This is a genomic window from Pseudoalteromonas sp. SR43-7, assembly GCF_014163785.1.
GTDB lineage: Bacteria > Pseudomonadota > Gammaproteobacteria > Enterobacterales > Alteromonadaceae > Pseudoalteromonas > Pseudoalteromonas distincta.
This window is the reverse complement of sequence record NZ_JACJDY010000012.1, coordinates 1-115,343: the sequence shown is the minus strand read 5'-3', so window position 1 is coordinate 115,343 and position 115,343 is coordinate 1. Positions and strand designations below refer to the sequence as shown.

Below are 115,343 nucleotides of genomic sequence, written 5' to 3'. Positions count from 1 at the left end.
CAAAAAAATTACTCGAAGGTGAAAACTCAATACTAAACGATAAATTTATAAATGTTTCAGGCCATACCTTGTCACTTAATAATATTCAACATGATATCGTTTTTAAGAAATTTGGGAATAAGAAAATAGTAATGTATGGCTTCTATCAAGGGATAATCGGAAGTCCGAATTTACGTAACGAAGCTTACACAGCTGATAAGGTATATAAACAACTTTCAGGTAATGCTGAAGAGTTTGTAAACTCCAACCGAGGCGTTCAAGTTAAAAGAAATCGTCTAAACGTTTCTATTTTTTATGATCAAGCAAAAATTTTATTTCCTGACTTTGAGAACGATCTACTAAAGCATATTTTAAACTATTCTGATTCTTCTATTAACTCACAAGTAGAAGATTCGGAAGAATTAATTCTAGCTATTGAGGACTGGAATGTAACCGATATATACGGCACTGAGCGCTCATTTGGTGAGGGTAATGCCACCAACAAAGCGGCCTTACTAAATGCCGTAGCAGCCAATAGTAACGTGCCTGGTGCAGGCGCTATGAACCTTAGCTTCCTAAGCGATATGTTATCCTCTAAAGTTAGCTCTCAATCTCGCTTTTCACCTGCAGTATTAGACAAAATTAATAAGCTTCGTCTCAAGAAAAAAATCAATAGTAGTAGTGTTAAAATAAAAGACTTACCCACTAAATAATTAAATTGTATTCAGCGCTCTATTGAGTGCTGAATACTCTCAGTTATTAATCTAATACATTATTAAACTCTTCAAAATCAGAAATAGATAAGCTTTCTTTAATATACCTACTGAAATTTTTATATCTTCCCGATGAAGATGTATAAAGAGGCTTTCTCACCTGCCAAACACTAGCAGTACTTACAATATTTTTTTGTTGATGAAATAAACCGCTTTCACCTTGATATTTTACGCCTAAAAATTCGAACAGAGGCAATAATACCCCCTCGGGCTTTGAAACAAGTTCATCATAATTGACTGTAAAAATATCATTAGGATACTTTGTTAGCCAATGTGCTTTAACACGCTGCTGCGCTTTATGATAGTGCACTGTATCATTCAGTGCGGTCGCATAATTCAAACTTGGGCCTAAATGTTGAAAGTAAGCTGATAAACTGTTATCTCTAATATCGCGCTGTGTCCAAATAACTTTTGCTTCAGGGTACATCATTTTAATTATATCAATGTATAAGTAGTTCTCAGGCCGTTTATCAGTAACAAGACTACTTTTTCCCGCTCTTAACTTTAATTCTTTCTCATAACCTTGCTGAAATAATGTTGAGTTAACCGTGCTTGACAGCACTTTAGGCTTATCAATTAGATTGAATAGTTGCTTATGCAAGTAATCAATCTCTCCTCCATTGCTAATCACCTCAGAAGTGCAAATTATTTGTTCTATTAAGGTTGAACCAGACCTAAACATGCCACAAATAATAATTGGAACAATATCGCCAGTCTTACTTTTTACGTTACTAAGCTCTCTTGCTAGTGTGCTACTTACTTGGTGTTCAATATCAACTCTGTTGTATTGCGGGATATATTTTCGATTAAAACTATTGGCTTTAGTATAATAAAACCATGATTTTTCATAATCTTTGCTATCGTCAAAGGCTTTCCCAAGCGCATAATACATATCAGCTTTTAACACATCATCTTCTGTAGCTTCTAAAATAGATAGGCTTTTTAGTTCGTATTCTAACGCTTCTTTTTTATTAAATGTTTGTATATCAGCAATTCTCGCATGCGCCAGACCATATAAAGGATTTATCTTTAATACCTGATTAAAGCTCTTTAAACAGTTTTGCTTATCACCAAGCTGCTCATATATATTAGCAAGATTAAAATAGGCATTAATTTTATTTGGTTCAACTGTAATTGCCTGCTGTAAATAATTAGTCGCAGTCCCATAATCAATTAAAAGCTCAGAGTAGACGGATGCTAACTCCACATAAGCGGTATATATATCGTGGTAACCAAGCTCGATAGCTGCTAAGAAAGATGTACTTGCAAGAATACCATTGCCATCTTTTTTTGCCATTTCACCCAATTGAAAATACGACATTGCGCTATCCGGTACTATTTCAGTGTATTTTTTAAGTAAGTCTATTGCTAAAGAGAATTCATTACTGGCGGCATATAGCTGACAAAGAGTATTTACATAATCGAATTTTTTGGGGGCTATTGAAATGAGTCTTCTACAAACTTCCTTACTTTTTAGTAAATCTCCTTCATTCATAGCTACTTTAAACAATACAGCTAAAGCTTGCTCATTAACTTCAGGGTTGTCGCATAAACCTTCTAGGGTAGCTTTTCCTGCCACAATCTTTCCACTATTCAATTGCTGTATTGCAAACAGTAAACTGTCTTTTACCGATTTCATTTTTTCCCCATAAAAAAAGCGAGCCTAAGCTCGCTTAATATACATTAATTAATTCAAATTAGAATTTTAATGAAAGGCTCGCATGGAAGTAACGACCTAACGAATCGTAGTAACCAGCAATAGCATTTGCGTTTGTTGATAATGAACCACCAACTAGAGGTGCCTCTTTATCCATAACGTTGTTAACACCTACTAATAAAGACGTGTAATCATTAATAGTAAATGTACCTTTAAGGTCAATATAGCTTTGTGAGCTAATACCGTCGTCTTGTACTAATGTATCAGCACCAGTGTAATCGTTTACACCGCTGAAGAAACGCCATTTAGCAGTAGCTCTCCACCAGCTGCCCGTGTCGTAGCTAGCAGATACAACATGACGCCATTCTGGTTGAGGGAAACAACCGTTATCTAATGAGTCAACACAGTCATATACTTCACTTACACCAGGAATATTATCAAATTCCTTAGTTAACATGTAGGTACCAATGATACTAGTTTTTAATGTACCTTCAGCAATTTCCATATCGTAGTTTGCGCTTAAATCGATACCTTCGTAATGGATATTACCTAAGTTAGTATTTGTAGCAATAACTTGGCCAGAACCTATCCAAAGGCTACCACTACCAGGTGTACGGTCTACGTTATCACAAAATACAGCCGCGCCGCTTTTACCACATTGTGTAACTAGAATTTCTGGGTCAATATTACCAATCGCGTCTTCAAGTTCAATATCCCAGTAATCGATTGAGAAGTTGAAGTTTTCAAATGGGTTACCAACAACACCTAAAGTAATAGTATCAGCGATTTCTGGAGATAAATCTGGATTACCACCAAACAGAGCATTATATTGATCCGCAGGGCTCTTACCTACATTGCCATACTGACTTGCAGAAACACCTGTATTTGCACACTCAGCAGCTGTTAGGCTTGGTGTACCAGCACATGGATCAGTACCGGCCCATAAACCAGTGCTTTGTTGAGCGAATAGCTCACCATTGTTTGCTGCACGAACTGCACGGTTGTAGCTTGAACGAATTTTCCAATCGCCTGTTACATCCCAGTTCATTGCCACTTTATAAGTCGGCTCAGCACCTGAAGTGCTATAGTCTGACCAACGGTAGCCTAATTCAACAAGTAAACTTTCAACTAACGGTAAATCTTCAACGATTGGTAGGCTAAGCTCACCAAACACTTCACGTACTTGATAACCACCATTTAAACTCTTAGTAGTACCACCTTGGCCTAGTAATAGACCTTGTGCATATACTTCATCAGCTGTTCTACTGAATGTTTCTTCACGATACTCTGCACCAAATACTGCAGCAACTGGGTACTCTGAAGATGGAAGTGAGAAATCGAATTCGCCAGTAACAAAACCACTTACAATCAATTGCTCAGTAACACCGTTCAAGATTGCCGTACCAGTAAGTGACTGTGCAGCTTCTTCAGTTACACCATCAAACTGAAAAACATCGTACGGAATACAACCAGAAGTCGCGCTACAATCTTCACCATTTGCTGATAAAGCGGTGATTATACGCGGACCAAAGAAATCATTTTCATATGCTGAAGAAGATGAAGTTGAACCGTATTGAGCAAATGCTTCGTAAGACCAAAGGTCGTTAATTTCGCCTTTACTACCTAATACTAAACGGAAAGAGTTATGTTCAAGGCTGTCTGCACGAGGGCCACCTTCAACGTTACGCTTACCAATATAAGTTGCAAACTGATCACCTGAAGTCAATCCGAAGCGCTCAGTTAGTTGTGCACGTTGTGTATCATTTAATAATGGGCTATCAAAATCAATTGAGTAATTATCATTAAAGAACGTACCAGACTCAGCAATCTGCGCTGTAGTGCGGTTACGCATAAACATTGCTTCCATGAACGGACGGAAGCTATCATTGATTTCGTAGTTAGCAAACATACCTAATGTATGACGTTCATCAGGACGCATAAAGTGGTTAATTGGCGCGTAGTTATATGTATTACCAACTGAAGGAATAAAGCTGCTATCTTGACCTAGAGTCCAGTATTCGTACTGGCCTTCACCAAAGTCTACAACACCGTCAGCGTTAGGAGCTGAGATATAAAAGTTAGGGTTAACAGCATTACCTGAACCACCACAAGCTGTACCAGCAGCATTTAGAGCACAAGATGAGTAATCACGTGCACCTTGGCGTAATTCATTTTGTCTGTTGTAAGTAAAGTAAGCTACTGCATGACCTTTACCACTATCAAATGCACCACCTAGGGTCGCTGCAAAATCAAATGACGCGCCATCAAGACCCGTATTACCTTCTTCATATTCAAAGCCAGCATCATCCATTAGGCCTTGCATGTATTCATTATCGTTATTATGTTGGTAAGCAGTTGTACCTACATTAACTTCAAAACCTTCAAACTGATCGTTCATTACAAAGTTTACAACACCAGCAACAGCATCTGCACCGTAAGTAGATGAACCACCACCAGTCATTACATCTACGCGTTTAATTAGCGCAGCAGGAATTTGGTTAATATCAGCTGATTGTGTGTAAATACCACCAGCTTGCATACGACGACCGTTTACAAGAACAAGAGTACGCTGAGCGCCCATACCACGTAAATCAAGGGTTGCAGTTCCCGAAGCACCATTTGATTGGAAAGAAGTATTAGACGCTTCCAGTTGCGGTAAGCTATTCATCATGTCTTCAACACGAGTAAAACCTGCAACAGCAATTTCTTCAGCAGTTGTTACTTGCACTGGGCTAGCTGTTTCCATATCTGTACGTTTGATACGTGAACCAGTAACTTCAATTCGTTCAACCTTATCAACTTTTTCTTCATCAGCAGCAAACGAACTTGCTGAAAAAGCAGCTGTTGAAGCTGTACCGAAAGCTATCGCTAAGCGAACTGCTTTTGAAACTTTATTATTTAACATTTGATTCTCCCAGAATACTTTATATTTTTTATATTTTTTGCTTGATTACCATTTGTTAATAAATGGTAATCATACGTCATGATAATACCAGCAACACAATGCGGTCAACATAAAATTAACTTATTGTTAATTACCAACACTTTCACAGCTAAAGCATTACAATTTAAAATCAAAAAATTTACATTGGCATTATTAAATAGCGCCATTACTGCATTAGGAGAAATTATAAAAAGGTGGGATTGAATTCACAAAGGTTAACTTTTAGCTTACGGTAACTTAAAAGAGAGAGGTTTGAGTGCTCTTTGATAGCGTCACTTCCATAGCACTAAAAATCATTTCGGCTATTGGGTCTAATTGTTTTTTTATATACAAAGGATAATTCAGTCTTTTATTTGTATCACTGAGCTCTGGTCCATCAAATGTGTAAACATACTCTATAATTTGCCCTCGTTTCACCTCAAAGTTTGGGTTCTGGGCTTTATATTTTTTAACTGCTTGGACATGTGGTGGAATATTCTTTTTATATTCAGTTAAATTTTGTCCTAACCTTTTTCTATAAATTAATTTATCGTCAAATTCTCCATTTTGTAAACGCCTAGAGTAAGAATTAACTAACTCCTCTAAAAGGCTTATTTTATAGTCACTACTGAACAAAGTTTCAAACAACTCTACTTGAAACTCTTGAGCGAACTCAGTCCAATCACTTCGAACTGCTTCAACACCCTTAAATACTAGCTCATTGTGATTTTTGTTAATTTTTTGACCTACATATCGTTTTTTAGAGCCCATCGTTTTCCCCCTAATTGTAGGCATAAAAAAAGGACTGTATAAGGTTTCAAATTCAATCTCCAAAAAGCTCTCTAAGTCGTGCTTCTGACTAATTTCTTGTACCCACTGTTGATTGATATTAATAGCTAATTGTTTACCAATTTCATCGCATTGAAGCGTATTCAAACCGTCATCCAAAGTAATGAATATTGAATCTGTATCGCCATAAATTACATTGTACCCACACTCCTCTATCCATTTTTTTGTGGTTTGCATTATATCGTGCCCACGTAGTGTGATTGAACTTGAAAGACGTGGATCGTAAAAACGACATCCCCGAGAACCAAGCACTCCATATAAGCTATTCATAATAATTTTTATAGCCTGCGATAACATAGGTTTTTGGCTATCTTTTGCTTCTTGCCTTGTTATTGATAAAGTTTTTATAAGGGCTGGTAAATGATTTTTATGTCTTGAAAAAAGTGCATTATTATATCCTGGGATTGCATCTTTTGGATTGAGCAACCCCTCAATTAAACCAAGAGGGTCTATACAAAAAGTACGCATAATTGATGGATATAAGCTTTTAAAGTCGAGCACAAGTACATTTTTATAAAATCCCGGCTTTGAAGACATTACATACCCTCCAGGACTATCAAAATTTAAGCCATGATCTCCTAAATTAGGTGCTACATAACCACTTCGGTGAAGTAAGGGCAGATAAAGGTTAACAAATGAAGCGACTGAACCGCCCATTCTATGAAGTTCAAGCCCCGTTAATTGACTCCTAACAACAGCAAAATCAAGTAAATTTAATTTGTTAAAAATACGTAGAACCAGTACGCAATCTTGTCTATTGTATTTCGCAAGGGATAACTTATCATCATTAAATTGGCGTTCAATTTCTGCTAGCTGGTCACTTGAACTGATGAACTTTTTCTCACCAAGCTCCTTAGCAGCTACATTTGACAGGCTAAAGCTATCATAGTGGTAGGTCGCATTTTTTAACGTGTCTATACCGTCTATAACAACTCTTCCTGGTATAGTTAATCGAGTATAATGGCCTACTCGTAATTTTATTTTTTCGTTATTACGTCCAAGACGCAATTCTATACCTAGAGTTTCAGCTCTGGAGTGAAGAACAGAAAAATCAAACTCAATGACGTTCCAACCAATAATAAGATCTGGATCTGTTTTTGCTATAAAGTGCTGTAATTTTTGTAAAAGATCGATTTCATCAACACACCATATTACTTCAATTGCATCACTATATTTAATAGGACTGCCAATCATTAATACACAATCAATGCCATGACCGACCAAACCAATAGAGAATAATACCCCTTCTCCATTGCACTCGATGTCTAAAGAAACTGTTTTAAACTTAGGATTTACATCTGGGTTATTTTTAAATTGGCAATTGGTTAACAGCCTATATCCGTCTTTATGTGTAATATCTCCTCTCACCCATGTGGAGCCTTTAATAAATCGCTCCATTAAAAAGCGATCTATAGGGCGTATGTCATCTTCGTATGTCACAATGCCCTCTGCGCTTAGAGCTTTTAACGCATTGTAGTAATGTTTAAGTGATTTAAAGTAGCAACCAGCCACAGTCCCCTGCTGGAAATCTTTTAATTCTACAGGGACAATTTCAAAAGAAACATCTGAGAGCCGCAGTACTTTTTCTACCGTCGCTTTATCCTTTAACTTGATAAAAAAAACAACTGACTCTGGTAAGCTAATTGCTTTTAATGGCCCTTTTTCAGTTAAAAGCCAAATAACAAAACTTACGCCCAAAGGTGAATCAACTGTTTCTGTAGAGAGAATAAACCCCGAGTCTAAGTGCATTAATGAAATAAGCCTTGTAATAAAAAACGACAAAAATAAAATTTGTAAAGCAGGTTATATTTTATTTCTTTCTAAGTTAGTCTTAAGAAAAAATAATATGAGCATTCAATGAGCACTTCTGAAATTATCCAACACGCTAATAATCTCCTTCAACAAAACAAGCTTCAACAAGCCAAAAAAATAATATTATCTTTAATTCAAACTGCACCAGAGCACCATCAAGCTTGGCAAGTATTAGCCCAAGTACATCGACAGTTAAAAGAGCAAGAGCAATACCAACATGCCATTAAACAATATGAGATGATTGCTTGGTTTAACCAACGTTTAGATAAAGCGAATCAGCATCTATTAAACAAAGAATTAAAACCAGCAGAAAACATTGCCCATGAGTTGCTCAAGCTTGTAGCGAATGAATACCGTGTTTTAGTGTTATTAAGTAAAATAGCTTTTCAGGCAAACGACTTTAAAACGTATTTGGCTATTACTTCTCATAATATAAATATAAATAGCACAAAATCAGCCGCTTATGATGCGCACATTGAAGCATTATTTAATACAAAGCAATATTTAGAGCTAATCTCTTTTTATAATAGGTCGACCAAATTAGTTACTTTACTACCACAATCCCAAAGTCTACTCGCTGCTGCCTATGTAAAAATGATGGACTTCAAAAATGCATCTCTAAATTACCAATCTTTGTTAAATAAAAATTATTACCCCGCATATTGCAATTTAAGACTTGGAAACATAGAAAAGATAATTGGCAATAACCAAAGTGCTATTGCTTACTATTGCAAAACAATAAAACTAGCTCCCCATATCGGCGAAGCCTATTGGAACTTAGCAAACTTAAAAACATATACTTTCACTCAGCTCAATATAGCTAATTTAGAACAGCAGATAACAATAGACTCAAATAAATTAAATAAAGCACAACTTCACTTTGCTTTAGCTAAAGCATATGAACAACATAGCAGGTACGAAGATGCCTTTTTGCAGCTAAGAATAAGTAACGATTTACAAAAGTCACTTACCCCTTACATTACTAATGACTTTAATGAGCGCTGTAAAAAATACCTAACCAAAAAAGTAGCCAATACAGTACATACCTCAACCGAAAATGAAGTCCAGCTAATATTTATTGTAAGCTTGCCTAGAAGTGGCTCTACACTTATTGAGCAAATACTGGCATCGCATAGCCATGTTGACGCTAGCTATGAATTATCAGAAATCAATTCTATTGCAGTAGAGTTAGAAAACCTTCAGATAAAAAGCAACGTACCTTATAAGCTAAATAGTTTGACTCAAGAGCACTTGGCAACATTAGCCAAACGCTACTTAAAATTCATTGAACCTTTTCGCAATAACAAGCCTTACTTTATTGATAAACAACCAGTCAACTTTCAACATATTGCTCTTATCAAAACTTTATTCCCTAATGCAAAAATAATCGATGTACAACGAGATAAAAAAGCGACTGCATGGAGCCTTTATAAGCACTCATTTTCACAAGGCCATAGTTATAGCTACGATCAGGAAGATTTAGCTCACTACATGAATGAATATTATAAGCTGATGACACATTGGCATAGCGTATATCCTGACGAAATATATACAATTAATTATGAAAGCTTAATAAACAACTTCACTGAAACGGTTAATGATTTATTTGAACATTGCAATTTAGTAGTAGAGCAAGCGTGCTATGAGTTTTATAATAATCAACGTCCTGTTTTAACTCCCAGTTCAGAACAAGTACGTAAGCCAATTTACAAAGAAGCGCTGACTGATTGGAAAAAATATGCAAATCATCTAACGCCACTGCTCAATAGGCTAAATTAGTAAACAAGCTGCTTGTAGTTACACTCTTATAACTCTAAAATCCATAGCACTGTAATTATATACATACTTTAGGTAAATCATCCCATGCTTTCTGACTCACTAAAAAAAACAATTAGGCAAGTACACCAGCATGTGGCTAGTAACCTAAAAGATTATCGCCCTCGTAGCAGTCAAAATTATCTTGTAGCCGAAATAGCAAAAACATTAGCCGGTGAATATCATAAAAAGCAGCGCATTTGCGTAATTGAAGCAGGCACTGGTACCGGTAAGTCTCTTGCCTATTGTTTAGGCGCGTTGCCTCTTGCCTTAGCGCAAAAAAAGAAGTTAGTTATTTCTACCGCAACCGTTGCACTGCAAGAACAATTAATAGCAAAAGAGCTCCCATTTTTTAAAAAGCATTCAGGCCTCGACTTTAAATTTGATTTGGTAAAAGGTCGCCATCGTTATATTTGTGCCCACAAATTACATAATGCTGTAAACGGCGATAGCCAAACACAAATGGACTTTATGCCAACGCTTACTTCACCATTGAGCGCAATGGAAACCAAGTGTTTGAATGAGCTATATAACGCCTATGTGAATAAAAAATGGCAAGGCGATAGAGACAGTTGGGCCGATACTGTACCCGATAGAGTGTGGAACTTAATAGCGTGCGATAAACATTCATGCCAGCGCCAAATGAAGGCTCATCAAACGTGTCCGTTTCAGCTTGCTCGTAATCAATTAATGCAAATGGATGTACTGGTAATTAATCACTCTTTATTACTTGCTGATTTAGACTTAGGCGGCGGTAAAATTTTACCCGAGCCCGACAACACCATTTATGTAATTGATGAAGCGCATCATTTAGCACATATAACACGCGACTTTTCATCAGCTGCTGCCACAATAAAAGGTACAATAGAATGGCTTGATAAGCTCACCAAGTTTAGCGGAAAAATGGCAAAGGTTTTAGTGGGGCAAAGAGCCATTGGCCAAAACTTTAAACTTTGCGACAGTATTAATGACGCGAATAAAGATTTAAAAGTAGTTCGCGATATTCTCGATAATGCTGACTTTGAATATTCGAAAGACGATACTTATCGCTTTGAGCACGGTGAAATTCCACAATCGCTGCACAGTAAAGCAAAAGACATAAGCGAAGCCACGCAAGATGCGCTGCGCTGTTTAAACAAAATGCACGACACCCTTACCCAAGATGTAAGCGACGGCGACATAAAACCTTACGTTGCCGACCCAATACTAGGCGAAAGCGGTCAATACATAAACCGCTTAGAGCAACTAAACAAACTATGGTTTAGTTACGCAAAAAAAGGCGAAGGTGCTCCCCATGCACGGTGGATAAAACGTCTTGAATATAAAAGCCATCACGACCACTTATTAAGCGACTGCCCTATCGAGGTCGGTTACTACCTAAAAGATAAATTGTGGCGAGAATGCGCGGGCGCTGTTTTGTGCTCTGCTACATTAAGTGCACTGGGCTCATTTGATCACTTTGCTTACGAAACAGGGCTTGCTAAAGAAGAGGGCGTTAAATTTATTAAAGTACCTTCTCCTTTTGATTACCCAAAACAAGCCACTTTACGTATTCCGGTATCTAAAGTAGAACCTACCGATAAAGACTTTAGTGATCACCTAGCTAAAACTTTACCAGAGTACCTAAATGATAAAAAAGCGAACCTTGTACTATTCGCTTCTTACTGGCAAATGGACCACGTAACAAAGTTTCTTAGAACAAAAGGTTTTAACTTATTAGTACAAGGTGAGATGTCGCGAGAAGCATTGCTTAAATTACACACTAAAAATGTAGACGAAGGCAAAGGCAGTATTTTATTTGGAACACAAAGCCTTTCAGAAGGTCTTGATTTACCTGGTAAATATTTAGAGAACTTAATAATCACTAAAATTCCGTTTGCTGTACCTACTTCGCCGATAGAAGAAGCGCAAGCAGAATTTGTACAAAGCAAAGGTGGTAACCCGTTTTTAACGATTACCGTGCCAGACGCCGCAAAGAAATTGGTACAAAGCTGTGGTAGACTGCTGCGAAAAGAGAGTGATGAAGGCTGTATTACTATTCTCGATAGACGCTTAGTGACTAAGCGATACGGTAAAGCCATGCTCGACACCCTACCACCTTTTAAAAGACAAATAGATTATTAATGTTTGAACTCGCACTCGATCCAACAACCTGGGCTGTTTTATGTGCTGTTGCACTTGCCGCAGGTTTTATAGACGCTATCGCCGGTGGCGGTGGCATGTTAACTGTACCCGCTTTATTAACTGCTGGCTTACCTCCACATTTAACATTAGGCACCAATAAATTAGCGGCTAGCTTTGGCTCGTTAACGGCAAGCTATACATACTATAAAAAGAACTTATTTAGTCCTAAGTTTTGGGCAGCCTCTATTATTGCTACCGCAATAGGTGCATTGATAGGGACTGTTATTGTTGATCATTTAAGTATCGATTTTTTAAACAAACTACTCCCCATTATTATTATTTTAGTTGCTGGCTATAGCTTATTTGGTAATTTAAGTACTACCGAAGGCGATGAACTTCCTAAACTAAACAAAGCGATGAAAATAAAACAATGGCTACAAGGTTTAGCATTAGGCTTTTTTGATGGTTTAGCAGGCCCAGGTACGGGTACATTTTGGACTGCTTCTAATGGTATGCTTTACAAAATGAACCTGCTACTCAACTGTGGTTTAGCGCGTTCAATGAACTTTGTGTCTAACTTTATATCTTTAATTACCTTTGTTGCACTCGGCCATGTAAACTTTTTACTTGGCATAACAATGGGCTTTTTTATTATGCTAGGCGCATGGTTTGGGGCGCATTCAGCAATACGTTTTGGTAGCAAATTTATTCGCCCAGTATTTAATACTATGGTTATACTTTTAGCATTAAAACTAATTTACGAGGCTTACTTTTAATATGCATTCAATGGCTTTAGATAAACTACGTCAACAAGTTGCAACACTAAAACAACAAGCTGAGCAATTTGATAAAGCTAAACTTTTTTCTAAAAATCGCTACATGCAAGCACAACCTAGCTTGTTTGACCGCGCAGTTTTTAGTACCAAAAGCATGAACCTAGTCGATTACGTAATAGAAATAGAAGATGAAGTTTCGAGGTTACCGCCAAGCGAGCATCGCCATGCTTATACCTACGCGCTTGAACGTATTGCAGCTCAAATACAAGCTGTATTCAATGTTATTAAATCTACCCCTATTTGGGTTAAAGAAAACAAAAGCCATTATAAACCACGCCCTAAGCAAACCGTTTATAAGCAAGCTGTGCAAAAAATAATGCAATCATCCCATGAGCTTTACGACGAATTAAAACAAAACCATGAGTTTGAACGCCGTTTAGTGCTCATGATTGAAGAGCGAAAAATGCAAATGGATAAAGCCTCGCCTGCTAAAGCACAAAAGCTTAACCTTGAAATATTAAGCACACACGCTCGATTAGGCCGCTGCAGAAAAGCAATTTCTGCCACCGAAGATAAAATTCAACAAGTAGAAAAACAGCAGCTGCGTTAAGGCGCACTTTACTATGCAGCTTTATTATCATCCATTGTATTCAGACCTTATACTCCCAGAACGCCATCGATTCCCTATTCAAAAGTATAAGTTACTTAAAACCGAAATAGAAAACCTAGGTGTTTCGGCTATTCACTTTCAAGAGCCTAAGAAAGCAACGCCTGCTCAGCTTTCGCTGTGCCATAATCAAACTTATATAGATGACTTTTTAAATGGGACTCTTAGCAATAAAGCCATAAAAAAAATGGGCTTTCCTTATTCAAATGAATTGGTAGAGCGCACATTACTATCAGTTGGGGCAAGCATCCAAAGTAGTGAACACGCGCTAAAACATGGTTTTTCGGCTAATTTAAGTGGTGGCTATCATCATGCATACAGTGATTACGGCAGCGGTTTTTGTATTTTTAATGATTTAGCTATTGCAGCAGCACATTTAATAAATACAAAGCAAGCCGACACTGTTTTAATTTTTGATTGCGACGTACACCAAGGCGATGGCACAGCACAAATCACTCAAAATCATGACCAAATTATTACCTGCTCAATTCATTGTGAGCAAAATTTCCCTCGTAATAAACAGCAATCCACTTACGATTTTGCATTACCCGCTAAAACAACCGACGCTGAGTACCTTGCTACATTAGAGCAAGCACTCGATTTTTGCGTGCGTATTCATAACCCCGATATTATTTTGTATAATGCAGGGGCTGATATTTACACAAAAGACGAGTTGGGCTTGTTTGATGTATCGCTCGATGGCGTATATAAACGCGACTTTTTTACTCTCAACTTTTGTAAGCAACACCAAATCCCACTAATGTGCGGCCTAGGCGGAGGTTATCAGCGTAATTTGAGTTCACTAATTAATGTTCATAAACAACTATTTAAAGCCGCTATCGATTTATAGCAAGCCATAGTATAGACTCAGTTAAACGGATTATTTTAAAGCGGTGGGAATATGCGATTACACGAAGATATACACAACTATTACGAAAAGATTGTAGTCGAGGAAGTTATCAAACTTAAACTTGATGAAAAATATGATGAAGATGTAATGGCTGACTTTTGTTGTACGGTACTAAATCAGCTCCCGCCACGATATATTCGCTACGATGTAGATATGGCGTTTTATTTACCGCAATCAGAACGCATACATATGGAACAACGTGTACAAACAGCAATAAATGTTGCCATCAGCCAAATATCAAAAAAGAAAGAGTTAAATGACAAGCCCACTTGATCAAGCCCCTACACATATTAAACTTGCAGTAGATTTAATTATGATACTAGAGCAACACGATGTTGCTCCAGAAGAAGTACTTAAAGCACTTGAAATAGTTAAAAGCGACTTTGAAAAGAAGTTAGAAAAGTCATAACTCTATTCTATTATTTGTATGTCGTGCTCGGTAACGCTACCTTCGTGCTTAGTGCAATCAATTTTAACTTCACCAAATGTACGCCTAGGCGAAGCTGAACGCCGACAGGTCATATTTTGTGCTTTAACGCCAAATTGCGTTATATACAACTCAACTGTTTCGTCTATTTGTTGTTTTTGCTGCGTAGTCGCTGCACTGTAAAATGCATCGTATTGCGCAGACCAATTCTCAACCCCCGCTTCTTTTGCAACACCTAGCCAGCCCATTCCGAGTTTAGTAGATTGCTCCAAGTATTGGCCTTTTAAAAACATGAATGCCAACGTGTATTGTGCACTTTTATAGCCAAGTGCTGCCGGCTCTTTTAAATCATAAAAAGCTTGCTCGTACAGACCCTTTTTATACGCTTTAATACCATTGTATTCTTTTTTCTTCATTGTATTGTCGCTGTATAGGCTAACAGGGGTCGACCCACACCCACCTAATAAACCTACAGCCAAAATTGCTGCAACCGATATACATTTAGCCATAACTAGTCCCTTATTATTTTTATATGCGAGTACCGAATCTGGCTTACACTCTTTGCAAAGCCTGCTATTGTGTAATCCTATTTGTATAATTAAAATACTATCATGAGCTTAGCAAGTTTACTTCGGTTATTTTTTCTGGCTGCAATTTGGGGCGCGTCATTTTTATTTATGCGAATGGCAGCTAACAGCTTAGGCCCAGCGGTGTTAATAGAATTTAGAGTTGGCTTTGCCGCACTCACCCTCTTTATTGTGGCGCTGTACTTAAAACGCAGCTTAGCGTTTGTCCAACATAAAAAACACTTTTTTATTATAGGTGCGTTTAATTCTGCTCTGCCGTTTTTATTTTTTGCTTACGCAGCCCAAACTATTAGCGCTTCCACACTCTCAATTTTAAATTCTACAACACCAATATGGGGTGTTGTTGTTGGAATTTTATGGACAAAAACAAAGCCCAATAAAAGTATGGTGATTGGTTTACTGCTGGGTTTAATTGGCGTAGTTATTTTGGTTGGGCAAAATCATTTTGTGTTAAATAGCCAATCAATTTTGGCCATAGTAGCAGCATTAAGCGCATCACTTTGCTATGCCATTGCATCGCATTACACTAAAAACGCGCCTAAACTGCCCCCATTCGATAACGCCCATGGCTCAATGTGGGCTTCAAGCTTTATGGTATTACCGCTTATCTTATTTATGCCAATACGAGAAATACCAAGCACCAACGTTATGCTAGGTGTACTCGTATTAGGAGTAATGTGCACCGCACTTGCTTATATTTTACTTTTTAAATTAATCGAAGATATAGGCCCTACCTCGGCGTTAACAGTCACTTTTTTAATTCCGCTATTTGGCATTTTTTGGGGGCATTTAATTTTAGATGAGCAAGTTGGGCCAAATACATTATTAGGCGCATTATTTGTCATTGTGGGCACTATGCTGGTTACTGGATTTTTACCACGAAAAAAGCACTTAGCTAAAACAAGCTAAGTGCTTATATCAAGCGCTTTTACCAAAAAAGCTTACTTTTCCGCCTTTTTGCTTAAGTTTTCAATTAAGTCTTGGGCGCTAAAACTATTGTCGCTTGGTTTTATCCCTTTGCCCATTTTAATATCAATTAAGGTGTGCACTTCTTTGCGTTTATCATTGTTACTTACCTGTACGCCTACGCTGCTTGTTGGGCGTGCACGAGTTTCGCAGGTTAATAAACCACAGTTTCGCTCATATTGCTGGCTTTGTGATGCACTAATAGATGACGCGGGAGCTTGCGATTTAGACTCAACAAAGGTTTCTTTGTTGGTTACAACAAACCAGTCGTAGCCTTGTGCTTGTGTAAGCTCAGCCGCGCGCAATAATGCATAGTCACCGGCATCGGCTACATTATTTGATACGCTTTTAAACTCTACTCGGTATTGATCGTCGCTAATTTTTTGCTCGCTGTAACCTTGTGAGCCATTATTTGCGGCGCGGTAATCAGGTTTAGATGCACAGCCCGCCATAAGTAAAATACTGATAATTAAAATAGATGTTTTCATAGTTCACCTCGTTTTATACACATTATTATTTGTTTAACTGCCACTTAGCGCTAATTGCTTGCTGCTCTTGCGCTCTATCGAGTGGTGCGCCGCTGATCATGCTATCTATAACAGCATCTAACTCACTGTTATTAGACGCCGTTTGATATTGCGCGCCACTGTTACTTTGCTGCGTAGCTGTTTGCGCTTTAATTTGCCAACCGCTTTGCGTTTTACAAGCAATGCTTGTTTGCGTTGTATTATTTGAGCTTAGTGCATACTGCCTACAAAGCTCATCTTGCTGATTTTTAAAACTAAGCTGTGCACTAAATAGTGAGCCATCACTTTGCTTATACTCACCACTACTTAGCTGTGTATTAAGTGCTGTGGCTATGTTACTGGCTACTAAATTTTGCGACTCATTGGGTTGTAAATAGCTCGTCATTGCAATACCAAATACCACAGCAACGCTTGCTGCTATTGCTAAACTTTTATTAGCCGATTGCTTAACCTTTTGCCAAGGCGTTAAGGTTACTACATTACTGTTTAACGTGTTTTTTGTCGTTGCTGTATCAAGCTTTGCAACCGTTTTAGCTAATGAGTCACTAAGTGGTGCGTCGTCAATACTTGCTGCGTGCTCTTTTACTAACATGTCTACTTCGCTAAATTCTGCAAGTCGCATTACTAGCTCATCATCGGTTTCAAGGGCTTTACGCACTTGCTCCATTTCGTGCTCGCTTAGTTCTGAGTCTAAAAAGGCGCTAAGTGTTTCGTCGTTAATGTTCATACTTGCTCCTTTTTAAAGTCGGGTTTTATTAAATTATAAAGTGTACTGCGTGCGCGCGATAATTTACTCATTACACTGCCTATAGGTATATCGAGTGTATGTGCTACCTCTTTATAAGCCATGCCCTGCACTGCCACCAGCGATACTATGGCGCGTTGCTCTTCGGGTAATTGCCCAAGTGCTGTATTTACATTTTTAAGCATTTGTTTGTTTTCGAGTGTTTGGTGCTCATTACTTGTTATTGGCTCTGGTAATATATCGGCCTGAGCCGTATTTTGCCTTACCTTGCGTGAGCGGTATTCGTCTATCCACACATTGCGGCAAATTTTAAACGCCCATTTAGCAGGCTCAACGTCATCCGGAATGCCTTTTACTAATAGTTTTTCAATTGTTATTTGCACTACATCGTCTGCATCTGCTTTACTACCCGTTAGCGAATAGGCAAAACGCCTAAGCATGGGCAATAAGGTTTTTAATGTTTCGTTCATTGATTTTTACCCCTTTTATAAAGAAGACGATTCAAAAAAACATTTATTCCCAAATAGTCAAAATAATTTGAATAATGAAATTTTTCTATGTGTTAAACGTTAACTAACCAGCATGATAAATTTAATAGAAGTAACCCAGTATGAACATGAAAAAAGTCCGCGTTAAACACATAATAGCTGCCTCGCTTTGCATATTTAGCACAACGAGCTCAGCCAATATAGTAAAAGTCGATCAGGTACTTGGGCAGCTAAACCCAATAGAGCAGCGTATTGAGCAAACTATAGAGCGGGCACAACGCGTGCCGCTTCCGGTGCCTGTTCCACAAATATCGATTGATGAACTAAAAGCGCAAATAAGTGAGCCAATTAGCAATTTACCCAATGTGCTTAACATTAATATAAATAGCCAAAACACCGCATTTGTTGAAGTAGAGCTAGAAAACGGTTTTAGAGCAATAGAGCGCCAATGGTTATTGATGGCAAATAGCCAACAACTTAATACCCTAAAGCAGCAAAATATAACGATTGTGTCGGTAAAAAATTACAACGCACTTAACATGAGCTTAGTGCGCTTTAACGTACCCCAAGGTGTTAATTCTAAAAGTGAGTTATTAAAAGCGCTTAACTTAGATGAGTCTGCAATACTTGACCGAAACCACATATACCAAGCGCAAACAGGCGAGCCTACCGCAAAAGTAACGCAAAATAAGCCTATTGCGCCTTACTGCACACAAAGCGTAAAAATTGGCATGATCGACAGCGCCATTAATACCAAACACAGTGCTTTTAAAGGCACCAATATCACCTCGCAAAGCTTTTTACCACAAGGGTTAAGCTCGCCAAATTTACACGGCACCGCCATTGCAGGGCTAATTACAGGTAAAGGCGCAAAACTTAACCCGCTTTTAGGCAGTGCCAAGCTCTACAGTGCCGAGGTGTTTTATAGGCAATCTGAATATGCACAAGGGGCTACTTTATTTGCCATAGTAGAGGCACTTAACTGGCTAGTTAGTAATAAAATACCCGTAATAAATATGAGCCTAACGGGGCCAAATAACGCAATTTTAGAAGCAAGTATTACTGCAGCAATAAAACAAAATGGTTTAATTGTAGCAGCTGCGGGTAATCAAGGTCCGGCGTCGCAGCCGTTATACCCAGGCGCGTATAAAAGCGTGATAGCGGTAAGTGCTATTGATTCAAAAAACCACATTTATAGATGGTCAAATAAAGGCGATTACATAGACTTTGCAGCCCTTGGTGTAAATGTTGTTACAAGCCAAGGCAATGGAAAATTTGGGAGGGAGTCGGGTACGTCAATGGCGGCGCCGCATGTAAGCGCGGCATTAAGTTGTTTATTGTTAAAACATGGTAATAATAAAACCAAAGCACTTAACGAACTTACATCGCTGGCCGTCGATTTAGGCGAGCAAGGCAAAGACGCCACCTTTGGTTATGGCGCCATTTACCCACCTAAAAGTGCACTTTAACTGACGCCGATAAAACCGACTGAGTATAGGTATTGCTACTAAGCTTTGATTGATAATCGCCATATTCAGCCTCGGCTATTAGTGTTACGTGCTCAAACACAGCTAGGTTATAAAACGCATTAACTACATTTCGGTGCTCATCTCGCGACGGTATTTGCTCAAAAAAATCATCCGTTGTTTGCTCATCGTAATCTTTATTTTGATAACGCCAGCCAGCCCCTACTTTGTTAGCCACATTAAAGGCCGTAAATTTGTGCGTAACTTTAGTAGTAAAGCCGTAACCGTTAAAGTCGTATTGGTTGTCGTCGGCGTTTTCTTTATCGGCACTTAGCGCTGCCATTAGCATGGTTTGGCCATTATTTATAAAATGATAAAGCGCTACATCGGCACCTATGCCATCGGCATTACGTGCTTTTGCAGTAGCAAAACGTTTAGCTTTGGTTTTTATGCTCATACGTAAATACGTATGCGGGTTTAAAAAATGACCATAGTAAGCACTAGCTTGATTAAAATGTAAAAATGTATCGCCATCTACATTTGCTTTTGCGCCATCGTAACGAACTCCTACCTCATGGCTATTAAAGCTGTAGCTGCCATCTAAACCATATTGATGAAGGTCTAAATCGTATTGATCAAATTCATCGTAGTCTTGTTGTTCAAACCGATAGCTTGAGGTTAATTTAGCGCCTTTGGTTAATTGCCATTTTGCATTAACACCGGCTGCGGTTTTTATGCCGCTGTCGCTTTGCGACGAAATATCATCAAGCTCCTGAACAGAAAGCGCCGAGTTACTTAATACCCCAACTTCAGCATCTGCATTTAGCTCAAAGCTATTTTTAAAGGGTTTATTTTGCTCAGGTGTTTTAACGTGGTTGGTTTGTGCAAGCACCGCTTGGGCACTAAAAACACACAATGTGGCGGTTATAACTGCTTTCATATTTATTCTCCAACAGGCCGAATAGGTTTCCCTATTCGGCATTTGTGCAAACACGCGGCGTATTAAAGGCCTAGGTCTAAGTCGTTAGTAATGTTGGTTACTACTTCACTTGCGGTGCTAAGTGCTACATCGTTACTAATTTGATCAGTAACCGCTGCACTCACCTGCCCGCTAACACTTTGTTGTACCGTGCTTTGTAAACTGCTAACCGTACTATCTTGCACACTGGCAATTAAAGATTGCTGAACACTACTTACAACTTCATTACTGGTATTAATTGCATCACCTAACTGCAGTGCAGAACTCACTGAGTTTGCAGCCGTATTAGTAATTGCTAATTGGTTTGTAAGCTCACCCGCATTAAGCGCACTCGCTGCATCAGCTTGTGTTACTGAATCGGTTGCGCTACTCACATTTGAAAGTAAAGAGGCATCTGTTGGTGTATCAGTAGTGTCAGGCTGAGTGCCTTGTTCAGAGGTAACAGAAAGTAATGACGATTGGTTCACTGCAGTCGTTAAATTACCCGCCGATGAGGTTAACTGCGCTGTTGCATCAAGTGCTGTATTGACTGTGGTATTGCCTGTGGCATTTAAAGACGATGCGTTCAATGAGTTATTTAAAGATGGGCTGGCAGATGCAACTAATGAATTTGCAGGCTCTGTGGTCTCGCTGCTTTCTTGCGCTGGAGTTTGCGTGTTATTTGCTGTTGAATCTGTGTTTTGCGAATCATCAGCCGTTACTTGTGTATCGTTAGATACGTCTGACTCGTTGCTACCACTGGCGGTTAAACCGTTTTGTGAAAGCGCAATAGATGTAGATGTTTGTTGCTGCGCCGACGTTGACTGAGATATTTCAATATCAGCGGCGTGCACTGCACCTGTAAAAATACACACACCGCTTAACATCATTACGCTTACAATTTTATTTAATTTAGTCATTGTTTTGTCCTCTAGTTTGTCGGATTGACATAAAGAAGACGATTTACAAAAACACTTTATTCCAAAATAAATTAAAAAATTACAATAAAACCACTTACTACCTAAATTTCAAATACTTAAAGGTAAGCTAATACCCTACGGCGTTAGCGTTTCACTATTTTGTATCAGCAATAACAGCTCAGCAGTAGCCGTTGCATCGGCCAACGCGCGGTGATGGCTGGTTAAATTCAAATTAAAATGCTTGCTAAGGTTACCAAGCGAATACGACTTTAAGCCTTTAAACGCTTTGCGCGATTCAACCACGGTGCACATTTTTGGCATTTTAAAAAAGTGCCCTGCCATCTCGCATTCTTTTTTAATAAAGCCGTAGTCAAAATTAACGTTATGGGCTACAAAAATACTGCCTGCGAGTATATCTAATAGCGGCTTAACTATATCGACAAATACAGGCGCGTTGTAAACCATACTGTCGCTAATACCGGTTAATGACGTAATAAAGCCAGGTATATGGCGCTCGGGGTTAACTAAGCTTGTCCAAGTATCAATGACTTTACCGTGCTGCACTTTAACTATGCCAATTTCGGTAATTCGGTTACCGCCTTTTAAGCCGCCCGTGGTTTCTATATCAACTACGCTGTAAACACGGTTTGGGTCTACAAACCACTTAACTGCGGCAATATGTACTGTAAAGCCCACATTTTTTAAATTATCTATGGTGGTTAATTGGTTGCGCCTAAGCTTATCGCCTGGAGCTTTTACTTCTTCAAAATGTACTTGGCCATTATTAATAACCATTAAATCGGGGTAGCCGTCTTTTAGCTGTAAATAATGTTTACTCATAGCCGTTAAGTGCGCAATTAGTGCCTCAAGTGGGCTGTTTAAAATAAGCGCTTCTAGTGGCTCTAATAAATTGCTGCGCCATCTAAATAAGCCATTGGGCTGATCAAAGTATTGCGCTGCATGTTTGCACACTAAATTAAGTAATGCTTGCGACGTTTGGCACTGAGCTAAGCGCTCGTTTATCTGTGTTTGCTGCGCTTCATAAAAATTACCAAGCCTTAATACTTGCGGATAAATATCAAACTCATTGCATGGCGGATAAGGCGACTCCACAAATAACTCATGCCAAAATACTAAACCAAACAAACTTTGCCAAAGCGTGTTTTCGGTATTAAATACAGCCATACCTTGGCGAGTATAATAATCGTTTACGCCCTGCTCTACTTCACCTCGGTATAGTTCATCTATTTCTAGCACGCACTGAGTGTCGGCAAGCATGGCACTTAAACGCGAACGTGTTTTTTTATTAAACTTACGCATTAAAAAATCGTCAGCAAAATAAAGTAAATCATCAGTAAGGGGGTTTTCGATAATGGCTTCTAATCGTGCTTTTACCCACTCTTTATTGCCAAGCCTGTATTGCTCTCTTATTTGAATTTCTTGTGCTTCGCTATCATCCACACACCCTTCAAGTAAACTAAAAGCAAGTTCGCTATCAACTGTTTTTAGCTGCCTATAAAGCCTAACTAATAGTTTGTTTTTTAATACAACGGCTATTGCACCATGTGCAGCTTGCACCAAAACCTGCGACGCTAAAGCAACATAGTCGCTCTCATCTGTAATATTTTTAAATGCTAACCGGTAACGGTTTAATAAATAGTTTGATTGCGCTTCGTCAAGTGTTTCAAAGCGCGACAAGCTCTCGCTGTGTCCTTCGCGCGTAGCGGTTAAGCCTAAGTCTCGCATTACAAAACGGTTTTGATGATTCACATCACCACTGCTTAGTTTGCCTGCAAATAAAAACTCAAAATACTCGTAGTAATCACTGCGGTTGTTAATTACATACTGGCTATAAAGTGGCGCAAGCTCTTGTGGGCATGCTTTAAAAAACTCACGCGCAATATCCACCAGCGCGCCTTTAGCGGTGCTCTTTTTAAAGCTTATTTGCTCTGGGTAGTTACTTAGTAACTCAACCAAAGAAGGCTTAGTTAAGTGCGCTAAAAGCTGCTGGTAATGCTGCTCGTTTGGCTCAAATAAAATGCCCGCTTTTTTTAGCGCATAAATAGCCTGATGCGGCGATGTTATTTCTTCATAATTAAGCGATTGCGCCTGCACTAAATAAGGCTTTCGCGAGTACACACGCGCCAACATGCACTGGCTTTGCTCATCTAGCTGATTAATTTTACTAATAAATTCGCGGTGCTTGGGCTCAAGTAAATGCATACATTTACTAGTTACAAACTCAATAAGCTCTCTAAAATGCGCTAAATAGTATTTTGCTGGTAATTCTTTTTTCATAATATCGCCATGACTGTATATAAAAACAGTATCTAGCATTTGTGCTTATTATTCAATCTTAAACTTGTAACTAAAACACGCTATAGTGAGCTTATTAAAGCAAATTCATTAAAAATAAAGGACTTACCATGAGCGCGCATCCGTACGATGTTTTACCACTCAATAACGGCGCAAATATTATTTTTACGCCTTGCCCTGGCACAAAAACACAAAACTTAGCGGATTCAATCGCCACATTAAAAGCGGCTGGCACTCACATGCTGCTTTCGCTTATGCCGCTAAAAGAACTTGAAAAAAACAACGTAGAAACAATTAATAGTGAGTGCAATAAGCACGATATAACCTGGTTTCATTTACCTATAAATGACGACGAAGCACCCAAACAGCCTTTTACATCAAGCTGGAACACCCACAAAACCGACATATTACAGGCCATACAACACAAACAAACCATTGCCATACATTGCAAAGGCGGTACAGGCCGCACAGGGTTGGTCGCTGCGCTTATTTTAAATTCGGCAGGTTACACAAAAGAAGAAGTATACAGCCTAGTACAAGGCATTCGCCCTAAAGCACTGACTATAGAGCTACAAAAAGAGTACTTTGAGAACTTTGAGGGGGTAGGCAGTGATTGGGGAGGATTTAGCACTATGAATAGTGCTAAAAATACTTTTAAGCTAGTTATGGGTTAGCGGTTGATAACGCTTAACTATTTGTTATGTGTTATATCAATAATATTTATCTAGACTTATCGGGTTTTATTAGCAAAGTAATAAATAACGTTGAAAATATAAAAAATATCGAAAAAATACTATAAACAATGTCGAACACATCAGCCTCAATGTCGATTAAAATATAAGCACAAAAATACGTTGAACCAGAAAATACGTAAACTAAAAAATTGTTCCACTTATCACCGGCTTTGATTTGAGCGTAGTAAGTAAGAATCAAAGTTACTATACCAATACATATAAAAGTCAAATTTCACTCCTAAACACGTAAAGCCCGCTTATGGGCAACCAAAACTTAGCGCCAATTTGGTTATAGTTTGGCGAAGCACCAAAACTAAATCGCCACGCAGTTTTGGGGTTCCAGCGAGAAACGAGCAACTTCACCGTTTCTTATATGAATCAACAGCACTCTTTAACCAGTTGTTTTGTTTAACTAGATTATTTACAAACCAGTTTACAAATTTAGCAGAATATCGATGGATATCTGTGTAGTTGTGATATTCAGAGTTGTTATTTGCCTTAATTTTATGCTTAAAAAGTACTGCTTGAAACGAGTAAGACGTAACTTTTAACTCTGACTGATCTCGGTTGATTTGCTCGATTGCAGAATTAGTAGTATACGGGTGAGTAGCATTCAGGTCTTTTGCTGTAGTGATTATCACTGCCTGTTGCCCGTCTACACCTGTACTCAAAGTGAGATCAGCTTCATCCGTTTTTTTAGATAACTTAAGCTTATAATCGATTGATATTGTATATTTATCAGAATCAACATCTTTACTAGTTTCTTCAAACTGTTTTAAAAAAGTTAAAACTTCTTTGGCCGTTAATTCACCATATGATTCTTTTATAACGCCTATTTCAGGTTCTGGTCCATCAATGACCAAACTCAACATTCCCACACTTTGTCCCGATAGTGAGGAATTGCCCATTTGATTTTTATAACGTTCTTGGTAATTTAAAACATTAGCTTGGAAAAGTCGTGATAGTTGAGGTTGTAATTCAGGTATAAGAAGATGAGTAGCATGATCTCTTAGCTGAATTAATGTTTCAATGTTCTTTTTTACGGGGTCATTATTTTGTAATCGCAGCGGTAAAGCATCTGAGATACTAATACTTTTACCATTGGAATAAAAAACCTTCTCACGACCTAAAGAATCTAAAACTTCAGCTTTTAAAAATAACTCCCAAGAATTAACCATCATAATAGCAAAAGCTACAACTCGATTACTTAAGCTTGGGCGATTATAAACTTCTAAAGCAAGTGTAAATGCATCAAGGCTACGTTTTATTAGCTTTTGATAAATTTTCTCATCTGGCGTTAGTACTTTTGCAGCCGTACTTTGTGACATTAAACGGACAAAATCGTCATTTGATAGCTGAGAACATCCCTCAGAAACCCAGCCACCTTTTTCAGATTTAAATATAAATTTTCCTTTTAGCTTTTCGGATATATATTTATTAACGCTCTTAGGGCTATAACCTGTTTTTTCAGCTGCTTCTTGAAAAGTAAAAGATCTTCCATCTTTCTCTTTCTCTCGGAAGAAATCTAATAATAGGACCCTTTTATCAACTCTAGGCATTTACACTCCATGTACAATTGCTTACTAACAACTTTAGCTACGATATTTGTCGTTTTATAAACCGACAATGTTCCTATATTCAATGCATTTACCTTAACCACCAAATAATCACTTGTAAACAATTACCTAACTTCCAATCAATTTATGTAATTGCAAAAGCACACTTAAAGGTACAGATCAGTAATATTGTTCCAACAGGCACTTTCCATAAAGTGCATATTATTTATTGAAATTTAGTTTTTGTTATTTAAAATTCGCTACTTAATTTCAAAGTATTGAGCCTAACGCCTTTAAGCTAATACCTTTAAAAACAACTTAATTTATACTCGCCGAACCCTTTATACCTGCACAAATGTATTCAGCCATAGCGCTTTACGATATTATGCTCCTTTGAATTTAAATTAACTTTCAGGGCATATAATGACAACGCACACACCGCCTTCCCACTCAGCCAACACAGCTGAAAACACCTCTATTATTTACGTGATTTTTATATCGGCCGTGGCTGCTATTGGTGGCTTTTTATTTGGTTTTGACTCAGGCGTTATTAACGGCACAGTGTCGGCACTCGGTAATGCATTTAATTCAAGCAGTGTGGCTACGGGCTTTAATGTAGCTTCTGTGTTACTTGGCTGTGCCTTAGGTGCGCTTGCTGCAGGACCGCTGGCTGATAAATTTGGTCGCCGTGCAATTATGATCATCACCGCGATTATTTTTGCCATTAGTGCATTTGGGTCGGGCATTAGCGAAAGCTCTGCGGAGTTTATTTTTTACCGTTTATTTGGTGGTTTAGGTATTGGTGCTGCATCAGTATTAGCGCCAGCTTATATTGCAGAAGTTGCGCCACCAGCACTACGTGGCCGTTTAGCTACATTACAACAACTCGCTATTGTATTGGGTTTATTTGCTGCTTTTTTAAGTAACTACTTAATTGCTGATGCAGCAGGCAGCGCGCAAAATATTTTAATGCTTGATATAGCCGCTTGGCGCTGGATGTTTTGGGCTGAGCTTGTGCCTGCTGTGTTGTTTTTAATCGGTGTTTTGTTTATTCCAGAGTCACCTCGTTATTTAGTGGCGCAAGGTAAAGTGGATGATGCAAAATCGGTATTTAGTAAAATATCGAACGACAATGTTGATGCGCAAATAAACGATGTTAAACGCTCATTGCATAGCGATACAAAGCCAAGTATTCGCGATTTATTTATTGATAACAGTAAAAAAGTACACCCAATTGTTTGGGTGGGTGTTGCGCTGAGTGTATTTCAGCAATTTGTGGGGATTAACGTGGTGTTTTATTACGGCTCAGAGCTTTGGCAAGCCGCTGGGTTTGATGAGTCGCAATCGTTATTTATAAATGTACTCGCAGGCACCACGAATATTGTATCAACCTTTATTGCCATTGCCCTAGTTGACAAAATTGGCCGTAAACCACTGCTATTAGTAGGCAGTATTGGTATGTTTATTAGCTTAAGCGCGCTTACTTATATATTTGGTAGTGCAGGCCTTGATGTAGCAGGCAAACTTGCCCTTAGCGATAACATGGGTACGTTTGCACTGATTATGGCTAACTTATTTGTGGTATTTTTTGGCTTAAGTTGGGGCCCTGTTGTATGGGTATTATTAGGCGAAATGTTTAATAATCGTATTCGTGGTGCAGCGCTTGCTGTTGCAGCTAGCGCACAATGGATTGCTAACTTTGCCATTACCATGACCTTCCCTATTATGCTTGCCAACATTGGCCTTGCCGGTGCTTATGGCTTTTATGCATTATCGGCACTTATAAGCATATTTTTTGTTGTTAAATACATAAAAGAAACACGTGGTAAAACGCTCGAATCTATGTAATTTTTAAAAGCGATGATATTAATCGCCAGCAAAAAAAGTAACGGATGCTAACTACTTAGCGCCTAATCAACAATTATCAATCGAAATGAAACAAACCGGTTTAGGCGCTTCTATTGTTTGGGAAATTTAAAAATGATAACAGAATTCACCCCAGTATCGGCTGCAATAGGCGGGGCATTAATAGGTATAGCGTGTACGTTATTACTGGTTTTATACGGAAAAATTGCGGGTATATCAGGCATTGTTAAATCTGTATTCGCTAAAGCAAATTCAGACTCTCGTTGGCAGTTATACTTTATTTTAGGGTTGTTGTTGGCAGGAGTGGCTGTAAGGGTATTTGCGCCATCTTTATTAGAAGGCGAATTGCAATTACCACCTTGGCTTATTGTTGTTGCAGGGCTTTTAGTTGGCGCTGGTACAACGTTAGCTAATGGGTGCACAAGTGGCCATGGTGTGTGCGGCATGTCGCGCTTTTCTACTCGCTCTTGGGTTGCAACATGCACATTTATGCTTGTCGCCTTCATTACAGCAAACCTTGTAGGATAAATAATGAAAGCAATTATGATGGTTGTTATAGGCTTTATATTTGGCTTAGGACTTATTATTAGCGGGATGACAAACCCCGCTAAAGTGATTAACTTTCTTACCTATGGAAACCAATGGGACGCAAGTTTAATTATAGTGATGGCTGTTGCCATGCTAATAATGATGCTTACATGGTTATGGGTTGCAACAAAAGAAAAGCCACTTCTTTCAGGAACGTTTAATTTAAGTGATTTAAAAAAAATTGATGCACGCTTAATTATCGGCTCGGTACTTTTTGGTTTAGGCTGGGGTTTAAGTGGTATATGCCCAGGCCCGGGCTTGGTTCAATTAGCATCTCTTAAAATGGAGTTTTTATTGTTTTTTGCAGCCGTGCTAGGCGGTATGTGGTTAGCCAAAAAAGTATAATATTTGCTGCCGACTAAACTCGGCAGCTACTTTACCCAAACAAAGGTACATAACTTGCTGCAATATATATAAAACTATATTGAACAGGTTTAAGTTATGCTAAATAAAGCGCTGGAATTTTCTAACAGCACACCTTGGTTAGGCGCAGCGTCTTCCCTTTTACTTATAGCTATACTACTGTTTTTAATTCGTTTTTTTGTAATGTACTGGCTAAAAAAATGGACTTCAAAAACCAAATTTATATTCGATACTTTACTAATAGAGTCAATATCTAAGCCGCTAACACTGTGCACAATTATTGTGCTACTCACCATTTTAGAGCACGACACTTTCATTATTAGTACTTCTATTTCTCAACAGATCCCTTTTAATAGCATTAATATTGTATTAGCGCTGCTTGCACTTATTATGTTTTTAGACCGCTTTATTATTGGCACTATTAATTACTATGGTAAACAATCTGCCGTGGTTTTTAATTCAAAAAGCATAATTAAAGGCGTGATACGCGTTACATTATCGTCAGTGGGATTACTGGTATTAATGGGCACGTTAGGTATTTCTATTACGCCCATTATTGCCTCGTTAGGTATTACATCACTGGCTGTTGCTCTTGCTTTGCAACCTACCCTCGAAAACTTTTTTTCTGGCGTGCAGCTAGTAATAGATAAACCTATAAGGGTGGGTGATTTTATTGAGCTTGAATCTAAGGAGCAAGGCTTTGTTGATCATATAGGCTGGCGATCTACATGGGTTAAAATGCTACCTAACAATATGATTATTATACCTAATAGCCAATTATCTAAATCGCGTATTATTAATTACTTTTACCCTGAAAAAGAGCTAAGCGTGCCTGTTGATATAAGTGTGCATTACGATTCAGATTTAGAATTTGTTGAACAAGTAACACTTGAAGTGGCTCGTGAAATACTTATTTCACACGAATGGGGTGTTGATGATTACAATACCTTTGTGGTTTTTCATACCTTTGATAGATCAAGCATTAACTTTACGGTGATGCTTAGAGCTAAAGAATACTTTAATCGCTTTTGGGTAAAATCTGCTTTTATAAAAGCCCTGCATAAACGCTATAAAAAAGAAGGTATTGTAATCCCCTTCCCTATTACGGCTATTAACACTACTCAAGAAGCCGCTAAATTTAATAGTGATAAAAAGGTGCAAGGCGACACTTAAAAAAAAGCGCGAGTAACTCTCGCGCTAATAAGTATTAAAACTTGTAAGTTATTTGCCCAATAATTTCACGAGGGCTGCCAGGAAAGTGGCCGTTTCGCTCACTAAATCCACTTACCGCGTATTCTTTATCAAACAGATTATTAATATTTACACTCAGCAATACGTCGTCAAAGCGACTCGTCCAGCTCATATCAAATACAGTAAATGGTTTTACTTTTTGGCCACTGGTACTCAGTTGCTCACTTACGTAATTTGCACCAAAGGCAATTGATGAGTCAATTGAATCAATAGCGTAGCGAGTCCATAAACCTGCCTGGTGGCGTGGTGCATTAGCAAAGCGCGAACCATCTCCAAATGTATTTGAAAGCGTATCACCCGTTACGCCGTCTACCACTTGCGTATCGTTGTAAGCGTAGTTAGCCGTTACGGTCCAGTGCGCTGATAAATCACCGACTAAAGTTGTTTCAAATCCTCGGCTTTCTACTTCACCTATATTTAAAAGTGCAGCAATGCCATCCCCCGCTCCCGTATCGTCAGGGTTGCTCATTACCACGTTTTCTTTATTAATTTGGTAAATTGCAAAGGTGCTCATTATTTTGCCATCGAGCCATTGGTTTTTCATACCCAGCTCGGTTTGCTTACCGGTTTCTGGTTCTAAATTACCTTCGCCTTCTACATCTTCTTGGTCGGCTGATGATGTAGGGTTAAAGCTCTCTGAGTAATTAATATATACCGATGTGTTTTCTACTGGCTGATAAGTAACAGCAACGCGCGGCGTTATATCGTTATCTGAGTAACTAAAACCTGTTTCTTGATTAAACTCTTTAAAATGGTCATAGCGCAAACCTGCAATTATTGTCCACTGCTCGCCTATGCTAATTACGTCTTGCGCGTATACACCAAATCGGTCGGTATCTACGCCATCGCGGTTCATGTCGGTAAGGTTATAAGTACCTGGATCGGTTTCACCGTAGTTTAAATTAAAAATATTTAAATTAGCGACGCCATCGGCCTCATATCGGGCGCGAAAGTAGTCATATTCGGTATCAACGGTGTGGTAATCACCACCAAATAAAAACTGATGGGTTAATTGTCCTTGTCCAAAGTTATAAACAAAGTCGGTGGTTACACTTGCCTCTTTATTGGCACGAAATTGCTTACGGTATTCACGCTTAATCGTTTCATCGTCAATATTGGCAACGCCATCACCGTTTACATCTACCCAGCTTTGCGACTCATGGTAGGCTTGGTCTCGCTCGTTATCCATGTAACGAAACGTAGTACTTAACGAAAAATCATCATTAAAATAATGGCTAAGTTCTGCTTGAAGCACCAAAGCTTCCATATTTTGATAATCAAACGACTCATTCGCGTTATAACTTGGGTCAACTAAAAAGTTACCGTTGTCATCTACCGGTACGCCACGTAAGCGGTTTCCGCCTAGGTCTTGTTTAATGTAGTCAACACTTGTGGTTAAGGTTGTTGAATCTGTTAAATCAAATAACAATCCGCCTGTCAGCTCGGTGTTTTTTGAGTCTGCATTGTTACGAAAGCTGTCTTGCTCTTCATAGTAACCACCCAATCTATAAGCCATTGTATCGCTTAAACCGCCGGTCATATCAAGTGATGCACCACGGGTGTTGTAGTTACCCAAAGTAAGCTTTAGTTCGCGTTTTTGTGTGTAGCTTGGCTTTTTGGTTACGTAATTAATCATCCCACCAGGTTCGCCACCGCCATACAAAGCAGAGGCAGGCCCTTTTAATACTTCAACACGTTCAACATTAAATAACTGCGGTACACCAAAGCCCGAATATGGGTCGCCACGCACACCATCATAAAATACATTGGCGTCATCTCTAAAACCACGAAAAGTTACACCTGAGTAGCTGTATTCACTCACACCCGCAATTGAGCGGTATAAATCGGTAATGTCGCGCGCGGCTTGGTCAATAATAAGTTGCTCGGTTAATACCTGCGCAGATTGCGGTAATTTAATAAGATCTAAATCCGTTTTAGTACCAATTTTACTTTCGGTTTCTAGGTAAAATTGCTGGGCACGGCCAGTTACTTCTATTTTTTCAATATCGTTATTTTGCTCGGCAAATGCCACATTAGAAAAAGCAGAAAAAGACGCAGCAATACTGAGCGCCAAATATTTTTGGTTAAACATATTGATCCAAAGAAGAGGTTTATAAAACACTGCGAATGATAACGACTATCATTAACATGTGCAATGTAAATAATTTCATACTCATCCTTATTTTTCGAATGAAGAGTTTTTGAGTAACACACTAAATTTGCAGCTCAGCATTAAAAAAATTAATTAGCATTACTGGAATACAAAATTGATATAATATAACATACCTTTAATTGTAATTTAGTAAGATTATTAAATGATAAATAAACTGCCCGTCACAGTGTTATCAGGTTTTTTGGGGGCTGGTAAAACCACTGTACTTAGCCATATTCTTAATAACAGGCAAGGTAAAAAAGTGGCTGTTATAGTTAACGATATGAGCGATATAAATATCGATGCAGCCACTATTAAAAACGATGTATCGCTCAATCACAGTAACGAAAAGCTCGTTGAAATGAGCAACGGTTGTATTTGCTGCACCCTACGAGAAGACTTACTTGTTGAAGTGGGCAAACTTGCCAAAGATGGGCGTTTTGATTACCTCGTTATTGAATCAACCGGTATTTCTGAGCCATTACCTGTAGCCGAAACCTTCACATTTGCCGATGAAAATGGCGTATCACTGGGTGATATTGCCACCCTTGATACTATGGTAACGGTGGTTGATGCCGTTAACTTTTTAAACGACTACGAACAAGCAAATGATTTACAAGATACTGGCGAATCGTTAGAAGAAGACGACGAGCGAAGCGTAGCCGACCTACTTGTTGACCAAGTTGAATTTGCCGATGTAATCTTAATTAGTAAAACTGATTTAATTACAAACGATGAATTAAATAAACTCACTGCCATTTTAAATACGCTTAATACTCAAGCTAACATTATTCCTATTTCAAACGGCCATATTAATATTAACGAAGTGCTAAACACGGGTTTATTTAATTTTGAACGTGCCCAACAAGCACCGGGGTGGCTTAAAGAAATGCGTGGTGAACATATTCCCGAGACTGAAGAGTATGGAATTAGCAGCTTTAATTACACTGCGCGCCGCCCATTTGACCCAGAAAAGTTTTATAACTTTCTTCATAGCACCGAACAATTTGGCAAACTTATTCGCTCAAAAGGTTATTTTTGGTTAGCAACACGCCCTTTATTTTGCGCGCAGTGGAGCCAAGCAGGCGGTATAGCTCATTACGGATTTGCTGGTATGTTTTTTAAAGCCATCCCCCAAAAAGACTGGCCTACAGAGCCTGAGCTGCTTGCTGACATAAATAATAAATGGGTAGAACCCTTTGGTGACATGCGCCAAGAGCTTGTGTTTATTGGTCAATCATTAAATAAACAACCGATGATTAAAGCGCTTGATGACTGCCTACTACCAGAAGATGCGGTACTTAAGGGTAAGGACTTTTGGAGAACCTATAACGACCCGTTTCCTATTTGGGAGGAAGAGTAATGAATGCCCTAGCCCCAATAACTGCGCAAATAAAGCCTGCGGAACCGCTGTACCGAAAAGCAGCTAAAGAGTGTGACGCCGATGTATTGCCACAAATTTATAACCAAGACACTAACATTGTTATTTGGCAAAGAGACCTTGAGCAAACATTAACAAATGCAGTTAATACTCTCATTAGCGCAAATGCTTTAAAGCCACTAGAACTTGCGGTATCGCCCGATGATGCGTTTGATCAATTAATAAAAACGCTTAAGCCAGAAGATAATAACCGCGATGAAGTTAAAGCGCTGTGTGAAGATATCGCACTGTTGGTTGAAATGTTTTGCTGCCTGTTTGATTTAAAACGCGCCGGTTTAAGGCTAAAAATATTAGATAAACCCATGTGCCCGCGTTTTCATGTAGACAAAATTCCGTGCCGGCTAGTTACTACCTATCAAGGTGTTGCTACGCAGTGGTTAAATCACAGCGATGTAAACCGCTCAAAGCTAGGTACTGGTAATTTAGGTAGACCCGATGAAGAGTCTGGCTTATTTAAAAGCCTAAATAATATTAATCAACTCAAGCAAGGTGATGTTGCCCTGCTTAAAGGCGAGTACTGGGATGAAAATGAAGGTGCAGGGCTTGTACATCGCTCACCAGCGGTGGCTGCAAACGAGCAACGCTTATTACTTACGCTCGATTTTATCTAAAATTTGTTGTGGTGATAAACGCTAAGCTAGTGCGCGTTTATCACCCTAGCGATTACTTCGTACAAACCTTGTGTATTTACAGGTTTAGATACAAAATCGTCCATGCCCACACTTAAACAGCGCTGTTTATCGTCTTCGTAGGCATTAGCGGTAATTGCAATAATGGGCACATGTGCCTTAGTGTTTGCTTCGTTAGCACGTATTGTTTGTGTACATTCGTAACCATCCATATTTGGCATTTGGCAATCCATTAAAATTAAGTCAAAGGTGTTACCCTTAAGCACTTTTAACGCTTCAATTCCATCGTTAGCCATTGTAAGTTGTATATGAGTTGGCTCTAACATTTTTGCAATTACTTGGCGGTTTATGGGGTTGTCTTCTACCAATAGTAATTTTTTGCTACCAAGATCAGGTACTGATTGCGACTTTACTGCGGCTGTGGGCTCTATAAACTCAGCTTTAGGCGCATTAATGTAAAACTTAAGCATGCTGCCTTTACCGGGTTCACTATTTAAAGATATTTCACCCTGCATTTTTTTAATTAACCCTTGGCTAATGGCCAAACCTAGCCCGGTACCGCCATATTTACGCGCAACACCTACATCAGCTTGAGTAAACTCACTAAACAATAACGATTGCTGATCTTTTTCTATGCCAATGCCGCTATCAGACACACTCACAAATAATTGCTGGCCACTGTAATCAAACGATAAACGCACAAACCCGCGCTCAGTAAACTTATACGCGTTAGATAATAAATTAATAATAACTTGGCTTAAGCGTAAATCATCTACGTTAATACAATCTGGCAAGGTGTTACTACACTGAACTATAAACTGCACATCGTCAGAGCTTACAATGGGTGAAAACAACGATTTAATATTTTCGATAAACGGCGCTAAGTTTGTTGGGCGCGGGCTAATTTGCATTGCATTAGCCTCAATTTTAGAAAAATCTAAAATATCGTTTAAGATTTTTAATAAGTTTTGAGCACTTTTTTGTTGCGTATCTAAAAGATCTCTTTGCTCGTCGGTTAACGAACTATCACGCAGCAATACTTCACCCATGCCCAAAATACCGTTCATTGGGGTGCGTAGTTCATGACTCATATTTGCTAAAAACTGCGATTTAGCCACATTAGCTAAATTAGCACGCTCTACTGCTTGCTTAAGCTTGTTAGTTTGCTCAGCAACTTGTTTTTCTAGCTGCTGGTTAAACTCACTGAGTTGTTTGTTTAGGTCTTGGTTTTTTATATTTGACGCTTGCAGGTTTTCTATTGAATGCTGCAGCGCAGTGGCTAGCATTTCAAACTGCTGTTGTAGTTGCAATACTTCTTGCCAACTTGAATCTGTATTAAAAGTATGTTTTTTTGATTTATTAAAGCTTTGCATTAAATTAGTTAAACCACTAATTGGCTGCACTAATAAGTTTGCAAGTTGGCGTACAAACAGCACCACCATAATAATTAGCATAGCGCCTAGCAAAATACTTGGCAGCCATGCTTTAGCTACAGCCATACTCAAATGTTTACGATTATAAAAAGTGATTACTTGCCATTTGCTCTGCGGATTAACATATCTAGAACTATGGTAAACCTCATTATTATTGGAGCGAAATAAATTTTTATCGCCCATATTACGCGTATTAAAACCATCTTCGTTAAAGTCGGTTAATATTTTAAACTGCTCAAGCGAGCTAAAAACCACTTTTTGCTTATCATCCAGTACAACTAACTCGCCAGTATTTTCAAATAAATTAGGAATAAACTGCTCTAATCGTCCAAGCTTTAACGACCCCTCTACTACGCCGAAAAACTCACCATCACGATAAATAGGTGCCGACAGCGCAACAATGGCTTCATTGCCAAGCCCTCGCCCTTGAAACACACCACCGCTATAACCGAGAGGATATTGCTTAGCCTGATTAAAGTAGTCGCGATCAGTGACATTACGCTGCGCCTTAGTTAACCCCGCTATAAGGTTATTAGGCGACGTTATTTCAACGTAGCCGCTAGGGTTTGCATACAAGCTTGTAGCAAACCCTGGAAATAGATTCATTAGCCTTTTTAACTGCTGCTCACTATCTGTGCCCGCGCTTATGGCGTCGCTACTCATTACAATGGCATTTTTATGAAACGTTAAATAATCACTTAATTGAGTGCTTATATATTTGGCTTTTTCTTCAAGCTGGGCGTCTACCTCATACTCTAACCGAGAGTGGTGATCGTTCACTAAAATTACACTGGTAAGCAGTATAACCAATATAATAATAACGCTTACAACATAGCTAAGAATGCGAGCAAGAGGCCTGCCCTGATAGGCACGGCTGGCGTGGGGTACAAATACACTAAATAAATCAACTAAAGCTAAGCTAATTAACGCATTTATGAGGTACTTTGATATTGCAACAACTAGCGTTAACCATGGCAGACCAATAAGGAACTGCCCTATTCCCCAAATTATAGGTAAACCAACTAACAGCCAAAAAACAGTACCAAGAGGGAGTATGGGTTTAGAGCGGCGTAAACAAAAAGTGTAAAGCCAAAAAAGCTCGAGTAAATAAACAATACTCGGCCAGCAATGCCCCCACCTATAAAGTAAAAAGCCAGATACAATCGCAAGGCTTAAGCACGCATAACGCAGCCCAATAAACACTAAGCTACATAATACAAATACTTGCCCAAATAAAAACTCAGAACTGTCGAAAAAATATAACGGCGAGAGGTTAACTAAACCCCCTAGCAACCCTAATAAAACAGCGAGTGTCCACTTACTTCTTTGAGGCATTACTTCAACCCTAGAGTACTTTGTTAACACGCAGTGTTAAATTAATATAATTGCTACATTATTGCGTACAAGTTAAAAGTTGTCTAGCGAGAAAAGGAGCTGGAAACTATTAGGTATTAAGGATTAATTTAGTGAAAAAATATAAATATTAAGAAGTTAGCGATATACACCCAATGTTGCTTGAAGTATAAGTTGGCATACCAAACTCGGTTTTATTGGTCCACAGCGACAAAAGTGAAGCGTAAGTTGACATAGAGTTGAATCATAAAATGGCATAAAGTGACTGGTTTTCTTAAATTAAAAGCTCCTGATACCAAAGCCAGTTTTTTAATGCTAAAAAATTCCGATTAATTTAGTAGAAATAGATATTTCTCATTAAGACTTAAACACCGTTAAGTTTCAATTTTTGATGGTGAAGAAAATGATTGGATAAATTTTATGGGATATCTATGTCGATGACATGACGTACCGATTCGCAACGAACGATTATATTAGCACATCAAGAATAGTGGAAATATCACCTCAGAACCAGCTAATCAAAACAGTCAGTGGTAGCCTTTATCAAGTTATTGGAAAAGGCAAAAAGCCGAAGTGCAAATGTGAGTGAGCCATTTAACAATTTGGTTAATACTAAATTATGTCATCTTATGCTTCTGGTTTATGCAATCTTTTAGTACAAATATGTCAACTTATACTTCAAACAACACCCAAATGAGGAATTTGGGTGGCAGTCTTACCAGCCACATCTCGGCACACACGTCACAAACTGTGGCTGCTCCCTTCCGGGCCTGACCAGGTTCGCCTGCTAGTGTTGCGAGAGGACCAATAAGACTACCATTGAGGGCCTTGGTTGGCGCGGGAAGGATTATCTCTACTTTTGCTCTGTTATTCAAGGGATAATCTAAAAAGAAAGTGCGATTGCATACTTCATATACAATCGCGACGTATTTAGCTGTTTTAGTGCGTATTAATTGTTCTCTAACTGCGCTTTTATATTACGAAGTGCTGCTTTTACTTTTTTCATGTTTTCTGGACCCATACGTAAAAGCTGTTTTTGCGCAGCAGGTAATTGCTCCCACTCCGAAAACGCATACTGATACGTCACTGAGTCGCGAAGTAACGGCAAGTCACCTTCAGGCTCTGGCGTATCAAGTAATAAATCGATTGCATCGGTTAGCGTTTGATTAAACTCATCATCGCCATAACCAATTTCACTGTATGCATTATTAATAAGTGGCTTGTACTCTTCGTACATACGAACGGCTTGCGCTGCACTCATACTGGTAAATATTTTCACATACGGGGTATAACGCTCGTAGCTGTTAGGGTTAATTGTGAGGATGTCCCCTTCATTAACGCTAAATTTCTCTTCTGGCTGTACAACAGGCGTGTGCTTTTTAGCTACCTTACCTTTAGCTAGGTTATCTACAAATACAACACCACGGCGAATTACATCGTCGGTAACCATTAGGCTCATTACTGAGTCGCTTAGGTACTCATCCATTTTAGCAACCACAACTGCATCACTTTCGTTAAGTGTTGGTAGTGGCTCTACTTCAGGCTCCGGCTCACTCGGGCTTTGTGCTGGTACTTCAAGCTCGGCTGGTTTTTCTGGCATTACAGATGGCGCGTCTACCACTGGGTCATTCTCGGGTTTAAGCTCCATCATAGGTTGCTCTTTAACTGCGGGCTCTACCTCAGTGCGTGTTTCTTGCTCGTCACTTGGTGTGAGCAATACGAAGGTGGCCGCACATGCTACGACTATTAAAATAATAACGGCGAAAAGAATATTGTTATTAGGTGGACGTTTTTGAACATCTGATGCTTCTGGTTTATCTGACATACGAACTCCATAAAAATTAAAATGCGATATCACTTAGAGTACGCTAAGTGGATTAAATTCATTCTTACACAAATACTATGACATTTTATAATACGGCAATTATAGCAAAGTAAGTTACCTACTAAATTGGGTGATTAAATAATGTAATAAGCATTAGGGCAGTTATCCTTTGATTCTTCTAGCTTAAAGACTTACAGTTAATAAATAAAGTAAAGACGTAGAACAGTTTAACCACCAATATGAAAATCAAGCAAGTTGATCCACAAAAACCTAAAACTGCCTTATTACTTACAGGTGGTGGCGCACGAGCTGCTTATCAAGTCGGTGTGCTAAAAGCGCTAGCTCATAGTATGCCTCGTACTGCTCCATTGCCATTTAGAGTAATAAATGGCACCTCCGCTGGCGCTATTAACTCTGCTGCATTGGCATGTTACGCTTCTTGTGCGCATTTGGCTGTACGAAAGCTCGAATCAGTTTGGAAAAACTTTTCAACCTCTATGGTCTATAAAAGTGACTTTTTAAGCGTGTTTGGTCATATTGCTCGCAATATCTTAACGAGCTTTCAGTCAGAGCATATTAACCACCCACCAGCGAGCTTACTAAATAACCGCCCTCTGCGTAGTTTATTAAACGAGATTTTAGATTTACACCGCATTGAGCGCAATTTACACCGTAATTATTTAGATGCGCTGTCTATTACAGCCTCAAGTTATACAACGGGTGACTCGGTTGCATTTTTTCAATCTAATACGCAAACATCGTGGCAACGTGCTAAACGCGAAGGCCGCGCAACTCGTATTAATGTTGAGCACTTAATGGCATCAAGTGCCATTCCTATGGTGTTCCCAAGTGTAAATATTTATAATCATTACTTTGGGGATGGCTCTATACATCAACTTTCTCCGCTGAGCCCGTCGATTCATTTAGGCGCTGAAAAAATATTTATTATTGGGGTCGACCAACCTAAAGAATTACACCCGCCGGGTTATTCGCCACATTATCCTGGACTATCTGCTGTTGCGGGGCATTTACTCGACAGTGTATTTACCGACACTATGCAATCGGATTTAGAGCGTTTGGCTCGTGTTAACCGAACATTAGGGCTATTACCCGCTCGTGACAAACATCAAGAACTTAAACAAATAGATACCTTTGTAATTAACCCTTCGCAAAACTTTAATGCTATTGCAGCGCAGTATTACGACGATATGCCTTGGGCTATTAAAGTATTGCTACGTACCATAGGTGTTAAAAAACATTCGCAATCGAGCTTAACCAGTTATCTATTGTTTGAAAAACGCTACACCCAGCATTTAATGCAAATTGGTTATGAAGACGGTATGAAAAAATTACCGGAGATACGCAAGTTTTTAGAACTAGATTAAGCCCTAACAGAAACGTTATTCTATGCCGTCGAGCAGGTAGTGCTCTACCCTCTCAACACGCCTTGGTTTACCTTGTAACACTAAAACGTCATTAGCCAATAAGGTTGTTTGTACTGATGGCGTGTCTATTTCGGCCCCTTCTCTGCGCAGTGCTTTTACCAGTACCCGACGCTTTTCTAAATTAAGATTTTCGATTGTTTTATTAACTGCATAAGCTTTATCAGGCAGAGCAACCACATGTAAGTACTCTAACCGGTCACTTGATGTATCTTCGTTATCTTTAAAATAGCCTGCATAAAAGCTTTGCATTAACGGATAACGATTACGACGCTCTTTACTTACTCTTCGCACAATACGCGTCATCGGTACGCCCGACATAGACAACACATGCGACACGAGCATTAAGCTTGCCTCTAACGACTCAGGTACTACTTCGGTTACACCTAGCTCTTTTAAATAATCTAGCTGGCTATCGTCACGGGTACGAATGAGTATTTTAACATTGGGTGCTATTTGCTTTATGGCATCAATAACAACCTGTGCGTGATCAAACTCTGTAAAAGTAATAATAACCAAGCGAGCTCGCTCTACTCCTGCGCACTTTAAAATATCTTTTTGTTTAACATAGCCAAATATGACAGGCTCACCTGCCGCTTTGCCTTCTTGCACTAAAATTGGGTTACTTTCAATCGCAACATAGTCAATTGCTTCGGGCTTTAAAAAACGCGCTATAGTTTGCCCAACTCGCGAAAAACCACAAATAACAACATGGTCGCTATAAAGCGTACTACTTTGTGGCTCACTCTCGAGCGCCAAACTTGGGCGATCGAGTATGCCTAAACGCTTTAAAATAAATGGCGTTTTATCAATCAAAAATGGGGTAAATGCCATTGAAAGCACACCAAGGGCAATTAAAAATGAAGCTTGCTCTGAATTTAATAATTGATGCTGGCCAGCGAGTGCAATAAGTACAAAGCCAAACTCCCCCATTTGCCACAGCATAATGCCACAGGCGAGTGAATCTTGGTTTCGCTCATGCATTAGCCGCGCGCTAAATGCTACCACTGCAATTTTTAATACCAGTAAACCCAGCAAGGCGCCAATAATTATTACGATATGTCCTAGTACAAATAAAATATCTAGCTGCATACCTACAGTAACAAAAAATAGCCCCATTAAAATATCGCGAAATGGGCGTATATCGGCCTCTAACTGATGCCTGTAATGGCTCTCACCTAACATCATTCCGGCTAAAAAAGCACCTAGCGCCATAGACAAGCCAAACATATACGTTAAAAAGCCTGCAAACAACGCGACTAATATGGTGGTAAGTACAAATAACTCATCGGTTCGTACTTGCGCTATTTCTTTAAACACAATAGGCAATACCCATTTACCAATTGCCCAAAGAAGCACACATACAAATGCGCCTTTACTTAGGGCAAACGCTAAAGCCCAGCCAATACTTTGAGAGTCACTTGATGCAAATAAAGGAAGTATTATTAATAAAGGAACAACAGCAATATCTTGAAAAAGTAGAACACCAACGGCTAATTGCCCACGGCGCTGATTAAGCTCACCCGTTTCTTTTAATAGCTTAACTACTACAGCGGTTGAAGAAAGCGCCATAATTGTGCCGATGGTAAAACTGGTGAGTAATGAAAAGTTTAAGCAATATAGAATAATAATGAAGAGTAAACTGGTTATACCTACTTGTAATGAGCCCAAACCAAATACTAGGTTGCGCATTGCCATTAGCCAAGAAATAGAAAATTCTAGCCCTAAACTAAATAACAAAAACACAATACCCAGTTCAGCTACAAACTCTATTTCGTGAGATTGTGCAAGCCAGCCAATACCATGACTACCGGCTAAAACCCCCGTTGCTAGGTACGCTAAAATAGGCGGCAAGCCAATGCGCTTAAAAAACCACACAAAAAGAACTGCCGCGACTAATAAGCCAAAAATTTGAGCATTAATACTTTGCAAATGCAGCCTCGCGTTTAAATTAAACTAGTAGCTTGTAAGTAAATATAACAACCATATGTTTTTCATGCAATTTTAAAATATGGCACAAAAATAGCTTAGTTATTGCAAAGTAACACCCTCGGGGGAGAATTTAATGGAAAACGTCCATATTTTGACGCAGCGTGTGTCTGGTCGCGGTGATTTTTTGCCGTTTTCGGCTGAACAATCACCTACAAATGAAATAACTGAAACGCATGAACTCGTCGCAGAGCTACAAACAAGCTTAGTGATCGAGGATGTTCTGGCTATTTACGCTAAATTTGCAAAACAATTGCTCAATTTTTCTGGATTGCAGTTTCAATCAACTTTAGGTACTGCTCAAACATCACAAAGTGATACAAATAGTACACCCTATATTTTTGATTTAGCGATTAATAAAGACCACTTAGGGCAGCTAATTTATTTTAGTAAATTCCCGCTTGGTCACGCAATTGAGAAAAAATTACATACATTACATACTGCGCTGGTTTATCCACTTCGTAATGCGATGATGTATAGCCGCGTACTAAAGCTTGCCACAAAGGATGCGTTAACCGGTTTAAATAATCGTAGTCAATTTAATGACTTTTTACTTCAAAAGCTTGAAAACTGTCGCCGTTATCAACGTCCATTTAGTTTAATGTTGCTTGATTTAGATAACTTTAAACAAGTTAATGACAACTTCGGCCATAAAATTGGTGACGATACACTTAAAGAATTTTCAAAAGTACTGTGTAGTAGTATACGCGGCACTGATTCGGTATTTAGATTTGGTGGTGATGAGTTTGCTTTACTTATTGAAGACCCTGAGTTTACAACTAATAAAGTGATTGCTGAGCGTATAATGTGCTTAGTAAGAAAATCGCCATTAATGTCTAAATACAAAGTAACAACTAGTATTGGTTTTACTTTAGCTAACAGCCAAGATTGCGAAACTGAGATATTTGCTCGAGCCGATAAAGGTTTATACAAAGCAAAGGCATCAGGTAGAAACTGCGCAAAAGCATACTAGCCTTTACTTAACTGCATTAAATAAAAAAGCCTAGCTTCCCCCGCTAGGCTTTGCACTTACCAATTTATAAATAAACAACGCAGCACAGAATCCAAAAAAGAATCCGCTAATTAAATTAAGTAATGCAGTAATAGTAGCAAGCGGTGTAAATAATACTAAAAGCAGTGGCAGGCTCACGCCTGAAATAAAAAATAATCCACCTTTACCTAACCAATAAGCTAATAAAAGTACTGCAGATGCAATCCCACCAGCGACTGCATAACCTAACGTGACTATATTTAACTCAAGTAAAACATTAGCGATAACAGCAATAAGCGCTGTTATTAGCATACCCATTGGCGCTTTTGTTACTAACGATAAGCCAACATGCGGCTGTTTACTCATTTATTTACACTCCCAAAAAATACCATTTTCATCAACATGCTTAGCGCTTATAAAACAACCAACCACTTGAACTAATTCATCATTATAAAAAATAAGTGGCACACTGGCGCGTAGCCACGGCGCTATTTTTGCATCTTTAAACCAATGCTTAACTGTATTACTTCCAGGCTTTTTAAGTGGTTTAATACGTGCGCTATTGCAATTAAAGCGCACTATTACTTGCTCATTTGAGTGTGGAGGTCTTACTCCAAAACCAATGCTTTTAATTAATAAGCGCCCGTCTGCAAGTTTTAGCTGTGAATGATTTAGCTCAATATCTGTTAATACTTCATTTGGTGTTACAAAATACAAATAACCTTGATGACGACGTATTTGCCCATCGAGCAAATCAATACGCATTTGTGCGTCGTTTTTTGCGCACATTGCTTGATTAATAATTTGCTCAAGCTGCTTTTGCGATGGCATGACTTGTGTAAATAATGTAAGCCACGCACGTACTATATTTGCAATACGCGCTGCGCTGTATTCGTTTATTTGGCTAATGCACAGTGCTTGGTGCTCGTTAATACACTTATTTAAATCAAGCTGAGTATATTCATCAAGTAATGTTTGCTGTTGTTGTAGTAGCTCAATACTTCGTGCTGTACATTGTTCAAACCCAGTAAAGCGCTCGGCTAACACAGGTACTATTTTTGAGCGTAAAAAGTTACGGTCAAAACTTTCATCTGTATTTGAGTCATCAGTTATGTGGTTAATACTAAAGCGCGCTGCAAACGCTTCTATATCGCTTCGCTTTACGTTTAACAATGGCCTAAAACATACACGGCCACTTTGCAGCAAACGCGCTTGGTGCATGGCGCCAAGCCCTTTTAAACCCGAGCCACGCTTTAAGCGCAGTAAAAACGTTTCTACTTGGTCGTTTAAATGTTGGCCCAATAAAACAATGCTGCCTTGTGGGCTTAGCTCATCAAGTGCTTTGTAACGTGCATCGCGAGCTTGGGCTTCAAGGCTCGTACGCGACTGCTGCTCAATTACAACTTTTGCGGCTTTAAAAGGCACATCAAGCTCAATACATACGTTTTTGCAAAAGCGTTGCCAGTCATCGGCATACTGGCTCAAGCCATGGTGAACATAAATAGCCGATACATCAATTGCAGGGTTATCGGCTCTTAAAGTACACATTAAATGCAGCAACACCACAGAATCAACACCACCAGAAAGCGCCACAGTAAAAACAGTGTTACCTTGCTCAATATAGCTATTTAGTGATTTTTTTAATTGCTGATAAATTGCTGTTGTATGCATATGGCCGCACTTTTATATAAAAACTCTGAACATTTTAAAGCAAAAAAGCCGCATAAGCGGCTTTTTTTAACAATTAATGTATTTAGCAATAACCAAACGACATTAAACGTTTGTAACGTTGATCAAGCATTTCTTCAAGCGTAAGCGCTTGTAAGTCTGCTAGGTCACGCTTAAGGCGTACTTTTAAGTTACGTGCCATTGCATCGTAATTACGGTGTGCACCACCTAGAGGCTCATCAACTAAGTTGTTGATTAAGTCTAGCTCTTTAACGCGCTCTGCGGTTACACCCATTGCTTCTGCTGCAAGCGGTGCTTTGTCAGCGCTTTTCCAAAGAATAGACGCACAACCTTCAGGCGAAATTACAGAATAAGTGCTGTACTGCAACATGTTAACTCTGTCGCCAACACCAATCGCTAATGCACCACCTGAACCGCCTTCACCAATAACCGTACATATTGTCGGCACTTTAAGTGACGCCATTACTTTTAAGTTACGTGCGATTGCTTCAGATTGACCACGTTCTTCAGCGCCAACACCTGGGTATGCACCTGGTGTGTCAATAAAGGTCATGATTGGCATTTTAAAACGCTCAGCCATTTCCATTAAGCGTAATGCTTTACGGTAACCTTCTGGCTTTGGCATACCAAAGTTACGTTTAATTTTTTCAGCAGTATCACGACCTTTTTGTTGGCCAATAACCATTACCGGTTCGCCATCTAAACGCGCAATGCCACCTAAAATAGCTGGATCGTTAGCAAAAGTACGATCGCCAGCAAACTCGTCAAATTCCGTGAAAATGCGCTCGATATAATCTCGAGTGTATGGACGCAACGGATGACGTGCTAACTGTGATACTTGCCAAGCGCCTAAATTAGAAAAAATCTCCTGTTTTTGTTTGGCACTTTTTTCTTTTAATTTGCTGACTTCCTCTTCTAACTCAAGGTCTAATTCGCCAGCGCGGCTGATACTTTGTAATTCTTCAATTTTTGCTTCTAATTCTGCAATTGGAAGCTCAAAATCAAGATAATTGAGGCTCATGCTCTAAACTACCTAATTAGTTAAATTCTAGTTCTACATCTTGCGCAGCCATTAGTGATAACTTATGGATTAAGTCGTCACTTGGCGTAACACACCATTCGATTCCAAGAGTTAATTGCGCCAACGCATCTGGACGTTGGTAATAAACCTTGATCGGACACGTTCCCATTTTATAGGGTTCGAGTACTTTTTGTAATTTATCGAAGAAACCTGCCTCGATTTGCACCATGTTCAGCGTCATTTTAATCGCTTTAATACGCTTTTCACGCGCTTGAGCAATGGTGTTTATTTCTCTGGCGGTCATTGTAATACCACCGGAGAAGTTATCAAAGCTGACCTGTCCAGATATTACCAAGATATTGTTAACTTGGAGCATATCTTGGTACTTTTCAAACTCGTCTGAATACAAGCGTACATCAATCCGTGCACTCTTGTCATCTAAAGTTACTAAGGCCCAACGATTTCCTTTTTTATTAATTAATACTCTAGAAGCAATAACTAAACCAGCTGCCGTTGCAAACACATCACGATTAGTTGGCTGTAAATCAACTATTTTTCCGCTAGTGTAATGCCTAAGCTCACGGCGGTACTGATTTATTGGATGCCCAGTTAAATAAAGGCCTAGCGTCTCTTTTTCGCCATCTAACCACTCGTTATCAGTAAGCCCTGTGGCTTTAATAAAAGCTTGTTCAACTTCATCAGGCTCAGTGGCTAATAAACCAAATAAGTCACTTTGTCCTAATTGCTCAGCTTTGTTGTGTTGATCGGCCGCACGCATAGCATCTTTTAAACTGGCTAGTAATGTAGCACGCCCAGATTGGGTTTTCTCTGGCCCTAATTGATCCAAAGCACCTGCGTAAATTAATTTTTCAGTGACACGTTTATTTAAGCGTTTTAAATCAACACGGGCACAAAAATCAAATAAATCTTTAAATGGGCCACCTTTTGCACGCGCTTCTAAAATTGCTTCAACCGGTGCCTCACCTACGCCTTTTATCGCGCCAATGCCGTAAACAATTTCACCTTCAAGGTTTACTGTAAACTTAAACTCACCTGCATTTACGTCTGGTGGTAATAAGGTGAGCTTCATGTTTTCACATTCATCCACCAAAATAACTATTTTGTCGGTGTTATCCATATCGGCCGACATTACCGCAGCCATAAACTCTGCAGGGTGATGCGTTTTCATCCACAATGTTTGATACGATACGAGTGCGTAAGCTGCTGAGTGAGATTTGTTAAAACCGTAACCTGCGAACTTTTCTACCAAGTCGAAGATTTTTATCGCAAGCTCGCCGTCAATGCCGTTATTTCTTGCGCCATCTTCAAATGTTGAACGCTGCTTTGCCATTTCTTCGGGTTTTTTCTTACCCATTGCACGACGCAGCATGTCGGCGCCACCTAGCGTGTAACCTGCTAGTACTTGCGCAATTTGCATTACTTGTTCTTGATACAAAATAATGCCGTAAGTTGGATCAAGTATTGGTTTTAAGCTTTCGTGTTGATACTGCGCATCTGGGTATGAGATTTCTTCTCGGCCCAGTTTTCGGTCGATAAAGTTATCTACCATGCCTGATTGCAGTGGACCTGGGCGGAACAAGGCCACAAGTGCAATCATATCTTCAAAGCAGTCGGGCTTAAGGCGGCGTACTAAGTCTTTCATACCACGCGACTCTAGCTGAAATACAGCGGTCGTTTCGGCGCGAAGTAGCAACTCAATACTTTTTTTATCATCCAGTGGAATGGTGTTTATATCAACGGGGTCTTTACCTTGGCGCTTCATGCGCACATTGGTCATATCGACCGCCCACTGCAATATAGTCAGTGTACGTAAACCCAAGAAATCGAACTTAACTAAGCCGGCTGTTTCTACATCGTTTTTATCAAACTGTGTTACTGGAAACTTACCTTCGTCATCGCAATAAAGCGCAGCGAAGTCGGTAATAGTGGTTGGCGATATTACTACGCCACCCGCATGTTTACCGGCATTACGTGTACACCCTTCAAGGATGCGACACATGTCGATTAAATCTTTTACTTCATTGTCGCCATCGTAGGCTTCTTGCAAGCGTGGTTCTACATCAAACGCTTTGGCAAGTGTCATACCGGGGTCACCCGGAATCAATTTTGAAATTCGATCAACAAACCCGTAAGGATGCCCAAGCACTCGCCCTACATCGCGTATTACCGCCTTTGCAGCCATGGTACCAAAGGTAATAATTTGCGAAACCGCATCCCGACCATACAAAGCCGACACGTGATCAATTACTTCGTCTCGTCTATCCATACAAAAATCGACGTCGAAATCGGGCATTGATACACGTTCAGGGTTTAAGAATCGCTCAAAGAGTAAGTCAAACTCAAGTGGATCAAGGTCGGTAATTTTAAGCGCGTACGCAACTAACGAACCCGCACCTGAACCACGACCAGGTCCAACTGGAATATTATTATCTTTACTCCACTGAATAAACTCCATTACGATTAAGAAGTAACCTGGGAATCCCATTTGGTTGATTACACCGAGTTCAATTGCAAGACGCTCATCGTATTCAACACGTTTTACTTTTCTATCTTCTTCGTCGGGGAATAAAAACTGTAGTCGCTCTTCTAGGCCGTCTTGTGACACTTTAACTAAAAAGTCTTCAATTTTAAGCGAGCCGGTTGGGTAATCAGGTAAAAAGTAAGTACCTAATTGCACAGTTACATTACAACGCTTAGCGATTTCTACGGTATTTTGTAGGGCTTCTGGAATATCGCTAAACAACTCAGCCATTTGCTCAGGTGTTTTTAGATATTGTTCTTCAGAGAACCGTTTAGGGCGGCGCTTATCATCGAGCGTGTAACCGTCAAAAATAGCAACACGAATTTCGTGCGCTTCAAAGTTTTCGGGCTTTAAAAACACCACTTCGTTGGTGGCTACAACCGGTAGCTGCTCTTTAGCAGCAAGCTCTACCGCCATGTGTAAGTAATCTTCTTCAAGCGGTCGGTTGGTGCGAACAAGCTCTAGGTAGTAGTTATCGCTAAAATGCTGCTTATAAAAACTAACAACCGATTCAATTACAGTCGGATTATTTTTTAATAACGCTTTACCTAAGTCACCGTCTTTAGCGCCTGAGAGAATAATTAAGCCTGCTTTTAGCTCAACTAACCATTCGCGGTCAATCACAGGGCGATGAAATACATGCCCACGCTGATACGCTTTAGATATCAGTAAGGTAATATTTTTATAGCCGTCGTTGTCTTTGGCTAATATGGTTAAGCGGCTTGGCTCATCAGGAAACTCTGGGCTACGAACCCAAAAGTCAGCACCCACTATAGGTTTAATACCTGCATTATGCGTGGCGCCATAAAAACGCACTAAACCACAAAAGTTCATTTGATCAGTAATTGCAATGGCTGGCATTTGCAGCTCTTGCGCTTTTGCGACTATTGGCTTTGTTTTAGCAAGGCCATCAACCATCGAAAAGTCTGAATGAACTCTTAAATGAACAAAATCAGGAGCAGCCATGCTTAGCCCTCACCATTGGCTTGCGCCAAAACGCGCTGCACAGGTTTAAAGCTTTTACGATGCTCGTCAATTGCGCCGTATTGTTCAAGCGCTGCAAAGTGCGCTTTAGTGGGATACCCTTTGTGCCCTGCAAAACCATATTCTGGGTGGCGTTTATCAAGTTCAAGCATTTCGTCATCGCGTGCTACTTTAGCTAAAATAGACGCCGCTGAAATTTCGGCCACTAAGCTATCGCCTTTAACAACAGCTTGTGCTGGCATAGTGAGTTTTGGCAAACGATTACCATCTATAAATACAAATTCAGGTTGCGTACTTAATGCCTCTACTGCACGGGTCATAGCGAGCATAGTCGCGTGCAGAATATTTAACTCATCAATTTCTGTTGGATTGCAGCGTCCATAAGCGTAGCACAATGCTTTTTCTTTTATTTCAATTGCAAGTGCTTGGCGTTTTTTATCTGTTAATTTTTTAGAATCCGCTAAGCCAGCTATTGGTTTAGTGGGATCTAAAATGACGGCGGCAGTAACTACATCACCAACAAGCGGGCCGCGCCCTACTTCATCTACACCGGCAATTAAGGATACATTAGGTCTATCAATTTGCATTTATTAACTCCGCCACAGCATTGGCTGCTTGTTCACTGGCATTTAATCTAATTTTTTCGTGAATAGCTAAAAAGCGTGCTTTTAGCTCTTTGTTATCTGTGTTGAGCATAGGGGTAAGTGCGCTTGTTAAGTTAGTCACATTACACTCGGTTTGTAAAAACTCAGGCACTAGCTCTTCGTCAGCTAATAAATTAGGCAGCGAAAAGTACTTAATATTAAACGTAAATAAAGTTTTAAAAATCCAATAGCTCAAAGGCTTTATTTTATAGCCCACAACCATTGGCTTTTTATAAAGCATACCTTCAAGTGTTGCAGTGCCCGACGCTAATAAAATAGCATCAGCAGCTTGCATCGCTAATTTTGATTGCCCATCAAGCAGGTTAATATTAAGGTTTGGTGCGGTAGCGTTTAATATATCACTAAACTGCGCTTTGCGTTTTTCGTTAACCAACGGCACCACAATTTTAAGATTAGGATTTTTAGCTTGCAGCTCTGCGGCTGTTTTAATGTAAGTCTCGCTTAGTAAACCAACTTCTGAGCCTCGACTACCGGGTAGTAGCGCCAGTACTTTGTCATCAAGGCTTAAGCCAAGTTCTTCACGTGCTTTAGTATCGTCGTGCTCAAGTGCAATGTCGTCTGCCAAGGTATGCCCCACAAATGTACATGGCACTTGGTGCTTATCGTAAAATTCTTTTTCAAATGGTAATAATGCTAACACTAAGTTAGTGGCTGCACTTATTGTATGAATGCGCTTTTCGCGCCACGCCCAAACAGACGGACTTACATACTGCACGGTTTTAATACCCGCATCTTTAAGTGGCTTTTCTACACGTAAGTTAAAATCGGGTGCATCTATACCTATAAATACATCAGGTGGGTTATCTACAAAATGCTGCACGAGTTGTTTACGTATTTTAAGCAAACGTGGTAAACGCCCTAGCACCTCAACAAGCCCCATTACCGAAAGCTCATCCATGTCGTAAAGTGTTTTACAGCCCTGCGCTTGCATTTTAGGTCCTGCTATTCCTTCAAAAATAGCGTCCGGAAAGTGTTTTTTAAGGGCTTTAATTAAACCTTCACCTAAAATATCGCCCGACAGTTCACCTGCCACAATACCAATACGTAGTTGTTTTTTATCTTTATTCATTTGATTTTATTTCACAAGTAAACCAGGCGTTCATGCTTGTTAGTTTACCGTGTTTTACTGTTTGGTTAAACGCTTTAAATAACTGGTTTTTTATTACCTAAGTTAAGGCTTTATGTTGTTTGTTTTTAATACTGATGTAGCATAGGAAATATATATTACGCTTTACTAATATGTATGTTGACAAAGATTGCACAAACGTAAATACTATTACAAACTTTCAGTAATTACTGAAAGTTCATTAAATCTTAACTTTGCCAATAAAATGTTGCCCTGTTAATCCGTCACTCTCAAGGAGTCAATAATGATAGATGAAACCTTTGTGGATCTATCGCGATTACAGTTTGCTGTTACCGCTCTCTTTCATTTCTTATTCGTACCGTTAACAATAGGTATGACCTGGATTTTAGTTATTATGGAATCGGTTTATGTTATGACCGGTCGCGAAATTTATCGTGATATGACTAAGTTTTGGGGAAAATTGTTTGGTATTAACTTTGCAATTGGTGTGGCAACAGGCCTTACCATGGAATTTGAGTTTGGTACTAACTGGTCTTATTACTCCCATTACGTAGGTGATGTTTTTGGGGCTCCCCTGGCTATTGAAGGTTTAATGGCATTCTTTTTAGAGTCGACCTTTGTGGGTATGTTCTTTTTAGGCTGGGACAGGCTTTCTAAACGCCAACATTTAGGCGCGACCTTTTTAATGGCCATTGGTACTAACATGTCGGCGCTGTGGATTTTAATTGCCAACGGTTGGATGCAAAACCCAGTAGGCGCTGAATTTAACTATCAAACCATGCGCATGGAAATGACTAGTTTTGCAGAGCTTGTGTTTAACCCTGTAGCCCAAGTTAAGTTTATTCATACTGTATCGGCAGGTTATGTAGCTGCCTCTATGTTTGTATTGGGTATAAGCAGTTGGTATATATTAAAAGGCCGTGATTTAGCATTTGCTAAACGCTCTTTTTCAGTCGCTTCGGGCTTTGGTTTAGCGTCAATTTTGTGTGTAATTTTACTCGGTGACGAATCAGGCTACGAAGTAGGCGAAGTCCAAAAAGTAAAACTTGCCACAATTGAAGCCGAATGGCACACAGAAGAAGCTCCGGCTGCGTTTACCGCATTTGGTTTTCCTGATTCAGAAGAGCAAGTAACACATGCGGCGGTTAAAATACCTTACGCACTTGGGTTAATTGCTACGCGCTCACTAGATGAGCAAGTAACGGGTATTAACGACCTAGAAAAACAACATGAAGTACGTATTCGCAACGGTATGATTGCTTATGAATACCTTACAAAACTCAGAAACGGTGAAGATACGCCAGATAATATTGCCAAATTTAATACTCTAAAAGATGATTTAGGTTATGGCTTGCTACTTAAGCGCTACACACCAGATGTTGTAGATGCTACTGAAGAACAAATTCAAAAAGCTGTTAAAGACTCTTTTCCTAAAGTAGGCCCTATGTTTTGGTCATTTAGGATTATGGTTGCCTGTGGTGTGGCCATGCTTGGTGTATTTATATTGGCATTTTACTACAACGCACACCGTGTGATTGAGCAAAAACGCTGGTTGTTATGGGCTGCCGTATTGAGTATTCCACTACCTTGGATAGCGATTGAATTTGGCTGGATTGTTGCCGAGTATGGTCGTCAACCTTGGGCTATATCTGAAATACTGCCGACCTTTTTAGCCACGTCGTCACTAACAGTAAACGATATTTTAATTAGCTTAACTGGGTTTATTGTTTTCTATACTGGTTTAGCCATTGTGGAAGGCTGGCTGATGATCCGCTTTGTTAAGCAGGGGCCAAGCTCGCTGCATACTGGTAAGTATCATTTTGAATTACCAAACAAAGCTGATAAAACTGAAGGAGAGCAATCATGATTTTTGATTATGAAACATTAAAAATGCTTTGGTGGTTGATCATTGGTGTGCTGCTTATTGGTTTTGCTATTACCGATGGTATGGATATGGGCGTTGCTATGTTGCTTCGCCTCGTTGGTAAAACAGATTCAGAGCGCCGCACAGTAATAAACACAATTGGCCCGCATTGGGATGGTAACCAAGTATGGTTTATAACGGCAGGCGGCGCGTTATTTGCGGCGTGGCCTATGGTTTATGCAGCTGCATTTTCGGGCTTTTACTTTGCCATGATGCTAGTACTCTTTGCTTTGTTTTTTAGACCACTTGGATTTGATTACCGCAGTAAAGTAGACTCAAAACGCTGGCGCAATAACTGGGATTGGGGCTTGCTTGCAGGCAGCGCAATTCCAGCATTAGTATTTGGTGTTGCGTTTGGTAATTTATTTTTAGGCGTACCGTTTAATATTGATAACCTTATGCGTGTTAGCTACCAAGGATCATTTTTTGGCTTGCTTAACCCATTTGGATTACTTGCAGGTTTAGTAAGTATTACCATGTTAGTTGCGCATGCGGGTATGTGGTTACAACTTCGAACAGCAAGTGTGGTCGCAGAGCGTTCGGGTCAATATGGCCGCTATTCTCTTATTGTGTTTATCGTGTTATTTGCTGCAGCTGGTTTTTGGGTGGCTAACTTAACGGGTTACCAAGTTGTATCTATGGCTGATACACAAAGTCATGCAGACCCTCTAGCTAAAGTAGTCACTACAGCGCAAGGTGCTTGGTTAAGTAATTACAACACCCGTCCGTGGACAATGACCTTCCCTATTTTAGCCTTTGCAATGGCATTAAGTGCACTTGTGTTTTCAAAATTAAATAAACCTGCACTTGGACTTATTTCAACAAGCTTAATGTTAATTGGCGTAATTATGACGGCCGGTGTTTCTCTATTCCCATTTATTATGCCATCAAGTAATAACCCTAATATTAGCTTAACAATTTGGGATGCGGTATCGAGCCATAAAACGCTCAATATAATGTTTGTTGCAGTGTGTATTTTTGTACCACTAATTTTGTCCTACACCACTTGGTGTTACGTAAAAATGTGGCGCAGAGTAACGGTAGAAGAAATTGAAAACAACACTCATGGTAGCTACTAAGGAGACTAAACAATGTGGTATTTCGCTTGGATTTTAGGTGTACTTTTGGCCTGTACCTTAGGTGTAATAAATGTAATGTGGTACGAGTTTCATCAAAATAAAAACAGCATTGCTGATGATGAACAAGCCATGCACGATTTATTAAATGATGCTAACAACACAAAAGATGACGACTAACCCCCGACCAGATCGCGCGCAGCAGCAATCACTGCGCGCTTTTTTAAAGCGTCAAAGTAAACCCGCTGCAGTGTGGTTAAAGTTAAGCATTGCACTGGGTACTTTTAACGCACTACTGATGATTGCAGGTGCTTATTTACTGGCTCAAGCTATTCATAATGTAATGTTTGAAGGTAATAACTTAGCCCAAGTCACTCATTTATTATGGCCCTTAGCAGGCATTATTTTATTGCGCGCGGTGTTTTTAGCGTTAAGTGAGCGCTTAAGTGCATTTGCTGCGCTTAAAATAAAATCGGCTATGCGCCAAACACTTCTCCATAAGCTCAGCTTACTTGGGCCTAGTTATATAGAACAACACGGCCAAGGCGCTACATTAAACACCCTGCATAATGGCGTTGAAGCACTTCACGACTATTACGCTAAATACTTGCCAGGTGTTGCTTACAGCGCACTTATTCCGCTGGCAATATTGGTTGTTATTTTTCCGACAGATTATAAAGCTGGGCTGATATTTTTATTAACCGCCCCACTTATTCCTTTTTTCATGATTTTAGTAGGCTCTAAAGCCGAAGCTTTAAACCAAAAACGCTGGAAGCAACTTGCTGTACTGGGCAATTACTTTTTTGACCGCGTGCAAGGTTTAACTCAGCTAAAACTATTTAATGCAACACGTACCGAGCTTAAACAAATAGCTAAAATTTCAGATGATTTTAGACACGCGACACTCGATGTTTTAAAAATCGCGTTTTTATCATCATTTGCACTTGAGTTTTTAGCTACCATTAGCGTGGCACTCGTTGCCGTAATTATTGGTTTTAGACTATTTTTTGGCACTCTTGATTTTGCCACTGGCTTTGTGGTGCTACTTTTAGCGCCTGAATTTTATTTACCACTGCGCCAGCTGGGTAGCCATTACCATGCACGTTTACAAGGTATTAGTGCGGCGGCCGATATGGTTGCGATTTTAAATGCCCCACTGCCAAGTGACGTAAATGCGCCAGTAACTACCAGCGCACCTGAAAACAATTTAACTTTAAATACAATTAATTCAATAAGTATTACCGACCTTAATTTTATATACCCTGGTAGTAACGAAGGGATTAAAAATATAAATTTAACACTGCCAAATAAAGGCTTAATTGCAGTTGTGGGCAGTAGTGGCTCAGGTAAAAGTACGTTGTTTGATTGTCTATTAGGGTTTCACCCTGAGGTGATTAACAACCTATCTGTTAATGGGCAGAGTTTAAGTACAACCGATATTACTTACTTGCAAAATAATATTGCATGGATACCACAAAAAGCAACGCTATTTTACGACACCATTGCTGCCAACATTAAATTGGCCAAACCCACTGCCACACAGCAAGAGCTTGAACATGCGGCAAAACAAGCTGGTGTGCTTGAATTTATTAATACCCTACCCGGTGGTTTTAACACACTGATAGGTGAGCAAGGCGAAGGGCTTTCTGGCGGACAAAAGCAACGCATCGCACTCGCACGTGCATTCATAAAACAAGCACCAGTTTTAGTGCTTGATGAGCCTACAGCGCACCTTGATAGCCAAACAGAGCTGCTTATTCAAGATGCTATTAATGAGTACGCTAAAAACAACTTAGTGTTAGTTATTGCCCATAGATTAAATACGGTTAAACATGCCAGCAATATCATTGTGATGCACGATGGAAAAATAGCTGAGCAAGGTCACTTTGAAACACTTGCAGCGCAAAATGGTGCATTTGCTGACTTACTAAAAACGGCTGAACAAGGGGTGGCGCATGCGTAATTTTATTCGCTTATTAAAGCTTTGTGCTCCTCATTACAAAGCTATGCTATTGGGTACATTTTTAGCAACGATTACGGTATTAGCTAATGTGGGCCTGTTGGCTATATCTGGCTGGTTTTTAGCATCAATGGCCGCTGCTGGTATTGCGGGCGTACAAATGAATTATTTTACTCCTGCCGGCACGATTCGTTTTTTAGCTATTGTGCGAACAGCATCGCGCTATGGCGAACGCCTAGTTACCCATAACGCCACGTTTTTATTACTAAGTGAAATACGTACCAATGTATTTGCAACGTTAAGCAAGCTTAACAATGTTGATTTAGCAATGAGCCGCAGCGCTGATTTAGTTAACCGATTACAAAACGATGTAGACGCACTCGACAAATTTTATTTAAACGTTTTACTGCCTATGCTGGTTGCTCTTTTAAGTGTACCAATCATCATGCTGTTTATGTCGGCCTATAATGGCAACGTCGCCCTTATTTGCTTTACTGGCATTATACTTATTGGTGTGGTTATACCTGCCCTACTTAGCATAAAGCTCACTAAAAACAGCCATAAAGAAACACAACTGAGTGCACAACTTCGCTCTGAGCTTTCAGATACACTTACAGGCCTTAGAGAGCTTAGTATTTATCAAGCCCATTCGCAGCAGCTTAATAAGTGCGACGAATTAAGCGATCAGTACAATCAGCAATTATTTATTCGCCACAAAGCACTGGCAAACTCAGATGGATTAAGCTTGTTGGTTGTTCAATTAGCGATGCTTGCTAGCATAGTAACCATTGTCCCACTGGTTTACGCAAGCAGTATGGTAAATGTAGAACTTGCTATGTTAAGTTTGTTTGTACTGGCAAGCTTTGAAAGCGTATTGCTACTACCCAACGCGTTTATAGAGCTTCCAAGTGTTTTAAAAGCAGCAGAGCGACTGTTTACACTTGAAGATAAAGCAGCTAGCTCACAAGTTAAAGATACACATGTAGACATTGATGAAAACTTTAGCGCGCAAAATCACACGTTAATACTTAACAATATTAGCTATCAATATGGTGAACAAACAGCGCTAACTAATATCAGTTTTGAACTAATGCCTCAGCAAAAGGTAGCGATTGTAGGTAGAAGCGGCAGCGGTAAAACGACGCTTGTAAATTTACTTACTGGTTTATGGCCTTTGCAACAAGGCAGCATAACGCTAAACAATCAAAATAGCGTTGTTGACTTACGTTCGTTAAATAATGATATACGCGCAAATGTTATAAATATACTCGCCCAGCAGCACCATATTTTTGATGGTACATTAAGTGAAAACTTACGTTATGCCGCGCCAAATGCAACCAAAGAGCAAATGATTGAAGCGCTCGCATTAGCTCAATTGAGCCCATGGTTTAATGAGCTAAAAGAAGGTTTAAAAACACGATTAGGCACTGGCGGGCGTAACGTGTCGCAAGGCCAGTCTAGACGTATAGCCATTGCCCAAGCATTACTTAAAAACCCTGCTATTTTAGTACTTGATGAACCAACAGAAGGTCTTGATAATCAATCTAAGCAAGGGGTAATGCAAGCAATAATGCACGTTATGAATAACGCCAGCGTGCTGACAATTACGCACGATCCCGCTCTACTTGCTCAAATGGATAATGTTGTATGGTTAGAAGGCGGTAAAGTAGTTGCGCAAGGCACTCATAAAGAGCTCAGTGGCACTCATCCCGACTATGTTGCGCTAACTACCCGGTTTTAAAACCGTTACTGATACATCAATAACGCCGACTTTAGGGTCGGCTATCTTTTTAAACATACTCTTTGATAAGTCAATAATACGACCTCGCACATACGGACCTCTATCGTTAATTCTTACCGTGACTGATTTGTTATTAGCTAGATTGGTAACAACCACCTTAGTGCCAAAATCGAATTCTAAATGGGCTGCCGTGGCGGCTTGTTGGCTAAAGCGCTCTCCGTTGGCAGTTGTTCTGCCGTGATATTTATCAGCATAAAAAGAAGCTTTTCCTACTTGAGTAATTTCTCCAGCAGATGACTTAACAATAGGTTGGCTACTACAAGCGGCTAAAGCTGAAGTTATAAAAAGAGTGACAACTAACTTAGGTAAACGCATAGGATGACTTTTATTATACAAATTAGGCGCATACTAGCTTGAGTAGCCTGAGTATTAACTGAATTAGCTTAAAAGCAGGACAATAAAAAACCACCTTCGATTTATCATCTAGGGTGGTTTTTTAATGCTTAAAGCAAAACGCGCGAATTATCTTACGATGCCGCGCTCTGAGCTTTTAACAAAGTCGACCATCAACTTTACAGCAGGATACTTTGCAGCATCTTCACTAAGCGATTCAATCGCTTCGTCTGCACCTAAGCTTTTACGATAAAACGCTTTGTATGCACGGCGTACAGCCATAATTTCATCACTTTCGAAACCACGACGTTTCATGCCTTCTTTATTGATAGCGGCAGGACCTGCTGGCATACCTATGGTAGTAACAAAAGGTGGTACATCTTTGTTAACACCTGAATACATACCAATAAAGGCATGTGCACCAATTTTACAAAACTGATGAACTCCCGAATTACCACCTAAGATAACCCAGTCGCCTACATGTACATGGCCGGCCACACTTGCATTGTTAGCAAAAATTACGTTATCGCCAATTACCGCGTCATGTGCAACGTGTGTATAAGCCATAAATAAGTTATTACTACCAATTTTAGTAACGCCTTGGTCTTGAATTGTACCACGGTGAATAGTGGCACATTCACGGATAACATTGTTATCACCCATGATTAATGTGGTTGGCTCGTTGTTGTATTTTTTGTCTTGGCAGGCTTCACCCACAGACGCAAACTGAAAAATATGATTGCCAGAGCCAATAGTTGATGGCCCTTTAACAACAACATGAGACTCAATAATACAGTTATCACCGATAACAACATCATTGCCAATATAACTATACGGACCAACTGAGACATTGTTGCCTAGTTTAGCGCCAGGTTCGATTATTGCTGTAGAATGGATCACTATTAAAACTCTCTTCTCGCACACATAATTTCGGCACTACACACTACTTTGCCGTCGACTCTAGCTTCTGCTGCAAACTTCCAAATGTTGCGACGTTCTTTTAAAAACTCAACATGAAGGTGCATTGTATCACCTGGGATCACTGGCTGTTTAAAACGTGCGTTATCAACAGCAGCAAATAAATATAATTCGTTTTCACTACGATTTTCTACTGTTTTAAAACCTAATAAACCCGTAGCTTGCGCCATTGACTCTAATATTAGCACACCAGGAAAAATTGGCTGATTTGGGAAATGGCCAGTAAATATAGGTTCGTTTATAGAAACATTTTTAATAGCATGTAAAGATTTTCCAGGTGTAAAATCAATAACACGATCAATTAATAGCATCGGGTAACGGTGCGGTAATAAACTTAAAATTTCTTGAATATCAAGGCTATTTAATTCGTTTGCCAAAATAGCATCCTTATTAGTGTTCAACGTTATGACTTAGCCAATGCTTCCAGCGCTTTAAGACGAGATTTCATGTCTGAAAGGTTACGCAAGTGAGCTATTGATTTACGCCATTCTTTGTTTGTTGTATGGGGCATACCAGATGAGTAAATACCTGGTTCGGTGATTGATTTTGTCACCATACTCATGCCGGTAATTATAACACCATCACATACAGACATGTGACCATTAATTGCAACCATGCCACCAATTTGACAGTTTTTGCCAATGGTAACGCTTCCTGCAAGTACGGTGCAGCCCGCGATTGCGGTGCCTGAATTAACTTCAACGTTGTGCGCTATTTGACACTGATTATCGATAATAACATTGCTATGGATGATGGTATTGTCCAGTGCGCCACGATCAATTGTCGTGCTTGCACCAATTTCAACTTTGTTACCTATGATCACAGAGCCAAGCTGAGGTATTTTTACCCATTGCCCGCGTTCGTTCGCATAACCAAACCCATCACTACCTACAACACTATTTGCTTGAAACAAACAATCTGAACCAATTTCAACATCGTGATAAATAGTCACACTAGACCAAAGCTTAGTGCCAGAGCCTATTTTAACACGTTCTCCGATAAAACTGTTCGGACCAATTTGCGCATTGTCACCTATCACCGCATCAGCTTCAATGACTGCATTAGCACCTATAGCGGCGCTGTCACTAACAATCGCTGTTGAATGAACCGTAGCACTTGGATGAATACCCGTCGAGGCTGAGCGTGGTGTTGTATCCATAAATTGCGCTAATTTTGCGTAACTTACGTACGGATTAGCAACAATAACTTTGCTACCACTAAAGAACTGAGCATCGGCTTGGCTTACTATTACTGCGCTAGCTTGAGTAGTTTCAAGTTGCGAGCGATATTTTGAGTTCGCTAAAAATGCAATATGCCCAGAATGGGCATTTGCAAGTGTCGCTATTTTTTTTATTTCTAAAGCGCCATCACCCTGAAGCTCGGCGCCTAGAAGTTCCGCAATTTGCGAAAGCGTATAATTTTGCATAGAGTGATTATTTCTTACTAACAGCGGCTACAACTTTAGACGAAAGATCAGTTACTTCTTTAGGATTAAAGTAAATTGTTGTGTCTTTTACTTTAACTTCGTCGAAGTCGCCGTCTTTAGCAATTTCTTCAATTGTTTTGATGATCACACCTTGAACTTTAGCAAGTTCTTGGTTTTGGCGCGCTTTGATTTCTTGCTCTAAAGGACGACCTTGTTCAGCAAGATTTTTTTGCATGCCTTGGATTTTATCACGTAGTGCATCTTTTTGAGCTTGGCTCATAGTTGTACTTTCGCGTTTAAATTTTTCAGCTTCAAAACGAATATCGCCTTGTAACTTTTCAAGTTCTTGACGACGTTCAGCAAACTCAGTTTGTAAAGACTGTTCAATTTTAGCCATTTGAGGAATTTGCTTGTAGATTTCCTGCATATCAACAATACCTACTTTGTGTGCAAATGCATTCACAGAAGTACCCATCATTAAAGTTGCTAAAACTGCTACAGCTGTTGATTTAAATAATTTTTTCACAAAAAACTCCTTTAGAAAGTGTTACTAATGTTAAAGCTGATGGTTTTCGTATCGTCATCTTCTTCTTTTTGCAATGGATACGCAAAACTGATCAGCATTGGACCCATTGGAGAGATCCATTGTAATGAAAGACCGGTTGAAACCCTAAAGCGCATTGGGTCTGAATAGTCATCTAATTTAGCACGTTCATCAACGCCTAAGTTTTGATAGCGGTCTACGTTAAACTCAGTATCCCATACGTTTGCAGCATCAACAAAGAAGCTAGTACGTACAGAGCTGGTATTTTCTTCATCTAAGAATGGCGTAGGAACAATTAGCTCCATACCTGCCACTGCTTTAGCATTACCACCAATACGGCCTTGCGGCACTAGAATATCAAATTCTGATGCGCCACCAATGCTACCGGTTGTAGTACCGTCTGCACCTGGCGTACCTGGAATAGACTGCGGTATACGCGATACAGCACGTGGTAATATTGTATTACGGTCAAAGCCACGAAGTTCCATTTCCGTTATACGGAAGTACTCTTGGAATGGAAGTGTTTGCTCATACCCGTTTGTAGAGCCATAACCATTACCATAACCAAGTGCTGCACGGGTTGAGAATACCCAACGGTGGTCATTTGATATAGGCCAGTAAAAACGCGAATCGTAATTCAGTTTAAAGTACTGAAGATCTGAGTTAGGCGTTGTTGCTGTTAAGTTTAGAGTTTGACGCGAACCCGCTGTTGGGAATAAACCACGGTTAACGGTGATACGCGACCAACCAACACTCAGCTCATACTTAGTAAAGTCAAAGCCTGCATCTGGGTTGTCTGGATCTAAGAATGTTTCACGAAGTACACGCGTTTGCTCGTACTCTGCAATATCCGAAAGCTCTTCTTTAATCCAACGGGCGCCAAAGTTAACACGATTTACAGCATCAATTGGAAAACCAATATTTGTGCCTAAACCATAACTTTTTGATTTGTACTCAACAAGACTAAATTTACTTGCATCGTAGTTTCTGTAAAAGATGCTACTGCCTTGCGATACACCATCTGGCGTAAAGTATGGGTCTGTGTACGATAAGCTTAAGCTTTCAGAACCTGTAGACGTGTTAAGGTTTAAACCAATTTGGTTACCTGTGCCTAAAAAGTTAGATTCTGTTACACCAATATTAAACTGCAGACCTAAGTAAGAACCATAAGCAAGACCAGCATTAAAGCTACCCGCTGATTGCTCTTTTACAGTAAAATCTACATCTACTTGGTCATCCACACCTGGTACAGGCACTACGTTAAAATCAACAGTTTCCATGTAAGGCAAACGTTGAATTTGTAGTTTTGAACGCTCAAGGTTTTGATTAGATAACCAGGCGCCTTCAAGTTGTGTCATTTCACGGCGAAGTACTTCATCAGCTGTATTTTGGTTACCACCAACAATAATACGACGAACATATACACGCTTACCTGGATTAACCGATAGTGTTAGTTGTACTTCTTGCTTTTCGTCGTCAATTTCTGGAATTGTACGTACTTCAGCGTTAGCGTAACCAAAACGTGCTAAATAGCTTTTAATAAATTCTTCTGACGAAGTAACTACAGAACCGTTATAAAGCTCACCCGCTCTAAGTGGGATAACACTTTTAATTAAGTCTTCACGGCCAAGCAAGTCACCAATAAAGTCAAAGCCTTTAACGGTATATTTTACGCCTTCAGTTAAGTTAGCTGTAACGTAAACTGATTCACGTTCAGGGCTCACTGATACTTGCGTTGAATCGATATTAAAACGTAGGTAACCACGGTCTAAATAATAACTACGAATTTTTTCTAAATCGCCTTCAATGGTTTGCTTTTGGTAGCGATCGCTACCCATAAACTGCCACCAAGGTAAATCTTGCTGAGATTCAGCAAGTTTAAGAAGCTCTTCATTAGAAAAAAGTTCATTACCCACTAAGTTAATTTGTCGGATAGAAGCTGCATCACCTTCATCAAACTCTAATTTAAGTTTAACGCGGTTACGAGGCAACTTAGTAATACTGATATCTACTTTAGCGTTGTATTTACCAATACTGTGGAAAAACTCAACTAAGCCTTTTTCGATACTATCGATAACGGTTTTATCAAGTGGCTCACCTTGGCGAATATCTTGCTGATCAAGAGACTCATTAAGCTGCTCGTCTTTAATGTCTTTATTGCCTTCAAACTCAATGAAGCTGATGGTAGGACGTTCCGTTACTTTAAAAATAACGTTGTTGCCATCACGAAGGGCTTTTATGTTATCAAAGTGCCCAGAACGATAAAGTGACTTTATTGTTTTTGAAATCGTATAGTCATCAACATTATCGCCTACGTTAATAGGAATATGTGTTAGCGCTGCACCAAGTGCTACACGCTGCAAACCTTCAACTTTCAGGTCTTCAACAATAAAGGAGTTTTGGCCTAGGGCTGCAAAACTTGCACCCAATAAACTTGTTACTGCCAAATGTTTTTTTATAGCCATTTTATTATCTTTATCCTTTACAACTGTATTACCGCATAACACCCTACTAAAGTGGTGCTTTACAATCGTGTTCTAATTAGTAATTTGCCACGCTGTAAAACTACAAACGCGATACATCATTGAACAAAGCGAAACATGTTAGAAAAATGAGCAACAAGGCGCCCACTTTAAAACCAAACTCTTGTGTCTTTTCAGAGACCGGCTTTTTACGAAAAAGTTCAATTATGTAATACATTAAGTGTCCACCATCAAGCACTGGTAAGGGTAATAAATTAAATACACCCAAGTTAACGCTTATTAAGGCTAAAAAGCTTAAAAAGGCCACTAACCCATAGCTTACGCTAGTTCCAGCGCCTACTGCAATGCCCACAGGGCCACTTAAATTCTTAACCGAAACCTGGCCTGTAATTAAATTACCAATCATATCAAAACTGAGTGTAATTAAGCGCCACGTTTCTTTTGTGCCTCGCACGATACTATCGAGCGGGCCGTAATGTCTAGTCTCTACATAACCATCAGGCCATTGCTGTACAACAGGAGCAACGCCTAAAAAGCCTTGCTCAATACCGTTATTATCAATGCGCCCTTTAGGGGTTACTGTAATGGCTTTTATAGTATCTTGTCTTTTTACACTAAATTGTAAAGATTTGTTAGCTGATTGCGTAATAAGATTAACTAATTGCTGCCAATTGCTTATTGTTTCACCGTTTACAGCCAAAATTGTGTCATTAACTTGTAAATTAGCGTGCTCTGCAGCTGAGTCTTTGGTTACGGCGGCAATTGTTAAAGTGGCTTGAGGTCTAAACGGTACAATACCTAACGAGCTTAGTGGTGGCACGTCTTGCTGATCTAGTTTCCACCCCTCTAAATTAAGGGTTTTAACACGTGGCTGAAGGTTTTTATCGCGCACTATCACTTCAACGCTTTCTTCACCTAAATTAGACATAAGTGCAAACGTGGCATCTTGCCATGTCGTTATATCATCATCGCCAATTTTTATAATATGTTGAGAAGGCATAATGCCCGCTTGCTCTGCCCGGCTACCCTCGGTAATGCTACCTATCACAGGCTTTACCGACTGCACACCCACCATATACATTACAGCAAGAGCAAAAATGGCAAACAAAAAGTTGGCCATTGGACCCGCTGCAACTATGGCAATACGTGCTTGTACAGATTTAGCGTTAAACGATAAATGACGTTGGTTTGCCGGCACGTCATCAACACGCTCATCAAGCATTTTTACATAACCGCCTAATGGAATAGCCGCAATCACATATTCGGTATTGTATTTATCGTGCCATTTTAATAGTGGCTTACCAAAACCAATTGAAAAACGCAGCACTTTAACGCCCATTTTTCGCGCAACCCAAAAATGGCCATATTCATGTATGGCCACTAAAATACCAAGCGCTAAAATAAATGAGCCAAGATTCCAAAAAAAATCAAACATATTAATGCGCCACTTTTGTTATAAATTCTGAAGCGCTAATACGCGCTAATTTATCGCACTCTAAAATTTCATCTAAGCTTTGTACATTGGTATACGTTGCAGCTTCAAGCGTTTGTGCGTTTATTTTGTATATATCAGTAAAACCAATTTTACCGTTTAAGAATGCACTTACTGCTATCTCATTTGCTGCGTTTACTGTTGTGGTAGCACCTTGTCCGGCACTACACGCATCAATCGCTAATTGTAAATTTGGATAGCGAGAAAAGTCAGGCTTGGTGAATGAGAAATCACATATATCAGAGAAGTTTAACGGTTTAACGCCTGCATTAATTCGCTCAGGGTATGCAAGTGCATGGGCAATTGGGGTGCGCATATCAGGGTTACCCATTTGCGCTAAAATAGAACCGTCGTGGTATTGCACCATTGAGTGAATAATACTTTGTGGATGTATCACTACGTCTATATCACTGGTGTCGCAATTGAATAACCACTTAGCTTCAATAAACTCTAAGCCTTTATTCATCATGGTGGCCGAGTCTACTGATATTTTTTGACCCATCGACCAGTTAGGATGCGCCACGGCTTCACTTACAGTTACATCTTTTAGTGTGTTTATATCGCGCGTTAAAAACGGGCCACCAGAACCGGTAAGCAAAATTTTACTTACGCCATGTTGCTGTAAATTTTGATCGCCTTTGGCATTTTGTAACGAAGAAGGTAGACATTGAAAAATAGCATTATGTTCGCTATCAATTGGCAGCAAGGTTGCTTTATGTTGTTTAACTTTATCAATAAACAACTGACCTGACATAACTAACGATTCTTTATTAGCAAGGAGTACTTTTTTACCTGCTTCTACTGCACTTAATGTTGACAGTAAACCAGCTGCACCTACAATTGCCGACATCACGACATCAACATCTGGGTGAGCACATAAGTCGCACATTGCTTGCTCGCCGTGCATAACAAGCGTTTGACATGGTGTATTAGCTAAATAAGCAGATAGCTGCTCAGCGGCTTGCTGGGTAGCCATAATCGCATAAAGTGGTTCGTGTTCAATACACAGTTCAGCCATTTTTTTTGCGTTTTGCCCTGCAGCTAAAACAAAAACATCAAATAACTCTTTATTGCGCGATACAACATCTAGTGTACTTAAACCAATTGAACCTGTTGCGCCTAAAATAACCAGCAATTGCTTTTGGCTCATAAACTAAGAGTCCACGCATAGCACATTACAAACATTGGAGCTGCAGCCGTTAAGCTGTCAATGCGATCTAAAATACCGCCGTGCCCAGGTAAACAACGGCCGCTATCTTTTAAACCGGCTTCACGTTTAAACATGCTTTCCAGTAAATCACCTACCGCAGAGAACAATGCAATAAATGCAGTCATTATCGCGTAGATAGGCCAAACACCTAAATCAACATCGGTAAAGTGACAAAATGCTAAAACAAAAATGATAGAAGCGACTACACCGCCTGCTAACCCTTCAATTGTTTTATTAGGGCTCACTTTTGGCATAAGTTTATGCTTACCAAAGCTCTTACCTGAAAAATAAGCACCAACGTCTGCACTCCACACAATACCCAATACGACTAAAATAAGTACAGAGCCAAAATGTGTTGATTCAGCATATTGCGCACTGCGCAGCGTATTTAGTGCAAGCCATAACGGCACAAGTGTTAATAAACCTGCAATGCCGCGCATTACTAAACCTTCATTCCACGCTTTAGCCATTTCTGGATAGCGCCAAATTAAATAACTAGCAACAATCCACCAAGCAAACGAAAGCGTAAATACGTAATTTGCATCACCTACTAGCTTGCCATTTTCCCATAGTGATTCAATAGGCCAATGTAAATTAAGCAGGCCAAGTAAGGCTGCAATCAATACAACAAAAGCACCACGTTTGAGCTTATCGCATAAACCCATAAACGCAGACCATTCCCATGCGCCTAATAATACTATTGCACCGGCAAAGTAACTAAATAACGTAAGCGGTGTATAAAAAACCAAAGCTAATGCCGATGGTGCAAGCACAAGTGAGGTTAAAATTCGTTGTTTTAACAAAATGTGACCCTTATTCTATTTAGGTTTGAGCGAGTAATTGTTTTATTTGTTCGCCCGTACAACCAAAACGTCGCTCTCTGGCAACGTAACACGCTATAGCCTCAGCAAATGCTGCTTCATTAAAATCAGGCCAAAGTGTCTCGGTAAAGTAAAGTTCTGCATAAGCAACTTGCCATAGTAAAAAATTACTAATACGAACATCGCCACCAGTGCGAATAAGTAAATCAGGTTCAGCCTGATCTGCCATGCTCATATGCTGTGCTAAGCGCTCTTCTGTAATATCTTCTGCGTTGAGTGTGCCTTGCGCAACTTGCAAAGCAAGTTGTTTAGCCGCGTTAGCCATATCCCAACGACCACCGTAATTAGCTGCAACATTTAAGCGCAATCCGGTGTTATTTTCAGTCAGCTTATGCGCAGCGTCTACCTTGCTACGTAATCCTTCAGAAAATCGTGATAAGTCTCCAATAATGGTCAGTTTTACATTGTTTTTATGAAGCTTTTTAACTTCCTTTGTTAAAACAAATAAGAAAAGCTCCATTAAAGTGTTTACTTCGTCTTCAGGGCGGCGCCAGTTTTCACTACTAAAAGCAAATAAGGTTAACGATTGTATCCCTAATTTAGTACAAAACTGAACAGATTGACGAACTGCGTCTACGCCTTTTTTATGCCCATACACACGAGGTCTATTTCTAGCTTGTGCCCAACGTCCGTTCCCATCCATGATGATAGCAACATGTTTGGGTAAACATTGCTGTGAAATTGTGTCAGCATCTAGAACCATAAATATCGAGTATTCCATAAAAAAACGCCGCCTAGTATACCCTAGACGGCGTTTCAAAACTAATAATTTTAATAGGTCCTGTCGACCTTTCACGATTGTAATTTATTCAATCTAGGCAGAACCCTTTGGGCAGCGCATTTTTAGGTTTTATGCATTGCTATCGCCTAATAATGGGGAATAACCTCACTACATAGGCTATGCTTTGCCTTAAAACCAAACACGCTGCTGCAAATTCAACCTTAAAAGATAAACAGGGACTTACTTAGATTTCCATTAACTCTGCTTCTTTAGCAGCTAATAGCGTATCCATTTCTTTGATAAACTTATCTGTAAGTTTTTGAATCGCATCATCTGATTGACGCGCTTCATCTTCAGATATTTCTTTATCTTTTAATAAACCTTTTACATCACCATTAGCATCACGACGAATGTTACGAATAGCAACACGACCGCCTTCAACTTCGCCACGTACAATTTTGATTAGGTCTTTACGACGCTCTTCTGTAAGTGGAGGAAGTGGTACACGAATAACAGTACCTGCCGACATAGGGTTTAAACCTAAGTCAGACGCCATAATTGCTTTTTCAACAGCTTGCGCTAAAGACTTATCAAATACACCAATAGCAAGTGTACGAGAATCTTCAATTGTTACGTTAGCAACTTGGTTTAAAGGCGTTGGTGCACCGTAGTACGACACCATAATGCCATCTAGGATTGCAGGATGTGCACGGCCAGTACGAATTTTAGATAATTGGCTACCTAGTGCAGTTACACTTTTTTGCATGCGCGCTTGCGCGTCTTTTTGAATATCGTTAATCACGGTTTAATCCTAATTATTTGATTATTTCATCTGAGGCTTGTGAAGAAATAAGTGTTCCTTCTTCTTCACCCATAATTACGCGTTTTAGCGCGCCTGATTTATTCATATTAAATACGCTCAATGGCATATTGTGATCGCGGGCTAGAGTAAATGCCGCTAAATCCATAACTTTTAATTCTTTTTCAATGATTTCATTGTAGCTTAAGTGGCTGTAAAGCGTCGCTTCTGGGTTTTTAACAGGATCATCACTGTACACGCCATCCACTTTAGTCGCTTTAATTACTGTATCCGCTTCAATTTCGATACCGCGTAAACACGCTGCAGAATCGGTAGTAAAAAATGGGTTACCGGTGCCCGCTGCAAAAATAACAACGCGGCCAGTTTTCAATAAACTAATTGCTTCAGCCCAGTTATAAGCGTCACATACACCATTTAGCGGAATAGCCGACATTAAACGACAGTTTACAAATGCACGGTGTAGCGCATCACGCATTGCAAGGCCATTCATAACCGTTGCAAGCATACCCATGTGGTCGCCTACTACGCGGTTCATACCTGCTTCTGCAAGTGAACCACCGCGTAAAAAGTTACCTCCACCAATAACTAAACCCACTTCTACGTCAAGCTCTACTAGCTCTTTAATTTCTTGTGCCATACGGTCTAAAACTTTAGGGTCGATGCCGAAGCCTTCGTCTCCCATTAAAGCTTCACCACTTAATTTGAGAAGAACACGTCTAAAAATAGGTTTGCGATTGATAGTCATAGTATAGGGGCCAACTTTTATTGAATTATGGATAAAAAATAACCGCGCTTATGTTAAACATAAAAGCGCGGTTATTTTAAAGAATTTCTAGCTGTGAAGCAAAACCAAATAGTACTTTAATTGCATCTAATTTCCTTTTGCATCACAAATAGTTAATCTTACTGACCTTTAGCAGCTGCAATTTGAGCAGCAACTTCAGCAGCAAAATCTTCTTCTTTCTTCTCGATACCTTCACCAACTTCTACACGTACAAAGCCAGTAACTGTTGCGTTTTTCTCTTTAAGAATATCGCCAACAGATTTTTTAGGTTCCATGATGAAAGCTTGACCAGTAAGAGAAACCTCACCAGTGAATTTTTTCATGCGACCAACAACCATCTTCTCAGCGATTTCAGCAGGCTTGCCTTCATTCATCGCGATTTCGATTTGTACTTGCTTTTCTTTTTCTACAACGTCAGCTGGTACGTCTGAAGGAGTTAAGTACTCTGGACGTGAAGCAGCAACGTGCATTGCAACGTGCTTAAGTGTTTCTTCATCAGCAACACCTGCAACAACAACACCGATACGGTCGCCATGACGGTACTCAACTAGGTTTTCACCAGCGATGTACTGCAGACGACGTACGTTGATGTTTTCGCCAATTTTAGTTACTAGCTCAACACGGTCTTCTTCAAACTTAGCTTGTAAGTCTTCGATAGTAAGAGTGTCAGCAATTGCAGCTTCAGCAACTTTATCAGCAAATGCTAAAAAGCTTACGTCTTTTGCAACGAAGTCTGTTTGACAGTTAACTTCTACTAGTACTGCAACACCAGCGTTTTGCTTGATGATGATAGTACCTTCAGCAGCAATGTTACCTGCTTTTTTAGCAGCTTTAGCAGCGCCACTTTTACGCATGTTTTCAATCGCTAACTCGATGTCGCCATCAGTCTCAGTTAACGCTTTTTTACAATCCATCATGCCAGCGCCTGTGCGCTCGCGTAATTCTTTAACTAGGGCAGTAGTTACAGCCATTAGTAAATCCTCAAATCTGAAATCTGGTTTAGATAAGCGGGTTACCCGCTCTACAAGAATAACAAGTCTTCACCTTAAAAAGATGAAGACTTGATGATAGCTAATTACTCAGCTTCAACGAAATCGTCTTTCTCAGCTTGAGCAACGATGTTATTCTCGCGACCTTCAGTGATAGCAGCTGCAACAGCGCTAGTGTAAAGGCTTACAGCACGGATAGCATCATCGTTACCAGGAACGATGTAATCAACGCCGTCTGGGTTAGAGTTAGTATCAACGATTGCAACAACAGGGATACCTAGGTTGTTTGCTTCACGGATAGCAATGTGCTCGTGGTCAGCATCGATAACGAAAAGCGCGTCTGGAAGACCGCCCATGTTTTTGATACCACCAAGGCTCTTTTCAAGCTTTTCCATTTCGCGGTTAAGCATTAACGTTTCTTTCTTAGTTAATTTCTCGAAAGTACCGTCTTGGCTTTGTGCTTCAAGGTCTTTAAGACGCTTGATTGATTGACGTACAGTTTTCCAGTTAGTCAACATACCACCTAACCAACGGTGATTTACGAAGAACTGATCGCTTTCTAAAGCAGCTGCTTTAACTGCGTCGCTTGCTGCGCGCTTAGTACCAACGAAAAGAACTTTACCTTTGTTTGCTGCAGCACTTGATAAAAACTTAAGTGCGTCGTTGAACATTGGTACAGTTTGCTCAAGGTTGATGATATGTACACGGTTACGTGTGCCGAAGATGAAAGGCTTCATCTTAGGGTTCCAGTAACGTGCTTGGTGACCAAAGTGAACACCAGCTTGAAGCATATCGCGCATTGAAACGTTTGCCATTTTATAGATCCTCTATAGTTGTTTAGGGTTAGGCCTCCACATATCCCATAGCACCAACACCGAAGTAATTAAACTTCAAATGCACCCAAGTGTATGTGACGATACGTGTGTGTGTTAAAATAAAATTGTGTTTGCCTTAAATACAAAAAATCATTTAAGAATTTATTTGTAAAAAGACGGCGCGCTTTATACCATATTAAAATTAAATACTCAACGTCGCGTGCAAAATTTGTTCGGCGATAAATGTTAGAAACTCAACTTTGGAGCCTCAATGAGCGCTATTATCAAGACCCCTGAAGAAATAGAGAAAATGCGCGTAGCTGGGCGCTTAGCGGCCGATGTACTTGAAATGATCGGCCCTCATGTAGTGCCGGGTGTTACCACCGATGAGCTAAATACACTTTGTCATGATTATATTGTTAATGTGCAACAAGCAATCCCTGCTCCGTTAAATTATCATGGCTTTCCAAAATCAGTTTGTACGTCAGTTAATCATGTTATTTGTCACGGAATTCCAAATGACAAAGCATTAAAAGAAGGCGACAGCGTAAATATTGACGTCACTGTCATTAAAGATGGCTACCACGGCGATACTTCTAAAATGTTCCACGTTGGTACACCAAACACCCAAGCTAAGCGTCTTGCCGAAGTAACACAAGAAAGCTTATACCTTGCTATTAAAATGGTAAAACCTGGTGTGCGCTTAGGTGATATTGGCTCAGCTATTCAAAAATATGCAGAAAGTTTTAATTACTCTATTGTTCGTGAATATTGCGGCCACGGTATTGGCGCAGGATTTCATGAAGAACCACAAGTAATGCATTACGGTAAAGCGGGCACTGGCGAAACTTTAAAAGCGGGCATGTGCTTAACAATTGAGCCAATGGTTAATGCGGGTAAACGCCAATGTAAGCTACTTAAAGATGATTGGACTGTAGTAACTCGCGACCGCAGCTTGTCTGCACAGTGGGAACATACTTTATTAGTGACTGAAAATGGTGTTGAAATTTTAACGCTACGATCAGATGATACTATCGACAGGATCATAGAACACTAATAATAAATAAGAAATTAGGAGCCAGCCCACGTGGCATTACCCAACAAAGTAAAAAAGTTGCTCAGCGATGCAGAGCAACTTAGTGATTATCGCGATTGTTCTAGCTATTTTTATAAATGGTTACATAACGAATTTTCTAAACAACCGGTTGGGAATTTAATTAATGCCCGGGCTGAGTTTATTGACCGCCTACTAATTAAGCTTTTTCATGTTTACGACTTAGCGCGCGAACCTGATTTAGCATTAATAGCAGTAGGCGGATACGGACGTGGCGAGCTACATCCCTACTCCGACATCGACTTTTTATTGCTTGTAACTAAACCGCCAAGCGAAGAAATATGCGAAAAAATAGGCCAGTTTGTCACCATGCTATGGGATCTCAACTTAGAGATTGGCCACAGCGTGCGCACGATAGAACAAGCCATTGAGCAAAAACGTGAAGACGTTACTTTTGCCACCAGCTTACTTGAAAGCCGCCTTATTTTTGGTAATCATATTGAGTTTGAAAAACTCAAAACGCATATTCTAGAAACACCCGTATGGCGCTCCGGTGAGTTTTTTACTGCCAAAGTTCAAGAGCAAAACTTACGTCACAAAAAGTGCCACGGCACCGCGTATAATCTTGAGCCAAACATTAAAGAAAACCCCGGTGGCCTGCGCGACTTGCAAACCATTATTTGGGTTGCAAAAAAGCACTTTAGAACCGAAACTCTGCAAGAGTTAATAAGTCACGGCTACTTAACCCATGAAGAGTTTCAAGAGCTTTCAGAGTGCCTAGAAAACCTATGGAATATTCGCTTTGCACTGCATCTAGCTGCAGGTCGGGCTGAAAACCGCTTATTGTTTGATCATCAACCACAAGCCGCCGAAATTTTAGGTTTTGGTAGCGACGGTAAAGCCTCTGTTGAGCGTATGATGAAGCGCTTATTTAGAATAATGAGCCGCGTTCGTGAACTTAACCAAATGCTACTTTCATACTTTGAGCAAAGTATCATGCCCGAAAGTAGTGAAAAAACGGTGATAGTACTCGACAGAAACTTTGAGCAAGTGGGTCATCAAATACGCGTAAAAGATCCATCTGTATTTTTTAGACGTGACCAACTTTTTGTATTGTTTGAGCACATAGCAGACAACCCTACAATAACGCATATTTACCCAAGCACTATTCGTACAATTCGCCAAGTACGCCGTCGTTTATTGGGGGATTTACAAGATTATGCAGCCTGTCGTGAAGCCTTTTTACGCTTAGTTAAACACCCTAATGGTATGGGCCGCGCATTTACGCTTATGCACAAGCACGGCATGCTTGCCGCCTACTTACCGCAGTGGCGTAATATATTTGGACAAATGCAGTTCGATTTGTTTCACGCCTACACCGTAGATGAGCATACTCACAAATTAATCAAAAATATTTACGAATACTTTGATAAAACAGGCATTAGCGAGTTTCCTATTTGTAGTGAAATAGTCACTCGAATGGACAAACCAGAGCTACTTTATTTAGCCGGTATATTTCACGACATTGCTAAAGGCCGAGGGGGAGATCACTCAGAACTTGGCGCTGTTGATGCTATAGCCTTTGCTAAATTACATGGTTTTTCATCCTCTGATTCGAAATTAGTCGCATGGCTTGTAAGTAACCATTTACTTATGTCGGTTACCGCGCAGCGTAAAGACATTAACGACCCTGCTGTAATAAAAGACTTTGCAACACGTATTAAAACAGAGCGCCAACTCGACTATTTATATTGTTTAACCGTTGCCGACATACGTGCAACTAATGACAACTTATGGAACGATTGGAAAAACACCCTACTGCGTGAATTGTACTTGCACACGCAGCGCGCATTACGCTTAGGGCTTGAAAACCCAATGGATCAACGCGACCAAATTCGCGATAAAAAGCACCAAGCTAAACAACGTCTACTCAACTTAGGTTACCCTGAGAATAAAATTGATTTAATTTGGAGTCGCTTTAAAGCCAACTACTTTACCGCCTTTAGCGAACAACAAATATCGTGGCAAAGTGAGCATTTATTAAGCAGCACCGATTTAAGCCAACCCAGTGTAATTGTATCTAACAAAGCAATGCATGGTGGTACACAAGTATTTGTATACAGCCCTTACTCTGGAGCACTATTTGCAAGATTAGTGAGTGTAATTGGCTCTAAAAAAGCACAAATACAGCACGCGCAAGTACTGACCACAAAAGACGGTTACGTCCTGTTTAGCTTTGTAATACTTGAAGTAAGTGGCGACCCTATAGCGAGCGGTCGAGCGCAATCAATTAAACGCGGGCTTGAGCAAGCACTAAGCGATCCGCGTAAAAAGATTCGCTTTAAAAAGAGCCGCTCTCAACGCTTTAAAGATTTTAATATTAAACCTAAAATTGTGTTGCGCCCACATGCACGCAAAGACCGTAGCTTAATAGAAATTCAAGCCGTCGATATACAAGGTTTACTAACCAAAATAGCCGAAGTTTTCCAAGCGCATTTACTACACATTCACGCTGCCCGTATTACAACGGTAGGTGAACGTGCCGAGGATTTCTTTGTTGTATCTAATAACGAATACCAAGCGCTGACTGATGAAGAGCAAGCAAAAATTCATCAGGCATTACGTAAAAAATTCAACGCCGAAACAGAATAGAGGACACACATGTCAGATTTAAAAACGATGATCGAAAACGCATGGGACAACCGCGATAGCATTAGCCCAAGCACAGTATCTAGCGACGTAAAGCAAGCCATTATCGACGCACTTGATTTACTTGATAGCGGCGCAGCACGCGTTGCCGAAAAAATATCAGGTGAATGGGTTGTACACCAGTGGCTTAAAAAAGCAGTATTACTGTCGTTTCGTATTCGCGACAACCAACCAATGAACGACGGCGTAAACCAATTTTACGACAAAGTACCACTTAAATTTAGCGACTACACGCCAGAGCAATTTCAGCAAGGTGGTATGCGCGTAGTACCAAACGCAGTAGCGCGTAAAGGCAGCTTTGTAGGTAAAAACGTTGTACTTATGCCATCGTACGTAAATATTGGCGCATACGTTGACGACGGCACCATGGTTGATACATGGGCGACTGTAGGCTCGTGTGCACAAATTGGTAAGAACGTACATTTATCAGGTGGCGTTGGCATAGGCGGCGTTTTAGAGCCTCTACAAGCTAACCCAACCATCATTGAAGACAACTGCTTTATTGGCGCACGTTCTGAAATTGTTGAAGGCGTAATTGTTGAAGAAGGCGCGGTAATTTCAATGGGCGTTTACATCAGCCAAAGCACCCGTATTTATGACCGCGAAACTGGCGAAATTCACTACGGCCGCGTACCAGCAGGCGCAGTAGTTGTACCAGGCGCACTACCGTCAAAAGATGGCACCCACAGCCTTTACGCTGCAATTATCGTGAAAAAAGTAGATCAACAAACACGTGAAAAAGTAGGCATTAACGCCCTACTACGCTCAATTGATGAGTAACAGTCGGTTGGGTTGAGTGAAACAAAACCCAACGATACTTTGAAGTTAAGTGTTTTAGCTGAACTTTAATTGTATATAGAAAAGCGCTAAGTCCTTTGGGTTTAGGGCTTTTCTTTAAACGATTACTTATCTACGTCAGATTAAAATATAGTCAATTACACCTGCAAATTTTAATCGCTTAATAAACTCTTATAATTGACAATACTCCTAATATAATATGATCTTTCGGCATGTTTTTCTAAACCATCCAAAGCGCCCACTAACCAAGAGGATCTTTCTGAGCCTTTGAAAAAATGCTTAACTTCAAATAAGTAATTTAATTGATCTAAAACACTTTCAACCAGATAACTCCTGAATTCACCATCATTTATCTCAGCAAATAGTGTTACTAGTTTAACTTTATTTATAAATGCATTTTCTAAAAGGAGTACATTAGCTTTTAAACTATTCGCTTTAGCGGATGGCTGTATACTATCGATTGCTGTACGTAATCTAGACTCACTCAAATCACCAAGCTTTAAGTTAGCTGTATATTGCCAATTCAAGCACTGCTCTATTTTATTCTCTTCCTTCTCAATCAACTTTAAAAGTTGGTTACTCTTTTCCTCGTTGAGCAATTGATAAGAAACCGCTTGCTGTGACTCTTGTGACACTCTCGATTTCTTATGTTCTTCTCTAGTTAAGGTCATCTCCTCTCTGTTAAGAGTCATTTCTTCCCTGGTAAGACTAAGCTCCTTAAGCTGCATTCTTAAAGGAAATATTAATAAGAGTACTGTTGAAAAAGATAATATGGGGTTAAGTATCCCTCCAAAGAAGTCCCCCGTAGCTCCCCAATCAGAAATCGTTTTTGCATAGCCTATTCCGAAATAGGTTATGAAGGAAATTATCACTAAAGATGTAATAATTACTAATGTGGATAAACCTATATATATTTTCATTTTGCTATTCATTATCTTTCCTTGGATTGAAAATAGACTTTTTTATTTAGTAAAAAGCTAAATATTAAAATCAGGTCCCACAATAAAGCATAAACGTCTATATAAAAATAAAGTTTAATTAAAACGCATTAATTAGCCATAGGATTTCGTTTCACTCAATCCAACCTACGGAAAAACCTCCCAAAACTAAAAAAGCACTTATAAAAATAAGTGCTTTTGGGTTTGCTCAATTAATACTTTTAATTACAGCGCGTTAAATACGTCGTCTGTTTTAGCTGCGCAAATAAAGTCGTTTTTGTGTAGGCCTTTAATTGAATGGCTCCACCATGTAACCGTTACTTTGCCCCACTCGGTTAATAAACCTGGGTGGTGGCCTTCGTCTTCTGCCATGTCGCCTACTTTGTTAGTAAACGCGATAGCCTGTTTAAAGTTTTTAAATTTATAAACACGTTCAAGCTGCATAATGCCGTCGCGTACTTCTGGTACCCAGTCTGGGATTTTAGTAATTAATTGCGCTAACTCTTCGTCAGATACTTTTGGCGCATCTACATGACAGGCTTCGCATTTTTGTGCACTTAATGAAGACATTCTAAATCCTTACTTTTAGCTTTTTTAGCATTAATATTTAACTGGCTAATTTTTCTTTTGGTGGAAATTTTGGGTCGTGCAAACCAAGCTCTTTAGCTCGCTCAACCAAAGTCATAATATCCATTTGTGATATATCAAACAGATCATGAATCGAATTTATTGTGTAGTACTGTGGTTGCATAATATCAATACGGTACGGCGTACGCAGTACATCAAGCACGTTCATTGGGCTAATTTCTGGCGTATTTGAGTATACATACTGAGTCTCTCCTGGGCTTGATAAAATGCCGCCGCCGTAAATACGCAGGCCATGTTCGGTTTGCATTAAACCAAATTCAACCGTAAACCAGTATATACGCGCAAGGTATACACGGTCCTTTTTCTGCGCTGCGTAACCTAATTGCCCGTACTTATGCGTAAACTCGGCAAAGTCAGGGTTAGTTAGCATGGCGCAATGGCCAAATATTTCATGAAAAATATCTGGCTCTTGTAGGTAGTCAAATTCTTCGCGGCTACGAATAAATGTAGCTACCGGAAACTGCTTGTTTGCCAGTAATCTAAAAAACTCATCAAAGTCGATAAGCGCAGGTACTGGTGCAACTTGCCAACCGGTAGTGGCTAGTAACACTTCGTTTAGTTCGCTTAACTGCGGAATACGGTCGTGCGGCAGGTTAATCTTTTTTAACCCTTGCATGTACTCGTTGCAGGCTTTGCCTTCAATGCATGCAAGTTGGCGCGCTACAAGCTCAGACCAAATTTTATTTTCTTCATCACTCCAGTGTATAACACCATTTTCGTCTGGTGTTTTGGATGTGTATTTACTTGCTTTAGCCATAAGTACCTTCTTGGGTGTGAGCCCTAAATCGGTGTCAGTGTGATACTCAAACCTAATGAATATCGAATGACCCCATACTATGCAAAAGTGAAGAAAAGTTTAATAGATAGGCTAACATCAGTATTTAGCACGATCACTTGAATCGTAAAGTTAAAATTACACCTGTGGCACATTAAAAATACAGACCTTTAAATAAAGGCCTGCAGCTTATTTTTAAGTGTATACAATTAAATACACCTAACCAATTTTAGTAAAAGCTTGGTCTAAATCACTAATAATGTCGTTAACATCTTCAAGCCCAACCGAGAGTCTGATCAGCCCATCACTTATTCCAGCGGCAGCTCGCTCCTCTGGCGTATAAGGCGAGTGAGTCATAGATGCAGGATGCTGAATTAGTGTTTCAGCGTCGCCGAGGCTTACTGCAAGTGTACAAAGTTTCATACTATCAATAAATTGTGCGCCATCTTGTAGTGTGCCTTTTATTTCAAACGCAATAACACCACCAGCAGCTTTCATTTGGTTACCAATAAACTTATAACCTGGGTGCGATTTAAGCCCCGGGTAATATACGGTGCTTACTTGTGGATGCGCTTCTAGATATTGCGCTATCGTTTGTGCGCTTTGACAATGGCGCTCTATTCTAATAGCGAGTGTTTTTAGGCCTCGATTAATTAGCCATGCGTCGTGCGGGCTTATGGTTGCACCAATATCTTTTAATACGGTCATTTTAATATGTGTTATGTGCTCAAGCGATCCACATACAATACCCGCGACTACGTCTCCGTGGCCGTTTAAGTACTTGGTCGCACTGTGTATTATAATGTCGATACCGTATTTTTTAGGTGATTGCAGTAGCGGCGTTAAAAAGGTGTTGTCGACCACACTAATTAAGTTGTGCTCTTTAGCAACTGCGCCAATGAGTGCCAAATCAATAACCGCCATAGTGGGGTTGATTGGCGTTTCTACAAATATCATTTTTGAATTAGGTTTGATGGCAGCGCGTAGTTCGTCCTCATTGGTCATATCAACAAAGGTGACTTCGATTCCCCAGCGCGGCAACATGTGCGAGAAAAACGCAAAGGTACAACCATACAAAGCACTTGAGGCAACAAGGTGATCTCCTTGCGATAAAAAGCTCAGTACTGAGGCAGATACGGCCCCCATACCTGTTGCGGTTGCAGCAGCTGCTTCACAGCTCTCTAGTTGAGCAACTTTTTGTTCAAGCTCTGTGGTTGTAGGGTTTCCTAAGCGCGTATAAATATAGCCAGGTTCGTCGCCTGCAAAACGCGCAGCACCTTGTGCGGCATTTTCAAAATGAAAGGTAGAGGTTTGATACAAAGGAGAAGTGAGTGCGCCGTGCGGGTCGTTTGCTTTTTGTGGTCCGTGAATACACTGGGTGTTTATATGATGCTTGCTCATTGTAGGCTCATTTTTTTGATTATTATGTTTTTGCGATTCAACAATCAAAACGTATGCGCTTACAAACAGCAAGCATGCCGGATGCTCAGATGGCTATTTGTGTAAAAACCGTGCAGCGCACGTTTGTACACAAATATTGCCACCAGGGCGTGTTGACCTTTGCGGATTGAAATTTGTTCAATCTAGGGGCGATTAAATCGCGGCGCGAGGTTTGTAACCTAGTGGGCTAAGTAAAAACCGAGCAACAAAGAGTTTATCGTCCCTAGAAAGAACCCAACGGGCAGCGCATGTTTGGCATTTATGCTGCGTTATCGCCTATTTATGGGGAATAACCACACTTCATAGGCTCTGCCTTGCCTAAATACCAAACACACTGCTGCAAATTCAACCATCAAAGATCAACACGCCCTCGTATTTTACTGCGTTGGTTCCGCCTTTTTACGGCTCATAATTTTACCTGCGATGCTTTGCACAGTGCCTTTTAACAAGCTGCGTTTGTTTTCAAGCCGTGGTAATGGGCGACTAAGCTCCATTGCTTTGTAACCAATACGCGCTGTAAAAATACCGGCGCTGACCCCTTGCGCTGCCCGCCCCGAAAGCTTACCTAAAAGCTCAGCACTTAGTGCAGTTGCAGCAAGGTCAGATACAAGCTCAGCACTGCCTACAAACATAACTTGTTTTATCAACATACGGTAAAGCTTAATGCGGCTCGCGTAACCAAAACCAATGCCGTAAATTTTACCAATTTGTTCTATTAACTTAGTACCGCGCCAAAGCACAGCCATCATATCCACCAGCGCAAGTGGGCTTAGGGCAACTAGCAGTGCGGATTCAGTCGCAAACCGATTTATAAGCTTTTTAGCTTTGGTGTCTTGGGTTATTAATAAACTGTTGGCGTACAGCGTCATTATTTCTTTGTCGCTGTGATGCATCGCTACTTGGTTTTTAAAGGTTTCAAAGTTATCAAGCTCCTGGTGTTTATTGAGCTTTTCGAGCCAAGGTAATGCACCGCCTACTTGCTCGCTGTTTAAAAGCCTGTCGGCTTCAACTCGGTGCAGTTGGTTACGCTTTAAACTGCGCAGCATTCGGTACTCTCGCCACAATAAGCGCCCTATTAGCAACACGCCACTTACAACTGCGGTTAAATAAACACTGCCTAAAATAATTGACTGCTCGAAAGCAAATACTAACGAGTACGCAAACTCTAAAAGCACCAGCACTATAAAACTAATAGCAAAAACACCTTTAAGTGTTTGCCACTTCGACTTTTTATATACAGGCTCTAGATCTATTTCTGGCTCTAGTGCTTCATCTTCTAGTTCTTCGTAATCACTTTGCCCGTGCTGAATAATTTTTGCAGGTGCTAAAACGGGTTCGTTTTGCTCAATGCTTTGCGTATCTATACGACGCCCTGCTTGAAATGGTTGGTTTGACTCACTCATGTTAATTTGTCTCCTAGCAGGTACTGCATGACATGATCTAATCTAATATGTTTTAGTTGTTTATCGGGGCTCGGCATTGGAGAGAACGATAAAAACTCAAATCCCTGTGCTGGCCACTCATTTTTATTAAGCATCCGCGAGGGAGGTTGCGGCGGTAAATACGTAAGCCAATCAGGTTCGTGTAATGGTTTACCATAAATACAGTCAAGCGTTTGGCCTTTGTCGGTAACTTGGCGCGGCTGCGTTGCTGTGATTGACGACATAGCCATGGTTTCTATTTTTACACCATCAAACTTTAAATGATTACTTTGCTCATGCACGAGCGAATCAAGTAGTAGTGCTAAATCTTTATGGTGTTTTGCACTTATGTGATCTGACTTATTAGCTGCAAATAATATTTTGTCTATGTTTGGCTTAAATAAACGTTTAAAAAAGCCCGACTCACCATAGTTAAAATGTGCGAGTAATTGGTTTATTACACTGCTTTGCTCTTGGAGTGTTTCGTGCCCTTCGTTTAAAGCACTAAGTACATCTACAAGTACGATTTGGCGATCGAAGTGCCTAAAATGCTCATTATAAAATGGTTTTACGACTTCTTTTATATAGGCGTTAAAACGCTTAATTAAATGCGCTAAATTAGAACCCGCAACGACATCATCACTGTTTATTTCACCCGATACCGGAAAAAACAATAACAATGGCGCGCCTTGTAGGTCGCCAGGCATTAGCATGCGCCCAGGTTGTAACATGGCAAGTTTGGTGTCTTTTTTAAGCCCGACTAACATGCTTTGATAAAGCTGAGCAATATGAGCAAGTGCGTTTTCATCAACGGGAGCGTTTAAGTCAAGTTGCTCAACGGCCATTAAAAAATCACTTGATGTGTTTACGCGCGAAGGCTGAGTTAATAACGGATATTGCTGCTCGCACCATTGAGAATAGCTTTGCTCAAGCATAGGTAAATCAAGGAGCCATTCACCCGGGTAGTCAATAATATCTAAATAAAGCGTTGTTTGCGGCGAAAAGTGGCCGCGCAGCCCTGCATTACTCTGATACTTTATTGCTAAGCGCAGAGTATTAATCCACTCGGTTGATGCAGGCCATGTAGGCACCCCATCGCTTGGTAATAATGAATTTAGCGCGCGGGTATAATTAAACGTAGGGACTTTTAACGCCTCTTGCGGCACAACTTTAGTGGCCACATGGCGGTGCTCGCGCATTACATCAAAAAAAGGTAAGTTTTTATCGTCCGCTTGGGTTGTTAAGTGTTTAACAAGCGCGGTAATAAAGGCAGTTTTACCACTACCACTTAGGCCAGTTACGGCAAGCTTTACGTGTTGGTCTAAACTGCGATGAAGGGCTTTTTGTGCTTTGCCTTTAATGCTTTTAAAGGTCTTTTTTGCAAATGATTGGCTCATAAAGTGTCTTGCACCTAATTTGCCGTAATTTATCACGCTGCAAATAAGGTGCTATTAAATCCTTTAAAGTTTGTTAATTTCACGGCTCACCGTAAACTCGCTTGAAGTTACATGGCGCTCCATATCTTGAAGGCGAGTATCTACACGCGTTAAACGCTCTTTTAAGTCTTGCAATGCGCGGCGCGGCGGCTCGCCTTTTTGCCATACTTTAAATTTCACTTCTAGCGGATCGTCAGTTTTAGTTGAGCTTTTTGTTTGCGCTGTTGCGGGCTCTTTTTTATCTAAAATGAACCAGGCTGCAATATACGCTACCACAAATAATGGGCCACCCGTTAGCAGTACCGCACTAACAAATATAATGCGAACTAACCATAACTCCATATTAAAGTAGTCACTTAATCCCGCACATACTCCGGCTATTTTACCGCGTTGTGGGTCTCTTAATAATTCGCGTTTGGCACTCATACTTTGCGTCTCCATTGTGGTGACTCTTGATCAAGCAATGCTTCAAGTGTTTCTAATCGATCAGCCATTTTTTCAGCTTTGTGTGCAAGCTCAAGTAATTGGCGATGTTCGTGCTCACTTAAACCTTGGCTTACTTGTTTCTTGCTACGGTAGTGCAAAATTAGCCACAGCGGAGCAACAAAAATCATAAACAAGATAAATGGTGCAACTAATATCTCTGGATCAAACATAATCCTCTCCTGACAATCCGTTTTGATGTTTTTAAGCAATGGGGCACATGGGCCCCATATATTTTTATATGTAATTATTTATCAGCTAACTTCTTTTTAAGTTCGGCTAGCTCATCATCTATCTTTTCATTTTTTTGTAGGTTAGCAATTTCATCCGCTAACGTCTTTTTACCTAAATCGTACGACTCAATTTGAGATTCTAGTCCATCAATTTTGGTTTCGTAACGTTCAAAGCGGTTAAGTGCTTCTTCTACTTTTGAGCTATCAAGTGTCTTTTTCACTTCAAGGCGCGACTCAGCCGAACGTTGGCGAAGTATAATTGCTTTTTGACGAGATTTAGCATCTGCTAGCTTTTCTTGTAGCGTCGTTACTTCTTGCTGTAATTTCTCAATATGAGACTCTACATGTTCAAGTTCACTAGTTACTGAAGCAACTGCATCTGCCGACTTTTGCTTTTCAAGTAAGGCTGAACGCGCTAAATCGTCGCGGTCTTTACTTAAAGCCAGTTCGGCTTTATCTTGCCAATCACTTACCTGCGCTTTAAGTGTATCTAAGCGGCGTACAATTTCTTTTTTCTCAGCCAATGTTTTAGCTGATGTAGAACGTACTTCAACAAGCGTATCTTCCATTTCTTGAATAATCAGACGAACCATTTTTTCTGGGTCTTCTGCTTTATCTAAAATGGCGTTGATATTAGAATTAACAATATCTGCAAAACGTGAAAAAATTCCCATAACATTTACCTCTGTAATTAAAACTTAGTTAGTCTGCTATAACTAGTATCAATATGCTTGCCAACTTTTTAAAAGTTAAAATACACTTTATTTTCATTACGTTAAACTAAATATACAAATTTCTTTAGTTATCCCTAATTATGAAATACACTAACTGTTAGTAAAAATGACCAAGAGTTAGGAAATATGAGCCAATATCGCCAACAGGATAATTTACTCGGCCAATCAGATAGCTTTCTGTCTGTATTAGATCAGGTATCGCAACTGGCTAATTTAGATAAACCGGTACTTATTATTGGTGAACGCGGCACAGGTAAAGAGCTAATAGCAGCACGCTTACACTTTTTATCAAAACGCTGGGATCAAAACTATGTAAAGCTTAACTGTGCAGCGCTTAACGAAAACCTACTCGAAAGTGAGTTATTTGGCCACGAAAGCGGTGCTTTTACGGGGGCAAGTAAACGTCACGAAGGTCGTTTTGAACGCGCTAACAGCGGCACACTGTTTTTAGATGAATTAGCTAATACCTCAGCTATGGTACAAGAAAAACTGCTGCGCGTTATAGAATACGGTGAGTTTGAACGTGTTGGCGGCAAACAAACTGTAAAAGTAGATACCCGCTTAGTGTGTGCGACAAACGAAGATCTTCCTTATTTGGCCGAGCAAGGTGAATTTAGAAGTGATTTACTCGATCGCCTTGCCTTTGATGTAATTACCCTACCACCACTGCGCGAACGCCAAGACGATATTATGCTTCTTGCTGAGCAGTTTGCGATGAATATGGCGCGCGATTTAGAGTGGGAACTGTTCAGCGGTTTTACCCGAAGCGCAACAGAAACGCTGCTTAGTTATGACTGGCCTGGTAATATTCGTGAACTTAAAAATGTGGTTGAACGCAGTTTGTATCGCCACGGTAGTGAACATATTCCCGTTCACCAGATTATTTTAGACCCATTCGATAGCCCATTTAGACCAAAAGCGCGTATTAAAGCACCTATAGCAGCTCAAACTGTTAATGCAGAGCCTATTGTTGTTGCGCCGCCGATTACTCAAACAAGCAATGATTCAGCCGTTGATATTCAATTCCCGTGCAGCTTAAAAGAGCGTTCAAACGACTTTGAAATAAACATGATTAATAAAGCACTCGAACATAGCCAATTTAATCAAAAGAAAACTGCAGAAGTACTTGGTTTAACGTATCATCAATTACGTGGTTATCTTAAAAAATACAACTTGTTGGATCAACAATAGTCAGAGGTTATGCGGGTGCATAAATTATTACTTGTTTTGCTTACCACCACTTTAGTTGGTTGCCTTGATAGCAAAGAAGAAATCATAGAAGAAAAAAACCAAGGCTTAGTTTATTGCGCTGAAGCTAACCCTGTGTCGTTTAATCCGCAAGTCACGACCACCGGTTCAACTATTGATATAATTGCTAACCAATTATACGACCGCTTAATTAGCATTGATCCTGTTACGGCAGAGTTTCAAAGTGAGCTGGCGACCGATTGGAAAATTAGCAAAGATGGTAAATCGGTTACCTTTACCCTGCGTAAAGATGTAAAGTTTCATACAACTTCTTATTTTACCCCATCGCGGGACTTTAACGCCGACGACGTTATATTCACCTTTAGCCGATTATTCGATGTATATAATCCATATCACTTTGTGGGCGATGCCGATTACCCGTATTTTCAAAGTGTAGGAATTGATCAACTTATTCGCAAAATTGTGCGCGTGTCTGACTACCAAGTCCGTTTTGAATTGTTTAATCCTGAAAGCAGCTTTTTAGCTAATATGGCTACCGACTTTGCCGTGGTGCTTTCAGAAGAATACGCCATGAAACTTAAGAAAAATAATCAAAAAAACTTATTTGATCAGTACCCTATTGGCACCGGCCCGTATATTTATAAAGAATACCGCCGAGATCATCTTGTGCGCTTTTACCGTAACCCACTTTATTGGAAGCATGACGTTGCACTTGAGCAATTGGTTTACGATATAACCCCTAATGGCACTACGCGCATAGCAAAAATGCTGACTAAAGAGTGCGATGTAACGGCTCATCCAAGTAGTGCACAATTGAGCATTTTAGCGCAACGTGATGATATAAACGTCGAAAAAGAAACAAACTTAAACATAGGTTATTGGGCATTTAATACAGAGCGTGCCCCGTTTGACGACTTACGCGTACGCCAAGCGCTTGCGCACGCAATAGATGTAGATAAAATAATGCAGGCGGTTTATTACGGTAACGGTACTCGCGCACAATCTATTTTGCCGCCAACCTCTTGGGCATTTGAGCCACAAGAAGATATACCTACGTTTGATCCAGAACTTGCTAAAAAGTTACTTATTGAAGCAGGGTTGCCTAATGGCTTTGATATGACGATATGGGCTATGCCTGTGAGTCGTATTTATAACCCCAACGCACGTAAAATGGCTGAGCTTATGCAAAGTGATTTACGCAAAGTAGGCGTTAACGTCAGTATTGTAGAATATGAGTGGAATACGTTTATTCAACGTATTGGCGAGCATAGGCACGACAGTGTATTACTTGGTTGGGCCGCAGATACACCCGACCCTGATAACTTTTTTAGCCCGCTGCTGAGTTGCACCGCTACTTTTAGTGGCAAAAACCCTGCAAACTGGTGCAATCCCCAATTTGATTTATTGCTTACTAAAGCACTAGACACCACTGATTTAAACAAACGTAAAAAATACTACGAAGATGCACAAAGCTTAATTATTAAAGAGTTGCCGTTATTACCTATTGCTCATGGCTTGCGCTTTCAAGCAAGTAGCGCTGATGTGGAAGGCATAACACTTGGCCCGTTTGGTGCTATTTCGCTTGCTAATGCGAGGAAGAAATAATGATCTTAGATTATATTTTACGTCGCCTTGGTTTGTTCTTTTTTATGATACTAATGCTCAGCGTATTTACGTTTTCACTGGCGTATTTATTTCCCGGTGATCCGCTAAGTAATTTAAGTGGCATACCAAGTGGTAACTTTGCACAGCATAGTGAGCTTGAGGATAAATATTTATACAACAGCAATTACTTTATGCAATACATTGCCTTTTTAGGGAGAATATTTCAAGGCGATTGGGGGCTTTCATTTGCCTCTGGTAACAGCGTGTTTAGCCATATTATTGACTTACTACCGGCTACTTTAGAGCTAAGCGTATATGCATTAATTGTATCGGTTGTTATTGGTGTACCTACTGGCATTTTAGGCTCCGGCTATCATAAACGCTGGCCCGACAAACTTATAAACTCTGTCACTATGGTAGGTTATTCAATGCCTGTGTTTTGGCTAGCATTGTTGTTAATAATGGTTTTTTCATTAAAGCTTGGCTGGTTTCCTATGTCGGGCAGAATGGGCCTCCTTTACGAAATACCCGCCAGTACAGGGTTTATATTAATTGATATTGCTCTAGCTGGATTTCCATATAAAGGAATGGCCTTTGTTGATGCGCTGCGCCATTTAACACTCCCTACTATTGTACTGGCCATGTATCCAACCACGGTATTAGTGCGCTTTACTCGCGAGTCTATGCTTAAGGTAATGGATCAAAACTTTATTAAAACAGCTAGGGCAAAAGGCCTTAACCGCCGTCAACTTATCATGCACCATGCACTGCGTAATGCACTACTACCGGTAATTAAGCAAATTGGTTTGCAATTTAGCACCTTGATAACACTTGCGATGATTACTGAAGTTATTTTTTCTTGGCCGGGTATTGGCCGATGGTTAATCGATAGTATTTATCAGCGTGATTTTCCTGCAATTCAAGGTGGATTAATGGCGGTGTCTTTATTTGTTATTTTAGCCTCTATTACTGCTGAGCTTACTTACACTTTATTCGATCCACTCTCGCGGAATCAGGCCCATGGCAAAGTTTAATTTATTTTCTGAAGAGTCGAATAAATCGCCACTTGCGCGATTTTGGCGCAAATTTAAAAACAATCACCCAGCTTTGGTTGGTTTATGGATATTTATGGCGTTTGCATTATTGGCCGCCACCGCTCCTTTTTTAGCGCCCTATGGTGTAAACCAACAGCATAGTGATGCACTACTCATACCGCCCTCATGGCGAGAAATGGGCGATGTACGCTTTATTTTAGGCACCGATGATTTAGGCCGTGATGTACTTTCGCGCTTAATGAATGGTGCAACATATACATTTGGACTTTCTGTTGTAGCTGCCCTAATCACGACCCTGTTTGGTGTATTAGTGGGGACTTTTGCAGGGATCAGTAAAGGGTTGCGTTCAAGCTTTTTAAATCATTTGCTTGATATAACACTTTCTATTCCTTCTTTGTTATTGGCCATAATAATAATCGCCATACTCGGCCCTGGTTTAATGAATACCGTATGGGCAATTATTTTAGCGTTACTACCGCAGTTTATTCACTCGGTGCGCAACCTAATTGTTGATGAATTAAGTAAAGATTACATTACTGCGTTTAGACTCGATGGCGCATCTAATTGGCATATAATATCGCGCGGTATTTTCCCTAATATTTATGAGCATATTGTGGTTATATTCACGATGGCGCTTTCTACCGCGATATTAGATATTTCAGCACTGGGATTTTTAAAATTAGGGGCTCAACCACCAACGACCGAATGGGGCGCAATATTAGCCGAAAATCTGGGCCTTATTTATTTAGCGCCGTGGACTGTAGCACTACCTGGTGTGCTGTTATTTTTAGCCGTGTTATCTACTAATTTAGTAGGCGATGGCCTGCGACAAGTGCTAAAAGCACGTAAGGCTGATTAAATGCAATTACTCGATGTTCGTAACTTAACAATTGAACTACGTACCTCTGAAACTGTAATTAGAGCCGTAGACAGAGTGAGCTTTAGCTTAAAAGAAGGCGAAGTACATGCGCTTGTAGGCGAGTCTGGCTCTGGTAAAAGCCTAATAGCAAAAGCGATTATTGGTGTATTGAACGAACGCTGGGACATTACTGCCGACCGTATTCATTGGCGCGGCGTAGACTTAATGCGTTTAAGCCCAGAGAAACGCCGTAAAATAGTAAGCCAAGATATAGCGATGATCTATCAAGATCCAAGTCGCTGCCTTGACCCAACCGCTAAAATATTTGACCAAATTGCCGAAACACTCCCAGAGGTCGCAACTAAAGGTTTCTTTTTAAAGCGCAACCGCGAGAGAAAAGACAGAGTAAAAGCGCTTATTCATAAAGTGGGCATTAAAAACCACGAAGCAGTACTAAGTAGTTACCCTCATGAGCTCTCAGAAGGCGTATGTCAAAAAGTAATGATTGCAATGGCCATTGCCCGCACTCCAAAGCTATTGATAGCAGATGAGCCAACTACAGCGCTTGAGAGCACAACTCGCGCACAAGTATTTAGATTACTAAAAAGCTTAAACCAACTTAAAAATATGTCTATTTTAATGATCTCTCATGAACTTGAAGAGATTGCACATTGGTCGCATGGCATTCATGTTTTATATTGCGGGCAAATGGTTGAAGCAGGCCCAACCCATGAAATATTCAAACAGCCTCGCCATCCATACACGCAAGCATTACTAAAAAGCTTGCCAGACTACGAGCAAGGCTTAGCACATAAAGAACCTTTTTATGCGCTTAAAGGGACTATCCCTACTTTGCAACATTTGCCTATTGGCTGTCGCCTTGGGCCGCGTTGCCCACAAGCACAAAAAGCCTGTGTTGTTACGCCAGCCCTGACTAAGCATCATGGGCATAGTTATGCGTGTCACTTCCCGTTAATTAAGGACATGAAGTAATGCAGCCACTGTTAAAAGTACAAGCGCTTTGTAAAACCTTTAATGTACGAGCTGGGCTTTTTTCACGTAAAAAGTTTGAAGTCCTTAAAAACATTTCATTTTGCGTAGGTAAAGGTGAAAGCATTGCCATAATTGGCGAAACAGGCGCAGGTAAAAGTACGTTGGCAAAACTACTTTCAGGAGCTGATAGCGCTGATAGCGGGCAAATTTTGCTCGAGAATAATATTATCGAAGATAATGGCGTACGCGATAATCAATGTCGCCATATTCGTATGATTTTTCAAGATTCAGCTGCATCGCTCAACCCGGGCTTAACCATTGGCGAAATGCTTGATGATTGCCTGCAATATAATACTGAGCTTGATGCTAGTGAACGCACTGAAAAGATTGATGCAACGCTTTCTAAGGTGGGTTTGTTAATCGATCATAAACACTACTACCCGCATATGTTTAGCGTGGGGCAGTTACAGCGTGTAGCGTTTTCTCGTGCATTAATTTTAGATCCTAAGGTGATTGTACTTGATGAAGCTGTTTCGTCTTTAGATCCCTCTATACGGGCGCAAATAGTAAACTTGTTACTTAAGCTGCAGCGCGATACAGGCCTTACGTATGTGATGATCACTCATCATTTAAGTTTAGTACGTCACATTAGTGATTTTGTAGTTGTACTTGATAAAGGCGAAGTGGTTGAATACGGTCCTACTGAAGATGTTTTTCAAAACCCTCAATCAAAAGTAACGCAGCGTTTATTAAGCTGCTAAAGCAGATTATAAATACCTAACTTTTTTGTAAGGTAACCGTATTTAACTAGGTCTTCTTGTTAATTGTATTTAATTAACAAGAGGTCTCATGCTTAAACAAAAGTTACTACTTAGCCTTTCCCCATTACTCCTACTATCAGCCTCAGCTATTGCTGATACGAATTGGGTTGGTGGCGTTGATCATTTAGGTTTAACCGTATCAAACTTAGATGCATCCGAAGCATTTTTTACTGATGTACTTGGCTTTAAAACGCTAGGAAATGACCCAGCCTATCCTGCTTATTTTTTATCAAACAATAAAATAACCATTACATTATGGCGCGTGAAAAACGATGCAAAACGTGTGGAGTTTAATCGAGCAGAAAATGTGGGCTTACACCATTTAGCACTCAGTGTTGAAAGTATCAAAAAGTTAAGCGAGCTACATGAACACTTAAAAATGCAAAATAATATTATTATAGAGTTTGCACCCGAAAACCTAGGTAGCGGCCCAACCCAACATATGATGATAAGAGAGCCTAGCGGCAATCGGATTGAGTTTATTGCCAGAGGTAATTAAAAGACAATAAAAAAGGCGCTTTAAAAGCGCCTTTCTTTATGAGCTAAAATTAATTACTCAACAGTTTGTGTAGCCGTTGGTAAGTTAAGCTCAGCATTGGCTTTAAGCGCTTCAATAAATACCATGTAGTTTTTATTAGCTTGCGCCATAGTAATGCTTTGTTTTGCTTGAGGGTCAATATTAGCTGCAACTTGTGCATCTGTTACCGACTTAAGCGCAACAATTGCTGCATCACCATTATTTAAATTAACGAGATCGACTACCGCAGAATCCGCTGGGTGAGCCATTTTAAAAGCTTGAGTCACAATAGCAGGTGAAACAGTGTAGCTTTGACGTGTTAACTTAGCTTCTTGGCGAAGTGTTAAGCTTTGCTCGTTAGCAACATCGTTTAAGCTCTTACCTGCTTGTACTTCTGCAAATAAGCTACGTGCCTTTTCTTTAGCAAGCTCAGATGATTTTTCATTAACTAAACGCGCTTTAATTTCCTCACTTACTTCATCCAGCGGCTTAGTAGCAGCAGCTTTGTGCTCGTTAATACGAACAATGATTGCATGCTCATCGCCAAGCTCAATAACTTCAGAATTTACTTTATCTTCAAGTAAATCAACTGATGTTAATGCTGTAACAACTGCAGGGCTGTTTAACGGCTCTGGTAGAGCATTAAGTGCTAAAAGAGGTGTAGATTTAACTTCCACTTCAGCAACTTCTGCAGCATCATCTAAGCGGTCTGAAATTTCAAATGCAAGTGCACCCATTTCAGTTTGCTTTTCATAAAATGCATCTATTTTTTCAGCTTGTTCTAATTCAGCACGTAAGTCAGCTTTAACATCGTCATACGCTTTAACTTGTTGTGGTTGAATATCAGTAAGTTTAATTATGTGATAACCAAACTCAGAAGTAACAACGTCAGAAATATCACCTTTATTTTCAAGCGCGAAAGCCGCGTCTTCAAATGCAGGGTCCATTACGTCACGCTCAATCCACTCAAGATCGCCGCCCATTTCACCACTAACGATATCGTCAGACGATGACTCAGCAAGCTCTGCAAAATCTGCACCTTGCTCAAGTTGAGCGTGTAGCGCGTTAGCTTTTTCTTTTGCTGCATCATCGTCTTCGCTGTTATCAATTAAGATATGCGATACGCGACGCTTTTCTGGCTCAACGTATTGTGCTTTGTTTTGCTCGTAATACGCTTTAACGTCATCCTCGGTTACCGATTCAACATTGATATCTGCTGCTTTAAGCTCAATGTAACTTACTGAGATAAGCTCTGGAGATAAAAATTGAGATGCGTTTAGGTCATAGTAATCAGATACTTCTTGATCTGATACTTCAACATTCGCGGCAAGTGCCTCTTTGTTTACAACTACGTAATCAATACTACGAGTTTGCTGCTGAAGAGCAATTGCGCTTTTCAGCTCGCTCTCTAGGGCAAAGTCTGTACCTGCAACAGCAGATACTACCTGGCTACGTGTCATATCTTTACGTAAATATTCACGAAAAGCATCTGGTTGAAAATTCATTTGACGAATTACTTGTAGGTAACGGTCGTTATTAAATTTTTCACCAATTTGAAAGTACGGTAATTCTAAAATTGTTTTACGTACACTTTCGTCGCTTACGCGAAGGCCTAAATCAGCCGCTAGCTGTGATTGCAATTCTTGTTGTACTAAGCGGTCAATTACACCTTGACGAATTTGTGCCATGTAATTTGGATCAGCTGCAATTTGTGTAAAGTATTCACCAAATTGTTGCTCTAAACGGCTACGTTCATTTTGGTAAGCACGGTTAAAATCGGTTTGACTAATTTTAATTCCATTTACTTCAGCAACGGGTTGTTCTGTGGTTTGACCTAAGTAACTACCGATCCCTGCTAAGGCAAAAGATAAAATCACCGCGCCTAAAATTATTTTGGCTACAGGTCCTTGCGAACCTTCTCTGATTTTCTCAAGCATTTGTTTATCTCTTTTTGATCAAGGTATTTTACCTTGTCACATGTAAAAAAAGCGTATCTTACCAGATACGCTTTTTCACTTGAAGTAACTGGCGGAAAAGTTACTTAACTCATCTGTTGAAGTGAATCAGTAACTTTACACTCGCCATAACTAATGTGTTTAAAACAGTGATTAGTTTACTGCGTCTTTAAGCGCTTTACCGGCTTTGAAAGCTGGAATAGTTGCAGCAGCAATTTGGATAGTTTCACCAGTTTGCGGGTTACGGCCTGAACGTGCAGCACGTTCACGTACTGAGAAAGTACCAAAACCTACAAGTGCAACTGAGTCGCCATCTTTTAGCGCGCCAGATACAGATTCGATGAATGAATCTAGTGCACGACCTGCAGCCGCTTTAGAAATGTCAGCATCAGCTGCGATTTGATCGATTAATTGAGATTTATTCACAATATCATCCTCTTTCATTGTTATTATCAAGAGCGATGGTTTTTTAAACTAACATCACTTTTTTGAAAATTTTAGAGCAAACTTTTAATGCCCACATGATTATATTTTTCTTAAGCCTAGGCCCCGTAAGGGCTAGGCTTGAAAACCAGTGCTTAACTTATCATACCGTTTAGATTTGAAAAGCCCTAAAAAGCACTTTTTTTATGTTTTTTCTTGGTTTTTAGGTGTTTCGACCGAAAAACTCTCAACAGGATGCACTAAAGCAAGCTTTAACACCTCGTCAATCCAAGTAACTGGGTGAATATCGAGGCCAGCCAATACGTTGTCTGGTATCTCTTTTAAGTCACGTTCGTTAATTTTTGGAATGATCACTGTTTTAATTCCACCACGATGCGCCGCTAATAACTTCTCTTTTAAGCCACCAATCGGAAGTACTTCACCGCGTAGCGTAATTTCACCAGTCATAGCAACATCTGCTCGTACAGGATTACCCGTTAAGCTAGATACAAGACCTGTTACCATTGCTGCGCCCGCACTAGGACCATCTTTTGGTGTTGCGCCCTCAGGTACGTGTACGTGAATATCACGTTTTTCGTAAAAGTCGCTGTTAATACGGAAAGTATCTGCTCGATTACGCACAACCGTCATTGCCGCTTGAATCGACTCTTGCATTACATCGCCAAGAGAACCGGTGTAACTTAACTTGCCTTTACCTGGCACTGCCGCACATTCAATTGTTAGCAAATCACCGCCAACTTCTGTCCATGCTAAGCCTGTAACTTGACCAATACGGTCGCCATCTTCAGCTTTACCATAATCAAAGCGCTGCACACCTAAAAAGTCTTCTAGGTTATCTTGATTGATGGTCACTATTTTAGTGTCTTTTTCAAGCAAGATATTTTTAACTGCTTTACGGCATAGTTTCGAAATTTCGCGCTCTAAGTTACGTACACCCGCTTCACGTGTGTAATAACGAATAATGCCAATAATTGCGCTGTCTTCGATAACTATTTCAGACTCTTTTAAGCCGTTACGTTTAACTTGTTTAGTAATTAAGTGCTCTTTTGCAATGTTTAGCTTTTCATCTTCGGTGTAACCCGACAAGCGAATAACTTCCATACGGTCCAGTAATGGACCAGGAATGTTAAAGCTGTTTGATGTTGCTACAAACATAACGTCAGATAAATCGTAATCGACTTCAAGATAGTGGTCGGCAAAATGACTGTTTTGTTCCGGATCAAGCACCTCTAACAGTGCTGATGCTGGGTCGCCGCGCATATCTGATGACATCTTATCGATTTCATCTAATAAGAATAATGGGTTTTTAACGCCCACTTTTGTCATGTTTTGAATTAGCTTACCTGGCATTGAACCAATGTATGTACGACGATGACCGCGAATCTCGGCTTCATCGCGAACGCCGCCAAGCGCCATACGAACATACTTACGACCAGTAGAACGCGCTATAGATTGCCCAAGTGATGTTTTACCAACACCTGGTGGTCCAACTAAACATAAAATTGGCCCTTTGAGCTTATTAGTACGCTGTTGCACCGCGAGGTACTCAATAATGCGTTCTTTTACTTTATCTAAGCCGTGGTGATCGCTATCAAGAATTTTTTGTGCGCCTGCTAAGTCTTTTTTCACTTTAGAGCGTTTTTTCCATGGCACATTAATTAATGTATCTATGTATGAACGCACTACAGTCGCTTCGGCAGACATTGGCGACATCATTTTAAGCTTATTGAGCTCTGTAGTTGCCTTTTCTTTAGCTTCATCAGGCATGCCAGAATCTTCAATACGCTTTTTAAGCGCTTCAAATTCGTCAGGCACATCATCAAGCTCACCAAGTTCTTTTTGAATGGCTTTCATTTGCTCATTGAGGTAATACTCGCGCTGAGATTTTTCCATCTGCTTTTTAACGCGGGTACGAATTTTCTTCTCAACTTGCAATAAGTCTATTTCGCCTTCCATTAGTGCCATTAAATATTCAAGACGTTCTGTAACACTTGAAATTTCGAGCACTTTTTGTTTTTCAGGTACTTTAAGCGGCATATGCGCTGCCATTGTGTCGGCAAGGCGTGCTGGCTCATCAATACCTGAAACCGAAGTTAGTACTTCAGGTGGAATTTTTTTATTTAGCTTTACATAGCCTTCAAACTGGCTAATTGCGCTTCGGATAAAAATATCTTGCTCTTGTTCATCTACAGAATCAGATTCAATAAATTGAGCATTAGCGACAAAAAAATCATCGTTATCAACAAACTCTTCAATTTGTGCGCGCTGTGTACCTTCGACTAAAACTTTAACTGTACCGTCTGGTAATTTTAATAACTGAAGTACAGTGGCAATAGTACCGATACGATAAATATCATCTTGCTCTGGTTCATCTACAGTTGCATCTTTTTGTGCAACCAAGAAAATTTGTTTGTCTTTGTCCATTGCCGCTTCTAGGCATTTTATTGATTTTTCACGGCCAACAAAAAGCGGGATCACCATGTGCGGATATACCACAACATCGCGCAGTGCAAGGACTGGGATTTCGACTCGGTCGGTTCTCTCAAGCGTCATTATAGTTTCTCTTCGCACTTCATTTATTTTAAAGATTACTCAAGTATATGGGGATAACCTAATTAAAGTTCAACAATTTTCCCTAACTCGATTAAATTAATTATAAAAAAAGGAGCCTAAGGCTCCTTTTTCCATTCAAATAGCTTAAAAACTATTCTGATGAAGCTTTATCTTGCTTATTATTTTCATAAATCAAGATTGGGTCTGACTCACCTTTAATAACGGTTTCATCAATAACCACTTTGCTTACATCATCCATTGAAGGAAGTTCGTACATAGTATCAAGTAACACGCCTTCAACAATTGAACGAAGACCACGTGCACCTGTTTTACGCTCCATTGCTTTGTGAGCAATAGCAGCTAAGGCATCATCGCGAAACTCAAGTTCAACATCTTCCATACCAAACAATACTGAAAACTGTTTAGTAATCGCGTTTTTAGGTTCACTCAATATTTGCACAAGAGCTGCTTCATCAAGCTCAGTTAATGTAGCCACTACCGGCAAACGGCCTATAAACTCAGGAATTAAGCCATATTTAACTAAATCTTCTGGCTCTACATCTTTAAATGTTTCACTTAAAGAACGACTCGCCGCAGACTCTTTTACGCTAACGCCAAAACCGATACCGGTGTTTTTATGGCTACGTTGCTCAATTACTTTATCTAGGCCTGAAAATGCACCACCACAAATAAACAAGATTTTAGATGTATCTACTTGTAAAAACTCTTGCTGTGGATGTTTACGACCACCTTGCGGTGGAACAGAAGCAACGGTGCCTTCAATCAGTTTAAGTAGCGCCTGTTGAACGCCCTCGCCTGATACGTCACGCGTAATTGAAGGATTATCTGATTTACGAGAAATCTTGTCAATTTCATCGATGTAGACAATACCGCGCTGTGCTTTTTCAACATCGTAATCGCACTTTTGTAAAAGCTTTTGAATGATGTTTTCAACATCTTCACCTACATAACCTGCTTCGGTTAATGTAGTGGCATCGGCCATAGTAAACGGCACGTCAAGTAGGCGCGCTAATGTTTCTGCAAGTAATGTTTTGCCACTACCTGTTGGGCCGATAAGCAAAATATTACTTTTACTTAATTCAATGTCTTGCTTAGTCGATTGGTTACGTAGGCGTTTATAATGGTTATAAACGGCAACAGACAATACTTTTTTAGCATGGTCTTGACCAATAACATAATCGTCTAAGTGTTTACGAATTTCTTTTGGTACAGGTAGTTTGTCAGACGTATCATGCTTAGGAGCAATGTCTTTGATCTCTTCCCTGATAATATCGTTACACAACTCTACACATTCATCACAAACGTATACTGAAGGGCCTGCAATTAATTTACGCACTTCGTGTTGGCTTTTGCCACAAAAAGAGCAGTATAACAATTTATTACTTTTGTCGCCGTCTGTAGGAGTGTCAGACATTCAGCTACCTCATTTTATTACGTTGGCCACCAAAACTATTGGCGGCTATTTCAATACGCTTTAACTATACCAAAATTTATTGGTTTTCGCATAGTAACTCAAAGTGGCAAACAGGCAGTCCTGCTTACCAAGCGCTTACTTTTTGTCGCGATTTGTAAACACAGAGTCTACCAAGCCGTAATCTACAGCTTGCGAAGCACTCATGAAGTTATCACGATCTGTGTCTTTAGAGATAATATCTAATGGTTGGCCTGTATGCTCAGCCATTAAGCGGTTAAGCTTATCTTTAATAGACAGAATTTCTTTAGCGTGTATTTCAAAGTCAGATGCTTGACCTTGGAAACCACCTAATGGTTGGTGAATCATCACACGTGAGTTTGGTAGGCAAAAACGCTTACCTTTAGCACCAGCAGTAAGTAAAAAAGCACCCATGCTTGCAGCTTGACCTACACATATTGTACTTACATCTGGTTTGATGAAGTTCATTGTGTCGTAAATAGCCATACCCGCAGTTACTGAACCACCTGGTGAGTTGATATATAAAAAGATATCTTTATCAGGATTCTCTGATTCTAAAAATAGCATTTGCGCTAAGATCAGATTTGCCATGTTGTCTTCAACTTGACCTGTTAAAAAGATAATACGCTCTTTTAATAATCTCGAATAAATATCATACGAGCGCTCGCCTTTTGGTGTTTGTTCAACAACCATTGGGACCAATGCATTTAGGGGATCTGTAATACCAGTATTCATACTTATTTAATTCCTTATGCGCTTATACTTATCCTTATTATAAGGAAGCATAGTTATCGTTTTTCGCAAATTTAGAGCCAAAAACTAAAATGGCCCGGGCACGCTGTATAAACAGAGTAACACGAGCCATTTAATCGTTAGCGAGAGCTTAAGTCAATGACTTATTAAGCACCTTGCTGTGGATTCATGATGTCATCAAATGCTTTTTCAACATCAGTAACAACTGCTTTAGCTAAAATAGCTTCAACAGCTTGCTCTTCCATTGCTACATTACGCATTTGCTGCATAAGTTGATCATTACCTTTGTAGTATTCTACTACTTCAGTTGGATCTTCGTATGCAGAAGCTACTGTTGCGATTAATGCTTCAACTTTAGCATCATCAACTTTGATGTCGTTAGCTTTAATCACTTCACCTAATAAAAGGCCAGTTTTTACACGTGTTACAGCTTGCTCGTGGAACAATTCAGCTGGAAGCTCTGGCATGTTTTGAGCGTCGCCGCCAAAACGTTGAGCTGCTTGCTGACGTAGAGCATCAACTTCTTGATCAACAAGTGCTTTAGGCACTTCGATTTCGTTGTTAGCTAAAAGACCTTTGATTGCTTGGTCTTTAACGCTTGCTTTAACCGCTTGGTCTAGCTCACGTGTCATGTTCTTTTTAACTTCTTCTTTAAGCGCGTCTACGCCGCCTTCGGTAACACCGAATTTAGTTGCAAACTCTTCGCTTAATTCTGGTAATTCTTGCGCTTCAACTTTTTTCACTGTGATAGTGAATTGAGCCGCTTTACCTTTTAAGTTTTCAGCGTGGTAATCATCAGGGAAAGTTACATCAGCTACTACTTCTTCGCCTGCTTTTTTACCTACGATGTTATCTTCAAAACCTGGGATCATACGACCTTGGCCAAGTTCTAATGGGAAGTCTTCAGCTTTGCCGCCTTCAAATACTTCACCGTCGATAGTACCTACGAAATCAACTGTTACACGGTCGTTTTCGCCAGCAGCTGCATCAACATCAGCCCACGCTGCGTGTTGCTTACGAAGTGTTTCTAGCATGTTAGCTAAATCTTCGTCAGTTACTGTTACTGCTGGTTTTTCAACAGTAATTTTATCTAAACCTTGAACTTCAACTTCAGGGTAAACTTCAAACGTTGCTGAGAATTCTAAATCTTTACCTGCTTCAAGTGATTTAGGAGCGAATGTAGGCGCGCCAGCTGGATTGATTTTTTCAGAAACGATTGCTTCAATATAATTACGTTGCATTACTTCGCCAGCAACTTCTTGACGAACTGCAGGGCCAAAACGCTTGTTAATTACAGATACTGGAACTTTACCAGCACGGAAACCATCTATACGCTGTGTTTTTGACAGTTGTTGTAGGCGTTTTTTTACTTCGGTCTCAACGTTCTCTGAAGGAACGGTGATAGTTATACGGCGCTCAAGGCCTTGGGTCGTCTCAACAGAAACTTGCATGATTTACCTCAATATTCAATTTTGGCGACTGTTCGCCTTCCTTTACAAACAAAGTGTTCTGCATGAGTCTTGATAAAGTTTAAGCGGTTTTTCACACTTAAAAGCATCCGTCGCTACCATGAGACACCATTGCTGCTTTGCCCTTCGGGCACTATGTTAAACAATAGACGCGGCATTATAACCTAATATTTATGATAGTCGAGTATAGGGGGCAATTATTTGGACTAGATAAGGGACTATAAAGACTAACTGAATAAAAAACAGGCTAACTACGGACTAAATAGAATAAAATAGAAATTATTTAATAGAATTATAGGCTAACAGATTTAGATTTATAACTTAGAGGAGTTTATTTATTGTTCTTATTGGATAAGAAAATGGTCGGCGATGCAGGATTTGAACCTGCGACCCCTTGGACCCAAACCAAGTGCGCTACCAAACTGCGCTAATCGCCGACATTGAAGAGTTAACTTCTTTTTTCATACTGAACACTTAAACTTAGAGTTTAAGACCATTTTAAGAAAATGGTCGGCGATGCAGGATTTGAACCTGCGACCCCTTGGACCCAAACCAAGTGCGCTACCAAACTGCGCTAATCGCCGATATTCGTTGTAAATGGGGTGACTGATGGGGCTCGAACCCACGACAACCGGAATCACAATCCGGGGCTCTACCAACTGAGCTACAATCACCGCTATATTTACATGTTTTCAAATGGTGCACCCAGAAGGATTCGAACCTTCGACCGACGCCTTAGAAGGGCGTTGCTCTATCCAGCTGAGCTATGGGCGCATCGAAAACTTCATAGTTTACCAATAAGCTATTCGATTATAAAAAATTATAAAAAAATGGTCGGCGATGCAGGATTTGAACCTGCGACCCCTTGGACCCAAACCAAGTGCGCTACCAAACTGCGCTAATCGCCGAAACTTATTATTGTTAGCGAGTGACCTCGTTGACAACGGGGTGCATAATAGTGATTTGACGGGGTTAGGTCAAACGTTTTTTTAAGAAAACCAATCAAGTGCTCATTTTTAGTGCACAATGGTTAAATATTACAATAGTCGGCTGAATTTTAAACTATTTAACAGCTCAAACGTTATATACCTTAAAAGCAACTTGGCGCTGCTATGCTTTTCTGCGAAAATAGTAGGCACATTATAAAACGAGTTAAATAAAGAGCGTATTTTTCTTTATTAGCATTTTTACCCCTATTTTATTATGCATTCGTTTTTAGAGTATCGGTATCTAGTTAATTAACCCCAATTAAAGGTCACCCATGACGGCAAACATCATTGATGGTAAGGCAATCGCAAAACAAGTACGTAGCGCTGTAGCAGAACGCGTAAGTGAACGTGTAGCAAATGGTTTACGTGCACCAGGACTTGCAGTAGTACTTGTAGGACTTGATCCAGCAAGCCAAGTTTATGTTGGTTCAAAACGTAAAGCCTGTGAAGAAGTCGGTTTTATCTCTAAATCATTTGATTTACCAGCAGACACACAAGAGCAAACTCTTTTAGATTTAATTGACGAGCTAAATAATGATGCCGAAGTTGATGGAATTTTAGTGCAGTTACCACTGCCAAAAGGTCTTGATGCTGAAAAGATTTTAGAACGTATTACCCCACATAAAGATGTTGATGGATTTCATCCATATAACATTGGTCGATTAGCACAGCGTATGCCTGCCCTTCGCCCATGTACGCCTAAAGGTATTATTACATTACTTGATTCAACGGGTGTACGTTATAAAGGGATGCATGCAGTTGTCGTTGGCGCGTCAAATATTGTTGGTCGTCCAATGTCGTTAGAGCTTTTATTAGCAGGTTGTACTACCACTGTATGTCATAAGTTTACTCAAGACTTAGAAACACATGTTCGCCGCGCTGACTTATTAGTTGTGGCTGTCGGTAAACCTGAATTTATACCGGGAGATTGGATAAAAGAAGGCGCTATTGTTATCGATGTGGGCATTAACCGCTTAGATACGGGTAAATTAGTCGGTGATGTTCAATACAGTGTGGCCGAACAAAAAGCGCATTTTATTACACCTGTACCAGGTGGCGTTGGCCCGATGACTGTCGCAAGCTTAATTGAAAACACACTTGAAGCGTGTGAAAAGTATCACAGCTAAGCTGTTTAAAAAATCAAAAAAGGGTTGCCATTTGGCAACCCTTTTTTAGTTTGACCTGAATTACTTTAAACGCTTACGCTTTACGCCACGTTGTTTTACCAGCTGAATCTTCAAGTATTACACCTAATGCATTAAGTGCATCGCGAGCTTCATCAGCAGCAGCCCAGTCCTTACTAGCACGTGCTTCATTACGTTTTACAATTAATGCTTCAATTGTCGCAACTTCGTCGTCATCTTGCCCACCTTGTAAAAAAGCTTCCGGTGCTTGTTGAGCAACGCCTAACACTTCACCAAGGCTACGCAGTATAAACGCTAACTTGCCAGCTTGACCTGCGTCACTTTCTTTTACGCGGTTTAATTCTTTAGCAAGTTCGAACAACACAGGTAGTGCTTCTGGTGTATTAAAGTCATCATTCATTGCTTTTCTAAATTTAGCAACAAACTCATTGCCTTCTAAATCGCATTCTACCGGTACGACATCACGAAGCGCTGTATAAATGCGTTCAAGTGATGAGCGCGCTTGGTCTAAATTCTCTTGCGAGTAATTTAATTGGCTGCGGTAATGTCCTGAAATTAAAAAGTAACGAACAGATTCGGCATCGTATGCTTTTAAAACTTCACGCACAGTAAAAAAGTTATCTAACGACTTAGACATTTTTTCTTTATTTACTTGCACCATGCCAGTATGTATCCATGTATTTACATACTTGCCGTTGTTTGCACAGCACGACTGGGCAATTTCGTTTTCATGATGTGGAAACTGTAAATCAGACCCCCCACCGTGAATATCAAAATGCTCACCTAAGTGTTTTGAGCTCATTGCCGAACATTCAATATGCCAACCAGGACGCCCTTCACCCCACGGTGATGACCATGATGGCTCACCTGCTTTGGCTTTTTTCCATAACACAAAATCAAGTGGATCGTCTTTATCTTGCGCTACTTCAACGCGAGAGCCCGATTGCAGCATAGTTAAATCTTGCTGAGAAAGCGCACCGTATTGCTCAAACGTTGATACATCAAACAATACATCGCCATCAGCTGCAACATAGGCATGGCCCTTTTCAATCAAGCGCTTAACCATAACGATAATTTCATCCATATGGCTTGTAACTGTTGGTTCAATATCTGGGCGTAGCATATTTAGGCTATCAAAATCTTCATGCATCGCTTTAGTCATGCGCACAGTTAAATCGTTTATTGACTCACCATTTTCATTTGCGCGTTTAATTATTTTATCGTCGATATCTGTAATGTTACGTACATATTTTAAATCGTAACCAATATGACGTAAATAGCGCACAATAACGTCAAAACCAACAAAAGTACGAGCGTGTCCAATATGGCAGTAATCATAAATGGTGATACCACACACATACATGTCGATTTTGCCTTCGACCATAGGTTTAAATTGCTCTTTTTGTCGCGTGAGTGTGTTGTATATATTTACCATTTACTTTGAGTCCTTGACTATTTACTTGAACAGTTATGTTACCACTTGAAAAGCCCCTGCTCTAGCGCTTTATAACAAACCAAACATCTACTTTGTTAATCTTAGCCAACTACGATAAAATAGCGCCAATATTTAAACCAGATATAGGAAAACACATGGTTGTTCTACACACCAATTTTGGTGACATCACCATTAAAATGTTTGAGCAAGAAGCTCCAAACACTGTTAAAAACTTTTTAGAGTATGCAAATGCTGATTTTTTCAACGGCACTATCTTTCATCGTGTAATCGATGGTTTTATGGTGCAAGGCGGTGGTTTTGTACCAGGTATGGAACAAAAAGAAGTTAACGACCCAATTAAAAATGAAGCTAATAATGGCCTATCTAACAAGATAGGTACTTTAGCAATGGCGCGTACGCCTGATCCTCATTCAGCTACAGCGCAGTTTTTCATTAACGTGAACAACAATGACTTTTTAAACCACAGCAGCGAAACATCGCAAGGCTGGGGTTACTGTGTTTTTGCTGAAGTAGTAGAAGGTATGGACGTAGTAAATAAAATAAAAGGCGTAGCAACAGGTAGTACTGGTTTTCACCAAGACGTGCCTCTTGAAGATGTGATCATCGAAAGCGTTACTGTTAGCTAATAGTAAGTTTACCCACGTAATGTGGAGTATCGGCGGGCATTTACGCAATGTGTATACGCCCGCTTTATTTATATCGAAAAGACTGACCTATGACTCGCCAAACTTACTTTATTGCAGATTTACACCTAAGCGAAAACCGCCCCGACATTAGCGCTGCATTTTTTGACTTTTTAAATACGCATATACTAAATAAAGATGTAGATGCACTTTATATTTTGGGTGATTTTTTTGAAGTATGGGTTGGAGATGACTACATTACAGCGCTGAGTGCCGATGTAGCAAAGCATTTAAGCGCCGTTAATGATGGTGGGACACCTGTTTATTTTATACATGGCAACCGTGATTTCATCATGCGCAAGCAATATGCAGACATGGCCGCAATGACTTTACTCGATGAACAAACAGTCATTGATTTATATGGTACGCCTACCGTTATTTTACATGGCGACGAAATGTGTACTCAAGATACTGAGTATCAAAAATTTCGTAAAAAAAGCCGTGGTTGGTGGTGGCCAAAATTAATGCTTGCAATGCCACTTTGGTATCGTAAAAAAATAGCGCGTAATGCCCGTGAAAAAAGTAAGTTGAGCCAAGCTGATAAACCTATCGAAATTTTAGACGTTGTAGATGAAGCCGTGCTTGCCACCTTTGCCAAACATAACGTTACTAATATGATTCATGGTCATACTCACCGCCCTAATGTTCATACCTATAAAGTTAATGAACAAACGCTTACTCGTACAGTGCTAGGTGACTGGTATACCCAAGGCTCTTATTTAGTCGTTACCCCTCAATCACAAGAATTAATTAGCACGCCTTTCGCATAATTTAAAATCCTGACTATTATTTAACTATATATTTGAATAATAGTGAGAGGTTTAATGATTAAGCTGTTAATTTTCATCGTAGTAATTGCCATTCCTACCAAAGTATTTAGCGAGCAAACATGGCAAATTGTTACTGAAAACTACCCTCCCTATTTTAGCGAAAACCTTCCTGATAACGGTTGGTTATATGAAATCACTCAATCAGCCCTTAAAACTCAAGGCATTAATAGCGAAGCCGAGTTTACGACATGGGACCGCGCCCTAAAGCTATTAGAAAAAAAGAGAAAAACAGCTATTTTAGGCGCTTTTTATTCATTAAAAAGAAATGAAGTTTTTTACTACTCTCGCCCACTTGCAGTTGCTCATTCAGGAATTTTTAAACGCAAAGAGAGTGCTATTAACTTCGATGGTACAGTTCAGTCATTAACACCTTATAGTATTGGTACAGAAGACAATGCCTTTGTAAGCCAAGAGTTTGCTAGAGCTAGAAATACTGAGCTGGCAATAACATCTACTAAAAGCCTTCCTACAAGTTTATACCTGCTACAACAAGGACGTATTGATTTGGTCGCAGGCACTAAAGAAGTAGGGAAGTATTGGCTTGAGCACAATAACGAAGTTGATTTAGATAAGAATAAAATTGAGTACTTATTGCCAGATCTTGCTTCTCATAAACTATATTTAGTTGTCTCTAAATCAAATTACAGGGCAAAAGAGTACTTACAAAAGTTTAATAGAGGGATTGATATAATAATTGAAAACGGAAGCATTGCTGAAATCATGAAGAAACACAATTTCAGCAATCAAAAAACAGCTGAATACATTAATTTTTTAAAAGAAAATTAGCTTTCTGCTATTGGCAAGCCACTATGAAACTTAAAATCTTCATCCTGTGATGAAATTAATTCGGCTTCAATCTCGCCAAATTCTTTAACTCGTTCGGTAATATCAAAATCAGCAACTTCTTGCGCTAAAGTTAGATAATCTTGGTAATGACGGGCTTCAGAGCGCAGCAGCGAAATATAAAAATCACCTAAACGTTTGTCAACATGCGGCGCAAGCTTTGCGAAACGCTCACATGAACGCGCCTCAATGTAAGCGCCTACAATTAATTTATCAACAAGGGCATTTGGCTCAAACGTTTTAACATGACGAAGCATGCCTTTTGCATAACGACATGGTGTAATGCTTTGGTACTCTACACCGTACTCGTCCATAATTTCGAGCACTTGGTAAAAATGATGCAACTCTTCTTTTATCAACAATACCATTTTATCAATTAAATCTTGTCCATATGGCGAATTAGATTTAGGAATTATTGATTTAGTTAGCTTATTTTTAGCCACGAGATCACGCCAGTTTCCTTCACGCTTATAAATAAGCGTTTCAAATGGCTTTAGCCACTCGAGTAAGGCATCACTGCCCTCTTTATCAACAGCGTATTTACGTATTAAAAACATCGCACTTTGAGCCGCTTTTAACTCACAAATTAAGTGATCGATTAAGATGACTGATAAGTTCTCTTTTTTAATTGCCTGCTCCACCCACTGCTGTGGGGTTGTACACACTAAAAAGTTATTGATCGGCTCTAAAAGTTGGCTATGTGGCACGTTGACTGCTCATTACTAAATAAATTTGATATGCCATTATTTTAACACGAAATTTTGTTTGGGATAAATCAAAGCCCTAACCTGTGCAAAAATGTTAATAGTGAGTTAACTTGACTTTGCAAAATAAGTGAACCATAACTGTACATAGACTGTATAAAAATAAACCAACCAAAACAGTAATACGTTCCTTTTATGGAGTAAGCACTATGATACTAAATCACCTCTGGGGCATTTATGCTCACCCACTTGAAGAATGGCAAACAATAGATAATCGCCATGAAAGTTTAACCTATAGTTTGTCGCATATTTTACTGATTGCTTTGTTTCCTTCAATAATGGGTTATTACTCATCTGTTTATTTAGGATGGAGTATAGGCGCAGGCGATCCTGTATTTTTAACGCACGATAGTGCGCTGTTAATTGCAGTTGCAATGTATTTTGCTTTAATAGCGGGTGTTTTTGCATTGGCGTATTTGGCTCATTGGATGGCCGTTACATTTGGCTCTAAGCCTACATTTACACAAACACTTGAACTTGCAGCTTATACTGCAACACCTGTGTTTATGTCGGCGCTTGCCGCCTTTTGGCCTGTACTTTGGTTTGTAGTGTGTATTGGAATTATTGCACTAGCTTACTCGGTCTACTTACTTTATACCGGCGTACCAATACTTATGCATATTCCACAAGAGCGTGGCTTTATTTATGCCAGCTCGGTTGTAACGTGTGGATTAATATTACTAGTTATTATTTTAGCTGTAACAGCTATGCTTTGGACAAATGGGATTGTTAGTCCAATGTTTACTTAATAAAGTTTAGCTAATAAAGAGTCGTGTTTGATAGAAATGTTCCCTTTCTTTCCTTCGCAAAAAAGGAGCTAATTAGCTCCTTTTTTTATGTAACGACTTTTTATTAACTAATTATTAATCAGCTTCGTTTTCGTCTTGGTTGTGAATCTCTAAACTTGAAGACATCGCACTTTCGCGGGTGCTTTTTGCTGAATCGTTACGTAGCTCATCAATACGGTTTAAATAGTTTTGATCAATATCGCCTGTAATATATTGCCCATCAAATACTGAGGTTTCGAACTTAGTAATTTCAGGATTTTCTTGGCTAACCGCAGCTATTAAATCTTTTAACGATTGAAAGATTAAACCGTCAGAGCCAATACTTGCATTAATATCTTCCACTTCACGTCCGTGAGCAATAAGCTCTGCTGCTGAAGGCATATCAATACCGTACACATTAGGGAAGCGTATTTCAGGCGCTGCGGATGCAAAGTAAACATTTTTAGCACCAGACTCTCGAGCCATTTCAACAATTTGTGCTGATGTTGTACCACGAACAATTGAGTCATCAACCAATAATACGTTTTTACCTTTAAACTCGCGATCAATTGCGTTTAGCTTTTGACGCACTGATTTTTTACGCATCTCTTGGCCAGGCATGATAAATGTACGACCAATATAACGGTTTTTAACAAAACCTTGGCGATACGGTAAATCAAGCACACGTGCAATTTCCAGTGCTACATCGCATGAAGTTTCTGGGATTGGGATAACTACATCAATGTCTTTATCAGCCCATTCGCGTGCAATTTTTTCGCCTAGTTTTGTGCCCATGTTTACGCGTGTTGCATAAACAGACATACGGTCTATTGTTGAATCAGGTCGAGCAAAATAAACAAATTCAAAAATACACGGCGAGTAAGATGCTTTATCTGCACAACTAAGTGAATGAAATTCACCTTCTTCTGTAACATATATAGCTTCACCAGGGGCTACGTCACGTACAAACTCAAAGCCGTCCGGTTTTAACGCAACGCTTTCAGAGGCGAACATGTACTCAGTGCCTTTTGCAGTCTCACGTTTACCAAATACAAGTGGACGGATACCATTCGGGTCGCGAAAAGCAACAATACCGTGACCAATAATCATAGCAATTGTTGCATAACCACCGCTTACTTTATTATTTACCTCGGTTACCGCAGTAAATATATCTTCAGGGTCTAAATGCAACTTATCAGATTTACTTAGTTCATGTGCCATGATGTTGAGTAAGATTTCTGAATCAGATGTTGTATTTACATGACGACGTGCTTCTGAGAATAACTGCTCTTTTAAAGCTTCTGCATTAGTAAGGTTACCATTATGGGCAAGCGCTATACCAAACGGTGAGTTAACATAAAAAGGCTGTGCTTCAGATGAGCTTGAAGACCCTGCTGTAGGATAGCGCACATGGCCAAGACCTATCGTACCTTGTAGTCGTTTCATATGACGAGTGTGAAAGGCATCTTTCACTAAGCCATTTGCTTTGCGTAAGCTGAACGTATTATTCTCAATGGTAATGATACCCGCGGCATCTTGACCACGGTGCTGCAAAACAGTTAAGCCATCATAAATCGCCTGATTGACAGGGGATGTTCCGACTATTCCAACGATACCACACATGTAATTTATCCTCGCCGATTAACGGTTTACTGAATTTAAAAAGCTCGAGTTGTTTTCTAGGTACGAAAAGAACCATTCAACAACAAAGCCAAATTCTGGAATCAAAATAGAATTGCCCCACCAGTGCGTATTGGGTGCACCAGTAAAAGCATCAAGAAAGAAGAGTAACGCGCTCACGACCAACACGCCTCGTAGAGCACCAAACACTATGCCAAAGACACGGTCGGTACCCGATAAACCAGTACGATGTACGAGCTCACCTAAAATGTAGTTTAGTAAACCGCCTAACAGTAGCGTCACAAAGAATAATATGGCGATGGCCGCCGCATTTCTTAAAAGGGGTTCAGAAATGGTTGTTAGGAAGGAAGCTAAATATTGGTAAAATAAGCTAGAGATGATAAAGGCGCCAGCCCATACCGCTAATGACATTGCTTCTTTTACAAAGCCGCGTATTAAACCGATGATGGTAGACAATACAATGATGCCAATAATGGCGTAATCAACCCAGATCATAAGAACCAATTAGTCGCTAATTTGGGGCGCATTCTATACCCAAACATCGTTAGTATGCAAGTTTAAACGGGAGATTACTGGGTTGTAGTTAATACAAAAAATTAACATTCTAGTCTAGGTATTGTGAGATAAAGATAATGATAAAAAAATATAAATAAATAAAAAAAGGCTTGTTATACAAGCCTTTTTAAAATTATTTTGTTACTTCGTACTGCGTAACTTTACCATTTAATTTAGTAAGCTCTTTGAGCTGGGGGAGCTGCTTTTGTAATTCACTTTTATCAAGCGAAGGACCAACAAATACTTTGGTTAATGTCCCATTTGGGGTTTTAATCGGTTTAGTAAACGTTTTAAACCCTTCAGCCTTTAATTTAGCCTGTAATGCTTTAACGTTTGCAACATGTGAAAAACTACCTAATTGAATAACATAGGCCATACTCGTTAGGTTTTCATCACTTTTACGTGGTGCAATTGGCTCTGGCTTAGCTTGAACAGGCGCTTTTGTAATTGGTGTAGCTTTGGGTTCTATAGTTGCTTCAACAACTTTATCTTCCACAGCGTAATCACTCTCATCCTTCGCGCTTTGCTGCTCAAAAGCTTCATCGTCAGCTTGAATGTCTTCAATTTCATCTTGCTTTAGTGGCTCAGCATTAGCCATATTTTCATCAATTGACTCTTGAAGATCGATTGTTTTGAACTCAGGGCGGTCTGGGATCGCTTTAAAGCCTTCTTTATAATGCACTTTTTCGCCATCGAGTATATTAGGGATAAACACAATTGCTGCGATCACCACTATACTTGTTCCGACTAAGCGATTAATAAAACTTGAGTTCACCGACATCCTCTCTATTTTTTAAAGTAATTAATAGCGCCAGCAACTGTAAAAAATGAACCAAATATAATCAACATAGTATCACTTTGTTGTTCTGGTAAAATTACATTCAGTGCTTGTGCCACACTATCATAGCTATTAATAGTATTATGATGAGACAATTTCTGCAGTGCATTTTGTAAATTACTTGCAGTGTCACCTCGCGGGCCACTTAAGCTCGCTAATGACCACTCATCGACCAAGTGACTTACTTCTTTAAATACACCCGCTTTATCTTTATCAGCAAGCATAGCGGCTAATGCATGAATTTTAAAGCCTTTATCTTTATAGCTTAATAACTTATTGGCTAAATAACGCGCCGACTCAGGGTTGTGTGCTACATCGGTAAAGACTAAAGGCTCAATACTTAACTGTTGAAATCGCCCTTCGACAACTAAATTAGCTAAACAACTTCGTATAATTGATTCACTAGGTAATAAGTTTAAAACACTTAGCGTAGTTAATGCGGTAGCTGCATTTTGACACGGTATTGCAGGCTTATCTATTTCAAGATTATGTTCTTTATATTGCCAATTAAAGCTCTCAGCATTTTCTTTAAAAATAAAGTCACTGCCCGACAGCGTCATGTTGGCATTAATTTCTTTACCATAATCAGTCATTGTGTGAGGAATATTTAAATCCCCTATAATAGCGGGAGTATTTTCACGAAAAATACCGGCTTTATCATAAGCCACTAACTCACGGGTATCACCCAAGTACTCTTTATGGTCTAAGTCTATAGTCGTGATCACGCTTGCAAAGGGAGTGACTATATTTGTGGCGTCAAAGCGCCCACCTAAACCAACCTCTAGCAATACATAATCGACGTTACAGCGTTTAAAAATTGCCAACGCACCCAAAGTACCATATTCAAAATAAGTCAGAGGAGTGTCTTTACGGCCTTGCTCAAGCTGGTGAAAAGCATCTATATGAAATTGGTCTGCCAATTCTTCCCCATTAACTCGTACACGCTCGTTATAACGAATTAAATGTGGAGATGCGTAAGTACCCACATTGAAACCTTGCGCTAGCAATAGCGACTCTAAGCAGCGTGCTGTGGTGCCCTTACCGTTTGTACCGGCAATAAGAATAATTTTACTTGGAGTGTTTAACAGGCCAATATTGTTAGCAACATTAGCAACTCGTTCTAAGCCCATAGCAATGTTAGCTGGGTGAACACTTTCTAAATAAAAAAGCCAATCATCAAGGCTTGATGATTGGCTAGGAGTTTTTTTTGTCATAGCGTGTAATCAGTAAAGCTGAAATTTACGCTACTCTATGCTCTTGTTCCGTAGAAGGCAAGTTCATAAATTTAGCTAAAATGCGTGCAAGGGTATCGCGCATTTCACGGCGGTCAATAATCATGTCAATTGCACCGTGTTCAAGCAAAAATTCACTACGCTGAAAGCCTTCAGGTAATGTTTCGCGAACAGTTTGCTCAATAACACGAGGACCCGCAAAACCAATTAATGCTTTAGGTTCCGCAACGTTAATATCGCCCAGCATAGCAAGTGATGCAGATACACCACCCATAGTTGGGTCAGTCATGACTGAAATAAACGGAAGACCTTTTTCAGTCATTTTTGCAAGTGCAGCACTTGTTTTAGCCATTTGCATAAGAGACATAAGCGCTTCTTGCATGCGTGCACCGCCTGATGCAGAAAAACAAATAAGCGGCATGTTATGCTCTAAACATTGATCAACAGCATCAACAAAGCGAGCGCCAACAACAGAAGCCATTGAACCACCCATAAACGAGAACTCAAATGCTACTGCTGCAACTGGAATACCTTTTAATCGGCCTTTCATAGCTACAAGTGCATCTTTTTCACCACTTGCTTTTTGGGCTGCACTGATACGATCAGAGTATTTTTTAGAATCTTTAAACTTAAGAATGTCTTTAGGCTCATGTTGTGTGCCAAGCTCTTGACGGTCACCTTCATCTAAAAAGTGCTCCAGGCGCTTACGGCCACTAACACGCATATGATGGTTACACTTAGGACATACGTTTAATGACTTTTCTAATTCAGCTTTATATAAAATTGAATCACACGATGTGCACTTAGCCCAAACACCTTCTGGGATTTCTTTACGACCTGATGATTTTGTCGTTTTAGGTAAGATTTTTTCTAGCCAACTCATTTGCAACTCTCTTAATGCTGTTCTGTGTCGCGAGCCTGCCAATAGTAATTAGCAGACAAATTTTTTCAATTAAAACATGAATTACACTAACGCGGTATAAAAAACTGGTCTTAGTAGTTAAAAGTGTTCATAAAAAGCACTAACGACAACCATAACTAAATTTCAGCGTCAGGTAAAAACAATGGACCTAAAGGCATTTTAGGAATATTAAACTCTTCAGGATAATCGACATCAACCAAGTATAAACCTGCAGCTTTAGCTGTAGCACTTGCTTTAGCACGCTCTTTACAATCAAGTAATTCTTTCAACCAAATAGGCTGTTGCTTATGTATGCCAATATCCATCAAGCTCCCCGTTATATTACGTACCATGTGATGTAAGAACGCATTCGCCTTAATATCAATAATAACGTAACACCCTTGGCGCTGTACCGATAAATGATGAATAGTACGAGTCGGTGTATTCGCTTGACAATGGATCGCTCGAAAAGATGTAAAATCGTGTGTCCCGATCAAATACTGACAGGCTTCCTGCATTTTAACTTCATCTAATGGGTGATGAAAATGCGTAACCCCTTCGCTTAACACTGCTCCTCGAAAAGGAGAGTTATAAATAATATAGCGGTATCGGCGAGCGGTTGCACTAAAACGAGCATGAAAATCGACAGCAACTGGTTGTGCAAAGCGAATAGCAATATCTTTAGGCAATAAGGTATTCATACCCATTGTAAATGCGACCATGTCACGCGAAGCTTCAGTTTCAAAATGTATTATTTGACCTGTACCGTGCACACCCGCATCAGTTCGCCCCGCACATACTACTTCAACTGGGTGATTACAAATACGCGACAATGCCTTTTCTACTTCTTGTTGTACGCTATTTACATGTGATTGACGTTGCCACCCACTATAGCGTACGCCGTTGTATTCAACTCCAAGTGCTACTCGCATAATTACTGCTTTACCTACTGTGCTAATGAACACGGCATTTTATGCTATCTCTCGACGCAATAAAAGGAGGTGTGCGGTAATACCCTTTTTATTAAAAACATGATCATTTTAATGAATCAAATAACTTAATAATTACGATGTAAATTATTCTTTTATAACAATTACATACTATAAAATTCGCTTCATTAATGCGTTGCTTTTCCTGTTATAATTAAACTAACATCCATAAAAAAACCCTTAATTAGAATAACCAATTAAGGGTTTTTTTAACAATTTGTTATTTTAGTTTCGCTTTTAAACTAAGTGCCTCTTCTTGAACTTCTTCTGGGCCTTTGTTGATGACATCCTCAATGACCTTGAGCGCAGAATCAAAATCATCAATTTCAATATAAGCACGCGCTAAATCTAGTTTAGCTGAGTAGCCACCACTTTCAGCATCAACATCGGTTGGGTTATCACCAGCAAGTAATGCATCAAACTCACTCAAACCGACATCCATATTAACGTCGGTGTAAGGTTCGTGTTCAAGTTCAGCCTCTTCACTTTCTTCTAATAATGAATCTATATCTACAAATTCATCATTATCAAGTTGCTCAATATCACTACTTTCAACAAGTGGCTCTTTTGTAGTTAATGAGTCATCTTCCTCTAAGTCTTCTTTTAGCAAGCTGTCAAAGTCGACATCAAATTCACTGCTATCCTCAGCACTTAATTCTTCAGGCTCCGCTAACTCACTAAGTAATGAATCAAAATCAGTTTGCGTCAAATTTGACATAAACTCTTCATCAAGTTCATCGTCAGAGCTAATATCAGTGCTACCTGCTTCATCTGAGTTTGTTAACTGTGCTTCGCGCTCTGCATTTGTTTGCTCTTGCTGCTCGTCTGATAACTCATCAGTTAGCGCTTGCTCTAAAATATCTTCGTCAAACTCGACATCTAAGTCAGAAAAATCGTCTTCAATTAAAATTTCATCATCAAAATCGTCTTCTAAACTATCTAAATCAGTATTTTCAGAAAGCGCATTTGATAAGTCCTGCTCAGCTTGGCTGGAAGCGACTCCCTGCGCCTCACCGTCTAAATCATCACCTTGTAATTCTTCGGGGGTAAATGGCAACTCACTTTCTAGTGTTTCTTGAACTTCATCAAGGTTAAGAGGTTTGGTATCCTCTTCTATACTAACTGGTTCAACAGAATCAATTCCGTCATTAATTTCTTGCAGTAAATCATCATCAAACGACTCGTCTTCAACCTTAGCTTCTGATTCAGAGAAGTCATTATCAAAATCATCTTCTAAGCTATCTAAGTTAGCATTTTCAGAAAGCGCATTTGCGAGATCTTTCTCTGTTTGGCTAAGTGCTACTGCATTTTCTTCACTCGGTGTATCTTCTTTAGGTTCTTGCGGCTCAAACGAAGGTTCATTCTCCAATAATGAATGATCATCATCTAATTCAAGTTCAGGATATTCATCTAACTCTTCACTTGGCGTTATAAGATCGCTATCAAGCTGCTCTTCAATTTTTGTAAGATCTGAGTCATCGTCGCCCGCTAACGGATCGTCGCCAAGATCTACTTCTATTTCTTCAAGATCGTCGTCAAGCTCATCTAAAGACCAATCTGGTGTTTCTATATAGTCATCATCCGTCGCTTGTTGTAGCTCATTTAAAAGCTCATCAACGCTCTTTAAAGTATCATCTGTATATTCTTCAAGCGCATCTTCAGGATCAAGAAGCGACTCTGATGTATCTGAAAAATCATCAACCGTTACATCTATAAGTTCAGATTCTTCTTTAAGCTCAGGTTCTTCTGCAAGTTCAGGCTCATCGTCAAGCTCAGGCTCTTCTGCAAGTTCAGGCTCATTGTAAAGCTCGGGCTCTTCTTCAAGCTCAGGC

General features: G+C 39.8%; 98 protein-coding genes, 5 tRNA genes and 1 other RNA gene (1 of these 104 running past the window's edge). 39 read left to right on the top strand and 65 right to left on the bottom strand.

All coding sequences use genetic code 11. The features are described 5' to 3' along the window. On the top strand, positions 1–692 hold the 3' portion of the coding sequence (locus tag H5087_RS11060) for a DUF547 domain-containing protein (protein WP_182672047.1). It extends 502 nt beyond the left edge of the window; only the last 692 of its 1,194 coding nucleotides appear in the window; the start codon falls outside the window, past its left edge; it ends in the stop codon at positions 690–692. Positions 693–738: 46 nt separating this feature from the next. On the opposite strand, the gene H5087_RS11055 is transcribed toward H5087_RS11060, so the two are convergent. From H5087_RS11055 to H5087_RS11045, 3 genes are all read right to left on the bottom strand, one after another. Continuing rightward, positions 739–2,391: a tetratricopeptide repeat-containing sulfotransferase family protein gene (locus H5087_RS11055; protein ID WP_182672046.1), complete on the bottom strand. Its 1,653-nt coding sequence runs from the start codon at positions 2,389–2,391 to the stop codon at positions 739–741. 58 nt (positions 2,392–2,449) lie between these two features. After that, positions 2,450–5,314, bottom strand: a complete 2,865-nt coding sequence (locus H5087_RS11050) for a TonB-dependent receptor domain-containing protein (RefSeq protein WP_182672045.1) — start codon at positions 5,312–5,314, stop codon at positions 2,450–2,452. A gap of 276 nt (positions 5,315–5,590) precedes the next feature. After that, positions 5,591–7,930 (bottom strand): DNA polymerase II, encoded by a 2,340-nt coding sequence (locus H5087_RS11045; protein WP_182672044.1) that lies wholly within the window; start codon positions 7,928–7,930, stop codon positions 5,591–5,593. Between the two features lie 108 nt (positions 7,931–8,038). On the opposite strand from H5087_RS11045, the gene H5087_RS11040 reads away from it, so the two are divergent. The 7 genes from H5087_RS11040 to H5087_RS11010 all read left to right on the top strand — a co-directional run bounded on the left by H5087_RS11040 (position 8,039) and on the right by H5087_RS11010 (position 14,694). Further along, a complete protein-coding gene (locus tag H5087_RS11040; protein ID WP_182672043.1) occupies positions 8,039–9,772 on the top strand; it encodes a tetratricopeptide repeat-containing sulfotransferase family protein in 1,734 nt (577 codons plus the stop codon). Between the two features lie 84 nt (positions 9,773–9,856). Next, the gene (gene dinG, locus H5087_RS11035) at positions 9,857–11,932 is read left to right on the top strand and encodes an ATP-dependent DNA helicase DinG (RefSeq protein ID WP_039484246.1); all 2,076 of its coding nucleotides are present in this window, start codon (positions 9,857–9,859) and stop codon (positions 11,930–11,932) included. Further along, positions 11,932–12,708 (top strand): TSUP family transporter, encoded by a 777-nt coding sequence (locus H5087_RS11030; protein ID WP_002958254.1) that lies wholly within the window; start codon positions 11,932–11,934, stop codon positions 12,706–12,708. The genes dinG and H5087_RS11030 overlap by 1 nt, the downstream gene beginning before the upstream one ends. A gap of 1 nt (position 12,709) precedes the next feature. Then, the gene (locus H5087_RS11025; RefSeq protein WP_002958255.1) at positions 12,710–13,318 is read left to right on the top strand and encodes a primosomal replication protein; all 609 of its coding nucleotides are present in this window, start codon (positions 12,710–12,712) and stop codon (positions 13,316–13,318) included. Between the two features lie 13 nt (positions 13,319–13,331). Next, complete coding sequence (locus tag H5087_RS11020; RefSeq protein WP_182672042.1) at positions 13,332–14,225, top strand: histone deacetylase; 894 nt, start codon at positions 13,332–13,334, stop codon at positions 14,223–14,225. A gap of 51 nt (positions 14,226–14,276) precedes the next feature. After that, a complete protein-coding gene (locus H5087_RS11015; protein ID WP_166420264.1) occupies positions 14,277–14,558 on the top strand; it encodes a late competence development ComFB family protein in 282 nt (93 codons plus the stop codon). Continuing rightward, positions 14,542–14,694 (top strand): DUF2496 domain-containing protein, encoded by a 153-nt coding sequence (locus tag H5087_RS11010; protein ID WP_076915489.1) that lies wholly within the window; start codon positions 14,542–14,544, stop codon positions 14,692–14,694. Before H5087_RS11015 ends, H5087_RS11010 begins: the two co-directional genes overlap by 17 nt. A gap of 2 nt (positions 14,695–14,696) precedes the next feature. Here the strand turns inward: H5087_RS11010 and H5087_RS11005 are convergent, their stop codons facing one another. Continuing rightward, positions 14,697–15,221, bottom strand: coding sequence for a sel1 repeat family protein (locus H5087_RS11005; RefSeq protein ID WP_182672041.1), 525 nt, complete (start codon positions 15,219–15,221; stop codon positions 14,697–14,699). Between the two features lie 102 nt (positions 15,222–15,323). Between H5087_RS11005 and H5087_RS11000 the strand changes: the two genes are divergently transcribed. Further along, on the top strand, positions 15,324–16,208 hold the full coding sequence (locus tag H5087_RS11000) for a DMT family transporter (RefSeq protein WP_182672040.1): 885 nt from the start codon (positions 15,324–15,326) through the stop codon (positions 16,206–16,208). Positions 16,209–16,240: 32 nt separating this feature from the next. On the opposite strand, the gene H5087_RS10995 is transcribed toward H5087_RS11000, so the two are convergent. From H5087_RS10995 to H5087_RS10985, 3 genes are read right to left on the bottom strand one after another with little or no spacing between them, the layout of a single operon-like run. Next, positions 16,241–16,753 (bottom strand): CC0125/CC1285 family lipoprotein, encoded by a 513-nt coding sequence (locus H5087_RS10995; RefSeq protein ID WP_182672039.1) that lies wholly within the window; start codon positions 16,751–16,753, stop codon positions 16,241–16,243. A 25-nt stretch (positions 16,754–16,778) separates the two neighbouring features. Next, entirely contained in the window at positions 16,779–17,519 is a 741-nt protein-coding gene (locus H5087_RS10990) for an anti-sigma factor (protein WP_182672038.1), read from the bottom strand. Beyond that, positions 17,516–18,007 carry an RNA polymerase sigma factor gene (locus H5087_RS10985; protein WP_006793586.1) on the bottom strand — a complete coding sequence of 164 codons (492 nt, stop codon included), beginning with the start codon at positions 18,005–18,007 and terminating at the stop codon, positions 17,516–17,518. Before H5087_RS10985 ends, H5087_RS10990 begins: the two co-directional genes overlap by 4 nt. Before the next feature lie 140 nt (positions 18,008–18,147). On the opposite strand from H5087_RS10985, the gene H5087_RS10980 reads away from it, so the two are divergent. After that, on the top strand, positions 18,148–19,494 hold the full coding sequence (locus H5087_RS10980; protein ID WP_182672037.1) for a S8 family serine peptidase: 1,347 nt from the start codon (positions 18,148–18,150) through the stop codon (positions 19,492–19,494). Here H5087_RS10980 and H5087_RS10975 read toward each other — a convergent pair. The 3 genes from H5087_RS10975 to H5087_RS10965 all read right to left on the bottom strand — a co-directional run bounded on the left by H5087_RS10975 (position 19,478) and on the right by H5087_RS10965 (position 23,706). Continuing rightward, on the bottom strand, positions 19,478–20,431 hold the full coding sequence (locus H5087_RS10975; protein ID WP_182672036.1) for a surface lipoprotein assembly modifier: 954 nt from the start codon (positions 20,429–20,431) through the stop codon (positions 19,478–19,480). The two genes, H5087_RS10980 and H5087_RS10975, sit on opposite strands and share 17 nt — an antisense overlap. A gap of 62 nt (positions 20,432–20,493) precedes the next feature. Continuing rightward, complete coding sequence (locus H5087_RS10970; protein WP_182672035.1) at positions 20,494–21,369, bottom strand: hypothetical protein; 876 nt, start codon at positions 21,367–21,369, stop codon at positions 20,494–20,496. A 135-nt stretch (positions 21,370–21,504) separates the two neighbouring features. Continuing rightward, on the bottom strand, positions 21,505–23,706 hold the full coding sequence (locus H5087_RS10965) for an exonuclease domain-containing protein (RefSeq protein ID WP_182672034.1): 2,202 nt from the start codon (positions 23,704–23,706) through the stop codon (positions 21,505–21,507). Between the two features lie 89 nt (positions 23,707–23,795). On the opposite strand from H5087_RS10965, the gene H5087_RS10960 reads away from it, so the two are divergent. Further along, positions 23,796–24,359, top strand: coding sequence for a dual specificity protein phosphatase family protein (locus H5087_RS10960; RefSeq protein WP_259397765.1), 564 nt, complete (start codon positions 23,796–23,798; stop codon positions 24,357–24,359). Positions 24,360–24,778: 419 nt separating this feature from the next. On the opposite strand, the gene H5087_RS10955 is transcribed toward H5087_RS10960, so the two are convergent. After that, positions 24,779–25,978 carry a DUF3644 domain-containing protein gene (locus H5087_RS10955; protein ID WP_182672033.1) on the bottom strand — a complete coding sequence of 400 codons (1,200 nt, stop codon included), beginning with the start codon at positions 25,976–25,978 and terminating at the stop codon, positions 24,779–24,781. A gap of 420 nt (positions 25,979–26,398) precedes the next feature. On the opposite strand from H5087_RS10955, the gene H5087_RS10950 reads away from it, so the two are divergent. The 4 genes from H5087_RS10950 to H5087_RS10935 all read left to right on the top strand — a co-directional run bounded on the left by H5087_RS10950 (position 26,399) and on the right by H5087_RS10935 (position 29,965). Then, complete coding sequence (locus H5087_RS10950) at positions 26,399–27,823, top strand: sugar porter family MFS transporter (RefSeq protein ID WP_182672032.1); 1,425 nt, start codon at positions 26,399–26,401, stop codon at positions 27,821–27,823. Between the two features lie 132 nt (positions 27,824–27,955). Further along, positions 27,956–28,369 (top strand): YeeE/YedE family protein, encoded by a 414-nt coding sequence (locus H5087_RS10945; protein WP_021032090.1) that lies wholly within the window; start codon positions 27,956–27,958, stop codon positions 28,367–28,369. A 3-nt stretch (positions 28,370–28,372) separates the two neighbouring features. Further along, positions 28,373–28,774: a DUF6691 family protein gene (locus tag H5087_RS10940; RefSeq protein ID WP_182672031.1), complete on the top strand. Its 402-nt coding sequence runs from the start codon at positions 28,373–28,375 to the stop codon at positions 28,772–28,774. 96 nt (positions 28,775–28,870) lie between these two features. Then, positions 28,871–29,965 (top strand): mechanosensitive ion channel family protein, encoded by a 1,095-nt coding sequence (locus H5087_RS10935; protein WP_182672030.1) that lies wholly within the window; start codon positions 28,871–28,873, stop codon positions 29,963–29,965. A gap of 34 nt (positions 29,966–29,999) precedes the next feature. Here the strand turns inward: H5087_RS10935 and H5087_RS10930 are convergent, their stop codons facing one another. After that, complete coding sequence (locus H5087_RS10930; protein WP_182672029.1) at positions 30,000–32,135, bottom strand: TonB-dependent siderophore receptor; 2,136 nt, start codon at positions 32,133–32,135, stop codon at positions 30,000–30,002. Between the two features lie 223 nt (positions 32,136–32,358). Between H5087_RS10930 and zigA the strand changes: the two genes are divergently transcribed. Both zigA and H5087_RS10920 read left to right on the top strand, forming a co-directional pair. Next, positions 32,359–33,558: a zinc metallochaperone GTPase ZigA gene (gene zigA, locus H5087_RS10925; RefSeq protein ID WP_182672028.1), complete on the top strand. Its 1,200-nt coding sequence runs from the start codon at positions 32,359–32,361 to the stop codon at positions 33,556–33,558. After that, the gene (locus tag H5087_RS10920) at positions 33,558–34,247 is read left to right on the top strand and encodes a DUF1826 domain-containing protein (RefSeq protein WP_154903567.1); all 690 of its coding nucleotides are present in this window, start codon (positions 33,558–33,560) and stop codon (positions 34,245–34,247) included. The genes zigA and H5087_RS10920 overlap by 1 nt, the downstream gene beginning before the upstream one ends. 26 nt (positions 34,248–34,273) lie before the next feature. Here the strand turns inward: H5087_RS10920 and H5087_RS10915 are convergent, their stop codons facing one another. From H5087_RS10915 to H5087_RS10905, 3 genes are all read right to left on the bottom strand, one after another. After that, positions 34,274–37,033 (bottom strand): response regulator, encoded by a 2,760-nt coding sequence (locus tag H5087_RS10915; RefSeq protein ID WP_182672027.1) that lies wholly within the window; start codon positions 37,031–37,033, stop codon positions 34,274–34,276. A 731-nt stretch (positions 37,034–37,764) separates the two neighbouring features. Continuing rightward, positions 37,765–37,861, bottom strand: an RNA gene (gene ffs, locus H5087_RS10910) — signal recognition particle sRNA small type. A 139-nt stretch (positions 37,862–38,000) separates the two neighbouring features. Next, positions 38,001–38,876 (bottom strand): DUF3014 domain-containing protein, encoded by an 876-nt coding sequence (locus H5087_RS10905; RefSeq protein ID WP_182672026.1) that lies wholly within the window; start codon positions 38,874–38,876, stop codon positions 38,001–38,003. 239 nt (positions 38,877–39,115) lie between these two features. On the opposite strand from H5087_RS10905, the gene H5087_RS10900 reads away from it, so the two are divergent. Continuing rightward, a complete protein-coding gene (locus H5087_RS10900; protein WP_002958292.1) occupies positions 39,116–40,261 on the top strand; it encodes a patatin-like phospholipase family protein in 1,146 nt (381 codons plus the stop codon). 15 nt (positions 40,262–40,276) lie between these two features. Here the strand turns inward: H5087_RS10900 and H5087_RS10895 are convergent, their stop codons facing one another. Beyond that, the gene (locus H5087_RS10895; protein WP_182672025.1) at positions 40,277–42,250 is read right to left on the bottom strand and encodes a monovalent cation:proton antiporter-2 (CPA2) family protein; all 1,974 of its coding nucleotides are present in this window, start codon (positions 42,248–42,250) and stop codon (positions 40,277–40,279) included. Between the two features lie 133 nt (positions 42,251–42,383). Between H5087_RS10895 and H5087_RS10890 the strand changes: the two genes are divergently transcribed. Beyond that, entirely contained in the window at positions 42,384–43,280 is an 897-nt protein-coding gene (locus tag H5087_RS10890) for a GGDEF domain-containing protein (RefSeq protein WP_182672024.1), read from the top strand. A gap of 30 nt (positions 43,281–43,310) precedes the next feature. On the opposite strand, the gene H5087_RS10885 is transcribed toward H5087_RS10890, so the two are convergent. The 6 genes from H5087_RS10885 to lpxB all read right to left on the bottom strand — a co-directional run bounded on the left by H5087_RS10885 (position 43,311) and on the right by lpxB (position 51,268). Continuing rightward, a complete protein-coding gene (locus H5087_RS10885; protein WP_182195842.1) occupies positions 43,311–43,664 on the bottom strand; it encodes a hypothetical protein in 354 nt (117 codons plus the stop codon). Continuing rightward, positions 43,665–44,969 carry a tRNA lysidine(34) synthetase TilS gene (tilS, locus tag H5087_RS10880; protein WP_182672023.1) on the bottom strand — a complete coding sequence of 435 codons (1,305 nt, stop codon included), beginning with the start codon at positions 44,967–44,969 and terminating at the stop codon, positions 43,665–43,667. It abuts the gene before it with no gap. A gap of 82 nt (positions 44,970–45,051) precedes the next feature. Continuing rightward, the gene (gene accA / locus H5087_RS10875; RefSeq protein ID WP_002958297.1) at positions 45,052–46,008 is read right to left on the bottom strand and encodes an acetyl-CoA carboxylase carboxyl transferase subunit alpha; all 957 of its coding nucleotides are present in this window, start codon (positions 46,006–46,008) and stop codon (positions 45,052–45,054) included. 16 nt (positions 46,009–46,024) lie between these two features. Beyond that, positions 46,025–49,516 carry a DNA polymerase III subunit alpha gene (gene dnaE, locus H5087_RS10870; RefSeq protein ID WP_138488763.1) on the bottom strand — a complete coding sequence of 1,164 codons (3,492 nt, stop codon included), beginning with the start codon at positions 49,514–49,516 and terminating at the stop codon, positions 46,025–46,027. 2 nt (positions 49,517–49,518) lie between these two features. Next, a complete protein-coding gene (gene rnhB, locus H5087_RS10865) occupies positions 49,519–50,121 on the bottom strand; it encodes a ribonuclease HII (RefSeq protein ID WP_182672022.1) in 603 nt (200 codons plus the stop codon). Beyond that, entirely contained in the window at positions 50,111–51,268 is a 1,158-nt protein-coding gene (gene lpxB / locus H5087_RS10860) for a lipid-A-disaccharide synthase (RefSeq protein ID WP_182672021.1), read from the bottom strand. Before lpxB ends, rnhB begins: the two co-directional genes overlap by 11 nt. 301 nt (positions 51,269–51,569) lie before the next feature. Here lpxB and H5087_RS10855 point away from each other — a divergent pair, with 301 nt between their 5' ends. The 5 genes from H5087_RS10855 to cydC are packed head-to-tail and all read left to right on the top strand — an operon-like array spanning position 51,570 to position 57,987. Continuing rightward, the gene (locus H5087_RS10855; protein ID WP_002958301.1) at positions 51,570–53,153 is read left to right on the top strand and encodes a cytochrome ubiquinol oxidase subunit I; all 1,584 of its coding nucleotides are present in this window, start codon (positions 51,570–51,572) and stop codon (positions 53,151–53,153) included. Continuing rightward, positions 53,150–54,289, top strand: a complete 1,140-nt coding sequence (gene cydB / locus H5087_RS10850; protein WP_182672020.1) for a cytochrome d ubiquinol oxidase subunit II — start codon at positions 53,150–53,152, stop codon at positions 54,287–54,289. Before H5087_RS10855 ends, cydB begins: the two co-directional genes overlap by 4 nt. Before the next feature lie 12 nt (positions 54,290–54,301). Then, positions 54,302–54,466, top strand: a complete 165-nt coding sequence (gene cydX, locus H5087_RS10845) for a cytochrome bd-I oxidase subunit CydX (RefSeq protein ID WP_002958303.1) — start codon at positions 54,302–54,304, stop codon at positions 54,464–54,466. Next, complete coding sequence (gene cydD / locus H5087_RS10840; RefSeq protein ID WP_182672061.1) at positions 54,456–56,249, top strand: thiol reductant ABC exporter subunit CydD; 1,794 nt, start codon at positions 54,456–54,458, stop codon at positions 56,247–56,249. Before cydX ends, cydD begins: the two co-directional genes overlap by 11 nt. Next, on the top strand, positions 56,242–57,987 hold the full coding sequence (gene cydC / locus H5087_RS10835; RefSeq protein WP_182672019.1) for a thiol reductant ABC exporter subunit CydC: 1,746 nt from the start codon (positions 56,242–56,244) through the stop codon (positions 57,985–57,987). Before cydD ends, cydC begins: the two co-directional genes overlap by 8 nt. Here cydC and H5087_RS10830 read toward each other — a convergent pair. The 14 genes from H5087_RS10830 to rpsB all read right to left on the bottom strand — a co-directional run bounded on the left by H5087_RS10830 (position 57,970) and on the right by rpsB (position 71,523). After that, entirely contained in the window at positions 57,970–58,362 is a 393-nt protein-coding gene (locus H5087_RS10830) for a septal ring lytic transglycosylase RlpA family protein (RefSeq protein ID WP_182672018.1), read from the bottom strand. The genes cydC and H5087_RS10830 overlap by 18 nt on opposite strands. A 147-nt stretch (positions 58,363–58,509) precedes the next feature. Beyond that, complete coding sequence (lpxA, locus tag H5087_RS10825) at positions 58,510–59,280, bottom strand: acyl-ACP--UDP-N-acetylglucosamine O-acyltransferase (protein WP_039484358.1); 771 nt, start codon at positions 59,278–59,280, stop codon at positions 58,510–58,512. Between the two features lie 2 nt (positions 59,281–59,282). Continuing rightward, positions 59,283–59,735, bottom strand: a complete 453-nt coding sequence (fabZ, locus tag H5087_RS10820) for a 3-hydroxyacyl-ACP dehydratase FabZ (protein ID WP_002958310.1) — start codon at positions 59,733–59,735, stop codon at positions 59,283–59,285. A gap of 26 nt (positions 59,736–59,761) precedes the next feature. After that, complete coding sequence (gene lpxD / locus H5087_RS10815; RefSeq protein ID WP_002958311.1) at positions 59,762–60,784, bottom strand: UDP-3-O-(3-hydroxymyristoyl)glucosamine N-acyltransferase; 1,023 nt, start codon at positions 60,782–60,784, stop codon at positions 59,762–59,764. Between the two features lie 7 nt (positions 60,785–60,791). After that, positions 60,792–61,310 carry an OmpH family outer membrane protein gene (locus tag H5087_RS10810; protein ID WP_002958312.1) on the bottom strand — a complete coding sequence of 173 codons (519 nt, stop codon included), beginning with the start codon at positions 61,308–61,310 and terminating at the stop codon, positions 60,792–60,794. 11 nt (positions 61,311–61,321) lie between these two features. Further along, entirely contained in the window at positions 61,322–63,793 is a 2,472-nt protein-coding gene (bamA, locus tag H5087_RS10805) for an outer membrane protein assembly factor BamA (protein ID WP_024596248.1), read from the bottom strand. Positions 63,794–63,893: 100 nt separating this feature from the next. Then, the gene (gene rseP / locus H5087_RS10800) at positions 63,894–65,246 is read right to left on the bottom strand and encodes a sigma E protease regulator RseP (protein ID WP_182672017.1); all 1,353 of its coding nucleotides are present in this window, start codon (positions 65,244–65,246) and stop codon (positions 63,894–63,896) included. 1 nt (position 65,247) lies between these two features. Further along, a complete protein-coding gene (gene ispC, locus H5087_RS10795) occupies positions 65,248–66,453 on the bottom strand; it encodes a 1-deoxy-D-xylulose-5-phosphate reductoisomerase (protein WP_182672016.1) in 1,206 nt (401 codons plus the stop codon). Next, entirely contained in the window at positions 66,450–67,316 is an 867-nt protein-coding gene (locus H5087_RS10790) for a phosphatidate cytidylyltransferase (RefSeq protein WP_024606268.1), read from the bottom strand. The genes ispC and H5087_RS10790 overlap by 4 nt, the downstream gene beginning before the upstream one ends. A gap of 19 nt (positions 67,317–67,335) precedes the next feature. Further along, positions 67,336–68,115, bottom strand: coding sequence for an isoprenyl transferase (locus H5087_RS10785; protein ID WP_024596497.1), 780 nt, complete (start codon positions 68,113–68,115; stop codon positions 67,336–67,338). Between the two features lie 244 nt (positions 68,116–68,359). Further along, entirely contained in the window at positions 68,360–68,881 is a 522-nt protein-coding gene (frr, locus tag H5087_RS10780) for a ribosome recycling factor (RefSeq protein WP_206013162.1), read from the bottom strand. 49 nt (positions 68,882–68,930) lie between these two features. Next, on the bottom strand, positions 68,931–69,680 hold the full coding sequence (gene pyrH / locus H5087_RS10775; RefSeq protein ID WP_024596498.1) for a UMP kinase: 750 nt from the start codon (positions 69,678–69,680) through the stop codon (positions 68,931–68,933). A 158-nt stretch (positions 69,681–69,838) separates the two neighbouring features. Further along, positions 69,839–70,690 (bottom strand): translation elongation factor Ts, encoded by an 852-nt coding sequence (gene tsf / locus H5087_RS10770; protein WP_002958320.1) that lies wholly within the window; start codon positions 70,688–70,690, stop codon positions 69,839–69,841. Positions 70,691–70,794: 104 nt separating this feature from the next. Beyond that, complete coding sequence (rpsB, locus tag H5087_RS10765; RefSeq protein WP_002958321.1) at positions 70,795–71,523, bottom strand: 30S ribosomal protein S2; 729 nt, start codon at positions 71,521–71,523, stop codon at positions 70,795–70,797. 271 nt (positions 71,524–71,794) lie between these two features. On the opposite strand from rpsB, the gene map reads away from it, so the two are divergent. The 3 genes from map to dapD are packed head-to-tail and all read left to right on the top strand — an operon-like array spanning position 71,795 to position 76,066. Next, complete coding sequence (gene map / locus H5087_RS10760) at positions 71,795–72,580, top strand: type I methionyl aminopeptidase (protein WP_182672015.1); 786 nt, start codon at positions 71,795–71,797, stop codon at positions 72,578–72,580. A gap of 30 nt (positions 72,581–72,610) precedes the next feature. Next, positions 72,611–75,229, top strand: a complete 2,619-nt coding sequence (gene glnD, locus H5087_RS10755) for a [protein-PII] uridylyltransferase (protein ID WP_182672014.1) — start codon at positions 72,611–72,613, stop codon at positions 75,227–75,229. A gap of 9 nt (positions 75,230–75,238) precedes the next feature. Then, positions 75,239–76,066 (top strand): 2,3,4,5-tetrahydropyridine-2,6-dicarboxylate N-succinyltransferase, encoded by an 828-nt coding sequence (gene dapD, locus H5087_RS10750; protein WP_138584315.1) that lies wholly within the window; start codon positions 75,239–75,241, stop codon positions 76,064–76,066. A 170-nt stretch (positions 76,067–76,236) separates the two neighbouring features. Here dapD and H5087_RS10745 read toward each other — a convergent pair whose 3' ends face one another. The 9 genes from H5087_RS10745 to pspA all read right to left on the bottom strand — a co-directional run bounded on the left by H5087_RS10745 (position 76,237) and on the right by pspA (position 84,132). Beyond that, entirely contained in the window at positions 76,237–77,016 is a 780-nt protein-coding gene (locus H5087_RS10745) for a hypothetical protein (protein ID WP_182672013.1), read from the bottom strand. 231 nt (positions 77,017–77,247) lie between these two features. After that, complete coding sequence (locus tag H5087_RS10740; RefSeq protein WP_002958326.1) at positions 77,248–77,592, bottom strand: 4a-hydroxytetrahydrobiopterin dehydratase; 345 nt, start codon at positions 77,590–77,592, stop codon at positions 77,248–77,250. Positions 77,593–77,629: 37 nt separating this feature from the next. Beyond that, positions 77,630–78,427: a phenylalanine 4-monooxygenase gene (gene phhA, locus H5087_RS10735; protein WP_182672012.1), complete on the bottom strand. Its 798-nt coding sequence runs from the start codon at positions 78,425–78,427 to the stop codon at positions 77,630–77,632. A gap of 237 nt (positions 78,428–78,664) precedes the next feature. Next, positions 78,665–79,846: a methionine gamma-lyase gene (gene megL / locus H5087_RS10730; RefSeq protein ID WP_182672011.1), complete on the bottom strand. Its 1,182-nt coding sequence runs from the start codon at positions 79,844–79,846 to the stop codon at positions 78,665–78,667. A 416-nt stretch (positions 79,847–80,262) separates the two neighbouring features. Then, complete coding sequence (locus H5087_RS10725) at positions 80,263–81,288, bottom strand: TIGR01620 family protein (RefSeq protein WP_182672010.1); 1,026 nt, start codon at positions 81,286–81,288, stop codon at positions 80,263–80,265. Next, a complete protein-coding gene (locus H5087_RS10720; RefSeq protein WP_182672009.1) occupies positions 81,285–82,703 on the bottom strand; it encodes a YcjX family protein in 1,419 nt (472 codons plus the stop codon). The genes H5087_RS10725 and H5087_RS10720 overlap by 4 nt, the downstream gene beginning before the upstream one ends. 63 nt (positions 82,704–82,766) lie before the next feature. After that, positions 82,767–83,168: an envelope stress response membrane protein PspC gene (pspC, locus tag H5087_RS10715; RefSeq protein WP_024596503.1), complete on the bottom strand. Its 402-nt coding sequence runs from the start codon at positions 83,166–83,168 to the stop codon at positions 82,767–82,769. Then, a complete protein-coding gene (gene pspB, locus H5087_RS10710; protein ID WP_024596504.1) occupies positions 83,165–83,398 on the bottom strand; it encodes an envelope stress response membrane protein PspB in 234 nt (77 codons plus the stop codon). Before pspB ends, pspC begins: the two co-directional genes overlap by 4 nt. 74 nt (positions 83,399–83,472) lie before the next feature. Continuing rightward, the gene (pspA, locus tag H5087_RS10705) at positions 83,473–84,132 is read right to left on the bottom strand and encodes a phage shock protein PspA (protein ID WP_182672008.1); all 660 of its coding nucleotides are present in this window, start codon (positions 84,130–84,132) and stop codon (positions 83,473–83,475) included. A gap of 186 nt (positions 84,133–84,318) precedes the next feature. Between pspA and pspF the strand changes: the two genes are divergently transcribed. From pspF to H5087_RS10670, 7 genes are all read left to right on the top strand, one after another. Further along, positions 84,319–85,383, top strand: coding sequence for a phage shock protein operon transcriptional activator (pspF, locus tag H5087_RS10700; protein ID WP_010553754.1), 1,065 nt, complete (start codon positions 84,319–84,321; stop codon positions 85,381–85,383). 15 nt (positions 85,384–85,398) lie between these two features. Next, positions 85,399–87,006, top strand: coding sequence for an ABC transporter substrate-binding protein (locus tag H5087_RS10695; RefSeq protein WP_024596506.1), 1,608 nt, complete (start codon positions 85,399–85,401; stop codon positions 87,004–87,006). Then, the gene (locus tag H5087_RS10690; RefSeq protein ID WP_002958336.1) at positions 87,006–88,040 is read left to right on the top strand and encodes an ABC transporter permease subunit; all 1,035 of its coding nucleotides are present in this window, start codon (positions 87,006–87,008) and stop codon (positions 88,038–88,040) included. Before H5087_RS10695 ends, H5087_RS10690 begins: the two co-directional genes overlap by 1 nt. Then, positions 88,027–88,920, top strand: coding sequence for an ABC transporter permease subunit (locus H5087_RS10685; RefSeq protein WP_002958337.1), 894 nt, complete (start codon positions 88,027–88,029; stop codon positions 88,918–88,920). The genes H5087_RS10690 and H5087_RS10685 overlap by 14 nt, the downstream gene beginning before the upstream one ends. Continuing rightward, entirely contained in the window at positions 88,921–89,913 is a 993-nt protein-coding gene (locus tag H5087_RS10680; protein ID WP_002958338.1) for an oligopeptide/dipeptide ABC transporter ATP-binding protein, read from the top strand. After that, on the top strand, positions 89,913–90,674 hold the full coding sequence (locus H5087_RS10675; RefSeq protein WP_002958339.1) for an ATP-binding cassette domain-containing protein: 762 nt from the start codon (positions 89,913–89,915) through the stop codon (positions 90,672–90,674). The genes H5087_RS10680 and H5087_RS10675 overlap by 1 nt, the downstream gene beginning before the upstream one ends. A gap of 88 nt (positions 90,675–90,762) precedes the next feature. Beyond that, on the top strand, positions 90,763–91,233 hold the full coding sequence (locus H5087_RS10670; RefSeq protein ID WP_182672007.1) for a VOC family protein: 471 nt from the start codon (positions 90,763–90,765) through the stop codon (positions 91,231–91,233). 53 nt (positions 91,234–91,286) lie between these two features. On the opposite strand, the gene H5087_RS10665 is transcribed toward H5087_RS10670, so the two are convergent. From H5087_RS10665 to H5087_RS10615, 11 genes are all read right to left on the bottom strand, one after another. Continuing rightward, on the bottom strand, positions 91,287–93,188 hold the full coding sequence (locus H5087_RS10665) for a SurA N-terminal domain-containing protein (protein WP_182672006.1): 1,902 nt from the start codon (positions 93,186–93,188) through the stop codon (positions 91,287–91,289). Positions 93,189–93,359: 171 nt separating this feature from the next. Next, a complete protein-coding gene (locus H5087_RS10660) occupies positions 93,360–93,650 on the bottom strand; it encodes an HU family DNA-binding protein (RefSeq protein ID WP_158000827.1) in 291 nt (96 codons plus the stop codon). A 183-nt stretch (positions 93,651–93,833) separates the two neighbouring features. Next, positions 93,834–96,203 (bottom strand): endopeptidase La, encoded by a 2,370-nt coding sequence (lon, locus tag H5087_RS10655; RefSeq protein ID WP_024596372.1) that lies wholly within the window; start codon positions 96,201–96,203, stop codon positions 93,834–93,836. Between the two features lie 151 nt (positions 96,204–96,354). Further along, the gene (gene clpX, locus H5087_RS10650) at positions 96,355–97,638 is read right to left on the bottom strand and encodes an ATP-dependent protease ATP-binding subunit ClpX (protein WP_182672005.1); all 1,284 of its coding nucleotides are present in this window, start codon (positions 97,636–97,638) and stop codon (positions 96,355–96,357) included. Between the two features lie 135 nt (positions 97,639–97,773). After that, the gene (gene clpP / locus H5087_RS10645) at positions 97,774–98,391 is read right to left on the bottom strand and encodes an ATP-dependent Clp endopeptidase proteolytic subunit ClpP (protein WP_002958346.1); all 618 of its coding nucleotides are present in this window, start codon (positions 98,389–98,391) and stop codon (positions 97,774–97,776) included. A gap of 164 nt (positions 98,392–98,555) precedes the next feature. Further along, a complete protein-coding gene (gene tig, locus H5087_RS10640; protein WP_002958347.1) occupies positions 98,556–99,860 on the bottom strand; it encodes a trigger factor in 1,305 nt (434 codons plus the stop codon). 378 nt (positions 99,861–100,238) lie between these two features. After that, positions 100,239–100,315, bottom strand: a tRNA-Pro gene (locus H5087_RS10635). Positions 100,316–100,385: 70 nt separating this feature from the next. Continuing rightward, a tRNA-Pro gene (locus tag H5087_RS10630) sits at positions 100,386–100,462 on the bottom strand. Between the two features lie 14 nt (positions 100,463–100,476). Continuing rightward, a tRNA-His gene (locus H5087_RS10625) sits at positions 100,477–100,552 on the bottom strand. A gap of 23 nt (positions 100,553–100,575) precedes the next feature. Beyond that, positions 100,576–100,652: transfer RNA gene (locus H5087_RS10620), tRNA-Arg, on the bottom strand. A gap of 57 nt (positions 100,653–100,709) precedes the next feature. Next, a tRNA-Pro gene (locus H5087_RS10615) sits at positions 100,710–100,786 on the bottom strand. Positions 100,787–101,139: 353 nt separating this feature from the next. Here H5087_RS10615 and folD point away from each other — a divergent pair. Continuing rightward, positions 101,140–101,994, top strand: a complete 855-nt coding sequence (gene folD, locus H5087_RS10610) for a bifunctional methylenetetrahydrofolate dehydrogenase/methenyltetrahydrofolate cyclohydrolase FolD (protein WP_002958348.1) — start codon at positions 101,140–101,142, stop codon at positions 101,992–101,994. A gap of 73 nt (positions 101,995–102,067) precedes the next feature. Here folD and cysS read toward each other — a convergent pair whose 3' ends face one another. Next, positions 102,068–103,447 (bottom strand): cysteine--tRNA ligase, encoded by a 1,380-nt coding sequence (gene cysS / locus H5087_RS10605; RefSeq protein ID WP_182197511.1) that lies wholly within the window; start codon positions 103,445–103,447, stop codon positions 102,068–102,070. 155 nt (positions 103,448–103,602) lie between these two features. On the opposite strand from cysS, the gene H5087_RS10600 reads away from it, so the two are divergent. From H5087_RS10600 to H5087_RS10590, 3 genes are all read left to right on the top strand, one after another. Then, entirely contained in the window at positions 103,603–104,094 is a 492-nt protein-coding gene (locus H5087_RS10600) for a peptidylprolyl isomerase (RefSeq protein WP_002958350.1), read from the top strand. An 89-nt stretch (positions 104,095–104,183) separates the two neighbouring features. Then, entirely contained in the window at positions 104,184–104,921 is a 738-nt protein-coding gene (locus tag H5087_RS10595; RefSeq protein WP_002958351.1) for a UDP-2,3-diacylglucosamine diphosphatase, read from the top strand. 54 nt (positions 104,922–104,975) lie between these two features. Further along, complete coding sequence (locus H5087_RS10590; RefSeq protein WP_182672004.1) at positions 104,976–105,767, top strand: transporter substrate-binding domain-containing protein; 792 nt, start codon at positions 104,976–104,978, stop codon at positions 105,765–105,767. On the opposite strand, the gene miaE is transcribed toward H5087_RS10590, so the two are convergent. After that, positions 105,764–106,531, bottom strand: coding sequence for a tRNA isopentenyl-2-thiomethyl-A-37 hydroxylase MiaE (miaE, locus tag H5087_RS10585; protein ID WP_182672003.1), 768 nt, complete (start codon positions 106,529–106,531; stop codon positions 105,764–105,766). The two genes, H5087_RS10590 and miaE, sit on opposite strands and share 4 nt — an antisense overlap. A 206-nt stretch (positions 106,532–106,737) precedes the next feature. Here miaE and H5087_RS10580 point away from each other — a divergent pair, with 206 nt between their 5' ends. Beyond that, entirely contained in the window at positions 106,738–107,337 is a 600-nt protein-coding gene (locus H5087_RS10580) for a Yip1 family protein (RefSeq protein ID WP_002958354.1), read from the top strand. A gap of 114 nt (positions 107,338–107,451) precedes the next feature. On the opposite strand, the gene purF is transcribed toward H5087_RS10580, so the two are convergent. The 7 genes from purF to H5087_RS10545 form a co-directional block, all read right to left on the bottom strand. Continuing rightward, positions 107,452–108,978 (bottom strand): amidophosphoribosyltransferase, encoded by a 1,527-nt coding sequence (gene purF / locus H5087_RS10575; RefSeq protein ID WP_024596369.1) that lies wholly within the window; start codon positions 108,976–108,978, stop codon positions 107,452–107,454. Positions 108,979–108,996: 18 nt separating this feature from the next. Next, positions 108,997–109,491, bottom strand: coding sequence for a CvpA family protein (locus H5087_RS10570; RefSeq protein ID WP_182672060.1), 495 nt, complete (start codon positions 109,489–109,491; stop codon positions 108,997–108,999). A gap of 193 nt (positions 109,492–109,684) precedes the next feature. Further along, positions 109,685–110,326 (bottom strand): SPOR domain-containing protein, encoded by a 642-nt coding sequence (locus H5087_RS10565; protein WP_182672002.1) that lies wholly within the window; start codon positions 110,324–110,326, stop codon positions 109,685–109,687. Between the two features lie 11 nt (positions 110,327–110,337). Then, positions 110,338–111,603, bottom strand: coding sequence for a bifunctional tetrahydrofolate synthase/dihydrofolate synthase (folC, locus tag H5087_RS10560; protein ID WP_182672001.1), 1,266 nt, complete (start codon positions 111,601–111,603; stop codon positions 110,338–110,340). 25 nt (positions 111,604–111,628) lie between these two features. Next, positions 111,629–112,504, bottom strand: a complete 876-nt coding sequence (accD, locus tag H5087_RS10555) for an acetyl-CoA carboxylase, carboxyltransferase subunit beta (protein ID WP_002958359.1) — start codon at positions 112,502–112,504, stop codon at positions 111,629–111,631. Positions 112,505–112,659: 155 nt separating this feature from the next. After that, a complete protein-coding gene (gene truA / locus H5087_RS10550; protein ID WP_002958360.1) occupies positions 112,660–113,454 on the bottom strand; it encodes a tRNA pseudouridine(38-40) synthase TruA in 795 nt (264 codons plus the stop codon). Between the two features lie 277 nt (positions 113,455–113,731). Then, the coding region (locus H5087_RS10545; RefSeq protein WP_310736467.1) for a FimV/HubP family polar landmark protein at positions 113,732–115,343 on the bottom strand (1,612 nt) is incomplete at its 5' end.

Coding starts and splice junctions, on each gene's coding strand:
- H5087_RS10975 (WP_182672036.1), bottom strand. CDS start 20,431: ATGAAAGCAGTTATAACCGCCACATTGTGTGTTTTTAGTGCCCAAGCG.
- H5087_RS11000 (WP_182672040.1), top strand. CDS start 15,324: ATGAGCTTAGCAAGTTTACTTCGGTTATTTTTTCTGGCTGCAATTTGG.
- H5087_RS10665 (WP_182672006.1), bottom strand. CDS start 93,188: ATGCTTGAGAAAATCAGAGAAGGTTCGCAAGGACCTGTAGCCAAAATA.
- H5087_RS11010 (WP_076915489.1), top strand. CDS start 14,542: ATGACAAGCCCACTTGATCAAGCCCCTACACATATTAAACTTGCAGTA.
- frr (WP_206013162.1), bottom strand. CDS start 68,881: ATGCAAAAAAGTGTAACTGCACTAGGTAGCCAATTATCTAAAATTCGT.
- cydB (WP_182672020.1), top strand. CDS start 53,150: ATGATTTTTGATTATGAAACATTAAAAATGCTTTGGTGGTTGATCATT.
- megL (WP_182672011.1), bottom strand. CDS start 79,846: ATGAGCAAGCATCATATAAACACCCAGTGTATTCACGGACCACAAAAA.
- H5087_RS10885 (WP_182195842.1), bottom strand. CDS start 43,664: ATGAGTAAACAGCCGCATGTTGGCTTATCGTTAGTAACAAAAGCGCCA.
- H5087_RS10690 (WP_002958336.1), top strand. CDS start 87,006: ATGATCTTAGATTATATTTTACGTCGCCTTGGTTTGTTCTTTTTTATG.
- H5087_RS10785 (WP_024596497.1), bottom strand. CDS start 68,115: ATGGAATACTCGATATTTATGGTTCTAGATGCTGACACAATTTCACAG.
- H5087_RS10590 (WP_182672004.1), top strand. CDS start 104,976: ATGATTAAGCTGTTAATTTTCATCGTAGTAATTGCCATTCCTACCAAA.
- H5087_RS11045 (WP_182672044.1), bottom strand. CDS start 7,930: ATGCACTTAGACTCGGGGTTTATTCTCTCTACAGAAACAGTTGATTCA.
- rpsB (WP_002958321.1), bottom strand. CDS start 71,523: ATGGCAAACGTTTCAATGCGCGATATGCTTCAAGCTGGTGTTCACTTT.
- H5087_RS10920 (WP_154903567.1), top strand. CDS start 33,558: ATGAATGCCCTAGCCCCAATAACTGCGCAAATAAAGCCTGCGGAACCG.
- H5087_RS11030 (WP_002958254.1), top strand. CDS start 11,932: ATGTTTGAACTCGCACTCGATCCAACAACCTGGGCTGTTTTATGTGCT.
- pspF (WP_010553754.1), top strand. CDS start 84,319: ATGAGCCAATATCGCCAACAGGATAATTTACTCGGCCAATCAGATAGC.
- H5087_RS11050 (WP_182672045.1), bottom strand. CDS start 5,314: ATGTTAAATAATAAAGTTTCAAAAGCAGTTCGCTTAGCGATAGCTTTC.
- H5087_RS10935 (WP_182672030.1), top strand. CDS start 28,871: ATGCTAAATAAAGCGCTGGAATTTTCTAACAGCACACCTTGGTTAGGC.
- lon (WP_024596372.1), bottom strand. CDS start 96,203: ATGACGCTTGAGAGAACCGACCGAGTCGAAATCCCAGTCCTTGCACTG.
- H5087_RS10955 (WP_182672033.1), bottom strand. CDS start 25,978: ATGCCTAGAGTTGATAAAAGGGTCCTATTATTAGATTTCTTCCGAGAG.
- H5087_RS10855 (WP_002958301.1), top strand. CDS start 51,570: ATGATAGATGAAACCTTTGTGGATCTATCGCGATTACAGTTTGCTGTT.
- H5087_RS10660 (WP_158000827.1), bottom strand. CDS start 93,650: ATGAAAGAGGATGATATTGTGAATAAATCTCAATTAATCGATCAAATC.
- lpxD (WP_002958311.1), bottom strand. CDS start 60,784: ATGCAAAATTATACGCTTTCGCAAATTGCGGAACTTCTAGGCGCCGAG.
- H5087_RS10595 (WP_002958351.1), top strand. CDS start 104,184: ATGACTCGCCAAACTTACTTTATTGCAGATTTACACCTAAGCGAAAAC.
- H5087_RS11020 (WP_182672042.1), top strand. CDS start 13,332: ATGCAGCTTTATTATCATCCATTGTATTCAGACCTTATACTCCCAGAA.
- pspB (WP_024596504.1), bottom strand. CDS start 83,398: ATGTTTGATCCAGAGATATTAGTTGCACCATTTATCTTGTTTATGATT.
- H5087_RS10905 (WP_182672026.1), bottom strand. CDS start 38,876: ATGTCAGATAAACCAGAAGCATCAGATGTTCAAAAACGTCCACCTAAT.
- H5087_RS11025 (WP_002958255.1), top strand. CDS start 12,710: ATGCATTCAATGGCTTTAGATAAACTACGTCAACAAGTTGCAACACTA.
- H5087_RS10685 (WP_002958337.1), top strand. CDS start 88,027: ATGGCAAAGTTTAATTTATTTTCTGAAGAGTCGAATAAATCGCCACTT.
- H5087_RS10950 (WP_182672032.1), top strand. CDS start 26,399: ATGACAACGCACACACCGCCTTCCCACTCAGCCAACACAGCTGAAAAC.
- H5087_RS10915 (WP_182672027.1), bottom strand. CDS start 37,033: ATGCCTCAAAGAAGTAAGTGGACACTCGCTGTTTTATTAGGGTTGCTA.
- H5087_RS10745 (WP_182672013.1), bottom strand. CDS start 77,016: ATGAATAGCAAAATGAAAATATATATAGGTTTATCCACATTAGTAATT.
- map (WP_182672015.1), top strand. CDS start 71,795: ATGAGCGCTATTATCAAGACCCCTGAAGAAATAGAGAAAATGCGCGTA.
- clpX (WP_182672005.1), bottom strand. CDS start 97,638: ATGTCTGACACTCCTACAGACGGCGACAAAAGTAATAAATTGTTATAC.
- clpP (WP_002958346.1), bottom strand. CDS start 98,391: ATGAATACTGGTATTACAGATCCCCTAAATGCATTGGTCCCAATGGTT.
- folC (WP_182672001.1), bottom strand. CDS start 111,603: ATGACAAAAAAAACTCCTAGCCAATCATCAAGCCTTGATGATTGGCTT.
- H5087_RS11055 (WP_182672046.1), bottom strand. CDS start 2,391: ATGAAATCGGTAAAAGACAGTTTACTGTTTGCAATACAGCAATTGAAT.
- H5087_RS10900 (WP_002958292.1), top strand. CDS start 39,116: ATGAAAATCAAGCAAGTTGATCCACAAAAACCTAAAACTGCCTTATTA.
- cydX (WP_002958303.1), top strand. CDS start 54,302: ATGTGGTATTTCGCTTGGATTTTAGGTGTACTTTTGGCCTGTACCTTA.
- pyrH (WP_024596498.1), bottom strand. CDS start 69,680: ATGACTATCAATCGCAAACCTATTTTTAGACGTGTTCTTCTCAAATTA.
- cydC (WP_182672019.1), top strand. CDS start 56,242: ATGCGTAATTTTATTCGCTTATTAAAGCTTTGTGCTCCTCATTACAAA.
- purF (WP_024596369.1), bottom strand. CDS start 108,978: ATGTGTGGTATCGTTGGAATAGTCGGAACATCCCCTGTCAATCAGGCG.
- H5087_RS10725 (WP_182672010.1), bottom strand. CDS start 81,288: ATGAGTGAGTCAAACCAACCATTTCAAGCAGGGCGTCGTATAGATACG.
- H5087_RS10945 (WP_021032090.1), top strand. CDS start 27,956: ATGATAACAGAATTCACCCCAGTATCGGCTGCAATAGGCGGGGCATTA.
- truA (WP_002958360.1), bottom strand. CDS start 113,454: ATGCGAGTAGCACTTGGAGTTGAATACAACGGCGTACGCTATAGTGGG.
- H5087_RS11040 (WP_182672043.1), top strand. CDS start 8,039: ATGAGCACTTCTGAAATTATCCAACACGCTAATAATCTCCTTCAACAA.
- pspA (WP_182672008.1), bottom strand. CDS start 84,132: ATGGGAATTTTTTCACGTTTTGCAGATATTGTTAATTCTAATATCAAC.
- tig (WP_002958347.1), bottom strand. CDS start 99,860: ATGCAAGTTTCTGTTGAGACGACCCAAGGCCTTGAGCGCCGTATAACT.
- rseP (WP_182672017.1), bottom strand. CDS start 65,246: ATGTTTGATTTTTTTTGGAATCTTGGCTCATTTATTTTAGCGCTTGGT.
- accD (WP_002958359.1), bottom strand. CDS start 112,504: ATGAGTTGGCTAGAAAAAATCTTACCTAAAACGACAAAATCATCAGGT.
- ispC (WP_182672016.1), bottom strand. CDS start 66,453: ATGAGCCAAAAGCAATTGCTGGTTATTTTAGGCGCAACAGGTTCAATT.
- H5087_RS10930 (WP_182672029.1), bottom strand. CDS start 32,135: ATGTTTAACCAAAAATATTTGGCGCTCAGTATTGCTGCGTCTTTTTCT.
- lpxB (WP_182672021.1), bottom strand. CDS start 51,268: ATGAATAAAGATAAAAAACAACTACGTATTGGTATTGTGGCAGGTGAA.
- H5087_RS10675 (WP_002958339.1), top strand. CDS start 89,913: ATGCAGCCACTGTTAAAAGTACAAGCGCTTTGTAAAACCTTTAATGTA.
- H5087_RS10980 (WP_182672037.1), top strand. CDS start 18,148: ATGAACATGAAAAAAGTCCGCGTTAAACACATAATAGCTGCCTCGCTT.
- H5087_RS10600 (WP_002958350.1), top strand. CDS start 103,603: ATGGTTGTTCTACACACCAATTTTGGTGACATCACCATTAAAATGTTT.
- H5087_RS10570 (WP_182672060.1), bottom strand. CDS start 109,491: ATGATCTGGGTTGATTACGCCATTATTGGCATCATTGTATTGTCTACC.
- H5087_RS10965 (WP_182672034.1), bottom strand. CDS start 23,706: ATGCTAGATACTGTTTTTATATACAGTCATGGCGATATTATGAAAAAA.
- dapD (WP_138584315.1), top strand. CDS start 75,239: ATGTCAGATTTAAAAACGATGATCGAAAACGCATGGGACAACCGCGAT.
- H5087_RS10580 (WP_002958354.1), top strand. CDS start 106,738: ATGATACTAAATCACCTCTGGGGCATTTATGCTCACCCACTTGAAGAA.
- pspC (WP_024596503.1), bottom strand. CDS start 83,168: ATGAGTGCCAAACGCGAATTATTAAGAGACCCACAACGCGGTAAAATA.
- cydD (WP_182672061.1), top strand. CDS start 54,456: ATGACGACTAACCCCCGACCAGATCGCGCGCAGCAGCAATCACTGCGC.
- tilS (WP_182672023.1), bottom strand. CDS start 44,969: ATGCATACAACAGCAATTTATCAGCAATTAAAAAAATCACTAAATAGC.
- H5087_RS10890 (WP_182672024.1), top strand. CDS start 42,384: ATGGAAAACGTCCATATTTTGACGCAGCGTGTGTCTGGTCGCGGTGAT.
- dnaE (WP_138488763.1), bottom strand. CDS start 49,516: ATGGCTGCTCCTGATTTTGTTCATTTAAGAGTTCATTCAGACTTTTCG.
- accA (WP_002958297.1), bottom strand. CDS start 46,008: ATGAGCCTCAATTATCTTGATTTTGAGCTTCCAATTGCAGAATTAGAA.
- H5087_RS10830 (WP_182672018.1), bottom strand. CDS start 58,362: ATGCGTTTACCTAAGTTAGTTGTCACTCTTTTTATAACTTCAGCTTTA.
- H5087_RS10970 (WP_182672035.1), bottom strand. CDS start 21,369: ATGACTAAATTAAATAAAATTGTAAGCGTAATGATGTTAAGCGGTGTG.
- dinG (WP_039484246.1), top strand. CDS start 9,857: ATGCTTTCTGACTCACTAAAAAAAACAATTAGGCAAGTACACCAGCAT.
- bamA (WP_024596248.1), bottom strand. CDS start 63,793: ATGGCTATAAAAAAACATTTGGCAGTAACAAGTTTATTGGGTGCAAGT.
- cysS (WP_182197511.1), bottom strand. CDS start 103,447: ATGGTAAATATATACAACACACTCACGCGACAAAAAGAGCAATTTAAA.
- H5087_RS10940 (WP_182672031.1), top strand. CDS start 28,373: ATGAAAGCAATTATGATGGTTGTTATAGGCTTTATATTTGGCTTAGGA.
- zigA (WP_182672028.1), top strand. CDS start 32,359: ATGATAAATAAACTGCCCGTCACAGTGTTATCAGGTTTTTTGGGGGCT.
- H5087_RS10720 (WP_182672009.1), bottom strand. CDS start 82,703: ATGAGCCAATCATTTGCAAAAAAGACCTTTAAAAGCATTAAAGGCAAA.
- H5087_RS10985 (WP_006793586.1), bottom strand. CDS start 18,007: ATGAACGAAACATTAAAAACCTTATTGCCCATGCTTAGGCGTTTTGCC.
- H5087_RS10740 (WP_002958326.1), bottom strand. CDS start 77,592: ATGTCTTCATTAAGTGCACAAAAATGCGAAGCCTGTCATGTAGATGCG.
- tsf (WP_002958320.1), bottom strand. CDS start 70,690: ATGGCTGTAACTACTGCCCTAGTTAAAGAATTACGCGAGCGCACAGGC.
- folD (WP_002958348.1), top strand. CDS start 101,140: ATGACGGCAAACATCATTGATGGTAAGGCAATCGCAAAACAAGTACGT.
- rnhB (WP_182672022.1), bottom strand. CDS start 50,121: ATGCAAATTGATAGACCTAATGTATCCTTAATTGCCGGTGTAGATGAA.
- H5087_RS10990 (WP_182672038.1), bottom strand. CDS start 17,519: ATGAACATTAACGACGAAACACTTAGCGCCTTTTTAGACTCAGAACTA.
- H5087_RS11005 (WP_182672041.1), bottom strand. CDS start 15,221: ATGGCTAAATGTATATCGGTTGCAGCAATTTTGGCTGTAGGTTTATTA.
- H5087_RS10680 (WP_002958338.1), top strand. CDS start 88,921: ATGCAATTACTCGATGTTCGTAACTTAACAATTGAACTACGTACCTCT.
- H5087_RS10995 (WP_182672039.1), bottom strand. CDS start 16,753: ATGAAAACATCTATTTTAATTATCAGTATTTTACTTATGGCGGGCTGT.
- phhA (WP_182672012.1), bottom strand. CDS start 78,427: ATGGCTAAAGCAAGTAAATACACATCCAAAACACCAGACGAAAATGGT.
- H5087_RS10960 (WP_259397765.1), top strand. CDS start 23,796: ATGAGCGCGCATCCGTACGATGTTTTACCACTCAATAACGGCGCAAAT.
- H5087_RS11015 (WP_166420264.1), top strand. CDS start 14,277: ATGCGATTACACGAAGATATACACAACTATTACGAAAAGATTGTAGTC.
- H5087_RS10670 (WP_182672007.1), top strand. CDS start 90,763: ATGCTTAAACAAAAGTTACTACTTAGCCTTTCCCCATTACTCCTACTA.